The sequence below is a fragment of the Sphingomonas oligophenolica genome (assembly GCF_006438955.1).
GTDB classification, from domain to species: domain Bacteria; phylum Pseudomonadota; class Alphaproteobacteria; order Sphingomonadales; family Sphingomonadaceae; genus Sphingomonas; species Sphingomonas oligophenolica_A.
Window position 1 is genome coordinate 167,937 of record NZ_RCZK01000004.1, and the last position, 101,589, is coordinate 269,525.

The window sequence follows — 101,589 nt, forward strand, 5'->3', positions numbered from 1 at the left end:
TCGACGCGTTCATCGCGGGCGCGGTCGCCGACCATTTCGCGATCGACCCCGCGCGCGCGATGGCGGCGTTGTTTCCCGCGAGCGCGAAGGTGGCGGCAATCGGAGGGTTGGTGCGAGTTTAGGGGTGGTCTGCTATTGGTGTGAGCTATTGGTGTGAGCAGTCCGACTGCTTTTGCGCCAGGTAGTGATAAGCCGCCGTTCAGAGCGTCGCCCAGTGGTCAGGGCTGAACATACTCCTCCAGTTCAAGTGCGCGTCTGCGAGTCAGGTCCAGCATGCAATAAGCGCCCCAGATGAAATGGATACTTCCTTGTTCTAGCTCGTAGAATTCGCACGAGGCGGCACGATACTTCAACCATGCGTCTTGCGCGCGCTTGAGAGCATCGCGCTGCCGTCCCTTGGTATGATCTAGCGCGATTGGGTAAGCCGCAATTACCCTCCTCTTCCAAGATTCCGCGTGTTCAGAATAGCAGGACGACAACGCGGCGGTGCCATACTTGTCATTGCACCCCTCAGTGGTGTCCTGGGGAGGTCCCGCAATCGCGGCTTGAATGGCCATAATAAAGATGACGGCAGGCATGTCAGTTGTTCGAGATTTTGCGTTTCGCCGGTGAACAATGGCAGCTTCTGGGTAGGCCTGTCGAGTGAATGAAGGGGTAATATTGGGCGAAACTAGCCAATCCCCGCGTCCTGCCAAAAAAGCCCTGTCCTACACACGAACGATCCGCCACATCATCATCGATGACGACCCCAACCGCCCACGACTCGCCCGATTCCGCGGCGTCTCTTCCCGCCTTCACGCCCGTCGCGTCGCTTAAACCCCGGCATGACGGGTGGACCGAGGATCGCCAGCGCCAGTTCCTCGCCGCGCTCGCGCTATACGGGTGCGTTGCCAAGGCGGCGCGCGCCGTAGGCATGAGCGCCGCGTCGGCCTATGCGCTGCGCAAGCGCGCCGGGGCCGACAGCTTCGCGGCGGCGTGGGACGAGGCGATCGATCAGGGGCGGGAGCGCGCGTTCGAGATCGCGGTCGATCGCGCGGTCAACGGCATCTCCGTGCCGCGCTTCTATCGCGGGCGATTCGTCGGCACCACGCACCGCTTCGATCACCGCACGATCATGGCCGCGCTATTGCCGCCCAAGGCGCCACCCGTCGCCAGTCCCTCGGCGAAACTGGACGAATGAATCGCCTTCAGCGAAACTTCGTCAACTTTCGCGCCGGTGCGTGATCGGCGCGAATGGTATTCAACCGCGCCCGCCTTCGCTAAGCGACACCGTATGACGCTCTACACCCGCTACACCCGGCTGATCGACGCCGCACTCGACGACCTCATCCTTGCGGGCACGCTGCCCGCCGGGCTCGATCGCCGCAACGTCACCGTCGAGCCGCCGCGCGACGTGAGCCATGGCGACTTGTCGACCAACGCCGCGATGGTCCTCGCCAAGCCCGCGGGCACGAACCCGCGCGCGCTCGCCGACGGGCTCGCCGCACGACTGCGCACGATCGAGGGGGTCGCCGACGTCGCCGTGGCGGGGCCGGGATTCATCAACCTGCGGCTCACCGACGATACCTGGCGCGACGAGATTGCCGCGATCGGTGCGGCGGGCGACGATTACGGGCGATCGACGATCGGCGACGGCATCAGCGTCAATATCGAATATGTCTCGGCGAACCCGACCGGGCCGATGCACATGGGGCATTGCCGCGGCGCGGTGGTCGGCGACGCGCTCGCCAGCCTGCTCGAATTCGCGGGGCACCGCGTGATCCGCGAATATTATGTCAACGACGCGGGCGGGCAGGTCGATACGCTCGCGCGCTCGGTCCACCTGCGGTATCGCGAGGCGCTGGGCGAGGATGTCGGGACGGTCCCCGAGGGGCTGTATCCCGGCGAGTATCTTATCGCCGTCGCGCAGCAGCTTGCGGGCGAACTCGGCGGTAAATTCTCCGGTGCGCCCGAGGCGGAATGGCTGCCACTGTTCCGCAGCCGCGCGGTCGCGGCGATGCTCGTGATGATTCGCGCGGATCTGGCGCTGCTCGGCATCCATCACGATCTGTTTTCCTCCGAGGCCGAGCTTCAGGCGGCGGGGAAGCCCGCGGCGGCGGAGGCCGAATTGCGCAGCCGCGACCTCGTTTATGACGGCGTACTCGAGGCGCCGAAGGGCGAGACGCCCGACGATTGGGAACCGGTCGAGCTGCCGCTGTTCCGCTCGACGCGGTTCGGCGACGACCAGGATCGCCCGATCAGGAAATCGAACGGCCAATGGACCTATTTCGGCGCCGATCTCGCGTACCATTACCAGAAGGCGCAAAGTGCGGATCAACTGATCGACATCTGGGGTGCCGATCACGCCGGGACGGTGAAGCGGATCGTCGCCGCGGTGGCCGCGCTGACCGACGGCAAGACCCGGTTCGACGTCAAGCTGGTCCAGATGGTGCGGCTGCTGCGCGACGGCGAGCCGGTCAAGATGTCCAAGCGTTCCGGTAACTTCGTGACGCTGGCTGATGTTGTAAATGAAGTCGGCAAGGACGTCGTGCGGTTCACGATGCTGACTCGCCGATCGGACGCGCAGATGGATTTCGACTTCGCCAAGGTGGTCGAGGCATCGAAGGACAACCCGGTGTTCTACGTCCAATATGCGCACGCGCGGATCAAATCGCTCCATCGTCGCGCCGCGGAAGCGGGGATCGCGCCGGGTAACCACGATCTGTCCCTGTTAGAGACGGACGAGCTCGCGCTGGTGAAGCTCGCGGCGCAATTCCCGCGCACCGTCGAAACCGCTGCGCTGGCACGGGAGCCGCATCGAATCGCGTTCTATCTCTATGACTTGGCGGCGGCTTTTCATGCGCAGTGGAATGTCGGAAACGAGCGTCCCGACCGGCGCTTCCTGGTCGTCGAGAACCCCGATGCGACGCGCGCGCGTCTCGCCTTGGCGGCGGCGATCGGACAGATTATTCAGAACGGTCTCGCCATCATGGGAGTGGTGGCGGTTTCGGAGATGACGTGATGGCCGACGAGATAGAACTAAGCGAGGACGATCGCCTGCCCTGGCTCGAGACCGTCGAACCCGACGAGACCGAAGGCGTCCCGGTTGGCCGCGTGCTAGCGTTCGTCATCGGCGGACTTGCGATCCTCGCCGTGATCATCTTCGCGGTGTACAAGCTCAACAACGAAAAAGGCCCCGATGGTCAGCTGATCGCGGCGCAGGAAGGCGACTATAAGGTCAAGCCCGACGATCCCGGCGGGTTGAAGGTCAAGGGCGAGGGCGACGCCGCGATCGCGACCAGCGCGGGCAAGAGCGGTAACGGATCGATCGACCTCGGCGCGATGGCCGAAAAGCCGGTGGACGGCAAGCGCGTCCAGCCGGGGGTGGGCGCAACCGGCAACGCGGGCCGCAATGCGGTCGCGCAGGTGCCGGCGTCGGGGGGCAGGCTGGTCGCCGAGGCTCCCGTCACCGTGAAGCGCGGCGACGTGCCCGGCGCGGCGGGGGGCGGCTCGCTCGTCCAGCTCGGCGCGTTCCCGAGCCAGGCGGCGGCCGACACCGCGTGGTCGAGCTTTTCGAAGCGCTTCGGCTATCTGGCGGCACTCGGCAAATCGATCGAGCCGGTCGCGACCGGCGGTCGCACGCTCTATCGCCTTCGCGTCAACGCGGGCAGTGCGAACCAGGCGGCGGATATCTGCGGGCGGTTGCGGGTCGCCGGGGAAACCTGCTTCGTCGCGAGTTGACCGAGCAACGTGATCGGGCGGTCGATCTGGCGGGCCGCTCGATTGCGGGGTAGATGGCGGGGATGAAACCCGTCATCTTCGGCCTGTCCGGCCCGTCGCTTACCCCCGACGAGCGCGCGTTCTTCCGCGACGCCGATCCGGTCGGCTATATATTGTTTAAGCGCAACGTCGAGACCCGCGCCCAGCTGCGCGCGTTGACCGACAGCCTGCGCGCCTTGTCGGGGCGCGACGACGTGCCGATCCTGATCGATCAGGAGGGCGGGCGCGTCGCGCGGATGGGGCCACCCGAATGGCCCGCGTTTCCCGCCGGCCCCGCGTTCGCCGCGCTCTATCAGGCTGCGCCGATGTCGGCGATCCAGGCAATGCGTGCGAACGGCGAGGCGCTGGGGCTGATGCTCGCCGAGGTCGGGGTGAACGTCGATTGCGCGCCGCTGCTAGACGTGACGCAGCCCGACACGACCGAGGCAATCACGATCCGTGCCTACGGGTCGGAGCCGATGCAGGTCGCCGCGCTCGGCCGGGCGATGCTGGAGGGGCTGGCGAATGCTGGCGTCGTCGGGGTGGTCAAGCATATGCCGGGGCATGGCCGCGCAATCGTCGACACGCACCACGCGCTGCCGACCGTGACGGCGAGCGAGGCGGAACTTGCGGTCGATCTCGAACCGTTCAGGACATTGAACCACGCCATGATGGGGATGACGTCGCACATCGTGTTCGACGCATGGGACCCCGAGTTGCCCGCCACGCTGTCGCCGATGGTGATCGGCGACGTGATCCGTCGCCGGATCGGGTTCGACGGTTTCCTGATGACCGACGACATCGACATGAAGGCGTTGTCGGGGACTGCGGCGGACAAGGCCGCGGGCGCGATCGCGGCAGGGTGCGATTGCGTGCTCGATTGCTGGGCGCGGATGGACGAAATGGTCGCGATCGCCGCGCGGCTCGACGACATCGCGCCGATTGCGCGCACGCGGCTCGACGCGGCGATGGCGAGCGTCGCGGGCAAGGCATCGTCCGCCGATTTCGCGGCGCTGGTCGCCAAGCGTGACGCCTTGCTGGTCCTCGCCTGACCGTTACTATGCCGGCATGGCCGACGATCCCGCCACGCTGACGCTCGACATCGATGGGTGGGAGGGGCCGCTCGACCTGCTGCTCGCGCTCGCGCGCTCGCAAAAGGTCGATCTGCGGCAGATTTCGATCCTGGAATTGGTTGAGCAATATCTCGGTTTCGTCGATTCGGCGGCGGCGCTGAAGCTCGAACTCGCCGCGGATTATCTCGTGATGGCGGCGTGGCTGGCGTATCTGAAATCCGCGCTGCTGCTGCCGCGCGATCCCGAGCAGGAGCCGAGTCCCGAGGAGATGGCACTGCGGCTTCAGCTGCGGCTCGAACGGCTGAACACGATGCGCGAGGCGGGCGCACGGTTGATGGCGCGTGACCGGCTGGGGCGCGACGTGTTCCGCCGCGATGCGCCCGCAGGGCTCCGGACGGTGCGCAAGGCGGTGTGGGGGGCCGAGATCTACGACCTGATCGCCGCCTATGGCCGGATCAGCGCCAGAACCCGCCCGATGATGCACATCGTCGCGGATCGCGAGGTGATGACGCTGGACGCGGCGCTCGAGCGCGTGTCGGCGATGATCGGCGCGACGATCGATTGGGCGGCGATCGACACGTTCCTGCCGTCAGGGTCGGCGCGGTGGCGGACGTCCGCGCTCGCGTCGTCGTTCCTCGCCGCGCTCGAACTCGCGAAACAGGGGCGGGTGGAGTTGCGCCAGCAGGCTCCGTTCGCGCCGCTGTACTTGAGAGCTGCGCCATGAATCGATCCGACGAAGAGCCCGATGACGTCGAACGCGCGGTGGAAGCGGTGCTGTTCGCCGCCGCCGAACCGCTGACGATCGACGCGATCCGGGCGCATGTCGGGGAAGGCGATATCCGCGCCGCGCTCGGCGGACTGGCCGCGCGCTACGCGGGGCGGGGAATCGAACTCGTCCGGCGCGGCGATCGCTGGCAGTTCCAGACCGCGGGGGATCTGGCGCATCTGCTGCGCCGCGACCGCGAGGAAGCGCGCAAGCTGAGCCGCGCGGGGACCGAGACGCTCGCGATCATCGCGTATCACGAACCGGTGACCCGCGCCGAGATCGAGGCGATCCGCGGGGTGCAAATTTCGAAGGGCACACTCGACGTGCTGATGGAGGCGGGGTGGGTACGCCCGGCGGGTCGGCGGGAGGTGCCGGGGCGCCCGCTGACCTATGCGACGACGCCCGGCTTCCTGGTTCATTTCGGGTTGGACAGTCGCCGCGACCTGCCCGGGATCGACGATCTGAGGGCGGCGGGGCTGCTCGATCCGGTCGATCTGGCGATGGGCGACGACGATGCGGGATTGGTGGTGGAAAATCCTACCGAGGATGCCTAGATAGTGTCAAATCCTTAGGAGACACATCATGGGCGGTTTCAGCCCAATTCATCTGCTCGTCCTTGCGGTGGTCGCGATTTTGCTGCTCGGCGGCGGGCGCTTCTCCAGCCTGATGGGCGATGTCGCCAAGGGCGTGAAGAATTTCAAGAAGGGCATGTCGGAAGAAGACGAGGCCGCGGCGCGCAAGCCATCGGCGCGGATCGAGGCGCAGAAGAGCGCCGATCCTGCGTTCGATCGCGACGGTAATCGCGTTCGCGACGACCAGCCCTGATTTTCGTTGCTCTCGACGCTGGTTAGGCGCTCATGTTCGATATCGCGCCGACCGAGCTCTTGCTGGTCGCCTTCGTGGCGCTGGTGGTGATCGGTCCCAAGGATCTGCCCAAGGCGATGCGGCTGGTCGGCTATTGGGTCGGCAAGGCACGCGGGGTCGCGCGCCAGTTCCGTTCGGGTTTCGATTCGATGGTGCGCGAAGCCGAGCTTGAGGAAATGGAGAAGAAGTGGGCATCGGAAAACGAACGGATCATGCGCGAACATCCCACGGATGATCCAGTCGCTCCCGATTCGATGGCGGTCGAACCCGGCGCCGAACCGGCGTTGCCGTTCGACGATCCGGCGCCGCCCGTGATGGTCGAACGGCCGGTGATCGAAGCCGCGCCGCAGGACAAGCCTGCGCCCGATCCCGACGGCGCGTCGTCATGAGCGACGAAAACGAGGTCGATACCAGCCGCGCGCCGTTGCTCGATCACCTGATCGAGCTGCGTCGCCGGTTGCTGTATTGCATCGCCGCGCTGGTCGTGACCTTCGCGATCGCGATGTATTTCGCCGAGGATATCTTTGCGTTTCTGGTCTATCCGCTGCTGATCGCGGGTCAGAAGACCGTCATCTACACGGAGATTTTCGAAGCATTCTTCGTCCAGGTCAAGGTCGCGTTCTTCGCCGCGATGATGCTGTCGTTTCCCGTCATCGCCAACCAGCTGTGGCAGTTCGTCGCGCCGGGGCTCTACAAAAAAGAAAAGCGCGCGTTGCTGCCGTTCCTGCTCGCGACTCCGGTGCTGTTCTTGGCCGGCGCGGCGATGGCGTACTTCGTCGCGGTCCCGATGGCGCTGCACTTCCTGCTCGGGTTCGATGGCGTGGTCGGGGGCGTGAAGCGCGAAGCACTGCCCGCGATCGGCAATTATCTGTCGTTCATCATGCAATTCCTGTTCGGGTTCGGACTGGCCTTTTTGCTTCCCGTCCTGCTGATGCTGCTCGAACGCGCTGGGGTGGTGACGCGAACACAGCTGATGTCGGCGCGACGCTACGCCATCGTTGCGGCTTTCGCGATCGCGGCGGTGCTGACACCCCCCGATATCGGGTCGCAGCTGCTGCTCGCGATCCCGCTGGTTGCGCTATACGAATTGGCGTTGATCGGGATATGGATCACCGAACGTCGCCGTGCCAAGGAACCCAAGACGGTCGCGGTCGACGAGTAACGCGGCGGCGGGACAGTGCGCGCGCCATCCATGCAAAGGCCCTCGCCAGCAGTGCCTGGCGGGGGCCTTTCCGTTTATACTATCGTTGTCGGTCTGGGTCCGATGAACACTGGATTACTTGGCGCCGTCGGCGGTTCTGGCGACCGTGTCGCCAGCGGACCCGACATCCTTGCCGATTCCTTCGATCGTGTTGCACGCCGAAATTAGCAGCGCGCCCGCGACGAGGGCCAATCCTAAAACTTTACGCATCGATCATCTCCGATCAGGGGCAGGGTGCCTGTATCACAAAATGATCGTGGCCCGCGTTTCGTTCCGCATTCGAGACGAATGAGGCCCGAACGTTAAAGGCCCGAAAGCACCACCGGGGGGGGAGGGTGGGTGCTTTCGGGCCTATGTCGTGGATCGCGATAGCGGGGGGCATAAGGTCGCGATCCGATAGTGATAACGTCGATCAAGGTCGACGGTTCCCGGGAGCGCGCAAAAAAAATGCGACATCGACATTTTTTCAGTCCCGGCCCACGACGGCGAAACTGATTTCATACGCGCCTACCATCGGATCGTGATGGAGCCGCGCGCGGAGCTGGCGCGAGAGTCCTTCGATGACCCTGCCATAGCGCGTCGCCAGAAGAGTATCGAGGGTGTCGCTGGCGACGAGCGAGCGTGACACGACGCGCAGGACGGCGCGCGCGTCGTCGTCGGTGTCGGGCTTGACCGCGACCCGGATCTGCGCCGCGGGGTCGCAGCTCATCGCGAGTTCGATCGTTTCGGTCACCAGAAACGCGATCGCCACGCCGACGTCCTGGGTGACGAGATAGGGGTCGATGTCGAGCGCGATGACGATCCGCCCGACGCTCTCCGCGGCGTTCGATCGGATGTTCGACGCGAGCTCGCTAATGACCGCGCGCAGGTTGAGTCCGCGGTTCTCCTCGAGCTCGGCAAAGTGATTGCGGTGGACGACCGCCAGCGCATCGACGCGCCGCTGGATCGACACATAGGCGTTGGTCGCATCGATGCTCGGTGCCCCGCGAGCGTGGAAGTTGATCAAGCTGGCGATGACCTGGAGGTTGTTCTTGACGCGATGATGGACCTCGCGTGTCAATTTCGTCTGGCGAATGACGCTTTGCGCGAGCCCTTCTTCATGCCGCGCGACGGTTTCGCTGATCGACCGGAAGGTATCGCCGAGTTCGCGAATCTCCTGGGCGGGGAGCGAGCGTAGCTGGCCGGGATCGATGATCTCCCCGGGGCGATAGGCTGCGACCTCGGCGCGCAGGCGGCGCAAGGGACGGATGAGCAATCGGTCGACGACGAACCAGCCGATCCCGGCCGCGGCCGCCCACATCATCAACGGCAGCAGCAGCGCGATGATCAGCGAATAGGTGATCGGCGCGCTGCGGATGCTCGTCTGCAGCTGCAAGGTGCCGAGGCCGATGCCGGTTTGCATCGTTTCCATCCGATCTAGCGGCTCGACGCCCGCGATCGCGGACAGCTCTAAAGTCGTCTCGCCCTCGACCAACGCGCTGGCGAACGGCAGGGCGCGGCTGGTCGGCGTGGCGAGCCGGACGATGAAGGCGCGGGGGAAGAAAACCCGGCCGCTCGTGCGACCGCTACGCCCGCGGACGGCGAGCAACAGACCCTGACCAGGAACGATGCGTGCGGCAATCGAGCCGGCGGTCGGCACGGCGGCGACGGCCGGCAGCGGACTGCCGCAGAGCAGGCGCCCGGTCGAACCGACGATCGCGAACCGGGTTCCCAACGGCGCCTGTTCGGCAAAGACGCCGCGCACCCGCGCGCAGCTTAGTGCGTCCGCGGGATCGACTGCCAGGGCGTTGACCGCCGAGCGCAGCGCCGTCGTATCCCCGACCAGTTCGATCGCGAGCGACCGCGCGCTTTCGTTCGTGGCAACCCGCAGCCGCGCGCGCGCCTCCGCATCGGCGACGCGATTGGTCTGCAGCGTGGCGATGATCGCGATCAGCGCCAACGGCAGCAGCGCGGCGCTCAGAATGAGGAAAAGTTTGGCACCCGTCGGCAGTCTCGACAGCGCGGATGACGGCGCCGCCGAAGCGCTGTCGCTGTCGGAGACTGGCGGCGGTGCGGATTCGACGGGAAGCGGCTCGGCAAAACCCCCATCGGGTCGTGCCGAGACGGACGGGTCAATCATGTGAAGATCAGACGAGCTTGTTTAGCAGATCGAGCATCTCATCGGGAACGGTCTCGTCCACCGTTCGCTGATAGGCGGATCGCAACGCCGACCCCATATCCCGATCCTTGCTCTGGACCCTGGCCGGAGATGCACGCTGTTCCGTCTGTTCGTCCTTATTGCCAGCCAATTCTAACTCGCCCCCTTAAGACCCAAACCATGGATCTGACACGCTCGACATCATGCACGCCGCCTGTCGACTTGACGCACGCGACTGCTCGATGAAACCAAAGCCGCGCTCGTTGGTTCCATGCCCGTGCGAAAAATCTTGCTCGGCTTGCGGTCGGGGGGATCGTTCGACAAACACCGTTGCAATAGCGCTGTCCGCCGCACAGATGGGGGCGCGCATATCTATATCAGGGAGTCACCAACGCTCATGTCGCTCGGACAGCAACTCGCACCGCACCTTCCCTTTTTGCGGCGCTACGCCCGGGCTCTGACCGGCAGCCAGCATCAAGGCGACAAATATGTTCGCGCCACGCTTGAGGCGATCGTCGCCGCGCCGGATGAATTCCCTGGTGAGGTCGATCCCCGCCTGGGGCTGTATCGGATGTTCCAAGGCATCTGGGCTTCCGCCAACATCGATGGCGCGGACGTAACTTCGGCCAGCGACATCGAGGGAAGCGAAGCAGTCGCGCGGGCGCGACTGGCGCGGATGGCACCGCTGTCGCGCCAGGCGCTGCTGCTGACCGCGATGGAGGGGTTCACCCCCGAGGACGCGGCGTATCTGATCGAAGTCGACACCAGCGATGTCGAGGCGCTGGTCGCCGACGCGCTTGCCGAGATCGACCAGCAGACCCGCGCGCGAGTGATGATCATCGAAGACGAGCCGATCATCGCGATGGACATCGAAACGATCGTGCGCGACCTGGGGCATGACGTGACCGGGGTAGCGGTCACCCGCGACGAGGCGGTGGCGCTGGCGATGGAGGATCGGCCCGGATTGGTGCTCGCGGATATCCAACTCGCCGACGACAGTTCGGGGATCGACGCGGTCAAGGATATCCTGGCCGAGTTCGACGTCCCCGTGATCTTCATCACCGCGTTCCCCGAGCGGCTGCTGACCGGCGAACGACCCGAGCCGACCTTCCTGATCACCAAGCCGTTCCAGCGCTCGACGGTGAAGGCGGCGATCAGCCAAGCGCTGTTCTTCGATCAGTCGACGGTGCCGGCGGCGGACTGAACACCGACCGCACCCGCGATTCGATGATGACGGACCCAAAACGACGTTCGAAGGTTGATATCCCATGGCTGATCGCGACGACCGAACCCACCTGTCCACCGACGCCGCGCGCGCCGGAGCAACCCCGCACATGACCCGGTATATCCTGGGGATTTCGATGGTGTTGATCATCGTGGTGTTCGCGTTCATCCTGCTCTGAGGTGGGTGGGAAATCGGCACTGTCCCGACGGTGGCAATTGGCGGGTGCCGATCCTATCTTGCGCTCCCAGCCGCCCTCTTCTTCGAACGGAATTGCATGACCAACCCCGCGCCGCGCGATGATCGAGAAGATGAGGCCGAGGGCAACCAGCCCGAGGTCGAGCACGTCGCGCTGTCGGACCCCGAGTTCAAGACGCAGCTGGCGCAGGTCATTCCGCATCTGCGCGCGTTCGGGCGATCGCTGTCGGGCAACCGCGATGTTGCCGACGATCTGGTTCAGGAAACGCTGCTGAAGGCATGGGCCGCGCGGCAGCGGTTTCAGGCCGGCACGAACATGCGCGCGTGGACCTTCATCATCCTGCGCAACCTGTACCTCAGCCAGATGCGCCGTGCGCGGTTCAAGGGCGAGTGGGACGATTTGGTCGCCGACAAGATTCTGGCAGCGCCCGCGAACCAGGATCGCCATGTCGAACTGGGCGACATGCAGCGCGCGTTGATGCACCTGCCGCAGCCCCAACGCGAAGCGCTGATCCTGGTCGGTGCGGGTGGGTTCGCGTACGAAGAGGCCGCAGAAATTTGTCAAGTCGCGGTGGGCACGATCAAGAGCCGGGTGGCGCGGGGACGCGTGGCGCTGGAGACCATTCTCACCGACAATTCATTGTCGGCCCGGCGCGATCATCCCACCGAAGCGGGCAAGTCGGCGCTCGATACGATCATGGGGGAAGTCGACGAACTTAGTCAGGGGCGGTAACTGCTACCGGTCATGGCGGACGTTTAGTGAAGAACCTGGTCGAGCTTACCGAGGAGCGACTGCATGTCGGCAGGAAGCGCGCTCGTCAAATAAACGCCCTTCAGCGCCTGACCGATCGCATCGGCCAGCCGCGGCGCCGGGACGACATAGTCTCCGCGTTGCGCGTGGTCGCTGAAGGAATACCGGTCACTCATGGGATTAAGAACGACCTGAATACCAAAATGTTGCACGAAATCGACGTGCAGGGAGTGGGTCGACCATGACCGCCGACCGCATGGCGGCTGAGACGATGAGCGAAGCGCTGGCTCGCGCCGCGGCCAATTCGCCGTTTCTGGCGAGTTTGATCGCGCGCGATCCACCGCTGGCGGCGCGGATCGCAGCGGGAGATATGCGGCGAGACGCGCGGCTTGACCCGGATATTCCCGTTGCGCGCCGCCTGCGCCTCGAACGCCGCGCGGTGGCACTGTCGGTCGCGATCGGCGATCTTGCCGGGGTGTTCGATCTGACCGAGGTGACGCATCGGCTGACCGATTTTGCGGATTATGCGCTGGATAGCGCGATCCGCGCCGCGATCGACGAACGCACCCCTGGTGCCGAGCCGCGAGGGTTTGCGGCCCTGGCGCTGGGCAAGCAGGGGAGTCGCGAGCTCAATTATTCGTCCGATATCGATCCGATCCTGATCTTCGACCCCGCGACCTTGCCGCGGCGCGCGCGCGAGGAGCCCGAAGAGGCGGCGGTGCGGATCGGGCGGCGGGTGGTCGACCTGCTGCAGACCCGCGATGGCGATGGATATGTGCTGCGGGTCGACCTCCGGCTCAGGCCCTCGCCCGAAATCACCCCGATCGTGCTGCCCATGGGCGCGGCGATCACCTATTATGAATCGCAGGCGCTGGCGTGGGAGCGGGCCGCGTTCATCCGCGCACGGGCGGCGGCGGGAGATCGCGCACTGGGGCAATCCTTCCTCGACGAGATCGCGCCGTTCGTTTGGCGGCGCGGGCTCGATTTCGGCGCGATCAAGGACATTCGCGCGATGTCGCACCGGATCCGCGACCATCACAGCGCGGGGCAACGGCTCGGGCCGGGCTACGACCTGAAGCGGGGACGCGGCGGCATTCGTGAGGCGGAGTTCTTCGCGCAAATCCACCAGTTGATCCACGGTGGCCGCGATCCGGTGCTGCGCGCGCCCGCGACCCGCGACGCGCTGGCGCGCTTGGCCGAGGCGGGCTGGATTGCACCCGGCGACGCGCGAACGTTGATCGATTCCTACACGCTGCTGCGGACGATAGAGCACCGCGTCCAGATGATCGACGATCGCCAGACCCATGCCTTGCCCGAGGGGAAGGCGCTGGATCGGGTGGCGCGCCTGCACGGTCTGGCCGACGACCGCGCGCTGATCGATCTGCTCGCACCGCATGTCGCGCAGGCGGGACGGATTTACGATGCGCTCGACGACGGCGCGCCGGAGGCATTTTCGCTGGCGTCCGAGGCGTTGGCGGCGGAACTCAGCGTGGCGGGGTTCGCCGATGGCGAGACCGCGGCGGGGCGAGTCGAACGGTGGCGGAGCGGGCGCTATCCGGCGCTGCGCAGCCCGGCGGCGCGTGACGCGTTGGAGGCCGTTCTGCCCGTTATCATGCCCGCGCTCGCCACCGCGCCCGATCCCGCGGCAGCGCTGCTGCGGCTCGACGCGATGCTCGAGCGGCTGTCGAGCGCGGTCAACATCTTCCGCCTGCTTGAGGCGCGCCCCGGCCTTGCTACCCAGCTCGCGGCGATTCTCAGCCATGCGGCACCGCTCGCGGACGCGTTGGGGCGGCGGCCCGCATTGCTCGACGGGTTGATCGACTCATCGGCGTTCGACGATGTCGGGACGGTTGCCGAGCTGGTCGCCGCGATGCGCGAGAATGGCGCGGTGGATTATCAGGGACAGCTCGATCAGGTTCGCCATATCGTCGGCGAACGACGGTTCGCGCTGGGGGCGCAGATCGTGGTCGGCGCGGCCGATCCGCTCGCGGTGTCGGCGGGGTATGCGCGCGTTGCCGAGGCCGCGATCGAGGTGATTGCCGCGGCGACGGTCGCCGATTTCGCGGAGCGCCACGGGCACGTGCCCGATAGCGAACTCGTCGTCGTCGCCTATGGGCGGCTCGGCGGCGCGGCGCTGACCCACGCGTCTGACCTCGACCTCGTCTATTTGTTCACGGGTGATTTTCGCGCCGAATCGGACGGCGCGAAGCCGCTCGGTGCGACGCTGTATTACAACCGCCTCGCGCAGCGGCTGACCGCGGCCTTGTCGGTGCCCACCGCGGCGGGGCCGCTCTACGAGATCGACACGCGCTTGCGACCGTCGGGCAATCAGGGACCGCTGGTCGTGTCGCTCGACTCGTTCGCGCAGTATCAGCGCACGGACGCCTGGAGCTGGGAGCATATGGCATTGACGCGCGCGCGCGGCGTGTTCGGATCGGCGGCGACGCGGGCGGGAGTGGCGGCGGTCATCGCCGACGTGCTCGCGACGTCGCATCCGGAGCGTGACATCGTCGCCGACGCCAGCGCGATGCGCATAGAAATGGCGACCCACAAGCCGCCGCGCGGCGCGTTCGACGCGAAGCTGTCGCAGGGCGGGCTCGTTGACCTCGAATTCACGGTTCATATCGCGCAACTGCTGCACCGCCGCGGGTTCGATCCCAATTTGGGTATCGCGATCGATGCTCTTGTCGGCGACGGGCTGCTGCCCGCGCCGCTGCGCCCCGCGCATGATCTGTTGACGCGCTTGCTGGTGACGACGCGGCTCGTTGCGCCCGAGGTCGATGAGCCATCGGCCGCGACCAAGGCGCTGATCGCTCGCGCGTTGGGGTTGGCCGATTGGGCGGCGGTGGTTGCGGCGTTTGCCGAGACCCGGCACGAGGTCGAACAAGCCTGGAGCGCGACCACCGGGCGCATGACGACGGAGCAAGACGATGGATGACTGCGAGATGATCCCCGAGGTAACTGTAATGCTAGCGGACGGGACGCCACTGGCGTTGACCGACTTGCCGCTTCCCGCGGTGATCTATTTTTATCCCAAAGACGATACGGCGGGCTGCACGCGCGAGGCGCAGGATTTTTCCGCGCTGAGTGATCAGTTTGCGGCGGCCGGGGTCAGCGTGCTCGGGGTTTCGAAGGACAGCCCCGCGAGCCACGCCAAGTTCGCGAAGAAGCACGATCTGTCCGTAGCGCTGGCGAGTGACGAGGACGGGTCGGCGTGCGCGGCGTTCGGCGCGTGGATCGAGAAATCGATGTACGGGCGCAAATATATGGGGATCGAACGATCGACCTTCCTGTTCGGCGCGGATGGCACGCTGGCGCAGGCATGGCGCAAGGTGCGTGTTCCCGGCCATGCCGCAGCGGTGCTCGACGCCGTCAAGGGTCTGTAGACCTACCCTGCCGGGGAAGCGGATCAACTTCCCAGCGTGATCTTCCCCTTCGAGCGATCCTGCCCGTCCTGGTTCAGGTCGAGCGCGAAGGGCTTGTGCTCGTCGGTGGTGCCGACCAACCCGTTGCCGCCTGGCTGGACCGAGAATCCGACCTTGTTCAACCGATCCTGGAACCATTGCTGGACCGCGGCAGCGTTGGCGGGGCTGGTGAACGACACCTCGACGGTGCCGCCCTCCTGCTGGCCTCCCCCTGCGACGTTGACGTTATCGATCGTCGAGCCGGGGTAGAGGTGAACCCCGTTCAGGTCGAAATTATTGGCGTCGAGCTGGATCTTGGGCAGTTTGATCTTGCCTGAAAAACCCGGAACGTCGAGCTTCACCTCGCCCGACTTGCCATCCACCGCACCGAGCACGTTACCGCTGTCGGCGTTGATCGAGATCGAGGTTCCCTCGTCGGGCCGGTTGCATCCCGCCAGGGGCAGCGCAAGCAGGGCGAGCAGTATCAGGCGGGGCATTGCGATCTCCGGTGTATTGGCGTGGTAAGTCGGTTAATCCCGATCCGCGTCGCGTTCAAGGCTGGGTGTGCAAGGCGGGGCGTTTTGGAGTGCCGCGTTTTCCATGGGTGACGCAGTGCAGCAAATGCCGCTACAGGCGATCGCGTCATGGATCAGCAGACCAGTATCGAGACCGCCGCGTCGGTCGCGGTCGACCCGCCCGGCGCGCCGATTGGCTTCGTCGAATTCGTCGCGCTTGTCGCGGCGCTGATGTCGCTGACCGCGCTTGGGATCGACTCGATGCTCCCCGCGCTCCCCGCGATGGGCGCGTCGCTTGGCGTGGCGACCGAGAATGATCGGCAGTTCATCATCACCGCCTTCCTGATCGGATTCGGCGTCGCGCAACTCATCCATGGGCCGCTGGCGGATCGCTATGGGCGGCGGACGGTACTGCTGTGGGCGTTGGCGGGGTATGTCGTGGCCAATGTGCTGTGTGCGGTGTCGGCGAGCTTCACGCTGTTGCTGGTCGCTCGGGTCGTCGGTGGCGCGATGATCGCGGCGTCGCGCGTCGCGACGGTCGCGCTGGTGAGGGATTGCTATCACGGGCGCGCGATGGCGCGGGTGATGTCGATCGCGTTCATGGTGTTTATGATCGTGCCCGTGCTGGCGCCGACGTTCGGGCAGACCGTGCTGTTGGTTGCGGATTGGCGGGGGATTTTCTGGACGGTCGCGGGCGTGACTGCACTCGTGTTCGTCTGGTTTTATTTCCGGATGCCCGAGACGTTGAGTCCCGACAATGTCCTACCGATTTCGTTCGCGCGGGTATCGCGCGGTTGGCGGATCGCGCTGACCGACCGCTTCTCGATCGGCTATACGCTGGCGACCGCGATGCTGATGGGCGCGCTGTATGGCTATCTCAATTCCGTCCAGCAGATCATGTTCGACACCTTCGAACGCCCCCGGTTGCTCGCGGTGATGTTCGCGGCGACCGCGTCGCTGATGGCGGTGGCGAACCTGACCAATTCGCGGATCGTGATGCGGCTTGGCACGCGGCTGATCAGCCATAGCGCGGTGTCGGTGCTGGTCCTGCTGAGCGCGATCCATCTCGCGATCGCCGCGCTGGGGGGCGAGCAGCTGCTGACCTTCGTCATTCTCCAGGCGCTGACGATGGCGTGTTTCGGGCTCGCGACGTCGAATTTCTCGTCGATGGCGATGGAGAATATGGGGCGGATCGCGGGGACCGCGTCGAGCGTCCAGGGGTTCCTGAGCGTCACGATCGGCGCGGGGCTCGGCGTCGTGATCGGCCAGGCGTTCGATGGGACCACGCGGCCGTTGGCGGCGGGGTTCCTGATCATGGGGGTCGCCTCGATCCTGTTCGTGCTCGCGACCGAACGCGGGCGGCTGTTCCGCCCCGGCTGACGGAACCCGGAAGCCCCGCCCGCCGTTCGCGCTGCACAACCAATGGAGACGATCATGGGTGGACATCAGGTACGCAGTCACGGTTCGGGCGACGATGGCTATGACGAGGACGGATTCGACGAAAGCCAGCGCGCCGAAATCCTGGAGGCCACCCGCAACGGGCCGAGCGACGGGACGGTGATGACCGACCTCAGCCCCGACCTCGGCGAAATGACCGACGACGAGGGCGACGATTCCGACGAGATCGAGATGGCATCGACCACGGTGGGCGAAACCGACCGCAGCGTGGGGATGATCGAGGACGATATCGACGAAGACGATGTTCAGGCCGAGTTCGACGACGGCAGCGTGGCGGACGATGAGCTCAATGACGCCGACGACGAGGCGCTCAAGCCGTAACCCGGCCGATAGCCGTTGTGCGGGTGGCGATGTAGGCCACCCCGTAAGGTACACAGATACCAGGCTTTCGTTCATCCTGCTGACAGGAACCGTGACCAGAAGGCCACGTCTTCTGTAATAATCGGAAAGTTTGCGCTGCGACGCAACAAACCGGAATCGTCATGGTTATAGGGGCTCGGTCCGAGCAACGGCGCGGTGCGCTGCGGGCCCCAACGTGATGAAAAGGTATCCACCACATGCGTAAATTTCTTGCCGTTGCCGCGTTTGCGGCGACGACGGCTGCCGTTTCGATTGCCGCCCCCGCCGCGGCGCAGGACATGAATGCCGATCAGTCGACCGGCGCCACTGCGCCCGACGGCACCAAGGCATTCGGCATCGACCCCTATGTCGCCGTGATGGGCGGATGGGAACAGTTCGACAGCGAGCGTAACCCGGCGGGCATCCCCCAGGGGTTCCGCAACAACAAGCTCAACGGCAGCCTGGTTCAGGGCATCGCCGGGGTGAATATTCCGCTCGGACCAGTGTTCGTCGGCGCCGAAGGCAACGTCGCCAAGGGCGTGTCGGGCGACATCGATTGGGAATATGGCGCCGCGGGCCGGTTCGGCTTCCGCGCGGGTGAGAGCGGCTTGTTCTACGGCAAGGTCGGTTATCAGTGGGTCAATTTCGACAAGCGCGCACCGACCAACCGCGACTATAACGACGTGACCTATGGCGTCGGCGCCGAATTCGGGCCGAAGGACATCGGGCTCGGCGGGCTGACCGGCAACGCCGGCTTCCGCATCCGCACCGAGGTGTCGACGTTCGGCGCGGCGCACAGCTTCCGCCCGATGGCGGGGATCGTGACGCACTTCTAAGCGCACGCGGCAATGCAAGAGGGGGCGGGGTGTGGCACTGGCCATGCCCCGCCCTTTTTGCGTCAGGCGAAGCCGTCGCGCCGCTCGCGTGGGGCGCAGCGGATCAGCCGCGAGGTAGCGACCGCGGCCTGGCGGTGGACGACCGCGGCGCGATACGCGTCGTCGGTGACCATCTCGAGAAACGCGGCGGCGGTGGGATAGCGCGCGACGAAGGCGGTGTGCCACACTTCGTCGGCGGGGCCGATCAGGACGAGTGCGGGATCGCCCGACCAGACCACGGTGCCGCCGATGCGCGCGAAGACCGGGCCGCTCGCCTTGCCGTAATGACGATAGGCCTCCGCGCCTGTCAGTTGCTCCGCGGCGCAGGCATGGTCGGCGGGATAGACGGCGGCATCGCGGAAGCGGACGAGGTTGAGCATCTCGATCGGCGTGTCGCGGGGGAGAGATTTGAACGCGTCGAATGCGGCGCGATCGGGGTCGATATGGGTGTGGGTCATCGTCGTGTCCTCGCCTGATCGGGATCGGAAGTTCACGGAAGGTCACGCCACGGCGCGATCTCGTTGACGATGATCCGCATCCGGGATGCCCACCACCGAGCCCCGGCGACTATCAAGCACAGGTTTTCCAACTTTTGAAGGGCCGGTGGCTCACCGTGCTTCGACAGGCTCAGCACGAACGGCGTAGTGTACGGTTGTAGCGCGCTAACTGCCGAAGTCGTTGAGGATCGACGCGACATCGGCGGCGTTGAAGGCGTCGCCATCGGCATCTTTCGGAGCGGGGGCCGCGCCGTTGGTGGCGGGCTTGGCGGTCGGGGCCGAATCGGCGACGTCGACCGCCATCCAGATGATCCCGGCGGCCCACAACAGCGCGCTCCAGCGGCTTCGGAACAGGCGGGCGGATGGCATCATCGTGCCGCTATGCGCGCCAAAGCGTTGCACGCGGGTTGCGGGAATTGGTTAAGGCGCTGGGGTTAAGCGGGCGGCGGTCAGTCGTCGTGGTGGCGGCGGCCATCGGGTTCGCGCGCGACGCCCTTGAACGGATCGGCGTCGGATTTGACATCCATGAAGCGCCCGGTGGCGCGGTCGCGCTTGGTCCAGTGACCATCGGGGCGCGCAACCTGGGTGCGGTCGTCGACCGATCCGATCCGATAGCCCTCGCCAGTGTTCTCCGCCATGTCGGCTCTCCTTCTCCCCCACCAACGCATGGGCGGCGAAAACGATTCACTTCGATCAAGATTGACGGTGCGAAGTTGACGACTTTGATACGGAATCGCGTGTTTGTCGGGGCCGATCGTTTCCATTTTCGTTATAATCCGCGCTGTGGACGTGAGGGCGGGCGTGGGTGATGGGCTGAGCATGGCGGCGGCTCGATCGATGCGGATGGAGCGGGGCAGGTTAGCCCTCGCGGGGCGTGTAGGACAGCGGTTGGGGCCGGTTTAGCGCGGTGTTAAGGCGGCGCAGGATCGCGCGATGGTTCACCCGCGCGATCTCGTCAGCCCGCCGTCGCGGTTTCGGTCCCGACGCCGATATCGGCGCGCGGGCTGGGGCGTTTCGGCCGGCGAGCTGCGGCTGGTCGTGCTGGCGGGGGTGGCGATCGGGCTGGCGGTGCCGGGGGCCGATTGGTGGCGCGGCGCGGCGCCGGTGAGCATCGTGAGCACCGCGGGGACCGCGGACGCGGCGGGCGTGGTCCGGTCGTTCGGCCAGTGCCACACCGGGGGCGGGATCGACTGCGTCGTCGATGGCGACACCTTCTGGATCGACGGCGAGAAGATCCGCGTCGCGGACATCGACGCCCCCGAGACGCACCCGTCGCGCTGCGCCGAAGAAGCGCGGCTGGGCAATGCCGCGACCGACCGGCTGCAGGCGCTGCTCAACGCGGGGCCGGTAACCCTGATGTCGGTCGACCGCGATACCGACCGCTATGGCCGCAAGCTGCGGGTGGTCGAGCGGGGTGGGGTGTCGCTGGGCGATATGCTGGTCAACGAAGGGCTGGCGCGGCCGTGGGAGGGGCGGCGACAGCCCTGGTGTTGAGGGTGCGTCCGTGGGCGTTATCCCTAACTGGGAATCCCAAATCGGTTCAATCAATCAGAAAACTAATTTAAGTCGGCGGATCATCACTGCGCTGTCGAGCGAGACCGCGGCAACGGCGCGGCTAGCCGTGCGCGTCGCGCCGTTCCCGATTCTGATCCGAACCGCCAACGGGACGGTTCCCGCGCAGACCGCGGTCGTCCCGACCGTGCGGGTCGGCAACGTTGTCACGCACGACCTGCCCGTCGTCGTCTCGCCCGCGTTCGGCGACATGAACGTGGTGGGGATGAATTTCCTGTCGCGGCTGAAGGGATGGCGGGTCGAGGACGGCGCGCTGATCCCGACGCCGCATCGTTCACAACGAGCTTCCCAAACCGGAGTTACCCGATGATCCTGCCTGCCCGGCTGGCCGCCGCGCTGGGTGGCGCGACCGGTATACCCGCAGCGTCGCCGTTACGACGTGGCGTTCGCCTCGATCGCGATCGGGGATGCGGCGATGCAGGTGGCGCAACGCGCGCGGATTTGCGGGCAGGCGGGCAATGCGGCGTCGTTCGAACAGTCGGTGCTGAAGCGCGATCCGGTGCTTTCCGACGCGGCCCCCCCCGCTCGTGCGGGGTCGGGTCGTCCGAGCTTTCACGCGTCGATGCTGGTCCCCGCCTGCGCGTTCACTAGCCCGCCGTCGACCACCAGCGTGTCGCCGACGACATAGTCGCTGGCGCGGCTAGCGAGGAAGATCGCGGCGCCTGCCATGTCCTCGTCGGTGCCGATCCGGCGCATCGGGATACGCTTGGCGACCTCGTCACCATGATCGCGCGCGGCGCGGTTCATCTCGCTCGCGAACGCGCCCGGCGCCAGGCTGGTACAGATGATCGCGTCCTCGATCAGCCGCGCTGCCATCCGCTTGGTGAGGTAGATCAGCGCCGATTTCGACGCGTGATAGCTGTACGTCTCCCACGGGTTGAGCCGTAGCCCGTCGATCGAGGTGATGTTGATGACCTTCGACGGCGCGTCATAGCTCGCGCGCGCTTTAAGCATCCCGTGGAGCGCCTGGGTGAGGAAAAAGGGCGATTTGACGTTGAGGTCCATGACCTTGTCCCAGCCCTTTTCGGGGAAATCCGCGAACGGTTCGCCCCACGCCGCGCCCGCGTTGTTGACGAGGATGTCGAGGTGATCTTCATGCTCCGCGAGCTTGGCGGCGAGCGCCTTGCAGCCGTCGACCGTTGCGACGTCCATCGGCAGCGCGATGCAGTTCGACCCGAGCTCGGCGGCGGCCTCGTCGCACGCCGCGGCCTTGCGCGACGAGATGTAGACCTTCGCGCCCTGCGCGATATAGCCCGCCGCGATCATCTTGCCGATCCCGCGCGATCCACCGGTGATCAGCGCGACGCGCCCTTCGAGGCTGAAGAATTTGCTCGTGTCCATGTTTCTCTCCCTCTCCCTTTTGGGGAGAGGGCCGGGGAAAGGGGCAGTCCCTCCGATCCGGCCCATTGTTCGCGTGTCGACTGCCCTCTCCCAACCCTCTCCCCGGGGGGAGAGGGCTATGCGTTAACCCCCGCGTTTGATCGTTTCGCGCGCGATGATGATCTGCTGGATCTGGCTGGTGCCTTCGTAGATCCGGAACAGCCGCACGTCGCGGTACAGCCGCTCGATCCCGTAATCGGCGATGTAGCCCGCGCCGCCGTAGATCTGGACGGCCTTGTCGGCAACGCGGCCGACCATCTCGGACGCGAAATATTTGGCCGCCGCGCTTTCGAGGACGACATCCTCGCCGCGATCCTTCCTGGCGGCGGTTTCCATGACCAGCGCACGCGCGGCGAGCGATTCGGTCTTCATGTCGGCGATCATGCCCTGGATCAGCTGGTGCTCGGCGATTGGCTTGCCGAATTGCTGACGCTCGGTGGCGTAGGCCACGCTGTCCGCGATCAGCCGCTCGGCGACGCCGACGCACACCGCGCTGATGTGAAGCCGCCCGCGGTCGAGCACGCGCATCGCGATCTTGAAGCCTTCGCCCTCCGCGCCGAGTCGGTTGGCGGCGGGGACGGGGACGTCGTCGAAATTGACGTCGGCGACCTTCGCGCCCTTTTGCCCCATCTTCTTTTCGGGTTCGCCGATCGTGATCCCGGGCAGGTCGCGGGGGACGAGGAAGGCGGAGACACCGCGCGCACCCTTTTCCTCGCCGGTCCGCGCCATCACCGTGAAGAGTTGCGCCTTGTCGGCGTTGGTGATGTAGCGTTTGGTGCCGGTCAGCCGATAAACGTCGCCATCCTTGACGGCGCGCGTTTTCACCGCGCCCGAATCGCTGCCGACATCGGGTTCGGTGAGCGCGAAGCTCGTGACGATGTCGCCACTCGCGATCCGGGGCAGCCATGCGGATTTCTGCGCGTCGTTGCCCGCCATGACGAGGCCTTGGCTGCCGATCCCGACATTGGTGCCGAAGCTCGACCGGAAGGCCGGGGTCGTCCGGCCCATCTCGATCGCGACGCGACATTCCTCCGCCATCGTCAGGCCGAGCCCGCCATATTCTTCGGCGATCGACAGGCCGTACAGACCCATGTCCTTCATCTCTTGCGCGAGATCGGCGGGGATTGCGTCGTTCTCCTCGACCACCGCCTCGAGTGGGCGCAGCCGTTCGGCGACGAACCGACGGATCGTGTCGATCAGCGCGTCGAAGGTTTCGGGGTCGAGGGCCATGCTGTCCTTCCTGTCGGTTGCGCTTGCCTACCGACCGCACGCGCGTCTCGCAAACCCATTATTCGAAGCTCGGCCTGACGCACGTCGATTGACCGCGGCTAGCGCCATACTATGGTTGGCAAAAATGAAATGGAGAGAGTGATGCGGTTGAAGGATAAGCGCGCCGTCGTGACCGGTGGTGCCTCGGGGATCGGGCGAGCCACCGCGCTCAGGTTCGTCGACGAAGGAGCGTTCGTGCTGGTCGGCGACGTCGACGCGGCGGGGGGTAGCGCACTCGCCGAGGAATCGAACGGGCGGATCGCGTTCCGGCATACCGACGTCACCGATGCAGGCGCGATCGAATCGCTGATGCAGACGTGTCATGACGGGGGCGGGCTCGATATCGTGTTCAACAACGCGGGCGCGGGCGGCGCGCGCGAACCGATCGACGAGGTCGCACCCGACGATTGGGACCGGACGATGGCGCTGCTGCTGCGATCGGTCGCGCTCGGGATTCGCTATGCCGCGCCGCTGATCGCTCAGCGCGGTGGCGGCGCGATCGTCAACACATCGTCGGTGTCGGCGCTCGGCACCGGCTACGCACCGACCGCCTATTCGACCGCGAAGGCGGGCGTGCTCCACCTCACCAAGATGGCGGCGGCCAACCTCGCCAAGGACAGCATCCGCGTCAACGCGGTGGTGCCGGGGTTCATCACCACCAATATCTTCACCCGCCACCTCGACGTGGGCGAAGACACGCGTGCGCAGGCGAATGCGATGATCGCAGGCGCCGCCGCGGATGCGCAACCGATCCGGCGCGCGGGCCGACCCGAGGATATCGCCGCCGCGGTCGCATTTCTGGCCAGCGACGATGCCTCGTTTGTCACCGGCACGCACATCCTGGTCGACGGCGGGCTGACGATCGGCACGCGCGCGAGCTGGGATCCGACGCAGCCTAACCTGCTGTCCGCGCTCGACGCGCTGCAGTGAGTTCCGCCCCGATCCCGCCCGCGCGGCGGCTCGCGACGTCGGTCACCCTGAGCTACGGATTCGGGTCGGTTGCCTATGGCGTGAAGGACGCCGGATTCGGCACCTTCCTGCTGATCTATTACAACCAGGTCATCGGCGTCGCGCCGGGGACGGTGGGGCTGGTGATCATGGCCGCGCTGGTGCTCGACGCGTTCGTCGATCCCGCGATCGGGATGTTTTCGGACCGGACGCAGAGCCGGTGGGGGCGGCGGCATCCATGGATGTACGCCAGCGCGCTGCCGATCGCGATCGGATGGCTGCTGCTGTGGAACCCGCCCGCATCGCTCGCCGAACCCGCCAAGCTGGTGTGGCTGTTCGTCACCGCGGTCGTCGTGCGCAGCGCGGTGAGTGCGTATGAGGTGCCGAGCCAGGCGCTGACCCCCGAACTCAGCCAGGATTACGACGAGCGCACCCGGATCACCGCCTATCGTTACCTGTTCGGCTGGATCGGCGGGCTGTCGATCCTGCTGCTCGCCTATCGCGTGTTCCTCGTCCCCTCGGCGCGCTATCCCAACGGGTTGCTCAACGCCGATGGTTATCACCATCTCGCCTTCGCCTCGGCGGGGCTGATGCTGGTCGCGATCCTGGTGTCGTCGCTCGGCACCCATCGCGAGATCGGACGCCTGCCCAAGGTCGCGATTGCCAAGCAGACGTTCGGCGCGAACCTCACCGAACTATGGGATACGATGCATAATCGCGGGTTCGTGATCCTGATGCTGGCGGGAGTGTGCGCCTATACCAACCAGGGGATCAGCTACGCGCTGTCGACCTATTTCTACAATTATGTCTGGCAGTTTGCGCCATGGGCGCTGGGGCTGTTGCCACTCGCGCTGTTCGTCGGGGCGGGGGTTGCCTTCGTCGTGGCGCCACGGATCGGGCAGCGGACTAGCAAGCCGCGCGCGGCGTTCGTCTTCGTCATCGCCGCGATGCTGTTCCACACCGCGCCCTACTGGCTCCGTTTCCTCGGCGTCCTGCCGCCGCCAGGATCGGTGGTGCTCGTCTCCATCCTGTTTCCGATCTTCGCGATGTCGACCGCGCTGAGCGTGTCGTCGTTCATCCTCGGTGCGTCGATGATGGCCGATGTGGTCGAGGATTCGCAGGCGCGCACCGGGCGGCGTAACGAGGGGGTGTTCTTCGCGGGATCGTTCTTCGTCCAGAAATGCACCTCGGGGATCGGGATCGCGGGCGCGGGGCTGATCCTGTTCCTGGCGCATTTCCCCAAGGCGGCGAAGGCGGGAACGGTGCCGGTGGAGACGCTCGACCGGCTGACGCTGCTGTTCATCGTCGTGTACGCGCTGCTGGCGCTGGCTGCGGCGGTGCTGTTCACGCGGTTTCCCTTCGGGCGTGCAGAGCATGATGCGCGGTTGATCCGGCTCGCCGAAGCCGCGGCGATGGACAAGGGCCCGATCAAACCCTGAACTTGGCGTGTTTTCGGGAGCGTTTGCGCTGAATAGGTCAGCTATTCCGCCTCGCTTCGTCGCGCGGTGAGCGGTTCATCGGGGGGCGAACACCGTTCACCCGAAAAGGTTCCCGCCGAGGTTGGTAATCGCAAAACCCTCGGCTAGCCCGAACTGGACAAACGGGTTTCAGGCCGGGGGGTCAAGATGACGTTCAAGCAGTTGACGGCGCGGTTTGCGCTGGTGGTTTCGTGCATTCTGATGACGGCGGCTCCGGCCTCCGCGCGGTTCTGGCAATGCGCCCCCTATGCCCGCGAGATTTCTGGGGTCGATATCCACGGCAACGCCAACACCTGGTGGAGCCAGGCCGCGGGTCATTACCAGCGCGGCGCGGCGCCCAAGGTCGGTGCGGTGATGGCGTTTGAATCGACCAGCCGGATGCGCGTCGGTCATGTCGCGATGGTATCGAAGATCGTCAGCGATCGCGAAGTCCTGTTGACCCACGCCAACTGGTCACGCCCCGGAGGCATCGAAACCGGCGTCCGCGCAGTCGATGTCTCGGCGGCGGGCGACTGGAGCGAAGTGAAGGTCTGGTACGCGCCGCTCGGCGATCTCGGGACCTCCGCCTATCCCGTCCGCGGCTTCATCTACGCCGATGGCGCGCCCACGGTCGATACCGACGACGTCATCCCGCTGCCGACCGGCACGATCATCGCGACGTCGGCGAGCGTCCCGGTCGTCCCGGTGGCGGCGAACTGACACCGCCACCGGCGACGCGGCGAGCAGGTTACGCCTTGCCGGGTTTGAACGTCATCGACACGCCGTTCATGCAATAGCGTTTGCCGGTCGGCTTGGGACCGTCGTTGAACACATGGCCTTGGTGGCCACCGCAGCGCGCGCAGCGGACCTCGGTCCGCGCCATCAGCATCGACCGGTCGGTCTTGGTCACGATCGCGCCATCGAGCGGAGCCCAGAAGCTCGGCCATCCGGTGCCGCTGTCGAACTTGGTCTTCGACGAATAGAGCGCGTTGTCGCACCCCTTGCAGTGGAAGATCCCGGCACGATGCTCGTCGTTGAGCGGGCTGGAACCGGGGCGTTCGGTCCCCGCCTCGCGCAGCACGTTATAGGCGGCGGGGCCGAGTTGCGCCTTCCATTGCGCGGGGGTCTTGGACACCGGGAATGTTTCGGCGGCAGCGTCCGCGGGTGTGCTCCGCCAACCCCACAATACGGCACCGGCGGCGGCGGTGCCGGTGAGAGCCAGAAACGAGCGGCGATCGGGGGTCATCACGAATTTCTCCTTATCGACAATGATGTAGATACGGATCAACCCGGCAAAAGGATACGGAACCGCGCGAAATTTCGTCCGTCGTGCGCAAGATGACGTTCGCTCAGCTCGATCCGCTGAGCTTGGCGAAGGGCGTGGGTCTCTCTGCGCTTCGCCAAGCTCAGCACGAACGGATCTACGTAACGTCGTACTCTCTGGGCCGCTGCGGGCCGATTGCTAGCTCAGTCGATCAGTATTTGCTGATCTCGACCGGCATCGACCGATAGCCGTGGACGAAGCACGCTGCGACGCGGGTCGGTTCGCCGGTGACGTTCACGCGCATCCGCCGTTTGGCCATTTCCTCAAGCAGAATTGCGATCTGCATTTCGGCGAGGCGCGCGCCGACACAACGGTGGATGCCGTGGCCGAATGCCAAGTGGCGGCGCGCATTGGCGCGGTCGACGACGATCTTGTCGGCGTCGTCGCCGAACACGCTACGGTCGCGGTTGGCGGAAATGTACCACAGCGCGAGCTTGTCGCCTTCCTTGATCTGCTGCCCGTGAAGTTCGGTATCCTGGGTTGCGGTGCGGCGCATGTGCGACAGCGGGGTCTGCCAGCGGATGATCTCGCTGACCGTATTGGGGATCAGCGCCGGGTTCGCTTCGAGCTTGGCGCGTTCGTCGGGGAATTGATCGAGCCCATAGGCGAGCCCCGACATCGTGTTGCGCGTGGTGTCGTTGCCACCGACGATCAGCAGGATCAGGTTCCCGATGAATTCGAACTGGTCCATCTGGCTCATCGCGTCCGAATGGATCATCATGCTGATCAGGTCGGGGGTCTGCGGTTTATCGACCTTTTGATTCCACAGATTCTGGAAATAGGTGCCGCATTCGTACATATATTCGAGCCGCTTGAGCCGTGACGGTTCGTCCTTGATCAGCTCGATATCGCCCGCCCAGTCGGACCAGAACGTCAGCTTGCGGCGATCCTCCCAGGGGAAATCGAACAGGATCGCGAGCATCTGCGTGGTCAGCTCGATCGACACAGTATCGACCCAGTCGAATTCCTTGTTCCAATCGAGACTGTCGAGAATATCGGCGGTCCGCCCGCGGATATCGTCGGACATCCGCGTCATTTCCGACGGGGTGAAGGCGGGCGAAACGCTGCGGCGTTGCCCGGTGTGAACGGGGCGGTCGCGCGCGATGAACATCGGCATCCGCACGTCGTTTTCGGGGAGGAAATCGGCCAGCGTGATCCCGCCGACTTCGGATGAATAGAGTTCGGGGAGCGATTCGACCTCGACGATCGGCTTGTAGCTCGACACCGACCAATAGGCGCCGAAATCGGAATGCTCGACGCGGTGAACCGGGGAGTCGGCACGTAGCTGCGCGAATGGCGCCTGCCACCGATCTTCGGCGTAGAGCTCTGCGCGGCTGACGTCGAGCGGGTCGATCTCGATCTGCGGCTGGGCATCGTGTGCGAGTGTCGCCATCCTGGTCTCTCCTTTGACCCAAGAATGCCCCTTAACTGACATTCATGTCAATTGGGCTTGGCGCGCCGCCATCTCGGCTTGGCGCTCCCCGACTGCAGCACGCCGCGGCGGAAGAGGCGCGCGCCGACCGCGATGAAGATCGCGACCCACAGCAGCTGCCATGCGATCGCGGCGACGTGCGGCCACAGCGCTGGGCTGTTCGCGGCGTGCCCCGCCATCGCGAACGGGGAAGAGAGCGGCAGGACGTCGGCGATCGTCGCGATCCATGTCCCCGGATGCGAGGCCGCCGCGGTCGCCAGCGCGAACATCGCGACCTGAAGGATCGTGATCGGCAGCGAGAGCATCTGGATTTCGCGCATCGTCGAGGCCTGTGCGCCGACGCCCAGGAACACCGATCCCAACAGCAGATACGCCATCGTGAAATAGGTGCCGAACAGCAGCGCGAACATCGGCAGGCCGACCGCGGGCACCAGTTCGGCCAGTGCGGGCGCGGCGCTGGCGGGCAGCAGCGACCCGATCTGCGCGATCACCGTCCCCCAGAAGGCGACGAACAGCACCGCGACCCCGAACATCCCGATCAGCTTGCCCAGAAACACCGATTCGAGCGGTACCGCGGCGGCGAGCACCTCAATTACCTTGTTGTTGCGCTCCTCCGCCATTGTGCCGACGACCTGCCCCGACAGGAACAGCGTCAGGAAGAAGATCCCGAACACCGCGAAGAAGGCGGATTCATGTTGTCCGCTTGCCGAGGGCGTTGCGCGCGACATCTGGGTTTTGGTCGCGACCACCTGTGGCGCGTTACCGCCCAGCCGTTCGGCCGCGAGCGTCTCGCCCGCAAGCAGCGTCAGATATTCCGCCGCACGCGCGCCGCGTGGGCCGTAGAGGATCTGCGGCGCGGCGATCGGGCCGTAGAGCACCGCGGAGGCATCATAATCCGGGCTGGCGAAGGCGGCGCGCGCCTGCGCAGCGGGATCGGTGGTCGGATCGACCGTCGTCAGCGGCGGCGGCTCCTCGTCGGGATTGCGGAACGCCGCGCGCAGCCGCGTGTCCGCCGCGGCGATCGTCGGGGCTGCGGCCCGCGGGAGGATCGCGACGATGCGGGTCTTGCCCGCGCTGCCGCCCGAGACGCTGGCCGCGCCCATCCCGCCGATCGCGCCGAACGAGCCCATGATGACCGGCGCGAACAGGAAAAGCAGGAAGATCGGGGTGAAGACCGTCGCGACGAAATCGCGCCGCGCGATCGTTAGCGTCTGGCGGATCGTCCGCCGCAGGTGGCCGCTCATGCCGCCATCCCCGGCGCGACCGGCTCACCCGCCGCCTCGATCGCGTCGCGCCCGACGATGCTGACGAACGCTTCGTGGAGCCCGGGCCGTTCGATCGACAGCCCGGCGATGCCGTGGCCGCGCTCGATCAGCGTCGCGAGCCACGGCTCGATTCCGCCGTCGGGAAGCTCGAATCGCCACACCGCGCCGTCGCGGACCGCATCGCGCGGCAGCGCGGCAGCGACCGCGTCGCCGGGATCGCGCGGGGTGTAGAGCACGCGCTGCGGCAACATCCCGCGCGCATCGTCGACGGTGCCTTCGAACCGTCGCTTGCCGCCCGCGATGATCGCCAGCCGGTCGCAGATCCGTTCGGCATGGCTCATGATGTGGGTCGAGAACAGAATCGTCGCGCCACGATCGCGCTCGGCCAGGATAAACGCTTCGAGCTTTTCCTGGTTGACCGGGTCGAGCCCGGAAAACGGTTCGTCGAGGACGAGCAGCGCAGGGCGGTGGACCACCGATCCGAGCAACTGGACGAGCTGCGCCATCCCCTTGGAGAGCTTCCGGATCTTCTCGTCGACCGCATGCCCGAGCCCGACCTCTTCCATCATCGCGGCGGCGCGCGCGCGTCCCGTCTTGCGATCGAGCCCGCGCAGCGCGCCGAGGAACGCGATCGCATCGCGTGCCTTCATCGCGGGATAGAGACCGCGCTCTTCGGGCAAATAGCCGATCGAATCGCTTACCGCGCGTGGGTTGGCGTGGCCGAGTACCGATCGCTCGCCGCCATCGGGCTCGATGATCCCGAGCAACATCCGCAGCGTCGTGGTCTTGCCCGCGCCGTTGGGGCCGAGCACGCCGTAGATCGCGCCGGTCGGCACCGTCAGGTCGACGCCGTCGACGACGCGCCGCCCGCCGAATTTCTTGACCAACCCGGTGGCGGTGACCGCCGATGCATCGCCCACGAATTTCCCCTTTGCGCAGAAGGTTGTGGTAGCGGGGCGGGGTGCGCGAAGACAAGCCAGAACGCCAGTCTGAAGACCAGTCCGCCCAGGGGCTGGCCCACCGGATCAAGGCGATGGCCGCCGAACTAGGCTTCGCGGCCTGTGGCATCGCGCGCGCCGACGCCGCGCCGCAAACCGCCGCGCGGCTGCGCCAATGGCTCGACGAGGGGCGGCATGGCGACATGATCTGGATGGAGACGCGCGCGCATCAGCGCGAAACCCCGCGGGCGCTATGGCCGGAGGTCAGGAGCGTGATCGCGCTGGGGATGAGCTACGCTCCCACGATCGATCCGCTCGCGCTGGCGGGGGAGAGCGATATCGGGCGGATTTCGGTCTATGCGCAGGGCGGCGACTATCACGACGTCGTCAAACGCCAGTTGAAGGCGCTGGGTCGCTGGCTCGCGGGAGAGGCGGGGTGCGACCTGAAGGTCTTCGTCGACACTGCCCCGGTGATGGAAAAGCCGCTCGCCGAGGCGGCGGGATTGGGCTGGCAGGGCAAGCACACCAATCTCGTCAGCCGCGATCATGGCAGCTGGCTGTTCCTCGGCGCGATCTACACGACGCTCGATCTGGTGCCCGACAGGCCGGGAAGCGACACGTGCGGTTCGTGTGACGCGTGCCAGCGCGCCTGCCCGACCGACGCCTTCCCCGCGCCGTATCGGCTGGATGCGCGGCGCTGCATCTCGTATCTGACGATCGAGCACGCCGGGTCGATCCCGCACGAGTTCAGGGAAGCGATCGGCAACCGCATCTATGGCTGCGACGATTGCCTGGCGGTGTGCCCGTGGAACAAGTTCGCGCACGCCGCGAGCGCGAACCTCGCCTTCGCGCCCCGCGCGGAACTTGCCGCGCCTGCGCTTGCCGACTTACTGGCGCTCGACGATGCGGGATTTCGCCAAGTGTTCGCAGGCAGCCCGATCAAGCGGATCGGGCGCGATCGCATGGTCAGGAACGCGGCGATCGCCGCAGGCAACAGCGACGACCCCGCGCTGGTCCCTGCGCTCGATCGGCTGGCGGACGACGCGTCGGAGGTCGTGCGCGAGGCGGCGGCATGGGCACGGGCGCGGCTGGCAGCCGATTGACGCGGGTCAGTTCGGCAGGGGCGCGTGGTCGATGTGGGTCAGTACATGGCGCGCGAACAGGTCGGCTTCGGCGGCATGGGGGTAGCCTGACAGGATAAACGCCTCGATCCCCATGTCCTGGTACATCCGCAGCTTGGCGAGCACCTGGTCGGGATCGCCGACGATTGCGGCACCGCAGCCCGATCGGGCGCGGCCGACGCCGGTCCAAAGATTGTCCTCGGCATAGCCATCGTCCGCCGCCGTCTCGCGCAGCGCCGCCTGCGCGGCGACCCCGGCGGAGGTCGAATCGAGCGATTTGGCGCGGATATCAGCGCCTTGCTGCGCGTCGAGTTTCGAGAGCAGGCGGTCGGCATAGGCGCGCGCTTCGGCCTCGGTGTCGCGGACGACGACGTGAGCGCGATAGCCGAAGCGGAGCGTGCGGCCGTGCGCGGCGGCGCGCGCGGTCATGTCGGCGATGATCTCGGCGACCACTTCCTTCTTGTCGGGCCACATCAGGAATACGTCGCAGCCCTTGGCCGCGGCTTCGCGCGCGTGCGGAGAGAGGCCCCCGAAATAGAGCAGTGGCGCCTTGCCCGAGACAGTGCCGATGCGCGGCGGATCGACCTTGAGCTGCCAGAATTCGCCCTGGTGATCGAGCGGTTCGCCGTTGAGCAGTGTTTTCAGGATATCCATCGCCTCGACGGTGCGTGCGTAGCGCGGGGCGGAGGCAAGCGTTTCGCCGGGCAGATCGGACGAGATGATGTTGATCGTCAGCCGCCCGCCGGTCATCCGGTCGATCGTCGCGATTTGGCGCGCGAGCTGGGGGGGCCAGGATTCGCCGACCCGCACCGCCATCAGCAGTCTGATCCGCCTCGTCAGCGCCGCGATCCCCGCGGCGAACGCGGTGGTGTCGATCCCGAGTGCATAGCCCGAGGGGAGCAGGATGTTGTCGAACCCGCCGGTTTCCGCCTGCATCACGATGTCGCGGCAATGTTCCCAGCTCGATGCGAGCCCGGGGTCGGGCTGGCCGAGGAATTCGTAATCATCGTCGCACAACGCGGAAAACCAAGAAATCTCGCACGGACCCGTCGTCATGGCAGCTTCTCCCCGCGCGCGGCGGTGAGCACCGCATACCAGTCCTCACGCGACCAGATGATCTTGTAGGCATCGGCCAGTTCGGCGATCCGGCTCGCGTTCTGCGTGCCGACGATCGGGATCGCGCGCGCCGGATGCGCCATGATCCAGCTGTAGGTGGCGGCCGACCGATCGACCCCGAACTTCGCCGCGACGACGTCGAGCGCGGCGGCGACCGCCTGCTCGCGCGGGGTGGTCGGTCTCGCGACCCGTCCGCCGCCGAGCGGCGACCAGGCGAGGATCGCGACATCGTGTTTCATCGCCTGGTCGAACGATCCATCGATCATCGGATCGAGGCACAGCGGCGAGAATTCGGGTTGCTGGCTCGCCAGCGGGACCCCGGTGAGGAACGACGCCAAGGTCCGGGTCTGGTGGGGGGTATAGTTCGACACGCCGATGCTGCGCACCTTGCCCGACGCCACCATGTCCTCGAGCGTCCGGGCGACCTCGTGGGGGTGGGTCAGGATATCGGGGCGGTGAATCTGGTACAGATCGACGTGATCGACCTGCAGCCGACGCAGCGACGCATCGAGCGCAGCCATCAGATAGTCGCGACCCGAATCATACGGCACCGGCGGGGTGATCCCGCCCTTGGTCGCGAGCACCATCCGGTCGCGCAGCCCGGGCGACGCGGCGAACACGCGACCGAGTAGCGCCTCGGCATCGCCGAATCCGCCGCTGCCATCGAAGCCATAGATATCGGCGGTGTCGAAGAAGGTGACCCCAGCGGCAAACGCCGCCTCGATCAACGTCCGGCCGACATCCTCCGACTGACCAGCGAAGCGCCACATGCCCCAGGCGATCGGGGAAACTTGGATTCCGCTCTTGCCGAGGGGCCGCGAATCGGGTGTAAGGTGGATTTCAGACATCGCTGTCATATTAGGATGAGGAATGCCGGAAGAGCAAGTCCGTTACGGGTTGGTGGGAACCGGGATGATGGGCGTCGAGCATCTCGCCAACCTCGCGATCACGCCCGGTGCGGTGGTGACCGCGATCGCCGACCCGACCGCGGCGTCGCTCGGTTGGGCGTCCGATGCGTTGGGCGAGCGGGCCGATGGCGTCGCCACCTTTGCCGATTCGCAGGCGTTGGCGATGAGCGGGCTGGTCGACGCGGTGATCGTCGCCAGTCCCAACCATACCCATCGCGAGGTGCTGACGCCGTTGTTCGGCGAGGGGATCGCGATCCTGTGCGAGAAGCCGCTCGCGACGACGATCGAAGATGCGCGCTGGATCGTCGAGCAGGCCGAGGCCAGCGATGCGCCGTTCTGGACCGCGATGGAATATCGCTACATGCCGCCCGCCGCGACGTTCATCGACGAAATCCATGGCGGCGCGATCGGGCGCTTGCAGATGCTGTCGATCCGCGAGCATCGGTTTCCGTTCTTGCCCAAGGTGGGCGACTGGAACCGGTTCGCGCGCAACACCGGCGGCACGATGGTGGAGAAATGCTGTCATTTCTTCGACCTGATGCGGCTGATCACGCAGTCCGAGGCGGTGCGCGTCTATTGTTCGGGCGCGATGGACGTCAATCATCTCGACGAGCGTTATGACAGCGGCACCGGACCCGAACGCCCCGACATCATCGACAACAGCTATACGACGGTCGATTTCGCCAATGGCGTGCGCGCGATGCTCGATCTGTCGATGTTCGCCGACGGCGCGGAAAACCAGGAGGAGATCGCGGCGGTCGGCGATGCGGCGCGGCTCGAGGTGCTGATCCCCGAGGGCGCGCTGGTCCATTCGCCGCGGGTCGGTTTCCGCAATCCCAAGCGCCCCTCGCGCCGGGTAGTCGCGGTCGACCAGGCCGCGCTGGAGGCGGGCAGCCACCACGGCTCGACCTTCTACGAACATCAGAAATTCATCGCGGCGGTACGCGGCGAGGGATCCGTCGAGGTAACCGCGCGCGACGGGCTGATGGCGGTCGCGATCGGCACCGCGGCGGAGATCAGCGCGCGCGAACACCGCGTGGTGACGATGAGCGAACTGGGTTTCTAACGACGACGCGACGACCAGTCGCCGACGATCGATCGCGACACGACAAGCAATCCGCCAAGGAGCGGGATGGGGAGGAAGAGATGAAGACGATGTTTCTGACGAGCGCGGGAATCGCCGCGCTGCTACTGGCCAGCCCTGCACTGGCGCAAAAGGAAGCGACTCCGCCGAGCGATGCGACCCGGCCCGATCCCGTTGCGGGCGAAACGCCGCCGCCCACCGCTGACCAGAACGAGCCTGGAGACATCGTCGTCACCGCGCAGAAACGCTCGGAGCGGTTGCAGGATGTCCCGGTCGCGGTGTCGGTCATCTCGGGCGACGCGATCAGCGCCAAGGGCGGGACGAACCTCGAAAGCGCGCAATATCTGGTGCCGACGCTCAACTTCCGCAAATCGGGAACCGCGATCAACCAGTCGCTGTTCCTGCGCGGGGTCGGCACCTCGACCTTCTCGATCGCAGGCGAGCCGTCGATTTCCACCGTCGTCGACGGGGTGGTCTACAGCCGTGCCGGCGAGGCGTTCAGCGACCTGATCGACGTCGATCGGATCGAGGTGCTGCGCGGGCCACAGGGCACGCTGTTCGGCAAGAACACCAGCGCCGGGGTGATCAATATCGTCACCAAGCGACCGGGCGACGATTTCGGCGGCTTTCTCGAAGGCGGCTATTACACCAACGGCAACGAATATCGCGTTCGCGGCGCGGTCGACCTGCCGCTGTCGGGGATCATCAAGAGCCGGATCACTGGTTTCTACGGCCATTACGATGGCAATATCCGCAATCTGGCGCAGGGCGGCGACCGGGTGAACGGATATGAGCATTACGGCGTGCGCGGGATCGTCGTCGTCGATCCGACCCCCGATGTCAGCTTCACGCTGATCGCGGATTATCGCGAGAGCCACGACAATTGCTGCGCGGAAATCATCGGGACGCGCCCGACGAACCTCGCCGCCACCGTGCTGCCCACCCCGCTCGGCAACAAATCGCGCACGATCAGCCAAAATCTCGTTACCTCGGCCAATGAGAAGAGCTGGGGTGTATCGGGCGAGCTCGACTGGACGCTCGGCAACCAGACGGTGACGTATATCGGTTCGTATCGCGAGTACGACAACGAGGAGATTCGCGACGGCGACTGGCTACCACAGGCCTATATCGGGCTGATCCAGCTTCATGATTTCGGACCGCAGGTCAGCAATACGCTGACCCAGGAAATCCGTCTGACCTCGCCCGCCGACCAGTTCTTCAGCTATGTCGTCGGGGCGTATTATTCGCGCGCCTATACCGAGCGGAGCTTCAGCCGGTTCGATATCGTCTGTTCCGCCACGCCGACGCCGAGCGCACTGACCCCGTGCACCACGCCGGGGCTGACCGTGACGCGACCGCAGGGCACCGCGGTGTTCGGGTCGACCTTCAAGAACCTCGCCTTCTTCGGCCAATCCACGCTCAACCTGTCGGATCGGCTGCGCCTGATCGGGGGTTTGCGCTACACGACCGACCAGCTCAACGTCTTCCTGACGCGCAACACGCCGCTCGCAGGACCTGGAATCCAGCCGAGCTTCGGGCCGTTCAACGGCAAGACCACCAGCGACAATCTGTCGGGCAAGGCAGGCGTCCAGTTCGACATCGTGCGTCAGTCGACCGCCTACGCCACTTATTCGCGCGGCTACAAAGGCCCCGCGTTCAACGTCTTCTACAATCTGACCGCGACCGGCACCAACGTGATCGCGCCGGAAACCGCCGACAGCTATGAGGTAGGGTTGAAGAACACGTTCCTCGACGGCAAGCTCGTCCTCAACCTCGCCGCCTATTACGCGAAATATCATAATTTCCAGGCGAACAACCCCGACATCGTCGCGGGCGTGCTGGTCACGCGCTTCACCAATGCGGGCGAGATTTCGACGCGCGGGGCGGAGGCGGACCTGTTGTTCCAGCCGGTGCGCGACCTGAGTTTCTCGGGCGGGGTTGCCTATACCGACGCGCACATCGATCAGTTCAAGGTGCCGACCAACGGTGTCACGACCGGGGTGGTGCCGTCGGGTACGACGCTCGGCTACGCGCCGAAGTGGAAGGGAACGCTCGGCGCGGACTATCGGTATCGCACCGGCGGTGTGGTCGATCTCGCACTGGGCGCGCAGGGGAGCTATCAGTCGAGTCAAATCTCGCAGCTTGATGCCAGCGCGGCGATCCGGGCGGCAACCACGATCAAGGCCTATGGCCTGGTCGACCTGTCGGCGGGGATCGTCCAGCGCGACGACCTGTTCCGGATCACCTTCACCGTCAAGAACCTGTTCGATACCAGCTTCGCCTCGGCGATCACGAGCGGGGGGCCGGGCGGCAGCTATCGCTACATCATCCCGCGCGAGGCGGATCGCTATTATGGGGTGACGGGGCGGGTGAACTTCTGAACGGTGCCGACGCGGCTTCAGTGCGCCATCGCGACGGCGCCTGATCCGTCGTCGGGCACCGCCACGATGTGCGGGATGATCAGCTGGATACAACCGAGCGCAAGCAGATAGGACACCGAACAGATCGCGAGCAGCGGGCCATAACCATAGCCCGCTGCGAGCGACACCGCGGCGAGCTGGATCAGGACGATCGACCACATGTTGCCGCAAAAGGCGGCGATCCCGATCGTCGATCCGACCGCGCGCGCGGGCACGATGTCGGTCGCCAGCGCGAACAAGTTGGTGGAGAAACCCTGGTGCGCGAACAGCCCCAGCCCGAGCAGCAGCGCCGCCGACCAGGCATCGTCGACGATCAGCACCAATGTTACCGGCAAGACGAGCACGGCATAGAGCAGCATCGTGCCTTTACGCGCGCGGTTGACGCTCCACCCGTTCGCCATCAGCCGGGTCGGTAGCCAACCGCCAGTGAGGGCACCTGCCGCCGCCATCGCATAGGCGAGCGCGACCGGCAGACCGACGGTGCCCTGTGGCAGCCCGAACATCCGGTGGAACAGGTCGGGGAGCCATGCGAGCATGAAGAACCACACCTGGTCGGACAGCACTTTGGCGATCGCGATCGCCGCGGTTTCGCGGCGCCGGAACAGATCGGCCCAGCGGATCGGCGCGGGGCGGACGCCGTCTTCGACGACCGCGGGGATGCGGACCGACAACCAGACCGCGACCCAGATCAACCCGAGCGCACCCGCGGCGAGGAAGGCGGCGCGCCACCCGAACGCGACCGCGAGCGCGGGGACGACCAGCGGCGTCACCACTGCGCCGATATTGGGCGCGGTGTTGCCGATGCCGAGCGCGATCGAACGCTCCTTTTGCGTGAAATAGACCGCCGCGGATTTGACCGCGGCGGGTGTACCGATCGATTCGGCACCCCCCAGCACGACGCGCGCGGTGATGAATCCGGCGACGCTACCGACAATCGCATGCGCCATGCCCGCGAGGCTCCAGACCGCGACGCCGAGCGCGAAGCCCAGTTTCAACCCGACGCGATCGATGAACCAGCCGGTGCCGAGGAACGCGACCGCGGCGGCGACCTGGAACGCCGAGAGCATGTTGGCGTAATCCTGGTCCGACCAGTGGAACTCGGTTTCCAGCGTCGGCTTCAGCAGTGCCAGGATCTGGCGATCGACATAGTTGAGCATGATCGCGACGAACACGAGCGCAACAATGATCCAGCGCTTCCGATCGGTCATCACTCTGCTCTCCCGCGTCGCGTTCCGATAACGTTGTCATAGACGACGTCTCCGCGCTACAGCTTTGTCGCATGACCGATCGTGCCGCCACCCAGCGCCCGCTACCCGCCGCCGCCGATTTGTACGGCGATCTCGAACCGAGCCCGCGTGTCACCTGGCGCGATTACGTGCCAGGGTTGACCATCGTCGCGGCGGGCACGCTGGCCGCGGGGTTCATCGCGGATCGCTATGGTGCGCCGCTGACGCTGATGGCGCTGCTGATCGGGCTGGCGCTCAATTTCCTGTCGGGGGATGTGCGGCTGACACCCGGGCTCGCGTTCGCGTCGCGGTCGTTGCTGCGGTGGGGGATCGTGCTGGTCGGGGTGCGGATTACCTTCGGGCAGATCGCCGCGCTCGGCCCGGTCGCGCTGCTCGCGGTGTTCGGGATCGTCGCGGCGACGATCGGGGTCGGGATCCTCGCCGCGCGGCGGCTCGGGTACGACAGCGCGTTCGGGACGCTGGCGGGGGGCGCGGTCGCGATCTGCGGCGCATCTGCCGCGCTGGCGTTGGCGACGCTGCTCGGCGAGCGGCGCGCAAGCCAGGCGCAACTGACGCTGGTCCTGGTCGGGATTTCGGCGATGAGCGCGAGCGCGATGGTGCTCTATCCGCTCGCGGCGCACGCGCTGGCGCTGTCGGATTTGCGCGCCGGGTTCCTGCTCGGCGCGTCGATCCACGACGTCGCGCAGGCGCTGGGTGCGGGCTATTCCTATTCCGACGGCGCAGGGCAGATCGCCGCGATCGTGAAGCTGACCCGCGTCGCGTTGCTCGCCCCGGTGCTCGCGATCGTCGCGCTGTTCCTGCCGCGCGGCACCGCGGGCACGGGCGTCGGCATCCCGTGGTTCGTGATCGGATTCTTCCTGCTCGCGGGCGTCAATTCTACCGGAGTGATCCCGGCGCCTGCGACGAGGGCAGCCGAGGCGCTGGCGACCGGGCTGCTAGCAGCTGCAGTCACCGCGACCGCGATCCGATCGCCGATGGCGCAACTGGTGAAGGCGGGTCCGCGCCCGCTGCTGGTGATCCTGGCGGCGACGGTGACCGCGTTCGTGCTGGCGCTCGGCGCGACCGAGTGGCTGATCGGCTAGGTCGACGCGCGTACCACGAGCGCATGCGCCAATTCACGCTGCTCGTCCGCCTCGGCATCGCCGAGCAGCAGGTCGGCGGCGTTCCAGGCCAGTTCGCGCACTGGCTGGCGCATCGTCGTCAACGGTGGCCAGACGTAGCTTGCCAACGCGTCGTCGCCGAACCCGGCGATCGCGACATCGCCGGGGATCGCGAGGCCGCGGCGATGCGCGACCATCAATGCCCCCGCCGCCATCTCGTCGGAGCCCGCGAAGATCGCGGTGGGGGGCTCGGCGCGGGACAGGAGCAGGTCAGCCGCCTCGGCCCCGCTGGCGAAATCATAGCGACCCGATACGACGAAGCCCGGATCGATCTCGATTCCCGCCGCGTCGTGCGCGGCCTTATATCCCGCGACGCGCTGCGCGCTGGTCGCATAGTCGCTCGACCCCGCGATGTGCGCGATCCGCCGGTGGCCGCGCGCGATCAGATGCGTGGTCAATTCGCGTGCCGCCGCGACATTGTCGATGAAGGTCGACGGTGCGAGCCCCGGCCGTGTCCCCGGCGACACCCGGGCGAAGCGGATCCCCCGCGCCGCCAGCAGCGCGAGCACGGCTTCGTTGTCGGACAGCGGGGGCGTGAGGATGACGCCGTCGGGGCCGCTCGTCGCGATCAGCGCGTCGAGATCGGCGAGCAGCCGCGGCGACCCCCGATCATAGGGCTGGGCGAGGACCCGAACCCCGTCGGCTTCGCACCGGTCGCGAATCCCCTGCTGCATCGCATAGACATAGGCGGGACTGGGATTGTCACAGACCAGCGCCACCTGGAACGAGCGCCGCCCCGCCAACGACCGCGCCGCATGGTTCGGCCGGAAATTCAATTCCGCTACAGCGCGGAGTACCTTTTCGCGGGTGGACGGTCCGACATAGCGTTCGTTGTTGAGGACCCGACTGACGGTCTTGATCGACACCCCGCTCGCCAGCGCGACATCCTTGATCGTGGTCGTCATTGGGTCTGGGTGGCGCCGGTCATGCCGCGGTGTCGCATCGACCGGCGTGGGTCGCAATCGCTTTCGACGCGGCTACATCATGCGGTGACGCAGGTTGAACAGGATCACGAGGGTGCCCGATACCATCAGGATGATGATGACGGCGGAGAACAGGATCAGTTGCAGGTCGTCGCGGGCGGAACGCGCGAGGCCGATGTGGAGGAAGAAGCGGAAGTGAACCGCCATCTGGATCAGCGCGAGCGCGAAGACGATGGCGAGGGTGGCGGTGGTGCCGACGCTGGGCCAGCGCACCGCCGCGAACGCCGCGCCGGTCAGCACGAGCGCGGCGACATAGCCGATCGTGTAGCCGCGAGTTTCCTGGGATCTGGAATCGTTCGGTTTGGTCATCGGATCAGGCCTTGCAGATAGACAACCGAGAAGATCGCGATCCAGACGATGTCGAGGAAGTGCCAGAAGAGGCCTAGCCGCAGCAGATTGACCTTCACGCGCTCGTCGAGCCCGAAGAACGCCACCTGCACCATCATCACCACCACCCACAGACACCCCGCCGCGACGTGGAGCCCGTGCAACGGCACGAGCGCGAAGAACGACGACAGGTAGCCGCTGCGCGCGGGGTATGCGCCATCCCCGATCATCGTCGCGAAATCTTTGAGCTCCATCGCCAGGAAGATCAGCCCGAGTACCAGCGTAACCGCCAGCCACCGCATCAGTCGTACCTTGCCGGCGTCGTGCTTCATCGCGATCGAGGCCATGCCGAAGGTGAAGCTGCTGGTGAGCAGGACCAGCGTCTCGATGAACGCGGGCAGGATCTTGTACGTGTCGGCGGGGGTCGGCCCACCCGCGGTGCCGACAAGCATCACGCCATAGGTCGCAAACAGCAGCGCGAAGATGATCGCGTCGCTCATCAGGAATATCCAGAAACCGAACAGATCGTGCTCGGCGTCGCGATGGCTGAGATCGCGAGTGTCGCCGAGGTTGATCCCGGGGTGCTTGACCTCGTCGGCGCTCACCGGGTCACCGCGGCAAGGCCCTGGTTGAGCGGAGTCATCTCGAGCTGGCGCGGGATCGCACGCGCGGCGGCGACCGCGGCCAGCCAGTGCGCTTCGGTCCGTTCGATCTCGTGGACCGGGATCGTTCGGTGGACATCCCGGGCGAAGCTGCGCGCGATGATTGTCGCGACGATCATCACCGTGCCGAGGATCGCGAGCCACCACATGTGCCATACCAACCCGAACGCAAGCGCGGTGCCGACGATGCCGAGAACGGGGCCGGTCATGCTGTTCCGGGGCAGTTCGATGGGGTGATATTCGGGGGGCGGCGCATAGGGATCGCCGTCGCGCTTGCCGTCGTAGAACGGATCGCGACCGCGGACCTGGGGCAGCAGCGCGAAATTATAGTCGGGCGGGGGCGCCGAGGTCGACCATTCGAGCCCGCGACCGTCCCACGGATCCCCCGCGGTGACGCGATTGGCCTCGCGGTCGCGGATACTGACCCACAGCTGGACGAACAGCGACGCGAGCGCGCCGAACAATATCAGCGCGCCAACCCCCGCGACGTACAGCCAAGGACGGAACGAGGGCTCGAACACCTCTTGGGTCCGCCGTGCCATTCCCGCCGCGCCGAGTACGTAGAGCGGCATGAACGCAAGGTAGAATCCGATCACCCAGCAGCCGAACGACACCCGGCCCCATTTTTCGTCGAGCCGGAATCCGAACGCCTTGGGGAACCAGTAATGATAGCCCGCGAGCATGCCGTAGAGCAGCCCGGGGATCAGCATGTTGTGGAAATGCGCGACCAGGAACAGCGTGTTGTGGACGAGATAATCGAGCGGCGGAAAGGCGAGGATGATCCCGGTGAAACCGCCGAGCACGAACGTCATCATGAACGCGAGCGAATAGAGCATCGGCACGGTGAAGCGCACCTGCCCGCGAAACATGGTCCAGATCCAGTCGTAGATTTTGACCCCGGTCGGCACCCCGATCGTCATCGTCGCGATCCCGAACACTGCGTTGATGTTGGCGCTTTGCCCCATGGCGAAGAAATGATGGACCCAGACGGTGAACGACAGCACCGCGATCGCCATCGTCGCGAGGACCAGCGAGGTGTATCCGTACAGCTCCTTGCTCGAAAAGGTCGAGACGACCTCCGAATAAACGCCGAACGCGGGCAGAATCAAAACATAGACCTCGGGGTGGCCGAACAGCCAGAACAGGTTGGCGTAGTTCATCATGTTGCCGCCAAGGTCGTTGGTGAAGAAATGGAACCCCAAATAGCGGTCGAGCGCGAGCAGCGCGGTGGCGACGGTGAGCGGCGGCATCGCGAAGATCATCAGGATGCTGGTGCACAGCGTGGTCCAGACGAACAGCGGCATCCGCATTAGCGTCATGCCCGGGCAGCGCTTCTTGTAGATCGTGACCGCGAAGTTGAGCCCGGACAGCGTCGAGGCGATCGACCCCAAGGTCACCGCCCAGATCCAGTAATCGGGACCGACGCCGGGGCTGAACGCGAGTTCGGTATAGGGCGGGTAGCCGCTCCATCCCCCGGTCGAAAACGTGCCGACGACGAGCGAGATCATCATCAGGCCGGCGGCGCCCCCGGTGAGCCACAGGCTGATCGAATTGAGCAGCGGAAAGGCCACGTCGCGCGCGCCGATCTGGAGCGGCATGACGTAATTGAACGCGCCGGTCAGGAACGGCATCGCCATGAAGAAGATCATGATGCTGCCGTGGGTGCTGAACAACTGCGCGAAATGTTCGGGATCGACGACGCCGGGCGCGTTGATCGCGGTCGCTTGTTGCAGCCGCATCAGCATTGCCTCGACCAGCGCGCGCGAGAGCATGACGAAGGCGAGCACGACGTACATGATCCCGATCCGCTTGTGATCGAGGCTGGTCAGCCATTCGCGCCACAAATAGCGCCATTTGCCGAGCAGGGTGATCAACGCGATGAGCGCGATCGCGCCGACCACTACGATCGCGGCGGCACCCGCGCCGATGAGTTCGTTCAGCGTCGGATTTTCCCACGCGCGCACGAACGGCAGCGCATGCCATTCGAACCGGCCGAGCACTGCGGGCCAGACGGACGCGCTCATCGTTCATTCTCCGTGGGCGACGACCGAAACCGACTCATGATATAGCCGAAAAAGCCATCGGGCGTTCGGGAATAATAGATCGGGTGTGCGGGAACGGAGCGTTGGAACAACGCTGCATAGGCCGCCGTATCGAGTGGGTGCGCCGCCGCGCGGACTCGTGCGAGCCAGCGGTCGTAGTCCGGAGCGGGCAAGGCCACGACGTCGAACTTCTGCTGGGGAAAGCCAGGGCCGTTATATTGCGTGTTCTCGCCGCGGAAAACGCCGGGCTGGCTGGCGGCAAGGTTGAGCTCGGTCCGCATGCCCGCCATCGCGTAGATCTGCCCGCCGAGGCGGGGCACCATCAGCGATTGCATCACAGTGCCGCTGGTCAGGCTGAGATGAATTGGGCGCCCGACCGGGATCGCCAGCTGGTTGATGACCGCGACGTGATGATCGGGATAGATGAACAGCCATTTCCAGTCGAGCCCGACGGCCTGCACCTCCACCGTCGGCTGGGTCGAAGCGATCGGGCGATAGGGATCGAGGCGATGCGTGTAGGTCCACAACAGAAAGGCCAGCCCGATCACGATCCCGGTCGGCGGAATCCAGATCAGCCCTTCGATCCACCAGGAAAAATCCCACTTCGGCTTGTACGTGCTATGTTCGTTCGACAGCCGATAACGCCACGCCATGATCGGCGTCAGCAGCAGCACCGGCCCCGCGACGAAGACCAGAACGATGCCGACGACGACATAGAGATGCCACTGCGCGGCGGCGATCGGACCCGCGTGGTTTACCACGGTGAGCTTGAGCACATCGCAACCCGACAGGGCGCCACCGGTCGACAGCATCGCCGCGGTGCGCAACGCCTTCTCCCAGGATCGTTCCGAACGCCGATCCGTCATCGTATCTTTCGCACCATGCCGTGTCCGTTATCGATCGCGACGGTCAATAGGCCCAGATCGTCGTCGATGTCGATTGCCGAGATTGGAAGGTCGGTCACGCCGATGGCAATGGCGGCGCAGCGATGTGGTTCCATGCTCGATCCGTCGACTGCGCCACCCCAATGCAATATGCATCAACTGCGATTGACTTGCATTAGCGTGGTTGCCATTGTCCGCACGATGACGACCATCGCACTCCGGCGGGCCTGGTTCCAGGTTCACAAGTGGATCGGGCTGGCGCTCGCGATCCTGATCATTCCCCTGTCGCTGTCGGGGGCGGCGTTAGTTTGGGACGAGGGTCTCGACCGGGCCATCAATCCCGATCGCTACGCCGTGAGCGGGACCGCGATCGTGGCGCCCGATACCTATGTCGCGGCGGCGCGCGCGGTGCTGGCGCCGGGCGACCGGATCGCGACGCTGACGCTACCCGGTGACGAAGGGCCAGTGTCGGTGGTCGCCAGTCGCGCGGCCACCACCGACCGACCGGGGCCACCGGCGCGGATGACCGTGTACCTAGATCCGCCCAGCGCGCGAGTGCTTGCCGTCGCGTCGGGCAACGGCGGCCTTGTCCGATTCCTCCATCGTCTCCACGGCAGCCTGCAGATCCCGGGGGTCGGGCGCAGTGTCGTCGGGTCGATTGGGGTGTTCATGATGGTCTCGTCGCTCACCGGCCTGTGGCTGTGGTGGCCGACGAAGGGGAGTCTGAAGCGTGCTTTCCGCTGGGGACGGCATCGTCACCTCGACACCAATATCCACCAGACGTTCGGGTTCTGGATCGCGTTGCCGCTGTTCGTGCTGTCGCTGACCGGTGCGTGGATCAGCTTTCCCGGCTTCTCCGGCGCGCTGACGGGGGAGGCACCGCGGGGTGAACGCCCGCGGACGCGCCCGGTGCCGCTCGCGACCCCGGCGCAGTCGATCGCGGCGGTGATCGCGCGGGCGCGCGGCGAGGCGAGGGGCAACTTGCGATCGATCGCTTGGCCGACCACGACGAGCCCTGACTGGACGGTGACTTTTGCGGGCGCTCGGCAGCCGATCAAGGTCGCCGACGATAGCGGGGTCGCGAGCGCGGCACCCGAGCGCGACCGGGCAAAGGTCGGGCGGCTGATGCGGCGAATTCACGACGGCACCGGGATGGGTGCCGCGTGGCAAACGGTGATTGTCGTCGGCGGCATCCTGCCCGCGGTGCTCGCGATGACCGGGGTGATCATGTGGTGGCGCAACCGCGGTTGGCGCGCGATGGTGAAGGCGCGGCTGGCGGCGCGCGGCTAATTTCCTCCCCGGACCTTGGGGAGGAATTATCGGCCCAGCAGCACGCGTGCCTGGCCCGCGATCTGCGCGAGCATCGCGGCGTTGGGTTGCGCGGCCTGCCTGGCGCGGTCGACCAGCGCCCTGAACTGCGCGACCCGCGCGGCGTTCGCATCGAGCCAGCCCGCGACGAACGCGCCCGGATCGCCGACCCCGCCGCGCGCGAGAAATTCGAGGCGAAGCTGCTGGAAATCGCGCGCCAGCCCCGCGATCAGCAGGCGTTCCCACGGATCGCTCGACGCGATCCGCGCCGCGGTCGATTGCGCCCAGTCGAGCCCGAGCGCCTGGCCGAGGTGCGTGAACGCGCGGGTGAGATCGGCCTCGTCGAGCCCGAGGCACTCGCCGAGATCGGCGAGCCCGATCGCACCGTCGAGTTCGAAGAGCCGCACGACCTTTTGCGCCAAGTGGCGCGGCGCGCCGACGGCTTCGAGTTCGGCGGCGATCCGCCCGCTGTGCGCGCTCGCTTCCTCGAGCAGCAGCGCCTTGGTCTGCGCATCGAGCGCGGCAATACCGGCCTTCATCCGCCCGATCACCATGCCTGGTAGTGTCCCCGGCGAGGTCGCACGAAGCAGATCGGCGATCTGCGACCGGGTTGCGATCGCGACTTCGTTGAACAGTGCGATCCGTGCCGCCTCTGGCATCGCGGCGGCTTCGATCTCGGCCCACAGCGCGCGGAGCCCGAACAATTCCTCGACGACGACGAACATTGCGACGATGTCCCCCATCGCCGCGCCCTCTTCCTCGGCGAGTTCGAACGGGTTGAGGATGCCGAGCCGGTTGACGAGGCGGTTGGCGAGCTTGGTGGCGACGATTTCGGCGCGCAGCCGATGCTCGTCGATCGCGCCGCGCCACGATTCTCGCATCGCGGGGGGAAACGCTTGGTGGAGATCGTCTTCGAGCTCGGGCGCCATGCCGAGCCCGGCGCGTTCGATCGCATCCTGCAGCGCGAGCTTGGCGGTCGCGAGCAGCACCGCAAGTTCGGGGCGGGTCAGCCCGTGGCCATCAAGCCCGCGGCGGAGCAGATCGTCGTTGCCGCCCAAGCCTTCGACCTTGCGATCGAGCCGCCCGGCGTTTTCAAAAATCTCGATGACGCGGACGTAGCTGGGGATCGCGGTCGCGCCATCGGCTTCCGCGATCGACAGCGCCAGTGTCTGAAGCCGATTGTCCTCGAGCACCAAGTGCGCGACGTCGTCGGTCATGCTGGCGAGCAACGCGTTGCGGTCGTCGAACGACACCCGACCCTCGATCATCTCGCGGTTGAGCGCGATCTTGATGTTGACCTCGTTGTCCGAACAATCAACGCCCGCCGAATTGTCGATGAAGTCGGCGTTGATCCGCCCGCCACGCGCCGCGAACGCGATTCGTGCGGCCTGGGTGATACCAAGATTCGCGCCTTCGCCGATCGCGGTGACGCGCAGCTCCTCGGCGTCGATGCGGAGTCGATCGTTGGCGGGATCGCCGACCTGGATGTTGTTTTCGGCGGCGGCCTTCACATAGGTGCCGATGCCGCCAAACCAGAGCAGGTCGGCGGGTGCCTTCAGGATGGCGGCGATCAGCATGCCCGGGTCGAGCGCCGCATCGGCGATACCGAGCGCGTCCTGCGCCTGTTTCGAGAGCGTGATGACCTTATCGGCGCGCGAGAAGACCCCGCCACCCTTCGAGATCAGCGACTTGTCGTAATCGTCCCATGACGATCGCGGCAACCGGAACATGCGGTCGCGTTCGACCCAGCTGGTCGCGGGATCGGGGTCGGGATCGATGAAGATGTGGCGGTGATCGAACGCGGCGACGAGCTTGATCGTCTTCGACAGCAACATGCCGTTGCCGAACACGTCGCCCGACATGTCGCCGCAGCCGACGACGCGGATGGGGTCGCGCTGGACGTTGATCCCGCGCTCGGCGAAATGCCGCTGAACGCTGATCCACGCGCCCTTGGCGGTAATCCCCATCGCCTTGTGGTCGTAGCCCTGGCTGCCGCCGCTCGCGAACGCGTCGCCCAGCCAGAAGTCGCGTTCGAGCGCCAGCGCGTTGGCGACGTCGCTGAACGTCGCGGTACCCTTGTCGGCGGCGACGACGAAATAGGGATCGTCGCCGTCGAGGATCGTCACGCCCTGGGGGTGGACGACGCTGCCCTCGACGATGTTGTCGGTGATCGACAGCAGCGAGCGAATGAAGATGCGATAGCTCTCGGTGCCTTCGGCGAACCACGCGTCGCGATCGGTGGCGGGGGAGGGGAGCTGTTTGGGGTAGAAGCCGCCCTTCGCGCCGGTGGGGACGATTACCGCGTTCTTGACGCGTTGCGCCTTCATCAGCCCCAAGATTTCGATCCGGAAATCGTCGCGGCGATCGGACCAGCGCAGGCCGCCGCGCGCGACTGGCCCGGCGCGCAGATGGATGCCCTCTACCCGCGGGCTGTACACCCAGATCTCGCGCCACGGCACGGGGGCAGGGAGGCCGGGGATCAGGCTGCTGTCGAGTTTGAACGCCAATGCCTCGCGCGCCGCGGGGGCAAAGGCGTTGGTGCGGAGCGTCGCGGCGACCATGCTGCGGTAGGCGCGCAGGATCCGGTCGTCGTCGATCGCGGAAACCGCCTCCAGCCCGCGATCGATCGCGCCGTCGGCGCGGCTGGTGCTTTCGAGCGACTGCGGATCGTGCGTCGCACCGAACCGGTCGATCAGCGCGGTCGCAACATCGGGCGCGCGGCGCAATGCATCGACCACCGTGGTCAGGCCGTAGGACATCCCCGCTTGGCGCAAGTAACGGAACCACGCACGGAACAGCACGACCGATTGCGGGTCCATCGCGGCATCGACGATCAGGCGGTTGAACGCGTCGTTCTCCGCGCGCCCCTCCAGCACCGCGGCGATCGCGTCTTCGAGGATGTGCGGGTCGCTCGACAGCGGGCCGCCTGCGTCAACAACGAATTCATGGACGTAGGAGCGCGCGTCGTCGGTCAGCGCGGTCGGCAGCTCCTCGATCACGCGAAACCCGAAATTCTCGAGCACCGGCACAGCGTCCGACAGCGCGAGCGCGCCGCCCTGACGATAGAGTTTGAGGTAGGTCGTGCCGTCGCGGTGGTACAGCCGCACCGATCGGGCACCCGAATCGGCAAGGTCCGCGAGGCGGATGATATCGGCGGCGGCCTCGTCGGCGGTGTTGGCGTTGCGATAGCCGGTCGGGAACGTCCCGGCATGGCGCAGCATCAGCCGCGTCGCGCGCGACGGGCCGACCTGGGTCGCCAGCGCCGCCTCGATCGCGGGACCCCAGCCACGGACCATTCGTTCGAGCCGATCCTCGAGCGGCGCGTGGTCCGGCATTCGCCCCGCGCCGCGCAGATCGACGGTGTAGCGCAGCAACGCGACCGTGCCGTCCTCGAGCGCGATCGACCAGTTGAGGATGCTGCCGTTTGCGGCCTCGCCCAGCATCTCGCCGATCGCGATCCGGCGCGCGGTGGTAAGGTCGTCGCGTGGCAGCCACACAAACGCGAACAGATGCCGTGCGAGCGCCGATTTCACCATCACCAGCGCGGGGCGCGGACGATCGGCAAGGCTCATCGCGGTCAGCGCCAGCTGTTCGAGCGCGCCGGGGGGGAAGGCAACGACGAGATCGTGCGGCAGCGCGGTCAGCGCGTGGGTCAGCGCCTTGCCGGTGTGGCCCTTGGGGTCGAACCCGAACTTGGCTTCGAGCGCGGCGAGGTGGGTCCGCAGCACGGGAACGTCGCGCGGGCGCGCGGTGAGCGCCGCGCTGGTCCACAGCCCGGCGTGGATCGAGAGACCGGTGATGGTGGGGCCGTCCTTGCGCGGCACGATGACCAGATCGAGCGGCACCGCGCGATGGACGGCCGAGATCAGGTTCGATTTGAGCAGCAGCGGGGCGGCATCCGGATCGGCTTCGAACCATTCGATCGCGGCGGTGCGCGATGCCTCGGCGAGGATCGGAACGGCGTGGTCGTGGCGCGCGATGCCGAGTTCATCGCTGCTGGTGCCATCGCAGGTCCAGTGCTGGTGACCGAGTTGGGTGAAGTGGCCGTCGATGAACCAACGCAGCAATGCCGCGCCTTCGCCCGGCACCAACGTCGCTTCGTCGCGCGCCATCGCGCGCTGGAGTTCGGGCCAGTCGACCACCGCATCGCGCACGTCGGTCAACACCGCGTGGAGGCGGCGGACGAGGTCGCGGCGCGCGCGCGCATCGGCGCGTTCCAGCTCCAGATACACCATCGATTCGGGATTGCCTGCGCCGCCGATGTCCTCGATCTCGCCATCGGCGGATCGGGTCACGCGGACGACGGGATGGATGATCCGATCGATGTCGAGGTCGGCGGCGCCGATCGCGGCGGCGATCGAATCCACCAGGAACGGCATGTCGTCGTTGACGATGCCGAGCCGCATCCGGCGCCGGACGTCGTCGGAAGGAATCGGCTGCAGCGCGATCGCGGCCTTGCCGGGCTTGCGCCGGGCACCCGCGGTGACGAGGAAGCGCGCGGCCTCTTCGATCTCTGGCCGGTCGAACCCGACGAGTTCACCGGGCAGCGCGCCCTTGGTTAGCCGCGCGGCCAGCGCGTCGATCGGTGTCTGGGGAGAATGAGCCATGCGCGGGAGGCCTACGCCCGCGGACAGGCTAGCTCAAGAGCGATCGAGCGTTTGCGATTATGTCTCGCACGCGCAACAAATCAACCGCGCGGGTCAGCCGCCCGTCGTCAGGCCGCGGCGCGCTTCACCACGGTTTCGACGAGCGCGGGTTGGTCGATCCGTTGGACGATGTCGAGCGTGCCGTCGCGGCCCGCGCGTGCGACCAGCACGACGAATTCGCCATCGCCCGCGCCGATCGGCACGGTGGCGAGTACCGGCAGCGTGCGCAGTTCGGCGGCGGCGCGGGCATAGAGGTCGGGGCGCGGGGCGGGGCGGCGCGCGGCGCGTTCGGCGGCGACGATCGCCTTGATGCCGCCAGCGAACCCCTCGAGAAACGCGCCGAGACCCGCGGCGGCGACCGCGTGGCGGCGGGCGTGGCTCAGCACCGCAGCATATTCCGCGAGCCGGGTCTTGTCGTATTCCGCGCCGAAGACGAGCTTGACGATCGGCGTCATCGGTGCGCGGGCCTGCGCGGTGATCAGCGCGTCGTCGAGCAGCGCGCGATACGCGGCCTCGTCGGCATCCGCGGCCAGCGCGAAATCATGCGCCCGACCGAGCGCGCGATAGAGCGCGGCGCGGCCGCGGGCATCGGCGCCGCGCACCTGCGCCGCGGATTCGCGTGCCATCGCCAGCCGATCGCCGAGCGCGCCGGTCGGGGCGGGCGGCATCATGCGATCGGGGTCTTCGTTTTCGTTTTCGACTTCGGCGTCGTCCTCATCCCGGTCGTCTAACCCTGCGCTCGGCCCATCGGCCCAGACCGGGATGTCGTTGGTCGTCGGCGCGGTGCGGACCGCGGCGTCGAGCTCGGCGGTCAGCGTCGCCTGGGTGTCGGCGTCGGCCATCACCTTCCAGTTGATGACCCCGTAGATGAAATCGATGTCGACGCCATTCGACGAAAATGGCATCAGGATGCCGCGGTACAATGTGGTGCAGCCGCTGTTACCGACGAATTCGGCCTCGAACCCGATCGGCGCACGATTGGCGATGATCTGGAGATAATGGTCGGTCAGCCGCGACAGCAGCGACCGGCTGGGCACTTCGGCGACGCGGCGGATGGCCGCGTCGAGCCCGCATTCCAGGCGCAGCGCGGCGCCGAGAAAGGCGATCGTCGGATCCTCGATGCCGTGGCCGAAATCGAGCAGCACGCTATGCGGTCCGAAATCGGTGATGCTGTCGGGATCGAGCCGATCGATCGCGGGGAAGGGCGCGCCGTGGAGCAGCGAGACCCAATGGTTGTAGGCGCGAACATGCATCCGGCGCTCGTCGCCGCCCAGATCGAACACCTGATCTTCGACCGCGCCGTCGGTCGCATCGTCGATCTCGGTTCGTGCGTTGTCGAAGCCGCCTGTCGTATCCATGCGAATGCGTACCCTCACCGACCGAGCCCAACGCCCGTCGCAGGGTGTTTGCCACCAAGGTGGTAAACGCGCCGTAAAGAGGCGCAAACGACCTGCCGAACCGCTTGTCAGCCCCCCCGACACCTGTTACTCGCCCGCCTTCGCCGATCGCCGCCCGCGGTGTTCGGCGCACCAGGCCGCTTTAGCTCAGCTGGTAGAGCATCGCATTCGTAATGCGGGGGTCACAGGTTCGAGTCCTGTAAGCGGCACCATTATTTATCATTCTAAATCAATGAGGTAGCCGTCGCCTGGTGCCCCGCGGTAGGGCCGGCGGCTGTTTCATCGCGTACTCTTGATTTCGGCTGATTTCCGCCGTTTCCGTCTGACCCCCGGCGACTCCATGCAACACGGGTGCAACATGGCCCGCGTCATTCGGGCCCATCAAACCGGCACGCCAATCTCGTCCGGCCAGATCGCCCGCCAATGCACGCCTCCCGTGTCGGTCGCGATCTCGCCGCCCAGCGATCCGTATGACGACTGCAGGTTGAGGTGCCCGAGGAGCGGCCGCTTCCCCGTCTCCGAATCAGGTTCGATCGCGAAAACGGGTAACATCGGCACGTCGTCGTGAATCTGCTCGTGTTCCTGTTCGCCGAAATCGTCGACGCCAAGGTCGCTCTCCGGATCAAACCCGCGGCGGTCATCCTCGATCGACGTGTCGCGGTCGTCATCCTCGTCATCCTCGCCGATCGGCCAGCCCCGCAGACCGGGTCGCTGCTCGCCGCCATGCGACAGCTTGTGGCGACCGCGTGTATTCCATTCGGTGTAGGCGACTTCGGCGTCATCAGGGTCGCCGGGAAGGCCGCGGACATCACTGATGTAGAAGCCGGGATCGTCATCGCGCGCCGAACAGCAATCGCCGTCGTCGTCTTCCGCGTCCTCCGGCACGCCAGGAAGGCCATCGGGCGCGCTGTCGTCGTCGGCGGGGTCATAGTCGTTGCCGGGCGCGATCATCAGCACGCTTCCGCGCTCGTCATCCTCGCCTTCCGGATCCCCGTCGATCGCGTCGAGCATGTCGATCAATCCGTCGATCGTCTCGCCGATCTCGCGGGCGGCGTCGGCGCGACCGAGCCGCTGGGCCAGATCGCACAAGGGCACGAGCTGGGCCCCGGCCTGCATGCGGAGCTCAAGCATCGGCCCGCTCCTCGATCAGACGATCGACGTCATCAAATATCGGCTTGAGGTAGTCCATGCTGAATGACTGCAAGTGGCCATCCTCGTCGGCGGTGATCCCGTGGCGAAGCTTCCATTGAAGGGCCCTCAGATTGGGCGCTGGCATCGCCATCAAGGCGTGCTCGGCGGCAACAACGGCGTCATCGTGACGTTCGAACGACGTGCAGACGCGCTCGATATTGAACCGGCGATCGTTGACCGTGCGGAGGCGACGATATTCGGCGACGGTGTCAATCGCGTCAAGACGACGCTGCTTCGCCAAGGCTGAGCCGGTCCAAAGGCCGTTCTCATTCGAGATGACCCAACGGCGATAGGCATCAATGTCGAGCGTATGCGCCACAGCGTTGCGATCGGAGAACGGGAATTCGCTCCAGTCGATGATTGCCTGGCTCGGCTTGTTCGCCTCCCATCCGACCATCACTCGGTCATGATAGACGTCGAATCGTGCGGCGCGCTTTTTGGCCCGCTCGTAGGTGATCATCGCGGCATCCCAACCGGAGGCGGAGGGGGCTGCGAGGGCTGGCATCGCGCCAATCATGGCGACAGCGGGAATTGCCACAACGGCGTCGAGCATCGCGCGGCGAGTTATGATAGTGACGTGGTTAGCCATTGCCGTTCCTTTCGAGAGAAGGCGGTTCGTGGTTAGAGCCGGAGCAAGGGTCCTAAGCCTTGCTTCGGCTCGGCTTTCTGCTACCAATAACCTATGACCGCGTCAACGCCTGATATCAAAAACCTTGGCGGGCGCCCGCGAACAGGCATCGGCACACCAGTCATGGTGCGCCTGCAGCCCGACCAGCTCGGCGCGCTCGACCAGTGGATTGCGAACCATGAAACAGCCCCCTCCCGCCCCGAGGCAATCCGTCAGCTGCTCGAGCAGGCGTTGAAGCCATGAACCGCGAGCAAGAGGCCGCGATCGTGCAAGCATTCATCGACGAACTGGGCGCCGGTCCTCATACCGGCACCGAAGCCTTCCGCGCGTTCCTGGGCCTCGAGGCCATATCGGGACAGCTCTTCGAAGGCCTCGGCGGCGATCCGTGGCAACAGGTACACGCGCTGCTGAATCGGCGCGGGGTCACGAGCGGCTGAGCGCTTCACCTTCGCGGCTCGTCGCCTCTTCGTCGGTCTCGGCCTCACGAACCATGACGACGTTGACCGGCTTCGGATTAAGCGCGCGCTCCACTGTGCGCTTGCTCAATCCGGTTTCATCCGCAATCTGCTTTGCGACGCCAACCGGCCTCCCGCCTTGCGGTCCAGATTTAGGTTTTGCGTCAATCTGTCGCGAAACCTCGGCCCGCGCTTCGAGCAGGTCAGCATATCGCCAGATATGCTCGTCGCGCTGCTCCTTGGTCAGATCGAGCCGATGCCCAGAGATTCGGCCAGCGTTCGCCAGCGTTAGCGGGTTCCAGCCGGTAACGGCCAGCATTGGCGGGGGGACGGTCGCGCGCGCGCGCGTGTACGCTCGCGGGCACGAGGGCAACGATCCGCCGAGCCCGCGCGACATCATCGGGTGACGACCCATGACGACCAATCCCGCGCTGCATGCGGCCACGACCAGCTACACGCCGCCCTCACTGGCCGCGCTGACCGACCCGCCCAGCTTCCTGTTCCGCAACCCCGATCCCCGCGCCGGTCGCCGCTTCCGCTACGCCCTGATCGAGGCCGGGCTTCGCTGCCACGACAGCGCGGCTATCGAGCGCGAGACGATCGCCACGATGCGCAATCTCTGGACCGGCGACGCCGACATGCTCGCCAGCAACGAAGCCCGGCTCCGCGCATTCTGGCAGGCGGTTCGCGACGCCGAGACCGATCCGACCGTCACGATCGACCAGGACGAAGCCGACGCGATCAGCGAAGCGATGGGCAAGCTGGTCGACGCATCGCCAGCCCTGCGCACCATGTCCGAGCAAAACGCGTTGTTCGGCGAGGATGCGCCCAAGCTGGCGCTCTGCAGGCTGCTCGCCGGATGGACCGGGCTCGCCACGCCGTACCGCTTCCACATGGGCAGCATTCCGATGGCGACGATCGACGCGCTGCAGGACGAGATCAACGACATCGAGGTGAAGGCCGCAATGGCCGAGGTGCCGGGCATCGCGGGCATCGCGTTCGATGAGCTGGCGCTCCACGCGCTCGCGCTGCTCGGCTTCACCGGTGCCGTCCCCATCGAACCGGAGGGAATCGCGGCATGAAGATCGGCGTCACCACCCCGCCGGGCTATTCGCTCACGCCCTGGCGCCGGGACGTGTCGAGCAAAGTCGCCAACGCCGCGGCCAACGCCACCGCGAAAGCCGCCGACGGCGCGCGCGACGATATCCGGACAGCGATGCAGGGGCAGCGGCTGGGCAAGCTGTCGAACGTGATCGGCTCGACCAGCGACCGTGCGAAGAAGCGGACCAAGGTCGGCTCGGACGGCAGCTTCGACATCGGCGGGTTCGTTTACGCCAAGATCAGATCGGCCCGCACGCTGGGTGCCATCGAATCCTACGTCGACAATGAGACGACCACGATCCGGCCGGGCGGCAAGTGGCTGGCGATCGCCGGTCCCGAGATCCCCCAGAAGGTCGGACGGCGCAAGATGACCCCCGCGCTGTATCGCTCGGCGGGTCTCGAATCCTCGATCGGCCCACTCGTGTTCGTGAGGGGGCGGCACCCCGGCGTCGCGCGACTGGTCGTTGACACCACGATCCTGCGCAGCCGCGGCGGTAGGGCGAAGGCGACCAAGACGCTCCGGTCGACCAAGTCGCGCGCCCGGGTGTCGATCACCGCGTTCATTCTCATCCGCGCAACGCGCCGGTCGCGCCGGGTCGATCCCCGGTCGATCGCCGCTCGGTGGCAAGCGCGTCTCCCGCAACTGATCGAACGCGAACTCAATACCGGCGCCCGGCAGGGCACGCCGTCGCTGTCCGTGTCGTGATCGCCCGCATCGAAAGGACCCGTCATGGGTAACCAGCTCAACTCTTTCCCGCTCGTGATCTCGGTCAAGGAAGACGGCCAGCTCGCCGCCACCACGAAGCGGATCGAGCAATTCATCGGCGGCGGCTTCGAACGCGCTGCGCGAACTGCGGAGGATGCCGGGAGGCGGATCAACAAGGCCTTCGACATCGGCGATGCCCGGCGCCAGGTCGAGCAGTTCGGCCGCGCGATCGGTGAGCTCAAAACGAAGTCGATCGCAGACCCGCTGGGCATCAAGGCCTCAGCCGCCGCGCTCAACGGGTCGACGTTCCAGAAGCTCGCCAACGATCAACTCGCCGCGGAAAACGGCCTTGCTCGACAGCGCGAGCAATACGCGCAGGAACGGGTCGCGCAGATCCAGCGTGAAGCGACCCTCGCCATCGCCGCGATCAATGATCGCAAGGCAGCGCAGACCGCCGCGTTCCAGAAAGCGGAGGCCGAGGGGCAGGCGCTGATCCAGCAGCAACAGCAGCGGGTCGCCGAGGCGGTCAAAAATGTCGCCGCGCCGAGCGCGCCGCAGCCGGTGTTCTTCGATCCGGCGGGCGCGCAGGCATCCGCCACCGCCGCGCGAACCTTTGCCACGTCGCTCGATCAGATCGCGCGCGCCGCCGAGCACGTCGCGGTGAACGGGCGGGACGTGACGCAGACGGATCGCGATCAGGCCGTCGCGATGCGCGAGGCTGCCAACGCCGCCAGCTTCCAAGCCAACCGGCTCGAGGCGCTCGCCGTCAATCAGGCGAGGGTCGCCACCGCCGCGGGCGAGATCGGGACCAAGTTCAACACCGCGGGCGCGATCGTCACCCGATCGGCCAACGCGCAGCAATTCGCGATCCGCAACGTCGGTCAGCAGTTTGGCGATTTCGGCCTGTCGGTCGCGGCGGGGATCAGTCCGGCGCGGGCGTTCGGTCAACAGGCCGGTCAGCTGGGATACGCGCTGTCGGAGATGGGCGGGAAGCTCGGCGCAGTCGGCGCGTTCTTGACCGGCCCGTGGGGTATCGCGCTCACCGTCGCCGCCGCTGTCGCCGCTCCGTTCGTCGAGAAGCTGTTTGAGACCGGCGAAGCGGCCAAGGTGGCGGAGCTCGCATCGTCCAGGCTTGGCGACGCCGAAAGCACCCTCGCCGACATCTTCGGCAAGACGTCGAGCAAGATCGCCGAGCAAACCGAACTGCTTCGCCTGAATGCGCGCGCGAAGGCGATCAACCTGCGCATCGAGGCGGCGAACGACGCGAATGATGCTCGGGCCGCATTCCGGGATGCGGGCAAGCCGAGCACCGGGCGCAAGCTCGCCGGCACGCTGGGCGTCGTCGGCGGCGCGCTCGCGCTCAACCGGTCGCTCTTCAGCAGCGGCGTCGACCAGTTCCGCGGCAATGATCCGGTGCGCGCGCTGGCGACGCGGGGCCGGGCGGCCCTGGCGATCAGCGACCCCGCGGCGCAGACCAAGGCGTTCGACGCGCTGCTACGGTCGACCGAGACCACCAATTTCGACGGCTCGGGTGTCGACAAGAAGGCGTTTATCGAGGCGGTATCGAAGGCGGCCGCCAGCCGGGCGAACACGGCGATTTCGAAGTATATCGACGAAAGCCTCGATAGCGGCAGGATCGCGCCGCAGCTCGTCAAGCCGACCAAGACGAAGGGCACGGGCACCGGCGGTAGGACCTCCCTGCTCAACGCGCAGGCGCGCCTCGACGCTGCCGACAATCCGGTTGAACAGGCCCGCGCGGGGCTCGCGGTGACCAAGGCCCAGAATGCCGAGCTGCTCGCGCAGGGCAAGATCACTGAGGCGACCTACCGGACCCGTGTGAAGGCCGCTCAGCTCGAGGTGAACCAAGCCGAGGGGCTCAAGAAGGCCACCGCCGCGGGCAAGGCCGCCGAGCGCGCCTACACGAAGCTTATCGATTTTGGGAAGAGCGCCGGTACCTCGATCGCGCAGATCAGCGCAGAATTCGACGACCAGCCGCGCCTCATCGATCGCGCCGCCGCCGCCACGCAGAAGCTGAGCGACCTGATCGCCGACCTTGGCCAGCGCCAGCCGCCCGGCTTCGAGGATCTGATCGCCGATGCCGAGAAGGCGAAGGGCATCGTCGAGACCGGCCTCACCAAGCCGTTCCGCGACCTTGTCGAAGCGCAGCAAGAACAGCTCGCCACCGGCAAGCTGATCCTCGCCGGGCGCCAGGATGAGGCCGATGCGCTCGGTCAGATCCTCCAGCTACAGCGGACCAAGGGCACGGTCACGGAAGCCGAACGGGCGGTGATCATCGCCAACACCAGCGCGCTCAAGGATCAGGCGAGCGAACTCGAGCGCCAGGCGCAATTCATCGATATCCAGGTGCGCGCTGCATCCGATCTTCAATCGGCACTAACCGACGCGCTGGAAAAGCCCTTCGCGAAAGGGTCGATCACCAAACTGACCGACGCATTGACCGCCGGCCGCCAGCGCCAGATCGCAGAGACATTATCGCTGAAACTATTCGGCGGCGATCTGGGCTCAAAGGTCCACGATGCGCTGACCCGCAATAACCAGCCGACGGTGCAAGCGGCGGACGCGCTCAAGGGGTCGGCGGCGAAACTGTCCGAGGCAGCCGCGGCGATCGCATCGGCCAAATCGAACGATCCGTCGATCGCGTCGCTGACCACCACGCCCACGGCATACGGCGCGAGTCCCGCCGGAGTCGCTGCGCAGATCGCGGGCCAGGTCGGAGACATCGTCGTCACCAGCCAGAAGCTCGATCAGAATCCGTTGGCCGACGCGCTCGGCCCGGTGAAATTCTCGCTCGATTCGAGCAGCCTGCCCGACCTGTCGAAGATCGCTGCCGAGAAAGCGGATCAGGATCGTCGGCGCGAGGCGGCCCAGGCCGTCGTTCTCAACTATGCCGCCCAGGCGATCGGCGGCAAAGGCGGCAACCTGATCAACGCCTATCAGAACAGCAAAGAGCTCGGCCACATCGGCGAGGATATCGCCAAGGGGCTCGGCGGGACCTTGGGCGAAAAGGTTGGCGGTGCGTTCACGGGCGCGGGGCAAGGCCTCGTCTCAGACTCGGCTCTGAAACTGCTCGGCGTCGAGAGCAGCAGCACCGGCGCGGCGATCGGCGGCGCGATCGGGTCGTTCGTGCCGATCCCCGGCGGCGCGTTCATCGGCGGTGCGATCGGCGGCATCATCGGCGGCCTATTCCAAAAGACGGCCAAGGGCTCGGCTGGTATCTCGGTCGCGAACGGCGCATTCGGCGCGGGTTCGTCATCCGGCTCGACCGGCGCGCTCGCCGCCCAGGCAGCAGGCCTGGCAGGCAGCGTCTCCGATGGCCTCAACTCGATCGCCAAGCAGCTTGGCGGGCTCGTCAGCGGCTCGACCGACGTCAAGATCGGCACGTACAAGGGCGAATTCCGCGTCAACGACCATGGCGGCGCGGTGGGCGGCGTGAAGGGGTCCGGCGCGGTGGGGTTCGGCACCGATGAAGCCGCGGCGATCAAGTTCGCGATCAAGGCCGCGCTCGACGACGGCGTGATCAGCGGCATCCGCGAATCGACCAAGCGCATCCTCGCGGCGGGCAAGGATCTCACCGCACAGCTGCAAAAGGCGACCGATTTCGAGAGCGTGTTCGCCGAGCTGAAGCAATATACCGATCCGGTCGGCGCCGCGGTCGACGCGCTCGACAAGCAGTTCGGGTATCTGCGCAGCGTGTTCGCGGAAGCCGGGGCCTCGACGCAGGAATATGCGGACCTCGAATCGCTCTACGCCTTCAAGCGCGCGGATGCGGTCAAGTCGGCGAGCAAGGACCTCACCTCGACGCTGCAGGGCTTGCTCGACAACCTCCGCTACAAGGGCGACAGCGGCCTATCACTGCGCACCCGCGAGAAGAATGCGCAGGCCGCATTCGATCCGCTCGCGGCAACGGTGCGCGGCGGCGGCGTGGTCGATCAGCAGGCGTTCACCGACGCGGCGCAAGCGTATCTCGACATCGAGCGCCAGCTTTACGGCTCGACCACAACCTATTTCGAGCGGTTGAGCGACATCACCGCGCTGACCGGCAAGGCGATTACGAACGCGGGCGGCACAATCCAGGGCGGGCCGATCGTCGCGAACGACAATTCCCCGGGTGCGATCGCGGCGGCATTGGTCGACCAGACCGATGCGCTGACGATCCCGCCCGGTAGCGCCGCCCTCTTCACGACCGGGCAATTCAGCGATGCGGTGGCAGCGGGGTTGACGATCGCCGCGCCGCAGCTGTCGGTGATCCAGCCCTCCAACGCCGACGTGGTCGACGCCATCAATGCGCAGACCGCCCAGCTCCGAGATCAGACCGAAACGATGCGCGCGGGGTTCAACCTGATGATCAGCACCACCGGCAAGCTGAGCGGCGGGGGCGGGAACGCTTTCTCGGAAGGGCAGGCCTACACGCTCCGGAACGCTTGATCCTGGAGCGCACGATAGGGGTTGCCGCTCTGCGCAGGGCAGCTAGTCTCCTGGAAAACAGGGGGAGAGGATATCGGAATTTAAGGCCTGGTGGGAAGCGCGGGGTGATGCTCTGAGGAAGAGAATTTGCCATTATAACTAGCCTTTTCAGTTGGTTGGCGCGATGCTCAACCCGGCTAGTGCGATAGAGGCTCGAGGTGGTGGCGTACCCCACCCTGTGCGTGCTGTTCATATTCTGGGCGAGCATCGATATCGGCCGGGCGATGTTCCAGGCGATCCACTGACCAGGCGCATCATCGCGCATGCCGGTTTCACCGCTCGCGCGATAGTTTTTGTCGGGCAGCCGCGTCACAATCGTAGCGTGAGTTCGGTGAGCCGACCGGGCAAAATTCCAGCATTTCTGCGGGACTGACGTTTCACGCTACGTCGCGGATTAGGGTGAGTCGGGCGGGTTCGGTGAGATGGAATGCGGCGCTCCCGCTTCCACAACGTCGTGCCATCGTGCCATCGTGCCATCGTTCTCACGCGCCAAAATGCGCGCTGACGATTCGGGAGGTGCCAGTTGTCCGAACTGCTCAATGAGGCGGAGGCAGCCGAGGTGCTCCGCATCTCGCCACGGCTGCTACGGGACCTTCGCACTCAAGGCCGGGTTGCTTACGTGAAGATAGGCTCGCGAAGAATTCTCTATCGATTGTCAGATCTCGAGGAATACATTCAACGGTGCGTGACGATAGTCACGCCACTTGAGCGGACGCCAGGCCGAACCCAGTCTGCGGCCCGCATCGGCCGCTCGAGCAAGTCTGATGTCATTCCAACCTTCTCGGCGCAGCGAGCACAGCGTCTCGCAGAAAAACGCCGTTGATTGTCAGGATGTCGCTAACGCGCGACCAAGAGCGCTGGGCCGAGGCGCATACTGTCCTCGACCTGCATGGCGACTTCGTGTTCACCTTTATCGCCGAGCGGATCATAGATCTCGCCCGTGAGGGCGATCAGGACGGCGTCGATCGGTGGCGCGAGATCGCGGATCGGGTCGGCCGATTGCAGCGGGGCACGCTCCAATAAATCGCGGAAGCTGGCTGGCGCACGTGACTGCCGCTCAAACGTGCCGGCCGCTGACAGCGTAATTTACATAAGTGCAGTAAGGCGACTAATTTGCTGCCTTCCTGGCATTTCGACTCGGAGGGCCGCCGTGAACACGAATCAAGACAGGGGATATTACGAGAGCCGTGCGGAGAAGGAGCGGGAATTGGAGGCGATTGCCACTGATCCTAGTATCGCTCGGATTCACCACGAGATGGCGGCGCGATATGATGCCCTCGCGAATCAAGCGGAACGTCCCGAGCTTAGGATCGCAATTCCCGATTGATGGCCCGCCTACGGTTCGTCGAACGGCATGATTGCCGCGATCGGTCCGGCATCAGCGCTAAGTACTTTGCGAGCGTTGGCGCTTCGCCAGCAAGAAAGGGAGTTTCGAAAAAGGCGAAGCGCCAACGCGATGTAGGGCTGCCCGAATGGGCTGGTCAATCCATCCTCAGGCCCATTTCGGCGCGATAGAACCGATACGGGAATCTCCCAATCTGCTGGCGAGGGAAGATCATCCAGGTTGGGGATTGCGCAGCTTGACGGCCTGAGCATAGGCTGACCGAATGGCCGAACCTGACCCGCCCGAATTGAACGACGACCCGGTGGAGGTATCCGACGCCGACCTGCTCGCGGAATATCAGCGGACGAAGGGCAAGGGGCCGGACGCCGAAGCGATCCTCGCCGAGATCGAGCGACGATGCCTGGACGTGTGAGGAGGAACTGGACGGAGGCCGACGAAGCGAAGCTGCGCCTGCTGTGGCCTGGCGATGCGATTGAGATCGGCAAGATCCTCGACCGATCGCCATCAGCTGTCCGTGTACGAGCGCTGCTGCTCGGGCTCACACGTCCGCGATATGTAGGACCGCTCGGTGGGCAGGATACCTGATGCCGGACGAGCTTTCCGCCGATGAGCGCATGGAGATCGTCGCCGCGCAGCACGATGGTGAGGGCTGGGCGCTCAAGCCGTGGTTTGATATGCTTCGAGCATGGTCGATCCTGCCCCCCTCGACAATGACGAACCGATAGCCGCTTACGGGGGCACGAGCGGCGCTCTGTGGGGCCGCATTGTTTCTTTACTACTAACAGCAGCGCAATCGCTGGGTGTGCTTCCTCGATCCGCCATTCGGCTGCCCCCACCGCGCCCCCGGCCTGATCCCGGCTACGAACTTGAGCGCTTTAGGGAGCGTGTTGAGGAGATAATTGGCCGGAACCGAGCAGAGCGAGGAGATTAGCGCTGGGCTGCCGAAGGGCGTGCCGGTGATGGCCTGGCTCAATGGCGACGATCGCGAGCGCAAGCGGCTGGTCAGGATCGCGCGTGGCTGACCCGGGTTGGATGACGCTCGCCAATATGCGCGACAACGGGACGCGGTTCGTCGATCTGTGGTGCGCGTGCGGTCGTCACGTGACGATCAATGTCGACCACTTGCCCGGCACGGTGAAGGTGCCCGCCGTGCGCGAGCGATACCGATGCAGCGCATGCGGCCAGCGTCCGCGATCGAGCGTGCCGTCGTGGTCGTCCACGGATCGATGCGAGCGCGGCGGGCCGATGCCGCCCGGTGAATCATGCGGCGAACGTCATGCGCCGGTCATGCGCGAGCAACATCGCCGCGCTATTGGGGTGCGAGAGGATGAGGAATGACGACAACGCCAGCGTCCCTGCTCACGGCCGCCGTAGTGGCCGCTTGCATCGGTTCGGATCGATCGCCGACGGTGCAGGAGCTCGACCGTTTGGCGGAGCGCATATGGATAGAGACGGGTGCAGAGCGCTCGGCATTCGGTTGGGGAAGACTGCAGCCGTCTTTAGACGATAGGGTCATGGCCTTACGCGCGGCACTCGTCTCGATGACTGGCAGCGGCAAGGTGCGCCCCGACGGATGAGCGACCACGCGCCGGGGCGGTGGCCCCCCGGGGAGGCAGGCCACGGGCAATATTTAACGCGTCCGCTCAGGTTCGCAACGATTTGGATCAGCACGGGCAGCCGCAGGTGCCCGCTGTATTTGGACAAGTGCCGAGCGCTATCTTCGTCGCCTTGCCGCCTGACCAAGTGCGCGGCTCTTGATCGATCGCTAGGTTGCGCCGAGCGTCTATGGCAAGCGGATCGGGAGATGGCGCGCAGAGGGAGGAACGATGGCCGAGGAAGAGAACCTGTGGTCGGGGTCGCTCGACGAGGCGTATATCGACCGCCTGATCCTCGCATTGCAGCGCGCGACGGTCGAGGTATCGACTGACCACGCAACCCAAACAGGCGACACGGCACTGCCAGCTCCGGAGGTGATCACCGCGCTCCTCTCGATCGCCGCATCGCTTCTCGAGCAGGCTCCCGCGGCAGTGACGCCGTCAGGGATGCGGAAGACGGCAGAGGCGGCGGGGAAGCGCCTGCATGCAATCATGCGTGACACGCGGCGCATTCGGCAGGCCCAGGCCAGCCCGCACGAAACGGTCAACTGATCGGCACCTGGGCGGGCGGTAGATGCAGCGGTCGACCGACCATCAATAGACCTCATGATGAGGCTGACGACGGGGTCAGTCTTTAGGCGACGACGCGCGTGACGTTACTATATATGGGGCCATGGATAACGGGTCCTACCTATGGGTTGTGGTATCATATGAGGCATGTAACCCCTTTTTATATTTGTGAGTACTTCCTCGATGTTTGGGTTAGTCGATGGTTGCTGGTCCCCGGTTCGATCGATTTGCGGGAGCTGCGGGCTGTGATAGGTCCTTCACATGGCCGTCCAGCACCTTGTCGATCAAACGGCTATGCCCTGGTGGACTGTAGTGTCGTCGGTCGCCGCGGCGTTGCAGGTAATCGCGGCCGTCTGGACGATCCGGCTCACCCGGAAGATGGCAGCCGAGGCGAGCGATCGGCAGGACGCCGAGCGAGAGGCCAACGAACTTCGGATGGCCCAAGCCGAGCGGGCCCGATTCAACAAGCCGATCGACGACGCTCTCGAATTCTGTCGAGCGGCGATCAAGACCGTTGAGGTTCAGGCCATGGCGAACAATGCCGCGTTCCACAACGCCGACCCGTCCACCGTGACCGAACTGACTGAGCATCCATTCAGCGCGCTCGTCGCCGAGCGATTACCGGTTCTAGAATCACGGATCGACGATCCACGGTTTTCAATGGCGGTGAGTGAGGCTCTTGCGGCCTTCAAGCCGATTGCGCCCCAAGCCGCTCATCCGGCAGTGTTTTTGCCCATATTTGGCAAAAAGCTCACCGAAATGCGCAACGCCGTCGAGCGCCTTGAAGCCTGTCGGCAGGGAGATACACCGCGCGCCGAACATCCGATGTGGGCGCCGCTCCAGGTCGGCGACGCCGTTTTGGCTTCCATGGGTGTCGTGCGCCCCTCGGTTCTGGCCGCAATCCGCCAGGACGATTCCCCCGCCAGAAGCGACGAACAGCGCGAGCCCAATATCCGTCAGTAAGGTCGCTTCAGCTGGCACCGCCAGCGCCGCTGCGACTGCCGCCCGGCTAGCTACAACGGTTTGCACGCACCGGCGTCGTCCCAATGACGAGCCGCGGCCCGGTATCGGTCGGGCTGCCCAATCTCGGTCAGTCCGAGCAGCCGCGCGCGCTCCTGAGCTGCCCGCGGTGTTCGATCGAGCACCTGGGCGATTTCGTTGAGGTCGCCAGGCCAAAGCGAGCGGAGTTGCGCCTCGTCCGCTTCCGTCCATGCCCGTTTCAAACGCCGAGCTGCCCACCGGCCTGCATGCTCGGATAAGTGCTGCTGAGCGCCCGACCGCGAAGAGGGAAATCAGTGATCGCCAAGGTCATGGTTCGGATTATGCCCGCTGTGCCGAGATAGGCAAGGCTTGCCGCGAAAACAGATAGTTGGGCGGCCGGAGGAAAGGAAAAACCCCGGCCGCCCGCGCGCCGATCCCGCGGCGCGCATCTCGGAAGGGTCAGCGCTGATTCACCGCCGCCCTATAGCCATTCATGAAATCGGAAGTCCGATCGGGCCGCGGCATCTCGATGGTCGCCATCACGGTCGTGCCGATCGCCTCGAACACCTCGCGCGCGCCGTCCAATCGCTCAGCCACTTCGGCGGGCAAAACAATCGGGTGGCTCTCGATTAGACCGGCGACGGGCATCTCGGCGACGCATTCGCCGAGCTTGCGGCCGAGGCTGGCGAGATGATGCGATTGACCAGCGCGACTGATCGCAGTCACGACGGAATATATTTCGACGAGTTCGGCCGCGAGCGCCTTCGCCATCGCTGCCAACTCGGTCGCGATCGGATCTAGCGCCGTGCCGACGGCCTCCCGCTTGGCCCGGTTCGTGTCGCGGACAAATGCTCTCGCGCGATCGGCGCTTTGCCGAAGATGCTTCGCGCCAGCTTGGATCGCCCGCGCTTCGGCTTCCAGGGCACCGGTGTCCGAGATCGCATCGCGCACGTCGCCGCCCGTGATGATGGCGTTCGCGGCGAGCATCGCGTCAGGGCCGTCGATCTGCCGCTGACGAACTTTTGCGAGCGCCTCGGCATGCCGGGCAGCACCCTGTTCGGCGTTGGCCTCGGCCTCCGCAGCGCGGCGCTCGGCCTCAACGATGTCCGCTTCGAGCGGATCGAGGTTGATCGCCAGCAGCGCGGCGACGGCTTGGTCGGCGATACGGGTCAGTTCGGTCATTATGAGTCCTTCGAATGGAAGCGCGGCGAGATCGTCGCGGCGACGGTGAAAATGGTGACGACGGCGGCGGCGGTCCGGATAATCCGCCCAGCTGCGCGCACGGGCGGCGGAGGCCCGAAGAGGTCCGGAAACCGCGCCAGGATGAGGGGATCGGTCATCAACGATACCTCTTGCCGCCCGGGCGGGCGCTGGCCCACGCGTCGGTTGACCCTGCCGTCGACGCCGGCGCCTGCGCGACCTGGTTGCGTTGGCACGTGGCGATAAATTGCGCCTCCGCTTCGGCTGTCCGCTGCATGTGGGCTGCACCAAACGCCGATGGCGGTCCCGCGCTGATCGGAGCCGTTGGCGCGGTCGCGGCGAGCTTCGCGCTGGGTTTCGGCGCGGGGCGGGCAGCGGCTTCTAGCTTGCGGGCGTGCGCCTCCTTGGCTGCCGCGAACCGGAGACGCTCGCCGGCCTTTTTCCCGGCAAGATCTGCCTGTTCCTCCGCTAACGCCGCCTGGCCGGCGAATCCCGCAGCCCTGGCTTCCGCAGCACGCCCCCGGTGCGATTTGGCGGACTGACGGGCGTCGGCGGCGGCCTGAGCGGCCTCATCCGCGTCGCGACGTGCGTCGGCGGCGCGCGATTGCGGATCTGCGGCTCGCCAGCGTTCGAACTCAGTCAGTTTCGAGGCCTTTTTGGGGGACTGGCCCTCGGCGAAGATCACGACCGGCGCGGCCGACCCGCTACCGAGCAAGTCGTCGATCTCGGCGCGGATTGTGGAGAGGTGGGGGTTCATTCTTCAACTCCGTTCGTGAACTTCGCGAGCATGGTCTCGGCGACCAGCGCTCGCCCGTGCACCGCATCGAGCGCGGCGGCCGGGTCATCGATCCAGGCGGCGCACACGCGGAGCATTCTGCCCCCGCTGCCGATGGTCATCGGGTCGATGCCGGCACGCACCATCGCGGCGGTGATCTCGAACCTGGCGGTCATCCGCGCCTCGCCGACTGCGACGAAATCCGCGCTGAATTCGACCGCGGCGGACGCCTCGACATCGATCGCCAACGCCAGTTTGTTGAGCACGCGGGCGGCGGTTTCATCAAAGGTCGCGAGCAGTGCGCGGGGATGCTCGGTCGGGTCCCCGGTGCTCAGTTTCCAGAAGGGAATTTTGACCGTGCGAAGGCATTGGCGCGTCGCCGCGAGGAGATCTTGCGGGGTCACGTCGGGCTGCATCCTGATCGCCGTCTGACCGATGGTCGCGCCGAGGCGTTCGACCGCGCTCGACAAGGTCATCAGGTCCGCGATCAGATCGTCGACTACCGCCGAGGCCCGCATGTACGTCGCGGCGGATCGGCGAGCGCGGCGGGCGGCGTTGCGGGCGATCACGAGGCCACCTGCACGGCACGTGTTGCGAACGGGGCTCCATGCTCTTCGATGTGAGCCTGCATCGCGACTATCCGGCGGCCGAGCAGCTTAGCTAACCTATCGCAAAATTGGCGGCGAGCCCGCGATGTTGCGACCTCCTCGCTGGTTGCGACCAATCCAGCCATGATAGAAACGAGCGCCTCGACGACGTCGCCGCTCGGAACAACGGCCGTCCGCGATGAAGCGGTCTCAATAAGGCACTCGTTCAAAATCGCGGCGATCACCGCACGCTCGATCCTCTCGGATTGCGCTAGCTGATCCATCACAGCCCTTCCCAACCGGGCACGGGGTCGTCGACCCCATCACCTGAAGCGAGGATGACGCCAGACTTCGGGGACGCGGGGACAACGGGACGCTCTTTATAAAGAGCTGTCCCCGCTGTCCCCATGTCCCCGCTACGTCCCCAATTCTGTCCGCGATTTGTCCCCGCGGAGCGCTCAAGCTCGTGCGTTATCCATGAAAATCCACCCCATGTCCGTACAATATGCTTTGTATCCAGTGTCTTGCGCGCCCTGTCGAAGGCTTTCCGAGCGCGCTCGTATTCTTTGTCCCCGCGTTGTCCCCGCGTTGTCCCCGCCCGCAGGAGGTAGTTGTCCCCCCACGATTCGAAAGCAGCGACTTTACCGACAACATTTCGGTTGATCTCAGGATCTGGAATGTCGGACGGGACGGCGATTCCGTCATTCTCGATGAGCTCGGCAAGAACATCATACGCAAGGCGGTTACCGGCGCTCAACCGCCCCACTTCGCGCAGAAACGGGTCCATCGATGGCGTCAAATCTGTTTCGGTCGGTTCAACCACGCACGAGGTGACGATGCCCCCATCCTCGTCGACGCCAAGTTCGACTGGAACAAGGTTGAACAACACCGTCTTGCCGATCTCCCCATCCTTCTGCTTCGTTACCTCCGCGCGCTTGGTTTGGCCGTCCTCGATGAGGATCACCGTGTCGACACCCGCCTTGAGACTGCTATGTCCGCGCGGCTCCTTGCTCTCGGCGTCCTTCGGCCGATGATGAACTGGAATGACGCAGCATTGGAATTCGCCGGAAAGCCAACCTGCGTTCGACACGTAGCTCGCCATGTCGTCGGTGTTCTCTTTTCCGGCGCCGAACGTCTTCGCGATGGTGTCGATCACGATCATCGCAACATCGGCCCCCGCAATTTTGCAGGCAGAACGTATCGTTGCGGCCAGGCGGAGCACGTCGGCGTTCGGCGCTTGGAGATCGATCGCCGTCGGAATGATAGCGAACGGCACATGATCGGTGATTTTGTGATGTCGGCGGAATGCAGCGACACGGTTCCGCAATCCTGACGCGCCCTCGGCGGCAAGATATATAACCAATCCTTGACGAACGCGGCGCCCGGCCCAGGCCCATCCCAGCGCAACATGAAGCGCTATATCGAGTACGAAGAACGTCTTCCCGCTGCCGCTGTGGCCATAGATCAAGACAACCCCTTGCTGAGGGAAGAGGTTCTTCACCAGCCAAAGCGCGGTAAGCTGCGCCTCGACGGTATCGAACCATTCTAATGGCAAAACTGCGGGGCCGTCGTCGGTTGTGTCGGCATGTTCGGCTTCAGAAGCTTGGCCGAGCGCCCGTTCGCCCAGGTCACGCAACTCTTCAACCGTGCCACCTGCATCGAGCCAATCCGAGACGTCGCCCTTCACGGGCAGGCCGGGCAACTCAAGATCTGCGAAGCGGCGAACGACGCCGGACAGGCGGGACCGGACGACGGTAACATGTTTTCGCCCGGCAGCATCGTTGTCGGCAAGCGCGATGACCGTGCGGCCTTCGAAATAGGGCGCGAGCTCGGCCCCGAAATTTCCTGCGCCCCCGGCGTTGGTGGTGGCGACGAGGCCGACCGCAATCAGACGGTCCGCATCCTTTTCACCCTCGGTGATCCATATGATCGAGGATTTCGGCGCCGCGATCAGGTCGTTGAGCCGATAAGGGACCCGACGCACGCCCTGCATGCACCCTGACCGCGAATGAAAGCCGCCCCGGCCGTCGGGACCATGAGGCAGGAACGGCGGATTCGCAGGTTTTCGGCGCTCGACCCGAAAGAGAATTGCCCCGTCTTCGTCGCGGTAATCGTAGAAGATGGCGCGGGCAGTTTGGTTGCGCTGCCCGGTCGGCTTGAGCCCTTGTTCCTCGAGCCACGCAAAAGCGCCGCGCTGATCGCAGCGGCGTTCGCGTTGAATAAGCGCCAAAGTGCCGCCGCCTTCGCCGCATTCGTGGTCGCGGTACCAGCCTTCGCCGATATGAACCTGCATCGATCCGTGGGCACCATAGCGCCATTCCAAGCCACCGTGGGTGATTTGGCGCGGCTCGCCGAGCAGCTTGCGGGCGACGGCAGCCATGACCTTGGCCAGATCAATGTCGGCGTTGAGCTGTGCGGCGGTCATGCTGCGGCTCGCTGGGCAGGCGGTGTCACCCGCGATCTCGCGACCAGCCCGTCCAGCCATTCAGCCTGGCGCCCTGAGCAATAGCGCGCCACGGCCATCGTCCGCAGGAAGTCTAACTCACGTTCGTTGAACCGAGTTTGCGCGACGAGCGCCTCGCGGGCGAGCTGTTGGTGATCGGTGTTGATCGCCGGGGAAGGCGTGGACGATGTCGCGTCACGCATGATCCCGGCGGCGATCAATTCCTCAATACGTAAGCCATTGCGGCGCAACTCGCGATTCAGCATTCTTACCGCCGTCAGAGCTTCCCCGTCAGCGTCAGAAACGGTGCGCGCCGCGATCGACGCAATGCGATGGACCGCGGCATTATCGAGGCCCGTCACGCCATCGCCCCCGCTTCGGGATCGACGCGCTGGCGCTCGATCCAGGCTTCGACGTCGGTTTCCTGGTAGTAGATCCGTCCGCCTAGACGGAGCCACGCCGGACCCTTCGAAGCACCGCGCCAACGTTCCAGCGTGCTCGCGTTGATGCGAAGCCGCGGTGCCGTCTCGGCAGTCGTAAGGAGGACGCCCATGACGCCGTTGCTGCCTCATCTCAGCCCCGGGGGCAGTCCGTCTTTATCGCCCCGGATTTTCGGACAAAAAGAATGATGCGCCCTATTCAGTCGATCGATTGACCGGCTGATCGAAGAATTCGACGGTGGTGTTCGGTCGATTGCACCCCAAAATGTGGACACAAATTCTGCGAACGGCGAACGATAATTGGGGCATCCGGTCTTCGCGGCCGCGGTCGCATCCGTGAAAGTCCAATCGCGCCAGAAGCCTGCGAGCCGGTCGATCAGAATATCGAACGACGGATCTACCACGCGGTTGGGGATTGTGATGTCGTCCAGCCCGATGATGGCGGCGAAAGCCTCAACTTCGTCCGCCATGGTCGCGAAGGTGCGACGGTGCTCGGCGTGGCCGCGGTCGCGGGGATCTCGATCAGCGATCGGCGCGCCCGGCAGCAAAGTCGCGATCACGAAATCATAAAACGCATGCACCTTGGCGCCAACGTCATCATCGGCGTCGAGCCCCTGTCGCGCCGCAAGCATGTCTTCCTGGGCTTCGTGCTGCGCGCGCAACGCGGCGACGAGGCGGTCGGGTAGGGCCTTAATCACGCTGGCCGGGCGCCCCGATTTTCGAAGAGTCAGGAACTCGATAGCGAAGGCGTGAAGAAATCCCGTAAGCCGATCGATCTCGGCCGCGGGTATGCTGTCGATCAAGCATAGCGTGGCGCGATAGCACTGCAGCCTCGCGCCCATGTCGGTCGCGGCGATCAGGAACGCGTGCGCGTCGTCGAAGAGACGGTCAGGCATCAATCGACGTCCGGTCCACCACCGGCCAGCCGTTCGCATCGCCTAGGCGTAGCGCGTAAGCTATCGCCGCAGCGCGAGTGCGAAATTCCCGGTCGTGCCCGATCCCCGCGGGCGGCGGGGTGACCGTAACATCAAACGCACCGAACGGCTCGTCGGCGACGACGATTGAGGGCGGCCGCATGGGTCAGACCGCCACGCTGGTCGAGCGAAAAGCAGCCTCGATTTCGCTTTTTCGGAAGTACAAAGTGCGGCCCTTGCGGATAACGGGCAGCTCCCCGGTTTCGGCGAGGTGGTAGATGGCGCGCGTGGTCAGTCCCGCATAATTCGCGGCAGCCTCGGCCCCCTTCAGCATGTCGTCCTTCAACATCTTGCGTCCTCCATAACCGAAACACTACCGTTGGTTTCATCTAGCGCATAGACGTAACCGTGGGTGACGTGCAATAGCTAAACCAACGTTGATGTTGGAATTAGTCGCAATGCCTGTCGCACTGTCACAGCGGGATGTCCTGTCGATCGTGGGAGGGGTGCACCACGTCGTGGACGACCGTCAAAAAGCGCTGAAGAGCCGTTTGCAGCATTTTCAGCGACTCGGGTTTCCCGCCGGCATCAATACCGGAAAAGGGAAGCCGGCCGCTTACGGCGCACGCCAAGTCGTCGATCTCCTCGTCGCATTCGAGCTGCTGCAAGTAGGCCTTTGGCCCGAGGTAATCGTCGGCGTTTTGCGCCAGCTAGGTTCGGAGCTGCCTGAAGCCGTTGGCCGCGTGCGATTCGGTGAGGTGCGGGAACGGGCTTTGGACGTCGGGATGGTCCTCGAGGCGCGCGCCCTCTCCGATCTCACTCGCCATTACGGCGACGACTTGGCGATCCCGCATACTGCGAAGATAGTGGCGATGGACCAAGTGATCGATCGCTTTGCGGAAAGCTCAGACGAGCATCGCAGGATAGTGCTGATCAACGTTTCGGCGATGTTAAACGCGGCCATCACAGTTGCGACGACAGCGGTGCCCAAAAAGGCTGACCAGCTCAAGGAAGCGATATTCTACTGGGCGCATAACTTTGAGCCGACCGACTATGGCGATTAGGAAACGCTCCTGGGCTGCCCCCGACGGCACCGAAAAAACGGCCTGGTTGGTCGATTATCGGGACGCTGCCGGTAAGCGCCGCGCGAAGCAGTTCGCCCGCAAGCGCGACGCTGAAGCGTGGTCGACTCAAGCGGCCTGGCATGTGTCGCAGGGGACGCACACCCCCGATTCTCAATCGATCACAGTGTCGGAGGCGTGCGATCTATGGCTGGCCAGATCGGGAGCTCAGGGCCTCGAGGCAAGCACGCTGCGCGGCTACGAAACCCGGGCGCGCCTCCATATCCGCCCGATCATCGGCAGTGAGAAGCTCAGCCGTCTGTCGCGACCGCAGGTCGAGATATTCGCCGACACGATGATCGCAACGCGCGGAAAGGCGATGGCGGTGATGGTCATGCGCGCGCTCAGCGCGGCAATCGGCGAGGCCCAGCGCCGTGGACTGGTAGCGCAGAACGTCGCAGCGGGCGTTCGGATCAAGAGGCCGAAGCGCGAGCGCGAACACGTGGTGATCCCGACGAAGGCCGAGTTGCGCGCCATCCTTGCGGCTGCCGACGATCGCGAGCGCCCCATTGTGATGACAGCGATCCTGACCGGGCTTCGCGGATCTGAATTGCGTGGTCTGCGCTGGGCCGACGTCGACCTCGTCAACGCTCGCCTCGCCGTAAATCAGCGCGCCGATGCATGGAACGTGATCGGCCCGCCCAAGTCGGCAGCCGGTCGGCGATCCATCCCATTGGCGCCGACTCTCGTGTCGGAATTGAAGCGGTGGAAGCTGGCCTGTCCGATCGGCGATCTCGACCTGGCGTTCCCGAACGGCATCGGTCGGGTCGAAACGCACGCCAATCTGTTGCAGCGGCTGTTTGGACCGCTGCAGATCCGCGCCGGCGTGACCGAGCAGGGGCAGGGGGGTGCCACCTGGCGTTATGCGCTGCATGCGTTGCGCCACGCGGCTGCCTCAATGTGGATCGAACGGGGGACAGACCCGAAGCGCGTTCAAACGTGGCTTGGTCACGCATCGATCCAGCTCACTTTCGACACTTATGGCCACCTTTTCGAGGCCGCGGCATCGGACGCAGCCGTCGTCTCCGCGATCGAGGCCGAGCTGCTCGCGTAGCAACACGAATGCAACATGGGCGCAATAATCGGCAGAAAAGCGACGCCTAAGATGCATTCGTAATGCGGGGGTCACAGGTTCGAGTCCTGTAAGCGGCACCACCCCTTCCACTAGGCAAACAGAACGGTCTGGGCGGAAAGGCCTTTCGCCGGGGAGCGCGTTTGGGTCCTCGCTGGGGCGCTTTGGATAGGAACGCTCGCACGTTCAACGTCCGGCTTTGGTGGTTTGCAGTCCGACAGCTTTCGGGCGCGAGGATTGCCTAAGCTGCCGTTCGCTGGATCAATCGATGGCGGCAGCTACGCGGCCTAATCTCGGTCATTCGCCAAGGCTCTGTCAGACCAATGTGGCAGGTTGCGGCGGGGGCTGCTAGCGGGCGGCAATGAGCCGAAAATCGAGAGCACTTCCGCCAAGCCCGTTCCTACGCTTCAACTCATCGCCCGAGGTATCCGCCTGGTGGTGATGATGTACGTGCGGTTCCCGCTGTCGCTGCGCAACGTCGAGAATCTGCTGTTCGAGCGCGGATCGACATTTGCCACGAGACGGTGCGGCTGTGGTGGAACAGGTTCGGCCCGATGTTCGCCGGCGACATCCGCCGCCAGCGGGTGAGCCACATGCGGGGGTTCCGCCATTGGCGCTGGCATCTCGACGAGATGTACGTGAAGCTGAACGGCGAGATGGTCTACCTCTGGCGCGCTGTCGACCACGAAGGCGAGATCCTCGAAAGCTACGTCACCAGGACCCGCGACAAGGATGCCGCACTCAACTTCATGAAGAAGGCACTGAAGCGCCACGGCAAGCCCGAGGCGATCACCACCGACGGGCTACGCTCGCACCGCGCTGCGATGAATGCGCTCGGCAATGCCGATAAGCAGGAGATCGGACGCTGGGCGAACAACCGGGTCGAGAACAGCCATTTGCCGTTCCGACGACGAGAGCGGGCGATGGTCAGATTCCGGCGGATGAAGACGCTACAGAAATTCGCCAGCGTCCATGCCAATGTCCACAATCACTTCGATCTCCAGCGCCATCTCGTCGACCGCCAGACCTACAATGAACACCGCTCGGCCGCGCTGGCCGAGTGGCAGGCACTCGCCAGCTGAGCTACGACCTCAAAGCCCGAACTGCATCGTGTGGAGACGAGTTCGCATTAGACTGACAGCACCCTGGCTATGCTTAAGCTTCCTTTCGCCACGCCGATTTAATCATTTTTTATGTAGATATCCTACTGGCTGGCTCAAACGAGGAGCCAAAAATGCGAACGTCGCCTATTCGAGGCAATCCTTCCGCGTTGATTGACGCCAAAGGAAATGTGTTGGTTCTCGCGGCTTTAGCGATGCCAGTCCTGGTGGGTGCCGCTGGATTGGCCACGGATACGGTCCAGTGGGCGCTAACGAAGCGGGTCCTGCAACAGCAGGCTGATGCCGGTGCTATGTCCGGAGCATACGCCCGAGCGCAAGGTGCGGATGTGCCCAGTGCTGTCAAAGGCGACCTTAACGCGACCGCGAAGGTGCGATTGTTTGGACCCCCAATCATCGAGAACGGCCCGACGGTGGGAGCGTACGCTGGACAAAGTCAGGCGGTACGCGTGGTTCTTTCATCACGCCAAGCGCTCCCCTTCTCTGGGCTATTTCTAAGCACCGCCCCGATTTTAACCGTGGAGGCAACCAGCTTAGTCGCCTCATCCGGACAGTATTGCGTTATCGCCCTGGATCCGGATAACGTCACTGGGATTAGAATTTCTGGAAACGCTACGCTGGACCTAGGCTGCGGCATCAACGCGAATGCAAAAGGATCGTCTGCGATCAGTGCTGCAGGTAGCAGCTATGCAAATGTCACCGCGGCGGCCGCTGTGGGGCTAGTTCCGGCAAGCGGAGCATTTCCAGACTCTACAAAGATTTTTTCTCATGCTCTACCCCAGTCTGACCCTTTCGCAAAGTTACCCGATCCTTACATAGCTCATTGCAATAACTATCTGAGGGTGAATCCTAATCTGGAAAGAGATGTAACTCCTGGATGTTATAGCGGGTTCGACATAAAGGGAACAGTTAACTTTGCGCCCGGCATATACTACATTGACGGCAGCAGCGGAGGTACGTTTAACATTGGCAGCCAGGCCACGTTGACTGGGTCTGATGTAACATTTATCCTAACTAGCTCTTCAGCGATAACGAATCCGGCTACAATAGCTACTGCGGATGTCGACGGAGGTGCGACGATCAATCTGTCGGCATCCACCTCTGGGGCTTATGCAGGTGTTTTGTTCTACCAAGATCGACGAGCACTGGATAACACGACGAATCTGATAAACGGAAACGCGGATTCGTCTATTCAGGGAGCGGTTTACTTTCCGGGCCAAGCAATAAGTTATACCGGTAACGCCGGAATGAAAACCGATTGCTTTCAGTTGGTGGCTCGACGTGCCACATTTTCCGGAAATAGCTCAATCTCGAACACTTGCGATCAAGCGTCTGGTGCTCATGCGTTTTTAGGCACGATCGTAAGGCTGGTCGGTTAGATGGCATCGCGATATTTAGCGATCTTGAGGTTCGTAATCTCGGATGTACGCGGCGCTTCGCTGATCGAAATGGCGCTGATTTTTCCGCCGCTCGCGCTGTTGCTATTGGGCAGCGTAGACCTCGCGTCCGGTTTCGCAAAGCGTATGGCGCTTGAACAGGCCGCGGCTCAAACAATTCAACAGGCAATCGTTCAGGGGCCTCAGGCATCAAATTATGATTATTTGATACAATCGGCCTCGACCACCTCAGGTCAACCAGTCAGCAATATAAGCTTAGACAAATGGCTTGAGTGCGACGGCACCCGACAAACATCATTTGAGGGAGATTGCTCGGGCCAGCAGGTAGTTGCGCGCCGAGTGGCCATCGCAATCGCCTATCAGTATCTACCTCCGTTTGACTATTCTGCAGTGCCTGGGCTTTCTTCAGTACCTGGACTAACTCCCGTCAAGCTGATGGGGTCAGCGAGGGTCCGAGTCCAATGAAACATTGGAAATCTTTTTACCCTAACTGCGAAGGGAGTTCGGCGGTAGAGTTTGCGGTCGCGGCGCCGGTTATTCTGTTAATGTTATTTGGAATATTGCAGCTGGGCGTGCTGTTTGAGGCGAGAACCGGTTTGAAGTTTGCGATTGATGAAAGCGCTCGATACGCGATGATTTACCCGCGGCCGGACGACGCATCGATTATAAAAAGGTTTCAAGATAAGCAGTTCGGTCTCGTCCCGAGTTCACTGTCAACGAGTATCGCTCATGGCACGAACGCTGACGGTGACTATGCGGACATCAGCGCGAAATACATTGTTGACGTGAACTTTATATTTTTCCGCGCCCCGGCTTTGCATCTCGCTGAAACACGGCGCGCTTTTCAGAATACGGCGCAGTAGCTGCGGGTGCGGCTGCTTGGTTGCTGTCAGTCGGCACTGTCTAACGAAATGGGCACCCCCAATACCGCCTACCGGAGCCAGGCAAACGAGGCGTGGCTGAAATCGATGGGCCGGGTCAGCCGGGTCCGTCGAAAAAAGCCAAGGGGCAAGCCGATGTCCAGGCGCACGTCCGGTGTCAATGCCAGACGCTCCACCGGCCGCACCCGCGTAGAGCTGTGCAGGGCGGTGACAAAGCAGGCCATTGGACCGCCGGTGATGTGCTGAGCGGGGCGGAGTAAAATCCGGCCATTGGCTAGGAAACATCGGCATCCTGACCCTCGGCTTTCCGCATGGACGGAGGGTCCGCTATTGGCGACGCAGACGCAAGGCCCGGACGGCCACCTTTGGGCGACTGCCGCCGGTCCGCTTTTCCCGCCCGTTAGCTGTCGGTCGGGTTTCGGGCGGGTCAGCACGGCAGCGAACGTCCAACGACGGTGTGTGGTGGTTAGCTTTCCGTCTGCTTTCGGGGCCGGCATCGGCGAAAGCCCCAAGTCGAGACGCGTTGCTCCAATGCTACAATACGCCCCCCAGATGGCGACAGCCGGGGGGCTTTTGCATCCGACTAGCGAAGCAGGTTGATGATCTGTTCGACCAACCGTGTCCGCGGATCCACGACGTACACCTGATTGTCGCGATAGATGTAGCGGTTGGCGGCATCGTACGGCACATTGGAGCGATACTGCTGCGGAATCGAATTATAGGGCGAATAATACCGATAGCCTGCAGGGACTCGCTGGCCCTGGTTGAACAGCCGCTTGGCCTGACCCGGTGGGATGCAGGCTGGCGATTTTTTGGCCAAGCCTGGAGGGCAGGAACCGCCGCCATAGCGTGCATGCTTGTTGCGCCTCACACGACCGTCATCGTCATGCCTAACATAGCCGGAGCGTAGTGAGTCCTGCTCATCACGCTCGCCTCGATCCATACCATTGCCCTGATGGCCCATCATTTCAGACATTTGGCCGCCGTTGCCGTGGCCGTTACCGTGCCCCTTGCCTTGGTGCTGGGCGAGCACGGGTGAAGCGGTTGCAATAACAGCGATCCCTGCCATCAAAATTAGTTTACGCATGATATAACTCCTTCAGGGCTAACCGAACTCACCGAAGCATGGCGCCCCGATGTTCCCAAAGAAACGTTTGGGGCAGCGAGAGGGTGGGCGAAACGCCGTCGTTCTCGCGACTTCGAAGTTGCGGACGCATGGCAGCCGGAAGCGAGAATAATGTCTCGTCGGCTTCGCCGAGCGCTCTCCCGGCACGACTCGACACACGGATAGCAGGCTCAGGCGTTCCCGGGCAAAGGAGATAGCCGATGCGCTGCGCCTTGCGCTTGCCTTCTGTCAGGTTTTTGGATCAGCGTCGGACCCCGTTTAATCTCAAGTTTTCCAATTCTTCATTTAGTTAAATGCATTTTAACGAGATCCCGCTCCGACGCTTATCCACGTACATTGAGAACGACACTCCCACCGGAACATGACCGGCGGGCAACAGCGCTGTTCGTCGCGATCGCGAGCTAAGAGCTAAGAATTCCCGGCGGAAATAAGCTGAATCAGTAGGTGACGACTTTCACCTTCTCTCCTGGCTGGAGAGGCTCGCGAGGATCGAGGCGGTTAAGCACGAGGAACCGCTCCAGACGGAGGTCATCATATGCCATCCGCGCAGACAGGCTTTGCGCTGTATCGCCAGATCGCACCGTCACTGCGCGCAGATAGCGGGGACGAACGCGTGCGGCATCGTCGTTCGACAATCGGCGCAGTGATCCAAGCATCGGTTCTAGCGCCCCCGCACCGCTGCCTGCAGGCGCAACGATTACGAAATGCGCCGCGCGCGTAGATCCGAGTTGGTAGGCGAATATTGTCACGTCGACCGGTGTGTTGCTGCTGACCGCGCGCAGCTGGGTATATGCCGTCCGAAAGCCGTTGACCGTGTTGCGCTGCAACGGTGCCGCCGATGGAGAACCGCCGATGGACTGGACCACCGACTGGACGTAGCGGTCGAGATCGCCTGTGAACGGCAGCGCGCCGAAGTTCGCCTGCGCGCCCTGACCGCTGATCGCGACCGCGTCCGAACCATTTTGCAACGTAAAGCCCTGCGGCACGTCGAAGGCAACGCCGAACGCCGGATACAGGAAAGTTCGCCCGTCGATGACGCCCTGTTGCGGATCATCGCCGTACATCATGCCGTCGATAGCGGTGAGAAATGCATCACGGTTCCGCGCCTGCTCTCCGCCTCGTATTGCTGCCGCTTGCTGAGCTGCGCGCCTGACGCGAGCCGCGGGATCGGGATGAGTGCTCGCCCACTGTGGCACCGCGCGTGCGTCGCCGCTGATACGTCCTTCGAGCGCGGTCTGCCGCGCGAGTGATTCTAGGACCGTCGAGAGCGCAAGAGGGTCGTAGCCGGCGCTCGCGAGATAACGGATCGCCAGATCATCCGCCTGGGTCTCCTGCCCTCGCGAATAACCTAGCGTTGCAAGCTGGCTTCCGACGCCAACGCCACGGCTGAGAAGGCCGCCGATGGCAGAATTACCCGCAATAGCACCTACGATTGCCTGACCCAAGGAACCGAAAATGGAATTTCGCGTCGCTGCGCTCTGGCGCTTGGCGCTGTGTCGCGCCGCGACATGGCCGACCTCATGGCCCATCACGGCCGCCAGTTCGGCCTCGTCGTTCATCAAGGCGACCAGGTTGCGCGTTACATAAACGTAGCCCCCGGGTATGGCGAACGCGTTCTCGACCGGGCTGTTCAAAAGCTTGACATCAAAGGCTTGCGGGCTGGAGCTCAGCCCAGATTGGACGGCGATACGACGCCCCACCGCCTCGACATACGCAGCTTGCCGCCCGGCCAGCGCGCCGCCATATTGCGCCGTGATGCTGGCGTTGGTCTGGTTGCCCTGCTGCCGCTCTGCCGCGGTGATTGGCGCCGCGCGGCCCGTCTGAAATGAATTCGTCTGGGCGAGCGCGGGGGTCGACAACAACAAAGCGAGTGAAATAAAATGGCGCATCGCTGCCAAACCGCTGCGCCTCTCGAAGGTTCCACTGTAGGATCCCCGAAAAAAGCCACGAGATGCACCCCCGGCACGCCACCGTAATCAACTGCAAACGTCCAGGTCTTGCCGTTCGGAACGGCGTAGTTCGAGCGATTGCAGGCCGTACGCTTCGGAAACGAGCACCAGCCAACCCAATCCAGCCATTCTTGGTTCTTTGAAGAGATGGATTATTTTGGCCGCCGCCGCATTTAAGGCGCTAGTCGACATCGACAAACTGACCCACGCCGTGCCGGAGGGTGAGGGCTCCAGGCTTTATCTCGGCGCTCAGCACCTGGACGTGCCGCACTCGCTCGCGGAACTGGAAAACGTGTTGGCTGGACGGGAGCGGACCGACGACGGCGAACGAAGCTCAGCGGGCTTCGGGGTTCGCTGACGACTTGGGCTGGAAAAACGAATAAGTTTGTCCGCTTCGCCCGGGAGGAGCGACCCAGAGCGAAGCGAACGCAGCAACTGGAAAGGTGATCGTCAGGCCTTCGTGGTGGGCTTCTGCCTTGGGTTGCGACCGAGCCCAATCTTTTTCGCCAAGACGCTGCGCCTCTCGCTGTAGGTCTTCGCCACCATCGGATAGTCGGACTTGAGCCCGAACGTCTCGCGGTAAGAATCAGGCGTGTAGCCCTGAGTGGAGAGATGGCGGCGCAGCGTCTTGTAAGGCTTACCATCGATCATCGACAGAAGGTGGTCGTCGCTGGCGAGCGACTTGCGGACGCCCACCGCGGGCTCGGGTTTGGCGCTGTCAGTTGCACCGGCGGCGGACGTTGTGCCTGTCACCATGTTGTCGAGCGCGGCTTTGGCAGTCTGCATGAATGTCGGGACATCATCCGCCCCCGTACGCGTGTTGGGGTTCGACAACCACGCCACCGTCAGCGCGGTCGCCAGTTCGGTCGTGCTGATGTCGTTTTCCAAGTCTGCTTCTCCGCGATCCCGTGGTGGGTGGTTATAACCCGGCAGCTTTCTTGTTTCTAGTGTAGCATCAGCCGCGCGTCAGTTCAGCCCGCAGCACTTCTTATACTTTTTGCCCGAGCCGCAGGGGCATGGATCGTTACGACCGATCTTTGCGCTGTTGACGAGACCATCCTGCGCAAGGCGCCAAGCGTGCAGCACCTGGACCCAGAGAGGGATCAAGCCGGGAGCCTCGCGATCCCAGTGATCTTCCTCCACCTCGTCCAGCTTGATCCGCCCGCTGATCAGCCCAGCCAGCAGCGTGATTCCCGCGATCGCAGCCTGTGCCGCCTCGTCATCACCTGCCCTGATTCGGTTCCAGCCGCCGGACGCCAGCGTCATCGCCTTTGCGAATCCTTCAATCCACATCTCCCAGAGCGTCTCGTCGGTGCGCGTGTCGACCTCCAGCACGGGCTCGTACTCGCCTGGGCGATCCAGGTCCGCGATGATCTGGTTGTGATGCCGCATAAGCAGGTCAAGGAAGGTCTGCAGCGCCGCCTGGTCCTCGAACGCGGTCGGCCCGTCGCCCCACACGAGCTTCAGCCAGCGGGATTGCGGCACCGGGTCGGGGCTGACGATCAAGCCTGTCAGGAAACCGTCCAGCTCGGACAGCAACATGCCATCTTCGAGTCGATTAAGCAGCAGGGCGTCGAGTTCATCCAGGTAGGCTTCGCTGATCATGGGAAGCGCATAGCGCGGAAGGCTCCCGGGGTCAGCGCGGCCGCGGGAAATTGGGCATCTTATATGAATGGCTCAATCGAGCAGTTCGCCCAGCTGACATTTCAGAGCCGAGCCGATGCGCTCGATGACTGTGATGGTCGGATTGCGCACTATTCGCTCAATGCCACTAACGTAGGTTCGATCCAGCCCCGCCTCGTCGGCGAGAGCTTCCTGCGACCAGCCCCGCGCCTTGCGCAGCCGCTTCATATTCACAGCCAGTCGTTGCCGGACGTCCATCCGACAGCTTGAGCCAAAGTGTGGCCGATCGGACCACGGACTATGAATCCCATTTTATCTGGCATTGGCCCTTGACGTCGGTAACTTGAACCGTCGGCGATGGCCTCAACGCGCCCACGTTCGGGCATCACCACGGGAGAAGAACATGATCGACCAAGCTACACTGAAGAGCATCGAGGATCTGCACCGCCTCAAAACCGATGGTATAATCAGCGAGGATGAGTTCGAGCGCTCGAAGGAAAAGCTCTTGTTCGGTGGACGACAGTCAACCCCGACCGCCAGCCCCGGTGCCGCTATCGCATCAATGTTCGGCGCGCCGCCGGAACACCTTCCTGCAATGGATGACTATCTCGGCTGGCTTACGCTTCCGCTCAAGCGATATGCGGATTTTCAAGGCCGTTCGACAAGAAGGGAGTTTTGGATGTTTCATCTGCTCCCCGTCGCAATCGTGATCTTGGCGATCATGCTGCAGGGGGCTTCTATGGTCCTGGCCGCAATCGCCCTGTTAGCGATGGCGGTGCCGCTGTTGGCAGTGCAAATCCGTCGATTTCACGATCAGGATCGATCGGGTTGGTTCGTCGCCATCAATCTTATCCCTTACCTTGGAAGCCTCATCGTCCTCGTCATGCTGGCATTGCCGGGCACAGCAGGCGAAAACCGGTTCGGACCCGATCCCAAGGCAGGCTGACCGTGGCACAGATCATCGGCATCCTGTTGATGGCAGCGCTGGCCGTCTTCGCGCTGAAACTGGCGTTCATCTTCGTGCTCATCGTCGGGGTCATCTTCCGCACGAAGGAGACGCTCTGGCTAATCGCCGTCCTCGGCATGCTGGCGCTTCTGCGTAACTACCCCGCCATCAGCTACACGGTGATTGCGATCATCGTCATCGTCGCAATCGCCCAAGCGGGCAAGGACGACACCAAGCTGCTGACCGACGACACCGAAACCTAAAACTCTCATCCTTACCACCCCGACAAAGGGCGCTCACGGTTCATTCCGCGGGCGCCCTTTGTCGTTTCTGGAGAAGTACAATGCTCGTTATTGACAGCACGATCGCCATGGCACGCGCCATGGAACGACCGATCGACGACGACCTCAAACGGCTGCTGACGCTTCGACGTGATCAACTGACGCACAATACCGACGACGATCTCGGCACGCTGGCGTTGTTCATCGTCGTTGCGCCGGGTGATAGCCTATCCACGATTGAAGCAAGGGCAGGCTACCCCGTGATCACCACCGGGGCAGTCGAGTGGGTCCAGCAGCACGGGCACTGGTTCGAGGCAGTCGCGATCCTGAGCGATGACGGCTTCGCAACGGTGCTCCTCGTGCAGGACGAATACGGGATCGATCCTCAGCTGCTGGCCTGCCTGCGAGCTGAAGTGGCCTACTCAAAGAGGTGAACGGGGGGCGGCAACGATCCGCAGGGCGGGTCAGCTGCACGATTACGGCAATCCCGACGACCTCCCGTCACCACGTTTCTCGAAGACCCTCATCACCGACACCCGCGTCCAGGCATCCCGCCTCGGACGCTTTTCTCGTGCTTGTAAAAAAGGAACAAACCATGAACTACATATTTGACCTCGCTAGTCTGCAACGTTTGATCGCGCTCGACATCGACCCGAGGCTGAGCTTGCTCCTCGCCGCCCGCCGCGAGATCGTCGCTGCCGGTCATACCGAGTACCTGATCATCCAACCCGGAGACATGGAAGCAGACGTCGTCCGGCACGTCGGCTTCTCTCCCTTGGTCAACCCGCTGGACGGGGCCCGCTATCCGGACGCCGCATTCCACCCGCACTGGGACTGGCTCGCTGACCTCGGTGGCTGGTTTGAGTTGATCCAGACATTTGGCAGCAGCTTTGCCTACGTGTTGCTCATCCAAAACGCGCATGGGACGGAGCCAGAATTCCTAAACATGTGCAGACAACACGCAACAAACTACCCGTAAGCGAAAGATTGTGACAATTCACCTGTCATTTTTTCTTGGACTCGGATTCATTCGCATCCCACCAACTCATATCTATATCAGAACCCGAGATCCTTTTGAACGGTCCAAATTCCTCATCCAAAAAAGCTATTTCTTTTTCAACTTTTGCGACCTGTTGCTTAGCTTTTATCAAACTTTCATGGTCGTTCGGACTGAGATCCTGAAATCTATATAATCGAATATTAGAGTTCAGTCTAAATAACTGGTTTGATAGGCTTTTGTGAGTCCTGTCTGCCTTTCTCTTAAGTCTATCAGTTTCGCTTTCCAATGGAACAACTGCACGACAGTCTATGAGTAGTTTGCAGATCCTTTGGGCATCGTCCGATCGGTAAAGTGAGCCGTCGATAGTAAAATCTCCATCCTTCGATATACGTGACTTGCTCATATTGTTACTCAATCCATCCTGATCAACCAGACGAGATATCTCAAGAGCTACATCCAAAAAATCGTAGGCATAGTCAGAGAGTTGAGCGGGGTTTTCGTCTGTAATTAGCATTCTGTGTAGCCACGCCTCTAGCTTAAATATGCGACGTTGGATGGTTGTTGGCGGCAAGCCAGATTCTGCACCGGCACGCTCAGCATTCTCGAATGCGGCGAAAGTGATAAACGCGTCCACCCAGATGAGGCGGGCGCTGTCAGGGAATCGCTTCGTCATAACATTCCTTCAACTGGCGAACACCGCTTGGCGTCGGATAGGCAGGCGGTCGGTGTCTGGGCGGTGTTGAATATCATGGAGGTGGCCTCGCCGCGTTTGGGTCACATCATGTCAGGGCTTCTCCCCGTCCGACCGTCGCCCTGCAAATTTCTGCTTTTGGCGTGACAGGCCGAGTGACCTCGGTTTAGCTGTTTAACACCAGCAGACGCGCTGGCACGTAGAACAGCAAGGCCGTTCATTCGGAGCGGCGGTCGTTTCGATGTGATCGACTAAATAAAACTCTCAAAAAAACAAAGGTAAACGACATGAAATTTGTTAGCGTTCCAGCACTTCAAAAAGGAGCGACAATCGTAGAATTTGCGTTCTCAAAAAAGCAGAATACGACAAGTCTCGAAACGGCGGAGCTAATTGGCATTGTTGCGGCATATATCAGTAGAGGATATTACACCGCTGAAATCGAAGAGCGTCTCGGCGATGTACTCGGTCCAGAAATAGCATCGAATGCGAAAGAAATATTTCAAATGTTCGAGGACTGGAACGGGCGTGGCCTTTGGACGCAAGGGGCAGCGCTTGAGGACATAGCATTTACTGATGACAAGCTCAAAAAAATGTATCCCCATGTGTGCATGGATATGCGCCGACCGGCGGACGTAGACGACATTCACGAACGTCAGTTCGTCCCCCTCTGATCCGCTATAAACCAAAAGAGGATGCGACTTAAAGAGTTGCATCGAAACACCGTTCAGGATCAGCTCGTGCATCGTTGGCCTCTGCAGGCCACGAAGGCTCCTAGCAAGAACAGGCAGCACGAGAAGCTCAAGACCGAAAAAGCCAACTGTACCGCCGCCGTTGCTCGACCACGGGCGACGGTGGCGGATCACCCGTGGGCGCAGACAATCTGGCGGCAAAAGCGGCGGGTCGCGTCCATCTCGATCGAATGCGTGCCGATGCCCGCGACGCCGGTCGGCAATTTAGGAGGAACACTATGACACCACGTAATATCGAAGATTTGTATCGAAAGGTGGGCGCTATTCTTGTCCGAGACACCATGCCCAACAGCCGCTTCAATAATCCCTTCAGAGAGGCAATCTCATGACGCTTCACTCAGTCGTCGAACCCCGGAAGTTCGCCGGTCCGATTGTTTCAGGCACCATTTCCGAACCCATTTTGCGGGCGGATATTGTTACACCCGAACCCACTGAAATCGTGGCATCCGGTCATGCGAACGGTGTCATCAACGCTGCGTCCGACCCGACTGTGCCGAGCGACGCGGATATCGCAGGACCAAATCCCGCCGCCGACGCTGCGCCGCTTGCCTCCGATCGATGGGATGAGTTCGGTTTCGCTTCCTCTGCCCATCTGGGCACATACCGGGTGCCCGCTGCCGTCGTAGTTTTCGAAACGCACGATCAAGCCGGGCGGTCCCAACTCAGCCGTTTTCTGGCGGATATGGAGATGCCGCCGCGTCTGATCGTTAAGCTCGGCGAGCTGGAACAGCTGTTTTACCGTCTCAGCGACCCCGCTCTGGCCACAACGTTGGCGCGCAGCGTTCCTGAGCATGTTCGCTTCGTCGGACCGACTGACCAAGTAGAATTGCCCAGCGAAGCCGATTGGCAGCTCCCGGAGCAATGCGCGCAGTCGATCGACGATCTCTCCAGGCTGACAGCGGTCGAGGTTAGTCGTGTGGCCAAGGCGGAAACGGTCGCAATTGACGTTGCCATGACCACCAATCCGCTCACCTGTTACAGCTTGCGTGGCGAGTCCCAGGCGTTCCGCGAACAGGCGATTGAGGCGACGCCGCTGCTGGGTGACCTTTGCCTCAACGGGCAGGTGACAGTTTGGTTCGCCGCGCCGAACGCCGGAAAAACCTTGATCGCACTCAACCTGCTCATTGAAGCGGTGAGGGCTGGCCGAATTGCAGGGCACAACGCCTACTATGTCAACGCCGATGACGGCAGCGAGGGCATGGCGACCAAGATGGAGTTGATGGATGATCTGGGCGTCCACACCCTCTCGCCCGGCTTCCGCGAATTCAAGGCCAATCTGCTCGTCCCCAAGCTAATCCAGATGGCGGAACGGGACGAGGCGCGAGGCGTGTTCGTGCTGGTTGATACCGCCAAGAAGTTCACGTCCCTTATGGATAAGAAGTTGGCGTCTGCCTATGGCGACGCGTGTCGGCAGGTAGCTATGCGCGGTGGCGCGGTGCTGAACCTCGCTCACGTCAACAAGGCTCCCAAGCCTGACGGGACACCGCAGTTCGCAGGCACCACCGATCTGGTCGACGACGCCGACGCGGCTTACATGCTGTCGCCCGTGGAAGAGGCAGGCAAGCCCGGCGAGAAGATCGTCGAGTTTCGCAATTTCAAACGACGCGGCGATAATGCGCAGTCCGCTGCGTTCGGCTACGCCGCAGAGGACGGGGTCGGTTACGTCGAACGACTGTCATCGGTTCGCCCGATCGATCTCGACACCCTTGATAATTTCAAGCGGGTCGAGATCCAACGAGTCGATGAGGACGTCGTCGCGATCATCGCCGCCTGCATCGCCGACGGGCACAACACCAAGATGGTTCTCGGGAAGGAGGCCGCCGATCGTGGCGGAATAACCGGACGGGAAGCGTATCGCATCATCGAGCGCTACACAGGCGACGATCCCCTCCAACACCGCTGGCAGTTCACGACAAAAGCGCGGGGAGCCAAGGTTTTCGCGCTGCTACCGCCGCCGGGCTGATCACCGAAAGCCAGCTTTTCAGGATTTCAGCTTTTCAGGATTTCGGTCTCGACGTGCGTGGTGCAGTGACTGCAGAACTGCGAACCTGAAAACCTGCGAGCCTGCTCCAGCAACGGTGCGGTGAGCAGCCGGACCCCGGCTTAAACTGTCCCTCTCCGGCCCGCTGGGGCCTCACCCGACGCCAACCCGACCCGTTCCCTGTCACCACCCTCGGTGTCGGCGCGCCTCGTCGTGCGCCTCCAGTCCATCCAACATAAATCAAGGAAATCATCATGCCCAAGCTCAAGCTCGATAACAGCAATGCACTCCTCGCTCAGTGCGACGAGGGCAAACGCAAAACCGATTACTGGGACACCCACATTCGCGGTCTCGTCCTCGAAGCCCGTTCAACCGGCGGCAAGACCTTCTACCTGCGTTATCAGGACAAGGGCGATCGGCAGCGTCAGCACAAAATCTGCGCCTATGGCGATCTATCGGTCGCAGAGGTCCGTAAGGAAGCACAGCGGCTGCGATCCGAGATCGTGCTGGGTGGCGATCCCGCCGTCGAGAAGGCCGATGTTAAGGCGGTGCCCACGTACGGCGAGTTTGCTGTTCGGCATCTCGCTCACGCCAAGACGTACCAGCGCAGCTACGACACGACCGAAATGTACATGCGGCGTCACATCCTGCCGCGCTGGGGCAAGCAGCGGGTGACCGCGATCACGAAAGCCGAGGTCGCCCAGTGGCTCGCCGAGAAGACCGGGGAGGGGTTGGCGCTGGCGACGGTCGAGAAAATCCGCGTCATCTTCGGGCGCTCGTTCTCGCTGGCGATCGAGTGGGAGGTGCCCGGCGTCACCCGCGACCCCACGGTCGGGATCAAGCGCCCTCCGATCAACAATGCGCGTAATCGCTATCTCAACCCGGCGGAGGCGAAGCGCTTGCGGGAGGCGGTGGCGCGATCCCGGAACACGCAACTGAAGTATATCGTCGGACTGCTGCTCCTGACGGGCGCGCGAGTGTCGGAGCTGCTGAATGCCGAGTGGAGACATATCGACCTGGAAGGACAGGCATGGCTGATCCCCACATCGAAGACGGGAAAGCCGCGGCACGTGCCACTGTCCGGGGCAGCGATTGACCTGCTGGGTCAGGTGCCGCGGTTTGGGAGCTGTCCATATCTCCTGCCCAATCCCGCGACGTTGAAGCCGTTCACCGAGATCAAGCACGCATGGCAGGCGGCACGGGACCGGGCGGTGTTGCCAGGTCTTCGCATTCACGACCTGCGGCACTCTGCGGCGTCGTTCATGATCAACGCCGGGGTCGACCTGTTCGCGGTCGGCAGAGTGCTTGGGCACGCCGATCACAAGAGCACCATGCGGTACAGTCATCTCGCCAACGACACGCTGCTCGCTGCCGTCGAGGCCGGGGCTGCCAAGCAAGTATCGGTTTAACTCACACCCCGCTCCGCGCGCTGGCTTCGGCTGGTTCGCGGGCGGGGCAATTTCCACCATTTTTTTCGAAGGAACGCCAAATGATTTCCGCCAAAGACATCGTTGTCGATGTAACCCCGCTGCCCGCAACCGCCATGCTCGCCACCGATGCGCCGCGGCACGATGTGGACGCAAAATTTCAACGGTTACGTCAGCTAAAAGAAGGTTTTCCGACCGAGATCAACAAACATGATCGTGTCCTGATTCTAATATCAGCCTGCGTTGATGAGGGCTTCGTGACCGGTCCGCGAATTACCGGCGCGATTGCACAACTTGGGTTCAATCGCCAACATGCCGGTATCATGCTGCAGGAAGGATGTGGACAGCGATGGATCAAAGATGAAAAGGGAAATTTCCTAAACCTGCTCTGACGATGCCTTACGTGCAATCCAGCTGTGACAGATAGCTCGTTTCAGCTGCTCGCCCAAGCAGCGACAGCGATCACTGCGGCGTGCGGTTCATTTGGGTGTACATGCCGACCCCACAGCGCGTTTCCTGCGGCTGCTGGATATCGGCTATACCCCAAGTCCGCTTGGTAGGCCGTTGCCTAGCGTTGAAATCAAACAGCCCATTGCGGTCAGCGTCGCCGTCTCTAAATTGCGGAACGGAGCGAACCGCCCCGCCCGTCAACCTGGTCGCTCTCGCTTTGGCGGGCGGGTGCTCCCCTTCACCCGCGCAGCCGCCTCACCAGCATCTTCCAACCCTTCTCGTCGGCGGGGAAGAAGGTGGTTACAGTGGGCCGCTCTTCAGTGGGCCGGAGCGTTCCCGCCTTTGCGTTGCACGCGGTGCAGCGAAAGTGTTCGTAGGCGCTGTCTCCAAACCCATCGAACGATGTCGAGAAGCGATGCAGCCGGAACCATGTCGCTGCCTCCCAGGCGCTGACGATGCTCACACTGCGGGTTGGCGCACTCGATCCAGATATGCTGCCCGTGCCGGGCCAGACACCTGTACGTTTTTGCTCCCGCGGATCAAAACGGCAACGCCAGCTGCGCCTCATCGCGGCAGAGGAGGGGAGGGTCGTCTTGATGGTCGAAGATGATGCAGACCAGGGTCTCCGCCGCCGCCGATCCGCGGAGCCATTCGCCGCCAGTACGCCCCTTTCAATCGACTTTAAGGAGCGCCTAAATCCGCCGCGTCAGCCATCCAGACAAGCCTTGGCCACCTTTAGCGGCCTTCTCGTTCGCTTTTCTCGCAGCCTGCTTCAACTCTGCCCAGCCGGGGGCGAAATTGAGGGCGGCTTCGTATCTCTCCCTGGCTTCCCGCCAGCGACCTTGCGCCGCCAGCACGTCGCCCTGACCTTTCAGCGGGTCGGCCCAATGTGGGCCCTGGCGATGCGCCTTGGCGAACATCGCCGCCGCATTCCGCAAATTTCCTTGCCGCTGCTGCGCCACGCCCCAATGCAGGTAAGCGAAAGGAATGTCCGGAGCGAGAGCCACCGCCTGACGGTACAGACGGTCAGAGGCATTCCTGTTTCCGTTCGCCTCTTCCCCGTCGGCCTGCAGGGCGCGGCACCGGGAATCGTCCGCATGTTGGGAGAAAATAGCATTGGCCAAGCGCGTATTCCCCACCTCCGAAAAGGCCAGCGCGGCGTAGCAGTCGCCATCATCGAACTGGAATTGCAGCGCCTCGGAAGCGGACAACAGAGCATAAAACCGTCCCAAAGCCGTTGCGGCGGTTTGCGAGTCTCCCCGATCGAGGGCGTGCAGGCCAGCGATCCAAAAGCGCGTGGCCAAAAGCGCCGGATCATCATAGTAAGCAAGGCTGAGCCGCCGTTCCGCCGACGCCCAGTCATGGCGGTGCGCCTCCGAGTCGGCGAGCCCCGTAGCCGCCGAAGTCGAGGTTGTTCCAAATCCACCGGATTTGCGGGCGTTACATTCGTGGAACCGGATTTCGCCGGTCCAGTCCTCGACGGCCAAATAATAGTTGATCCAAGCGCGCCCGCAATCTTCGTTCGCATCGGCCCCCGGCACACGCGCCAATTGCTGACCGACCTTCCACCCCGCCTCCCAACCGTGCATCACCCTTTCATAAGCGCCTAGAGTGGCCCAGGCGGACCAATAAGTGGGATCGAGGGAGAGCGCCTCGCGAAGCTTGCGGATTGCTTCTCCTCTGTGGCCATTGTGACTGAGCGCGATGGCCATGCTGCTAAGGAGGGAAGGGCGCGCGTCCGGATCGGAGCGATCCAGCGCCGTCCGGGTAAATTGCTCGTTTTCAGGATATCTGTGATGCTGGTTCAGATACGCGGCGAACAGGCGCGGCTCGTACATGCCGTATGTGTATTCGCTGGCTTTGGTGACGAGCTTTGGCAAATCGTACCTCGGCCCGGTGAAGACTTGGGGTGGAATTCCGGTGCCGCGCACCGTCAAAGAAAGGGTATCGTCTGGATTGATCACCAGGGCGCCGGAAATATGGGTCTCGTGGCTGAGCGCGCTCCTCAAATTCCGGCTCAATTCGCTGACAGAAATACCGGTCTCGGGAACTTGAACGGTGACTTGATTGGTCCAAGCGTTGTCGATCTTTTGCTTGGACGCCGTCGTCCGAACGCCGTCTTGAATGGTGGCGAGACCGTCCTGCACCGCGCCCGCGATGAGGTGTCCGCTCAGCCCGGATGACGCGAGCGACGGCGGCGCGTCAAAAGATTCCACCACGACCCCCCGGGCGCGCACCGCGGAGAGGAAAATGCCGAGCACGCCTAATGCGAAGCAGATTCCAATGACGACGGTCAGCTGCTTGAGCAGCAACGACACGCGCTCGTTTCGCCATTTGACGTGTTCGCTTTCGCACTGAAGATAACGATAGCGGAAGTCCGCGTCGGCCAGGTTGGCGGGGTTTATCGCGAAACGAGGCGAATGGAACGAAACGAAACTTTCTCCCTCTACCTGCTCCCGGTTCGCGCCGGGCTCAGCGGAGTTTCTCCTGAAACGACGAAACAGCCGCCCGGAATGCTCGTCCCCCATCGCACCCCTCCAGCTTTTCGCATCGATGCATCCGACGAAAGCTATTCCATTTTTCACTCAAAATCTAGGCGCGATCCATTCGCTGATTCGACGCCTCTGGCTACGTTATGACCACAGCGTCCCGAACGGTTGCGAGGACAAATCTTAGCGCCGGATCGATTTCCAAAGACGGTGATGCTTTCAGCGGCTACGCTTCCGGGATGAGGAGCGGAGCGTCCGCCAATATCATCGAGCAGCTGACCGTCCAATGGGTATAGCGATGCTGACCGACCGTTTCGACGATGCGCTTTCCTACGCGAGCCGCCTCCATCGTGAGCAGCGGCGGAAAGGCACCGACATCCCCTACGTCGCGCACCTGCTGGGAGTCGCTTCGATCGCGCTGGAGAACGGCGCCGACGAGGATCAAGCCATCGCCGCCCTGTTGCACGACGCGGTTGAGGATCAGGGCGGGGAGCCGCAGCTGCAAGCGATCAGAGAGCGGTTCGGGGAGCGCGTCGCCGAAATGGTCGATCACTGCACCGACGCCGTCGTCGATCCCAAACCGGCGTGGCGTCCGCGCAAGGAGGCTTACATCGCGAGCCTTGCCCACAAGCCTGAAGCTTCGTTGCGGGTCAGCCTCGCGGACAAAACGCACAACGCTGGCGCGATCGTCGCCGATCTGGCTGTGCACGGGGAGGCGCTGTGGGATCGGTTCACCGGCGGTCGGGATGGGTCACTCTGGTACTACGAGGAACTGGCCAAAGCGTTCACCGATCGGATTCCAGGGCCGCCGACCGATCGCTTCGCCGCCTTGGTCGTCAGGATGCGCGCGGACAGCAACAAGCTTTTGCAGAAATCAAACTGACGGCGACCAGCATTCCCCGTGGTCAGAGCGTGATATTTCGCCGAGCCATTTCTGCGGCGGCTAAACGCGCGAGCGGGGTCTGCGGGTCGTCCGAGAAGATGTCGGCGAGGTCGAGCAGGTCGTCGTCCTTGAGAGCCAGTATCGAAGCCTCGATATCGGCGAGTCGATTCATTGTCCGCGCGTCGTGGAGGGCGTTTCGTTTGATCCGGGTTCTGAGCATTCCTGCGCAGTAGCAGCGCTGTCGCTGAAAGGGGAAGCAGCGAATGGCACGAATAATCGACGCGGACCTTCCAGCTCCGATCGAACCCAAATGATGCCGAGGGCGTTGGAGATGTATGCCGCACGCCAGCAACATCGTCCATTGTGATGGCCCGGACAGCCCACACGCCTTCGACATCATTCCGCTGCGGCCGAGAAACGGCAGCCTGGACGCTCGCTGCCCAATTTGTCACGGTCACGGCCAATGGAACACCGAGATCGATCTGGTCAGCTTTCGTTGCAAGCGTGCGATCTGCGATCACTGCTACGGCGCGGGCTGGGTCGAAACCGGGGATGATCCAATTGGGTTTCCCGACATCGTGACGACCCCGGAAGGGTATCCGAAGTGGATCGTTAGATATGTTGTCAAAAGCGATGTTGAAAGCTCGGACCCAAAATCCGCTCTCTTGGCCGTTCCCAAGCCCTGAACTCGACCAGCCCATTGCGGCCAGCGTCGCCCTCTCTAAATTGTGACACGGAGCGAACCGCCCCGCCCGTCATCTTGGTCGCTCTTGCTTTGGCGGGCGGGTGCTGTCCCGTTCACCCGCGCAGCCGCCTCACCAGCATCTTCCAGCCCTTTTCGTCGGCGGGAAGAAGGTGGTCACGGTGGGCTTCTCTTCGGTTAACGTCAGCCTCAATCATTCACGAGTTTGCTGCCCGTGGGTTTTTGCTGGACTGACGTGCGCAAGCTCGAGTCCTAGCGCCCAGCGGCGATGAAAACCCCGCCAGTACGTAGCGCTCGAACCAGTCGGCTTCGCCAATTGATCACCCGATACTTCGCCCTCGCTCAGAAGCCAGGTACCGTCGTCCGCGATGGGTGCAGGGACGTTCAGATAACCCGCCCGGTCGCTGATCCCCTTCAAATGTAGATCGAGAAAAGCGGTGATCATATGAGCGTTGATCGCCAGTATGCGGTCCTTACGCCACACCGGCTCATTAAACTTGTCGATGTAAAGGTAGTCGTCTGAGACCGACGCAGGTGCGGCATTCATCGCAATGTTGTGCCGTGCCTCGCGATAAGAGAGCAAATAGCGGTCCGACTGTGCCATTCGATCAAACAGCCAGTGTACCCCATTCGCGTAATCAGCGACATCGTCGCGATCCCCGTCGATTATCAGCGCCGGGGCAGAGATCTTACTCAGAGCCGCGGGCGACCACATCCGCGTTGCCGGCGATCCACCCCACGGCCCGAACAGGATGAGCGCCCTGAGGCCGGGCACGGGTTTGTCGTCGTCTTCAAGCGATCCTGCCATCATCGCTTTGGGGAGTTGTGCCATCAGCGACGATTTGGGATCATAGCCTGCCCCGGCCGTCGCGATCGCGCCGTAGCCGCCCATTGAATAACCAGCGAGAGCCAATTTATCGGCATCGATATGTTCAAACACACCTTTGTACGAAGAGGCTGTGCGTCGCCGGATCTCGGCAATGACGAAGCGCTGATCCGCGCTCCGATCGACCCAGACCTGCGTAAACGAGGCACGGCGCGATCCCGCAATTACCGGATCGACGTCGCCATGCTCAATAGCAACGACGACATATCCTTTAGACGCAAGGTTTTCGGCGAGATCACTGAAGCCAATCGCGCGATTGTTATAGCCGTGCGATAGTATCAGCAGCGGAAAATGCCCCACAGCAGGCTCGGCATTGCGGGCCGCCTTTCCGGGAAAACTGAGCCGCACAACCCGCTTCCTCTTGCGGTTGCCGAGGAAAGGCGCAGGCATCGTGTACGTAACCTGCTGCACGTCTTTTGCTGCGCTCACCGCAGGATACCATATCTCGATCGGCAGCTTCCGCGCGTGGTGTTTGAACCCGCCCACGCCATCAGGTTCCAGCACATCTGCGCGATCGGGATCAATCAGGATGATGGTCTGCGTGCCTACGGGCGATGCGCCACGTGCGGCCAGTTCGGGCGAGTCGACAGGCAGTTGACCTTCCACGTTGGACACCGCAAAAAACGACGCTCCCAGCAACAACGTGGCCCTGATCCACGGTCCCATCATTCCTCCAACCTCTTGCCTAAATTTTGCTTTTGCGTTGCTGCGCTGGCGAACATGTCTGCAGAACTGAAACAGCGCAACAGCGCCAATTTCATTTGGCCGCGGGCATGCGACCACCGCCGCCGCGATGCGTCCGCTTGTTTGGCGGTTGCCAAACGTTGAGCTCGAACAGCCTGTTGCGGGTAGACACCAAACCCGTCGAACGATGTCGCGAAGCGATGAAAGCGAAACCATGTCGCCGCCTCCCAGGCGCCGACGATGCCGTGATGCTCACACTGCGGGTTGGCGCACTCGATCCAGATATGCTGCCCGTGCCGGGCCAGACACCTGAACGTTTTTGCCCCCACGGATCAAAGCGGCAACGCCAGCTGCGCCTCATGGCGGCAGGGCAGCCGTCCCGTCCACGATCGGGCTCCCCTTCGTTCTGGCAATAGGCTGGGAGATTCAATTGACCGTTGACCCCGTCGAACGGGCGCGTCCCGGCGCAGTTTCACGCTTTAAATATCTAGACTTCCGCCAGAAAGCGTGAAACGCTCGGCTCCTTAATGCAATAACCCCAGGTGCGCCGTGTCCCGAAAGGGGGATCTATGGATCGAAGCCCTTCGTGTTCCCCGCCGCAGCTTGCACGGCCCGATGGTTGTCTTAGCGTAAACATCGTCCGCCCGAGCGACCACCTCCAAAGCTACGTCACCTTCTTTTATTTCGTGACAGCAAGTGAGGCATTGACGGATTTCCTGTATCCCGAGTGGGGTAACGTTCGCTTCTCGATCTCCGGGTCCTGGATGGTCAGGATGCCGGGGTATGAGGATGAGACGCCGCAGACCGCGGTGCTGTTCGGACCGACGGATCGTCACGGGGCGATCGACACCAAGGGAGGCCGAACGATTGGTTTCGGCCTGACCCCGATCGGCTGGCAAGCGGTTATCGGCGGCGATGCCGGAGCGATGGCAAACCGGGTCGTGCCGCTCGGCGACCGGCTCGGTATATCCGGGGAACAGCTTAGGGCGCACCTTATTCGGGATAAGGAAGATCAGGTGATCGTGGAGCGTCTCGAAGAGTTGCTGACCAGACGTTTGGCGTCGCGACCGCCGGTCAGCAAGGCAGTCCTAGCAACCGACCGCGCCCTGCGTATGCGGCCGCGCGATTTGGCGGCATTCGCAGCTGCTGCCGGGGTGTCGGCACGGACACTGCACCGATTGTGTCTGGGTGCCTTTGGCTTCCCGCCGAAGCGATTGATGCGCTTGCAACGATTTCTCGACACGCTGGGCCAGGTTAGGACGGCTGTAGGAAACTCGGTGCGAAACTCGATGGACGAAGCGTATTGCGACCAATCCCATTTCTATCGGGATTTCCGCGACTTCATGGCGATGACGCCGCGCGAATATTTCGGCGCGCCGAGACTGCTGATGGCGGCCGCTGCGGAAGCGCAGGTTCGTGCTGGCGTAACCCTGTCGTTCCGCCTGCCGCCGTCGCTGGTGGAAGAGGACAGCGCTCACGCCGTCACGGGCGCCGCTGCCTAAACACGTCTACGCCCCAAATTTTGGCGAACTTTTACAATATTCGCTCCCCTTCTCGGATTTAGACCTCCTTGCATAGCCGTCCCGGCGGGCGGTCCGGTGCCGCAATCCCGATTGTGAATTTGGGCAGGGCTCCGCACGAAGAGAGGTAACGATCATGGTTGCTCCTGGTTATTCCATCACTCCATTGAGTTTTACTGAGCCGGCGGCTGGCACAGCGACAGTCACTATAAGGGTGACGCGCGGAGATTCCACCAACGCAGAGTCTCTCGAACTCCAAATTATAACCAAAACAGGAGCGCCGCTGTTCGGAACGGCGGAAGATGTCGACTTCGATTTCACTGGGTATGCCAATCCAAATGGCGCGCACACGACATCCTATCAGTTCGCGGCAGGGGAGGCCTTCCATGATTTCACGTTCGGCGTCGTAGGCGGAGACGGACTCGAGGGAACGGAGACGTTCACCATAAAACTATTTGGGGGGACGAACGGCACCAATCTGAGTTTTACGGGAAACATCAACGACCCTGGTGGGCCCGTAGGCAGCCTGGCCATTGCTGCCCTCACCCAGAATGAGGGTAGCGGCGGCGGCACGACGGACTTCGCATTCACGGTAACGCGGTCGGGTAGCACCACCGGCGCGGCGAGCGCGACCTACACGATCGCCAACGGTACCACCGACGCGAACGATTTCGTGTTCGATGCGCAGCATCCACAAACCGGTACCGTCAACTTTGCCGCTGGCGCATCTACCGCCATGGTTCATGTTCCCATAGCGGCGGATAGCGTAGTGGAAGGCGACGAGACCTTCACCGTCACGCTGTCGAACGCGACAAACGCGACCATCGGCACCGCGCAGGGCACCGGCACCATATCCAATGACGATGCGGCGATCATGCCCGCGCCTGCGCCTGCACCTGCCCCCGCGCCGCCCCCGAACCCCAACGGCGTATATGTTCTGCAGGGATCGACCCCCGATACGGTGGCGGGCGGCGATGGCGATGATACCTACATTGTCCAGAACCCCCGCGTGACGATCGTAGAGAAGCCGGGCGAGGGCAACGATACCGTCTACACTTCGATCAGCTATGCGCTGGATGGTGGATCGTCGATCGAAACGCTATCGACGCAGGATCAGAAGGGAACCGACCCCATCAACCTCGTCGGCAACAGCTTTGCGCAATATGTGATCGGCAATTTCGCCAACAACGTGCTGAATGGCAATGGCGGCGCCGATACGCTGATCGGGCTAAAGGGCAACGACACCTATGCGATCGCCGATCCGAACGCGGTAATCATCGAGAATCCGGGGGAAGGCACCGATACGGTATACACCAGTGTCAGCTACGCGCTGCCCGGCAGCGCGGAGATTGAGGTGCTGTCGGTTGCCACACAACAGGGCACCGATAATCTGAATTTGATCGGCAACGGTTTCTCCCAGGCCATCATCGGCAATTTCGGCAACAACGTGCTGAACGGCAATGGCGGCATCGACACGCTGATCGGGCTAAAGGGCAACGACACCTATGTCGTCGGCAACGCGGCATCGGTCGTGATCGAGAATGCAGGTGAGGGGTTCGACACCGTCTATGCCAGCGTCAGCTATTCCCTGGCGAATGGCCAGTCGATCGAAGTGCTTTCCGCGCAGTCGCAGGGCGGCACCGAAGCGATCAACCTGACCGGCAACGAACTGGCACAGGCGGTGATCGGCAATAACGGTGCTAACGTCCTGAATGGTGGCGGCGGGGCGGATGCGCTTTACGGCCTGGGCGGCGACGACACCTTCGCCTTCACCACTGCACTCGGCAATGGCAACGTCGCTGCGATCGCGGACTTCGGCAACGGTGCGGACAAGATCGCGCTGTCGTCGTCGATCTTCGGCGGGATGGCAAGTGGTACGCTATCGGCGTCCAATTTCGTGATCGGCGCCGCGGCGACGACCGCGGAGCAGCACATCGTCTACAACCAGGCGACGGGGCAACTGTTCTACGACGCCGATGGCTCGGGTGCAGGCGCCGCCGTGCTGTTCGCCACCGTCGCGCCCGGCACGGTCATCACCGCCAATATGATCGCGGTCGTCTGACCGCTCTGTGGGTATACCGAAAGTCGCTCAACGCGGATTACATAAGCGCTACTCCGAACGAGGCTAGAGTTATTCAGGCTGGACATGCAATAGGTCGATAAGTAGATAGTAAGTCGGTTTTTGTGAATGGGGACCTCTATGGCCAACTTAGCAGAGTTCTATCAACCGAAGGTGGGAACGCTTTCGGCCTTCAATGCAGCCTTTGCAGGCTTCACTTGGACCGGCGATTTAAACGGTGACGGGTTTGACGATCTAATCGTAACCGGTGCCTCATATCCTCCAGGCCCAAATACCCCGCAAAGAGGCCAAGTATTTTTTGGTGACGGGTCGGGAAACTTGGTTTCCAGTCTCGTATAGCATTTTCCCATCACAAGCACTCCAAACTGTACACGCGCGTGATATTGTTGTTGGAGACTTCAATGAAGACGGGAAGATAGACGTCTTCATTGCATCGCACGGCTACGATGCGTCGCCCTTTCCAGGAGAGCAAAACAAACTATTTTTATCATCCGGAAATGTCTGGATAGATGCGTCCGGTAACTTACCCGCATTAACCGATTTTTCCCACAGCGCGGCAGTTGGGGATATTAATGGCGATGGCCATTTGGACATCTTTGTCGGAAATATATTTGGCTCTCAATTAATTTCACCTTACGCCCTAATAGGGGACGGAAAGGGAGGATTTCATAGAGATACTTCGATTGTAAACGCGGAGGCCGGGCAAGCGCTCGATATCAGAACAGACACCTATACATCGTCCTTGTTGATGGACGTCAATGGTGATGGGTTGTCGGATCTAATCCTGGGTGGAGCTGGTGGGTCATCAAGTCACGGCTCTTTTGTTTTTTTAAACAATGGGCACGGTTACACCAATGTATCTCCGATTTATATTCCGGCTGGATATTTCACCGATCAGAACCGAGTGGTTGTAGATATCGCGCATATTGATGTAAATAGGGATGGTAAACAGTATCTTGTATTCCTGTCAACGCAAGACAGTCCATTTTATGACGGTTGGGCTATCGATATCTATATCAATAAAGGAGATGGCAAATTCGAGTTAGATACCAATAACCATATCAGCGGAGCTGATGCGCATGGTGGCTTAATTAATAAAACGACGAGTGAACACTGGGCATCAGCAGTTACGATCAAGGACGTAAATCACGACGGTGCGTTGGATATAGTCGTGGGTGGATTTCAAGGCGGCCAGCCTAGCCTGGATACACCAGTCCTCTATCTGAACGATGGCAGGGGCGTGTTTTCGGCAATCAGACTGGCCGATTTCCCCAATCCGGAAAACCTACGATACCTAACGACAACAATAAGCTCAACAAACGGGGAATCATTGTTTTCAATTTACGCCAATTCGGGGCAATTAGGATTTAATGAAGACCTTGCTCTGAAACCCTTGGCATCAACAAATAGCGTCAAACTCGAAATCGTGGGAACAAATGGGGCAGATACATTATACGGTAATGATTCCGGTGCCACTCTCAGAGGACTCGCGGGGGATGATATTTATGTTATTAGCGCCAGCGGCGTAACCGTGGTCGAGGAGCCCGGTGCAGGAAACGACACTGTTTACACTTCGGTGAGCTACGCGCTTACGGGCGGCGCATCAATCGAGGTCCTGTCGGTTCAATCACAGCAGGGAACCGATCCGATCAACCTGGTTGGAAATGCCTTTGCCCAGTACGTCATCGGCAACCAGGGCGACAACGTTCTCAACGGCAACGGCGGTGCGGATACGCTGATCGGGCTGAAGGGCGACGACACGTACGCCATCGCCGACGGAAGCGCTGTCATCGTTGAGAATCCCGGCGAGGGTCGCGACACCGTCTATACGAGCGTGACCTACGCTCTAACCGGCACGGCCGAGATTGAGGTGTTGTCGGTCGCGACGCAGCAGGGCACTGAGAACATCAACTTGATCGGCAATGCCTTTGATCAATATATGATCGGCAACTTTGGCAACAACGTCATGAACGGCAACGGCGGCGTCGATACGTTGATCGGGTTGAAGGGAGATGACATTTTCCAAGTCGGTAACAGCGCTTCGATCGTGGTGGAGAACCCCGGTGAGGGGTACGATACCGTCTATGCCAATGTCAGCTACGCCCTCGCCGCAGGCCAGTCGATTGAGGTACTGTCGGCGCAGGTTCAAGGCGGCACCGAAGCGATCAACCTGACCGGCAACGACCAGGCGCAGTCGGTGATCGGCAACAACGGTGCCAATGTCCTCAACGGCGGCGGCGGAATGGACACGCTCTATGGCTTGGCGGGCGACGACACGTTCGCCTTCTCGACCAAGCCAGGTAGCGGAAATGTCGTGACGATCGCCGACTTCGGCAACGGCGCGGACAAGCTGGCGCTGTCGACCGGGGTGTTCGGCGGGATGGCGGTAGGCACGCTGTCAGCGTCCCACTTCGTCATCGGCGCCGCGGCGACGACCGCGGACCAGCATATCGTCTACAACCAGGCGACCGGGCAGCTGTTCTATGACGCCGATGGATCGGGCGCGGGTGCCGCCGTTCTGTTCGCCACCGTCGCGCCCGGCACGGTCATTACTGCCAACATGATCGCGGTCATTTGACCGCTCTGTGGGTATAGAGGAGGTCGCTGAAAGCGGATTTGCTGAGCCAAAGTGCTTTAGCTAGGAAACCGCAGCCGGGCGACCTCACGCGTGACTGGGAAGCGCGTGGGTCAAGCGTAATTCTGACGAGCGAATACCCCATAATCGGCGGAAAAGTAACGTTTATTCCCGTTGCGTCAGTAGCCTTCGTAATGCGGGGGTCACAGGTTCGAGTCCTGTAAGCGGCACCACTTCCGGTCAAAACCGCGAACTGCGGGACCGGCGCTGATGTCTCCTTTCGTGACCGCCGCTTCGAGCGCCGCTTTGGAGCCGGTGATATTCCCCCGGTTCGGCGGACACGCAGGGTTAGCCGGTCATGCTCCGCTCGGCTTGCTCGGGGGTTAGATATCCGAGGGCCGAGTGCATGCGGTGCCGGTTATAGTAGCCCTCGATGTATCCGAACAGCGCGTGCCGCGCTTCGGCCTGTGTCGCCCATCGGCACTGATGGACGAGTTCGACCTTGAGGGTGTGAAAGAAGCTCTCCATCGGGGCATTATCGTAGCAATTGCCGGTGCGGCTCATTGAGGGCGTCGCGCCGATCGCGGCCAAGTGATCGACATAGGCGCCGGCC

109 protein-coding genes, 1 tRNA gene and 1 pseudogene (1 of these 111 cut by a window edge) are annotated in these 101,589 nt (G+C 63.7%); 62 read left to right on the forward strand and 49 right to left on the reverse strand.

Annotated features, from left to right (window positions below; translation table 11 throughout):
- A protein-coding gene (locus EAH84_RS06880) for a DUF1501 domain-containing protein (RefSeq protein WP_140869729.1) crosses the window boundary here: on the forward strand, positions 1 to 122 show its 3' portion. Its footprint begins 1,030 nt before the window's first position; 122 of the gene's 1,152 nt are visible here — the last part of the coding sequence; its start codon lies beyond the left edge, outside the window; it ends in the stop codon at positions 120 to 122.
- Between the two features lie 96 nt (positions 123 to 218).
- On the opposite strand, the gene EAH84_RS06885 is transcribed toward EAH84_RS06880, so the two are convergent.
- Positions 219 to 578, reverse strand: coding sequence for a lysozyme inhibitor LprI family protein (locus EAH84_RS06885; protein WP_140869732.1), 360 nt, complete (start codon positions 576 to 578; stop codon positions 219 to 221).
- A gap of 161 nt (positions 579 to 739) precedes the next feature.
- Here EAH84_RS06885 and EAH84_RS06890 point away from each other — a divergent pair, with 161 nt between their 5' ends.
- The 9 genes from EAH84_RS06890 (at position 740) to tatC (ending at position 7,603) form a co-directional block, all read left to right on the forward strand.
- Positions 740 to 1,180, forward strand: a complete 441-nt coding sequence (locus EAH84_RS06890) for a hypothetical protein (RefSeq protein WP_140869735.1) — start codon at positions 740 to 742, stop codon at positions 1,178 to 1,180.
- A 93-nt stretch (positions 1,181 to 1,273) separates the two neighbouring features.
- Positions 1,274 to 3,001, forward strand: a complete 1,728-nt coding sequence (argS, locus tag EAH84_RS06895) for an arginine--tRNA ligase (protein ID WP_140869737.1) — start codon at positions 1,274 to 1,276, stop codon at positions 2,999 to 3,001.
- Positions 3,001 to 3,720, forward strand: a complete 720-nt coding sequence (locus EAH84_RS06900; protein ID WP_140869740.1) for an SPOR domain-containing protein — start codon at positions 3,001 to 3,003, stop codon at positions 3,718 to 3,720. The genes argS and EAH84_RS06900 overlap by 1 nt, the downstream gene beginning before the upstream one ends.
- 62 nt (positions 3,721 to 3,782) lie before the next feature.
- The gene (locus tag EAH84_RS06905) at positions 3,783 to 4,790 is read left to right on the forward strand and encodes a glycoside hydrolase family 3 N-terminal domain-containing protein (RefSeq protein ID WP_140869743.1); all 1,008 of its coding nucleotides are present in this window, start codon (positions 3,783 to 3,785) and stop codon (positions 4,788 to 4,790) included.
- A gap of 16 nt (positions 4,791 to 4,806) precedes the next feature.
- Complete coding sequence (locus EAH84_RS06910) at positions 4,807 to 5,535, forward strand: segregation and condensation protein A (protein WP_140869746.1); 729 nt, start codon at positions 4,807 to 4,809, stop codon at positions 5,533 to 5,535.
- Positions 5,532 to 6,131 (forward strand): SMC-Scp complex subunit ScpB, encoded by a 600-nt coding sequence (gene scpB / locus EAH84_RS06915; RefSeq protein ID WP_140869749.1) that lies wholly within the window; start codon positions 5,532 to 5,534, stop codon positions 6,129 to 6,131. Before EAH84_RS06910 ends, scpB begins: the two co-directional genes overlap by 4 nt.
- A gap of 28 nt (positions 6,132 to 6,159) precedes the next feature.
- The gene (locus tag EAH84_RS06920) at positions 6,160 to 6,402 is read left to right on the forward strand and encodes a Sec-independent protein translocase subunit TatA (protein ID WP_140869751.1); all 243 of its coding nucleotides are present in this window, start codon (positions 6,160 to 6,162) and stop codon (positions 6,400 to 6,402) included.
- Between the two features lie 32 nt (positions 6,403 to 6,434).
- Positions 6,435 to 6,830: a Sec-independent protein translocase protein TatB gene (gene tatB, locus EAH84_RS06925; protein ID WP_140869754.1), complete on the forward strand. Its 396-nt coding sequence runs from the start codon at positions 6,435 to 6,437 to the stop codon at positions 6,828 to 6,830.
- Positions 6,827 to 7,603, forward strand: a complete 777-nt coding sequence (tatC, locus tag EAH84_RS06930; RefSeq protein WP_140869757.1) for a twin-arginine translocase subunit TatC — start codon at positions 6,827 to 6,829, stop codon at positions 7,601 to 7,603. The genes tatB and tatC overlap by 4 nt, the downstream gene beginning before the upstream one ends.
- Before the next feature lie 114 nt (positions 7,604 to 7,717).
- Here the strand turns inward: tatC and EAH84_RS06935 are convergent, their stop codons facing one another.
- From EAH84_RS06935 to EAH84_RS16160, 3 genes are all read right to left on the reverse strand, one after another.
- Positions 7,718 to 7,852: an entericidin EcnA/B family protein gene (locus EAH84_RS06935; protein ID WP_140869759.1), complete on the reverse strand. Its 135-nt coding sequence runs from the start codon at positions 7,850 to 7,852 to the stop codon at positions 7,718 to 7,720.
- A 256-nt stretch (positions 7,853 to 8,108) separates the two neighbouring features.
- The gene (locus EAH84_RS06940; RefSeq protein WP_140869762.1) at positions 8,109 to 9,761 is read right to left on the reverse strand and encodes a sensor histidine kinase; all 1,653 of its coding nucleotides are present in this window, start codon (positions 9,759 to 9,761) and stop codon (positions 8,109 to 8,111) included.
- 7 nt (positions 9,762 to 9,768) lie between these two features.
- Positions 9,769 to 9,858, reverse strand: coding sequence for a NepR family anti-sigma factor (locus tag EAH84_RS16160; RefSeq protein WP_194150369.1), 90 nt, complete (start codon positions 9,856 to 9,858; stop codon positions 9,769 to 9,771).
- 318 nt (positions 9,859 to 10,176) lie between these two features.
- Here EAH84_RS16160 and EAH84_RS06945 point away from each other — a divergent pair, with 318 nt between their 5' ends.
- The 6 genes from EAH84_RS06945 to EAH84_RS06965 all read left to right on the forward strand — a co-directional run bounded on the left by EAH84_RS06945 (position 10,177) and on the right by EAH84_RS06965 (position 15,336).
- Positions 10,177 to 10,983: a response regulator gene (locus EAH84_RS06945; protein WP_140869765.1), complete on the forward strand. Its 807-nt coding sequence runs from the start codon at positions 10,177 to 10,179 to the stop codon at positions 10,981 to 10,983.
- 64 nt (positions 10,984 to 11,047) lie between these two features.
- Entirely contained in the window at positions 11,048 to 11,182 is a 135-nt protein-coding gene (locus EAH84_RS16540; protein ID WP_277753721.1) for a hypothetical protein, read from the forward strand.
- 96 nt (positions 11,183 to 11,278) lie between these two features.
- Positions 11,279 to 11,932, forward strand: coding sequence for a sigma-70 family RNA polymerase sigma factor (locus EAH84_RS06950; RefSeq protein WP_140869768.1), 654 nt, complete (start codon positions 11,279 to 11,281; stop codon positions 11,930 to 11,932).
- A gap of 26 nt (positions 11,933 to 11,958) precedes the next feature.
- Positions 11,959 to 12,195, forward strand: a complete 237-nt coding sequence (locus tag EAH84_RS16220; protein WP_140869771.1) for a hypothetical protein — start codon at positions 11,959 to 11,961, stop codon at positions 12,193 to 12,195.
- Positions 12,192 to 14,888, forward strand: a complete 2,697-nt coding sequence (locus tag EAH84_RS06960) for a bifunctional [glutamine synthetase] adenylyltransferase/[glutamine synthetase]-adenylyl-L-tyrosine phosphorylase (RefSeq protein WP_140869774.1) — start codon at positions 12,192 to 12,194, stop codon at positions 14,886 to 14,888. The genes EAH84_RS16220 and EAH84_RS06960 overlap by 4 nt, the downstream gene beginning before the upstream one ends.
- Entirely contained in the window at positions 14,881 to 15,336 is a 456-nt protein-coding gene (locus EAH84_RS06965; protein ID WP_140869777.1) for a peroxiredoxin, read from the forward strand. Before EAH84_RS06960 ends, EAH84_RS06965 begins: the two co-directional genes overlap by 8 nt.
- 23 nt (positions 15,337 to 15,359) lie before the next feature.
- Here the strand turns inward: EAH84_RS06965 and EAH84_RS06970 are convergent, their stop codons facing one another.
- On the reverse strand, positions 15,360 to 15,851 hold the full coding sequence (locus EAH84_RS06970) for a hypothetical protein (RefSeq protein ID WP_140869780.1): 492 nt from the start codon (positions 15,849 to 15,851) through the stop codon (positions 15,360 to 15,362).
- 147 nt (positions 15,852 to 15,998) lie between these two features.
- On the opposite strand from EAH84_RS06970, the gene EAH84_RS06975 reads away from it, so the two are divergent.
- From EAH84_RS06975 to EAH84_RS06985, 3 genes are all read left to right on the forward strand, one after another.
- Positions 15,999 to 17,249 (forward strand): multidrug effflux MFS transporter, encoded by a 1,251-nt coding sequence (locus EAH84_RS06975; protein WP_140869783.1) that lies wholly within the window; start codon positions 15,999 to 16,001, stop codon positions 17,247 to 17,249.
- Positions 17,250 to 17,303: 54 nt separating this feature from the next.
- Positions 17,304 to 17,648 carry a DNA primase gene (locus tag EAH84_RS06980; RefSeq protein ID WP_140869786.1) on the forward strand — a complete coding sequence of 115 codons (345 nt, stop codon included), beginning with the start codon at positions 17,304 to 17,306 and terminating at the stop codon, positions 17,646 to 17,648.
- A 236-nt stretch (positions 17,649 to 17,884) separates the two neighbouring features.
- Positions 17,885 to 18,502, forward strand: coding sequence for an opacity protein (locus tag EAH84_RS06985; protein ID WP_140869789.1), 618 nt, complete (start codon positions 17,885 to 17,887; stop codon positions 18,500 to 18,502).
- Positions 18,503 to 18,564: 62 nt separating this feature from the next.
- Here the strand turns inward: EAH84_RS06985 and EAH84_RS06990 are convergent, their stop codons facing one another.
- The 3 genes from EAH84_RS06990 to EAH84_RS07000 all read right to left on the reverse strand — a co-directional run bounded on the left by EAH84_RS06990 (position 18,565) and on the right by EAH84_RS07000 (position 19,676).
- Positions 18,565 to 18,999 (reverse strand): DUF1330 domain-containing protein, encoded by a 435-nt coding sequence (locus EAH84_RS06990; protein ID WP_140869792.1) that lies wholly within the window; start codon positions 18,997 to 18,999, stop codon positions 18,565 to 18,567.
- Between the two features lie 204 nt (positions 19,000 to 19,203).
- A complete protein-coding gene (locus EAH84_RS06995; RefSeq protein ID WP_241656496.1) occupies positions 19,204 to 19,407 on the reverse strand; it encodes a hypothetical protein in 204 nt (67 codons plus the stop codon).
- Between the two features lie 80 nt (positions 19,408 to 19,487).
- The gene (locus tag EAH84_RS07000; RefSeq protein WP_140869798.1) at positions 19,488 to 19,676 is read right to left on the reverse strand and encodes a hypothetical protein; all 189 of its coding nucleotides are present in this window, start codon (positions 19,674 to 19,676) and stop codon (positions 19,488 to 19,490) included.
- A gap of 295 nt (positions 19,677 to 19,971) precedes the next feature.
- Between EAH84_RS07000 and EAH84_RS07005 the strand changes: the two genes are divergently transcribed.
- The gene (locus EAH84_RS07005; protein ID WP_140869800.1) at positions 19,972 to 20,532 is read left to right on the forward strand and encodes a thermonuclease family protein; all 561 of its coding nucleotides are present in this window, start codon (positions 19,972 to 19,974) and stop codon (positions 20,530 to 20,532) included.
- Between the two features lie 10 nt (positions 20,533 to 20,542).
- On the forward strand, positions 20,543 to 20,920 hold the full coding sequence (locus EAH84_RS07010) for a retropepsin-like aspartic protease (protein ID WP_241656497.1): 378 nt from the start codon (positions 20,543 to 20,545) through the stop codon (positions 20,918 to 20,920).
- A gap of 242 nt (positions 20,921 to 21,162) precedes the next feature.
- On the opposite strand, the gene EAH84_RS07015 is transcribed toward EAH84_RS07010, so the two are convergent.
- Together EAH84_RS07015 and EAH84_RS07020 are read right to left on the reverse strand one after the other, a co-directional pair.
- On the reverse strand, positions 21,163 to 21,951 hold the full coding sequence (locus tag EAH84_RS07015; RefSeq protein ID WP_140869806.1) for an SDR family oxidoreductase: 789 nt from the start codon (positions 21,949 to 21,951) through the stop codon (positions 21,163 to 21,165).
- A gap of 123 nt (positions 21,952 to 22,074) precedes the next feature.
- The gene (locus EAH84_RS07020; protein ID WP_140869809.1) at positions 22,075 to 23,220 is read right to left on the reverse strand and encodes an acyl-CoA dehydrogenase family protein; all 1,146 of its coding nucleotides are present in this window, start codon (positions 23,218 to 23,220) and stop codon (positions 22,075 to 22,077) included.
- Between the two features lie 141 nt (positions 23,221 to 23,361).
- On the opposite strand from EAH84_RS07020, the gene EAH84_RS07025 reads away from it, so the two are divergent.
- The 3 genes from EAH84_RS07025 to EAH84_RS07035 all read left to right on the forward strand — a co-directional run bounded on the left by EAH84_RS07025 (position 23,362) and on the right by EAH84_RS07035 (position 26,384).
- Positions 23,362 to 24,189: an SDR family NAD(P)-dependent oxidoreductase gene (locus tag EAH84_RS07025; RefSeq protein WP_140869811.1), complete on the forward strand. Its 828-nt coding sequence runs from the start codon at positions 23,362 to 23,364 to the stop codon at positions 24,187 to 24,189.
- Positions 24,186 to 25,646, forward strand: a complete 1,461-nt coding sequence (locus tag EAH84_RS07030) for an MFS transporter (RefSeq protein WP_194150370.1) — start codon at positions 24,186 to 24,188, stop codon at positions 25,644 to 25,646. The genes EAH84_RS07025 and EAH84_RS07030 overlap by 4 nt, the downstream gene beginning before the upstream one ends.
- Before the next feature lie 186 nt (positions 25,647 to 25,832).
- Positions 25,833 to 26,384, forward strand: coding sequence for a CHAP domain-containing protein (locus EAH84_RS07035; RefSeq protein ID WP_140869814.1), 552 nt, complete (start codon positions 25,833 to 25,835; stop codon positions 26,382 to 26,384).
- A 28-nt stretch (positions 26,385 to 26,412) separates the two neighbouring features.
- Here EAH84_RS07035 and msrB read toward each other — a convergent pair whose 3' ends face one another.
- From msrB to EAH84_RS07055, 4 genes are all read right to left on the reverse strand, one after another.
- Positions 26,413 to 26,910, reverse strand: a complete 498-nt coding sequence (gene msrB, locus EAH84_RS07040; RefSeq protein ID WP_140869817.1) for a peptide-methionine (R)-S-oxide reductase MsrB — start codon at positions 26,908 to 26,910, stop codon at positions 26,413 to 26,415.
- Between the two features lie 229 nt (positions 26,911 to 27,139).
- Entirely contained in the window at positions 27,140 to 28,381 is a 1,242-nt protein-coding gene (locus EAH84_RS07045; protein ID WP_140869820.1) for a cytochrome P450, read from the reverse strand.
- 47 nt (positions 28,382 to 28,428) lie between these two features.
- Positions 28,429 to 29,664 carry an ABC transporter permease gene (locus EAH84_RS07050; protein WP_140869823.1) on the reverse strand — a complete coding sequence of 412 codons (1,236 nt, stop codon included), beginning with the start codon at positions 29,662 to 29,664 and terminating at the stop codon, positions 28,429 to 28,431.
- Positions 29,661 to 30,605, reverse strand: coding sequence for an ABC transporter ATP-binding protein (locus tag EAH84_RS07055; RefSeq protein WP_140869825.1), 945 nt, complete (start codon positions 30,603 to 30,605; stop codon positions 29,661 to 29,663). Before EAH84_RS07055 ends, EAH84_RS07050 begins: the two co-directional genes overlap by 4 nt.
- A 41-nt stretch (positions 30,606 to 30,646) precedes the next feature.
- Here EAH84_RS07055 and queG point away from each other — a divergent pair, with 41 nt between their 5' ends.
- Entirely contained in the window at positions 30,647 to 31,726 is a 1,080-nt protein-coding gene (gene queG, locus EAH84_RS07060; RefSeq protein WP_425326445.1) for a tRNA epoxyqueuosine(34) reductase QueG, read from the forward strand.
- A 6-nt stretch (positions 31,727 to 31,732) separates the two neighbouring features.
- Here queG and EAH84_RS07065 read toward each other — a convergent pair whose 3' ends face one another.
- Complete coding sequence (locus EAH84_RS07065; protein WP_140869828.1) at positions 31,733 to 32,800, reverse strand: LLM class flavin-dependent oxidoreductase; 1,068 nt, start codon at positions 32,798 to 32,800, stop codon at positions 31,733 to 31,735.
- Positions 32,797 to 33,708 carry an aldo/keto reductase gene (locus tag EAH84_RS07070; protein WP_140869831.1) on the reverse strand — a complete coding sequence of 304 codons (912 nt, stop codon included), beginning with the start codon at positions 33,706 to 33,708 and terminating at the stop codon, positions 32,797 to 32,799. Before EAH84_RS07070 ends, EAH84_RS07065 begins: the two co-directional genes overlap by 4 nt.
- Before the next feature lie 22 nt (positions 33,709 to 33,730).
- Between EAH84_RS07070 and EAH84_RS07075 the strand changes: the two genes are divergently transcribed.
- Positions 33,731 to 34,834 (forward strand): Gfo/Idh/MocA family protein, encoded by a 1,104-nt coding sequence (locus EAH84_RS07075; RefSeq protein WP_140869834.1) that lies wholly within the window; start codon positions 33,731 to 33,733, stop codon positions 34,832 to 34,834.
- Positions 34,835 to 34,914: 80 nt separating this feature from the next.
- A complete protein-coding gene (locus EAH84_RS07080) occupies positions 34,915 to 37,233 on the forward strand; it encodes a TonB-dependent receptor (RefSeq protein WP_140869837.1) in 2,319 nt (772 codons plus the stop codon).
- A gap of 17 nt (positions 37,234 to 37,250) precedes the next feature.
- On the opposite strand, the gene EAH84_RS07085 is transcribed toward EAH84_RS07080, so the two are convergent.
- A complete protein-coding gene (locus EAH84_RS07085; protein ID WP_140869840.1) occupies positions 37,251 to 38,480 on the reverse strand; it encodes an MFS transporter in 1,230 nt (409 codons plus the stop codon).
- Between the two features lie 71 nt (positions 38,481 to 38,551).
- Here EAH84_RS07085 and EAH84_RS07090 point away from each other — a divergent pair, with 71 nt between their 5' ends.
- Positions 38,552 to 39,601, forward strand: coding sequence for a YeiH family protein (locus EAH84_RS07090; RefSeq protein WP_140869843.1), 1,050 nt, complete (start codon positions 38,552 to 38,554; stop codon positions 39,599 to 39,601).
- Here EAH84_RS07090 and EAH84_RS07095 read toward each other — a convergent pair.
- The 6 genes from EAH84_RS07095 to EAH84_RS15910 form a co-directional block, all read right to left on the reverse strand.
- Entirely contained in the window at positions 39,598 to 40,584 is a 987-nt protein-coding gene (locus EAH84_RS07095; RefSeq protein ID WP_140869846.1) for a LacI family DNA-binding transcriptional regulator, read from the reverse strand. The two genes, EAH84_RS07090 and EAH84_RS07095, sit on opposite strands and share 4 nt — an antisense overlap.
- Before the next feature lie 72 nt (positions 40,585 to 40,656).
- Positions 40,657 to 40,971 carry a cytochrome o ubiquinol oxidase subunit IV gene (locus EAH84_RS07100; protein WP_140869848.1) on the reverse strand — a complete coding sequence of 105 codons (315 nt, stop codon included), beginning with the start codon at positions 40,969 to 40,971 and terminating at the stop codon, positions 40,657 to 40,659.
- Positions 40,968 to 41,594, reverse strand: a complete 627-nt coding sequence (locus tag EAH84_RS07105) for a cytochrome c oxidase subunit 3 (protein WP_140869851.1) — start codon at positions 41,592 to 41,594, stop codon at positions 40,968 to 40,970. The genes EAH84_RS07100 and EAH84_RS07105 overlap by 4 nt, the downstream gene beginning before the upstream one ends.
- Entirely contained in the window at positions 41,591 to 43,675 is a 2,085-nt protein-coding gene (locus EAH84_RS07110; RefSeq protein WP_140869854.1) for a cbb3-type cytochrome c oxidase subunit I, read from the reverse strand. Before EAH84_RS07110 ends, EAH84_RS07105 begins: the two co-directional genes overlap by 4 nt.
- The gene (locus EAH84_RS07115; RefSeq protein ID WP_241656498.1) at positions 43,672 to 44,559 is read right to left on the reverse strand and encodes a ubiquinol oxidase subunit II; all 888 of its coding nucleotides are present in this window, start codon (positions 44,557 to 44,559) and stop codon (positions 43,672 to 43,674) included. Before EAH84_RS07115 ends, EAH84_RS07110 begins: the two co-directional genes overlap by 4 nt.
- Positions 44,556 to 44,693 carry a hypothetical protein gene (locus EAH84_RS15910; protein WP_161978351.1) on the reverse strand — a complete coding sequence of 46 codons (138 nt, stop codon included), beginning with the start codon at positions 44,691 to 44,693 and terminating at the stop codon, positions 44,556 to 44,558. Before EAH84_RS15910 ends, EAH84_RS07115 begins: the two co-directional genes overlap by 4 nt.
- Positions 44,694 to 44,778: 85 nt before the next feature.
- On the opposite strand from EAH84_RS15910, the gene EAH84_RS07120 reads away from it, so the two are divergent.
- Complete coding sequence (locus EAH84_RS07120) at positions 44,779 to 45,867, forward strand: PepSY-associated TM helix domain-containing protein (RefSeq protein ID WP_140869856.1); 1,089 nt, start codon at positions 44,779 to 44,781, stop codon at positions 45,865 to 45,867.
- A 26-nt stretch (positions 45,868 to 45,893) separates the two neighbouring features.
- Here EAH84_RS07120 and EAH84_RS07125 read toward each other — a convergent pair whose 3' ends face one another.
- Positions 45,894 to 50,492, reverse strand: coding sequence for an NAD-glutamate dehydrogenase (locus EAH84_RS07125; RefSeq protein WP_140869859.1), 4,599 nt, complete (start codon positions 50,490 to 50,492; stop codon positions 45,894 to 45,896).
- Positions 50,493 to 50,599: 107 nt separating this feature from the next.
- Positions 50,600 to 51,889 (reverse strand): hypothetical protein, encoded by a 1,290-nt coding sequence (locus EAH84_RS07130; protein ID WP_140869862.1) that lies wholly within the window; start codon positions 51,887 to 51,889, stop codon positions 50,600 to 50,602.
- A gap of 175 nt (positions 51,890 to 52,064) precedes the next feature.
- On the opposite strand from EAH84_RS07130, the gene EAH84_RS07135 reads away from it, so the two are divergent.
- Positions 52,065 to 52,140 (forward strand) — tRNA-Thr (locus EAH84_RS07135).
- Between the two features lie 169 nt (positions 52,141 to 52,309).
- On the opposite strand, the gene EAH84_RS07140 is transcribed toward EAH84_RS07135, so the two are convergent.
- Complete coding sequence (locus tag EAH84_RS07140) at positions 52,310 to 52,939, reverse strand: hypothetical protein (protein ID WP_140869866.1); 630 nt, start codon at positions 52,937 to 52,939, stop codon at positions 52,310 to 52,312.
- Between the two features lie 112 nt (positions 52,940 to 53,051).
- Positions 53,052 to 53,708, reverse strand: a complete 657-nt coding sequence (locus EAH84_RS07145; RefSeq protein WP_140869868.1) for a hypothetical protein — start codon at positions 53,706 to 53,708, stop codon at positions 53,052 to 53,054.
- 278 nt (positions 53,709 to 53,986) lie between these two features.
- Between EAH84_RS07145 and EAH84_RS07155 the strand changes: the two genes are divergently transcribed.
- Positions 53,987 to 54,184 carry a hypothetical protein gene (locus tag EAH84_RS07155; protein ID WP_140869873.1) on the forward strand — a complete coding sequence of 66 codons (198 nt, stop codon included), beginning with the start codon at positions 53,987 to 53,989 and terminating at the stop codon, positions 54,182 to 54,184.
- Here the strand turns inward: EAH84_RS07155 and EAH84_RS07160 are convergent.
- The gene (locus EAH84_RS07160; RefSeq protein WP_140869876.1) at positions 54,171 to 54,521 is read right to left on the reverse strand and encodes a hypothetical protein; all 351 of its coding nucleotides are present in this window, start codon (positions 54,519 to 54,521) and stop codon (positions 54,171 to 54,173) included. The two genes, EAH84_RS07155 and EAH84_RS07160, sit on opposite strands and share 14 nt — an antisense overlap.
- Before the next feature lie 94 nt (positions 54,522 to 54,615).
- On the opposite strand from EAH84_RS07160, the gene EAH84_RS07165 reads away from it, so the two are divergent.
- The 8 genes from EAH84_RS07165 (at position 54,616) to EAH84_RS16545 (ending at position 62,861) form a co-directional block, all read left to right on the forward strand.
- Positions 54,616 to 55,284, forward strand: a complete 669-nt coding sequence (locus EAH84_RS07165; protein ID WP_140869879.1) for a hypothetical protein — start codon at positions 54,616 to 54,618, stop codon at positions 55,282 to 55,284.
- Entirely contained in the window at positions 55,281 to 56,009 is a 729-nt protein-coding gene (locus tag EAH84_RS07170) for a hypothetical protein (protein WP_140869882.1), read from the forward strand. Before EAH84_RS07165 ends, EAH84_RS07170 begins: the two co-directional genes overlap by 4 nt.
- 24 nt (positions 56,010 to 56,033) lie before the next feature.
- A complete protein-coding gene (locus tag EAH84_RS07175; protein ID WP_140869884.1) occupies positions 56,034 to 60,455 on the forward strand; it encodes a hypothetical protein in 4,422 nt (1,473 codons plus the stop codon).
- Between the two features lie 562 nt (positions 60,456 to 61,017).
- Positions 61,018 to 61,317, forward strand: coding sequence for a helix-turn-helix domain-containing protein (locus tag EAH84_RS07180; RefSeq protein WP_140869887.1), 300 nt, complete (start codon positions 61,018 to 61,020; stop codon positions 61,315 to 61,317).
- An 8-nt stretch (positions 61,318 to 61,325) separates the two neighbouring features.
- Positions 61,326 to 61,517 carry a DUF6961 family protein gene (locus EAH84_RS07185; protein ID WP_140869890.1) on the forward strand — a complete coding sequence of 64 codons (192 nt, stop codon included), beginning with the start codon at positions 61,326 to 61,328 and terminating at the stop codon, positions 61,515 to 61,517.
- A 584-nt stretch (positions 61,518 to 62,101) separates the two neighbouring features.
- On the forward strand, positions 62,102 to 62,251 hold the full coding sequence (locus EAH84_RS15915) for a hypothetical protein (RefSeq protein ID WP_161978352.1): 150 nt from the start codon (positions 62,102 to 62,104) through the stop codon (positions 62,249 to 62,251).
- Between the two features lie 172 nt (positions 62,252 to 62,423).
- Positions 62,424 to 62,564 (forward strand): hypothetical protein, encoded by a 141-nt coding sequence (locus EAH84_RS15920; protein ID WP_161978353.1) that lies wholly within the window; start codon positions 62,424 to 62,426, stop codon positions 62,562 to 62,564.
- A 174-nt stretch (positions 62,565 to 62,738) separates the two neighbouring features.
- The gene (locus EAH84_RS16545) at positions 62,739 to 62,861 is read left to right on the forward strand and encodes a hypothetical protein (protein WP_277753722.1); all 123 of its coding nucleotides are present in this window, start codon (positions 62,739 to 62,741) and stop codon (positions 62,859 to 62,861) included.
- A 75-nt stretch (positions 62,862 to 62,936) separates the two neighbouring features.
- On the opposite strand, the gene EAH84_RS16550 is transcribed toward EAH84_RS16545, so the two are convergent.
- The gene (locus EAH84_RS16550; protein WP_277753723.1) at positions 62,937 to 63,059 is read right to left on the reverse strand and encodes a hypothetical protein; all 123 of its coding nucleotides are present in this window, start codon (positions 63,057 to 63,059) and stop codon (positions 62,937 to 62,939) included.
- 606 nt (positions 63,060 to 63,665) lie between these two features.
- Between EAH84_RS16550 and EAH84_RS07195 the strand changes: the two genes are divergently transcribed.
- Complete coding sequence (locus EAH84_RS07195; RefSeq protein WP_140869895.1) at positions 63,666 to 63,986, forward strand: hypothetical protein; 321 nt, start codon at positions 63,666 to 63,668, stop codon at positions 63,984 to 63,986.
- A 279-nt stretch (positions 63,987 to 64,265) separates the two neighbouring features.
- Entirely contained in the window at positions 64,266 to 64,967 is a 702-nt protein-coding gene (locus EAH84_RS07200; protein ID WP_140869897.1) for a hypothetical protein, read from the forward strand.
- A 477-nt stretch (positions 64,968 to 65,444) separates the two neighbouring features.
- Here the strand turns inward: EAH84_RS07200 and EAH84_RS07205 are convergent, their stop codons facing one another.
- The 10 genes from EAH84_RS07205 to EAH84_RS07245 all read right to left on the reverse strand — a co-directional run bounded on the left by EAH84_RS07205 (position 65,445) and on the right by EAH84_RS07245 (position 71,693).
- Positions 65,445 to 66,167, reverse strand: a complete 723-nt coding sequence (locus EAH84_RS07205; RefSeq protein WP_140869900.1) for a hypothetical protein — start codon at positions 66,165 to 66,167, stop codon at positions 65,445 to 65,447.
- A complete protein-coding gene (locus EAH84_RS15930) occupies positions 66,167 to 66,325 on the reverse strand; it encodes a hypothetical protein (protein WP_161978355.1) in 159 nt (52 codons plus the stop codon). The genes EAH84_RS07205 and EAH84_RS15930 overlap by 1 nt, the downstream gene beginning before the upstream one ends.
- Positions 66,325 to 66,942, reverse strand: a complete 618-nt coding sequence (locus EAH84_RS07210) for a hypothetical protein (RefSeq protein WP_140869902.1) — start codon at positions 66,940 to 66,942, stop codon at positions 66,325 to 66,327. The genes EAH84_RS15930 and EAH84_RS07210 overlap by 1 nt, the downstream gene beginning before the upstream one ends.
- On the reverse strand, positions 66,939 to 67,529 hold the full coding sequence (locus EAH84_RS07215; protein ID WP_140869905.1) for a hypothetical protein: 591 nt from the start codon (positions 67,527 to 67,529) through the stop codon (positions 66,939 to 66,941). The genes EAH84_RS07210 and EAH84_RS07215 overlap by 4 nt, the downstream gene beginning before the upstream one ends.
- Positions 67,526 to 67,831 (reverse strand): hypothetical protein, encoded by a 306-nt coding sequence (locus EAH84_RS07220; RefSeq protein WP_140869908.1) that lies wholly within the window; start codon positions 67,829 to 67,831, stop codon positions 67,526 to 67,528. Before EAH84_RS07220 ends, EAH84_RS07215 begins: the two co-directional genes overlap by 4 nt.
- Complete coding sequence (locus EAH84_RS07225; protein ID WP_161978356.1) at positions 67,831 to 69,972, reverse strand: AAA family ATPase; 2,142 nt, start codon at positions 69,970 to 69,972, stop codon at positions 67,831 to 67,833. Before EAH84_RS07225 ends, EAH84_RS07220 begins: the two co-directional genes overlap by 1 nt.
- Entirely contained in the window at positions 69,969 to 70,352 is a 384-nt protein-coding gene (locus EAH84_RS07230) for a hypothetical protein (RefSeq protein WP_140869914.1), read from the reverse strand. The genes EAH84_RS07225 and EAH84_RS07230 overlap by 4 nt, the downstream gene beginning before the upstream one ends.
- Positions 70,349 to 70,543, reverse strand: a complete 195-nt coding sequence (locus tag EAH84_RS07235; protein WP_140869917.1) for a helix-turn-helix domain-containing protein — start codon at positions 70,541 to 70,543, stop codon at positions 70,349 to 70,351. The genes EAH84_RS07230 and EAH84_RS07235 overlap by 4 nt, the downstream gene beginning before the upstream one ends.
- Positions 70,544 to 70,558: 15 nt before the next feature.
- On the reverse strand, positions 70,559 to 71,326 hold the full coding sequence (locus tag EAH84_RS07240; RefSeq protein WP_140869920.1) for a hypothetical protein: 768 nt from the start codon (positions 71,324 to 71,326) through the stop codon (positions 70,559 to 70,561).
- Between the two features lie 184 nt (positions 71,327 to 71,510).
- Entirely contained in the window at positions 71,511 to 71,693 is a 183-nt protein-coding gene (locus EAH84_RS07245) for a helix-turn-helix domain-containing protein (RefSeq protein ID WP_140869922.1), read from the reverse strand.
- Positions 71,694 to 71,802: 109 nt separating this feature from the next.
- Between EAH84_RS07245 and EAH84_RS07250 the strand changes: the two genes are divergently transcribed.
- From EAH84_RS07250 to EAH84_RS07275, 6 genes and pseudogenes are all read left to right on the forward strand, one after another.
- Positions 71,803 to 72,408, forward strand: a complete 606-nt coding sequence (locus tag EAH84_RS07250) for a hypothetical protein (RefSeq protein WP_140869924.1) — start codon at positions 71,803 to 71,805, stop codon at positions 72,406 to 72,408.
- Entirely contained in the window at positions 72,398 to 73,519 is a 1,122-nt protein-coding gene (locus EAH84_RS07255) for a tyrosine-type recombinase/integrase (protein WP_140869927.1), read from the forward strand. The genes EAH84_RS07250 and EAH84_RS07255 overlap by 11 nt, the downstream gene beginning before the upstream one ends.
- A gap of 379 nt (positions 73,520 to 73,898) precedes the next feature.
- A pseudogene (locus EAH84_RS07260) lies at positions 73,899 to 74,619 on the forward strand (IS6 family transposase).
- A gap of 152 nt (positions 74,620 to 74,771) precedes the next feature.
- Positions 74,772 to 76,034, forward strand: a complete 1,263-nt coding sequence (locus EAH84_RS07265) for a pilus assembly protein TadG-related protein (RefSeq protein ID WP_140869929.1) — start codon at positions 74,772 to 74,774, stop codon at positions 76,032 to 76,034.
- Positions 76,035 to 76,517 (forward strand): TadE/TadG family type IV pilus assembly protein, encoded by a 483-nt coding sequence (locus tag EAH84_RS07270; protein WP_140869932.1) that lies wholly within the window; start codon positions 76,035 to 76,037, stop codon positions 76,515 to 76,517.
- Positions 76,514 to 76,915, forward strand: coding sequence for a TadE family protein (locus EAH84_RS07275; RefSeq protein ID WP_140869935.1), 402 nt, complete (start codon positions 76,514 to 76,516; stop codon positions 76,913 to 76,915). The genes EAH84_RS07270 and EAH84_RS07275 overlap by 4 nt, the downstream gene beginning before the upstream one ends.
- A 601-nt stretch (positions 76,916 to 77,516) precedes the next feature.
- Here EAH84_RS07275 and EAH84_RS07285 read toward each other — a convergent pair.
- Together EAH84_RS07285 and EAH84_RS07290 are read right to left on the reverse strand one after the other, a co-directional pair.
- Entirely contained in the window at positions 77,517 to 78,020 is a 504-nt protein-coding gene (locus tag EAH84_RS07285) for a hypothetical protein (protein ID WP_140869938.1), read from the reverse strand.
- Between the two features lie 476 nt (positions 78,021 to 78,496).
- A complete protein-coding gene (locus EAH84_RS07290) occupies positions 78,497 to 79,948 on the reverse strand; it encodes a M48 family metalloprotease (RefSeq protein ID WP_140870052.1) in 1,452 nt (483 codons plus the stop codon).
- 217 nt (positions 79,949 to 80,165) lie between these two features.
- Between EAH84_RS07290 and EAH84_RS07295 the strand changes: the two genes are divergently transcribed.
- On the forward strand, positions 80,166 to 80,366 hold the full coding sequence (locus tag EAH84_RS07295) for a hypothetical protein (RefSeq protein WP_140869941.1): 201 nt from the start codon (positions 80,166 to 80,168) through the stop codon (positions 80,364 to 80,366).
- Positions 80,367 to 80,458: 92 nt separating this feature from the next.
- On the opposite strand, the gene EAH84_RS07300 is transcribed toward EAH84_RS07295, so the two are convergent.
- The 3 genes from EAH84_RS07300 to EAH84_RS07310 form a co-directional block, all read right to left on the reverse strand.
- Positions 80,459 to 80,896: a MucR family transcriptional regulator gene (locus tag EAH84_RS07300; RefSeq protein WP_140869943.1), complete on the reverse strand. Its 438-nt coding sequence runs from the start codon at positions 80,894 to 80,896 to the stop codon at positions 80,459 to 80,461.
- A 78-nt stretch (positions 80,897 to 80,974) separates the two neighbouring features.
- A complete protein-coding gene (locus tag EAH84_RS07305; RefSeq protein ID WP_140869946.1) occupies positions 80,975 to 81,613 on the reverse strand; it encodes a UPF0149 family protein in 639 nt (212 codons plus the stop codon).
- Between the two features lie 72 nt (positions 81,614 to 81,685).
- Positions 81,686 to 81,889, reverse strand: a complete 204-nt coding sequence (locus EAH84_RS07310) for a helix-turn-helix domain-containing protein (protein WP_140869949.1) — start codon at positions 81,887 to 81,889, stop codon at positions 81,686 to 81,688.
- Positions 81,890 to 82,034: 145 nt separating this feature from the next.
- Here EAH84_RS07310 and EAH84_RS16590 point away from each other — a divergent pair, with 145 nt between their 5' ends.
- From EAH84_RS16590 to EAH84_RS07330, 4 genes are all read left to right on the forward strand, one after another.
- Complete coding sequence (locus tag EAH84_RS16590; RefSeq protein ID WP_338326031.1) at positions 82,035 to 82,577, forward strand: DUF805 domain-containing protein; 543 nt, start codon at positions 82,035 to 82,037, stop codon at positions 82,575 to 82,577.
- A 2-nt stretch (positions 82,578 to 82,579) separates the two neighbouring features.
- Positions 82,580 to 82,840: a hypothetical protein gene (locus EAH84_RS07320; protein ID WP_140869952.1), complete on the forward strand. Its 261-nt coding sequence runs from the start codon at positions 82,580 to 82,582 to the stop codon at positions 82,838 to 82,840.
- Between the two features lie 80 nt (positions 82,841 to 82,920).
- Complete coding sequence (locus EAH84_RS07325) at positions 82,921 to 83,292, forward strand: hypothetical protein (protein ID WP_140869955.1); 372 nt, start codon at positions 82,921 to 82,923, stop codon at positions 83,290 to 83,292.
- A gap of 161 nt (positions 83,293 to 83,453) precedes the next feature.
- The gene (locus EAH84_RS07330) at positions 83,454 to 83,837 is read left to right on the forward strand and encodes a hypothetical protein (RefSeq protein WP_140869958.1); all 384 of its coding nucleotides are present in this window, start codon (positions 83,454 to 83,456) and stop codon (positions 83,835 to 83,837) included.
- A 25-nt stretch (positions 83,838 to 83,862) separates the two neighbouring features.
- Here the strand turns inward: EAH84_RS07330 and EAH84_RS07335 are convergent, their stop codons facing one another.
- On the reverse strand, positions 83,863 to 84,531 hold the full coding sequence (locus EAH84_RS07335; protein ID WP_140869961.1) for a hypothetical protein: 669 nt from the start codon (positions 84,529 to 84,531) through the stop codon (positions 83,863 to 83,865).
- Positions 84,532 to 84,836: 305 nt separating this feature from the next.
- On the opposite strand from EAH84_RS07335, the gene EAH84_RS07340 reads away from it, so the two are divergent.
- The 4 genes from EAH84_RS07340 (at position 84,837) to EAH84_RS07355 (ending at position 89,098) form a co-directional block, all read left to right on the forward strand.
- Positions 84,837 to 85,220 carry a hypothetical protein gene (locus EAH84_RS07340; protein ID WP_140869964.1) on the forward strand — a complete coding sequence of 128 codons (384 nt, stop codon included), beginning with the start codon at positions 84,837 to 84,839 and terminating at the stop codon, positions 85,218 to 85,220.
- 403 nt (positions 85,221 to 85,623) lie between these two features.
- Positions 85,624 to 87,261 carry an AAA family ATPase gene (locus EAH84_RS07345; protein ID WP_140869967.1) on the forward strand — a complete coding sequence of 546 codons (1,638 nt, stop codon included), beginning with the start codon at positions 85,624 to 85,626 and terminating at the stop codon, positions 87,259 to 87,261.
- Positions 87,262 to 87,533: 272 nt separating this feature from the next.
- Positions 87,534 to 88,688, forward strand: coding sequence for a site-specific integrase (locus EAH84_RS07350; protein WP_140869970.1), 1,155 nt, complete (start codon positions 87,534 to 87,536; stop codon positions 88,686 to 88,688).
- 80 nt (positions 88,689 to 88,768) lie between these two features.
- Positions 88,769 to 89,098, forward strand: a complete 330-nt coding sequence (locus EAH84_RS07355) for a hypothetical protein (protein WP_140869973.1) — start codon at positions 88,769 to 88,771, stop codon at positions 89,096 to 89,098.
- Between the two features lie 750 nt (positions 89,099 to 89,848).
- Here EAH84_RS07355 and EAH84_RS07360 read toward each other — a convergent pair.
- A complete protein-coding gene (locus EAH84_RS07360) occupies positions 89,849 to 91,684 on the reverse strand; it encodes a hypothetical protein (RefSeq protein WP_140869976.1) in 1,836 nt (611 codons plus the stop codon).
- Between the two features lie 259 nt (positions 91,685 to 91,943).
- Between EAH84_RS07360 and EAH84_RS07365 the strand changes: the two genes are divergently transcribed.
- The gene (locus EAH84_RS07365; protein WP_140869979.1) at positions 91,944 to 92,528 is read left to right on the forward strand and encodes an HD domain-containing protein; all 585 of its coding nucleotides are present in this window, start codon (positions 91,944 to 91,946) and stop codon (positions 92,526 to 92,528) included.
- A 22-nt stretch (positions 92,529 to 92,550) separates the two neighbouring features.
- On the opposite strand, the gene EAH84_RS07370 is transcribed toward EAH84_RS07365, so the two are convergent.
- A complete protein-coding gene (locus EAH84_RS07370) occupies positions 92,551 to 92,700 on the reverse strand; it encodes a hypothetical protein (protein ID WP_241656499.1) in 150 nt (49 codons plus the stop codon).
- A 163-nt stretch (positions 92,701 to 92,863) separates the two neighbouring features.
- Between EAH84_RS07370 and EAH84_RS07375 the strand changes: the two genes are divergently transcribed.
- Complete coding sequence (locus tag EAH84_RS07375; protein WP_140869984.1) at positions 92,864 to 93,214, forward strand: hypothetical protein; 351 nt, start codon at positions 92,864 to 92,866, stop codon at positions 93,212 to 93,214.
- Between the two features lie 210 nt (positions 93,215 to 93,424).
- Here EAH84_RS07375 and EAH84_RS07380 read toward each other — a convergent pair whose 3' ends face one another.
- Entirely contained in the window at positions 93,425 to 95,017 is a 1,593-nt protein-coding gene (locus EAH84_RS07380) for an alpha/beta hydrolase family protein (RefSeq protein ID WP_140869987.1), read from the reverse strand.
- Between the two features lie 488 nt (positions 95,018 to 95,505).
- On the opposite strand from EAH84_RS07380, the gene EAH84_RS07385 reads away from it, so the two are divergent.
- The 4 genes from EAH84_RS07385 to EAH84_RS07400 all read left to right on the forward strand — a co-directional run bounded on the left by EAH84_RS07385 (position 95,506) and on the right by EAH84_RS07400 (position 100,979).
- Complete coding sequence (locus tag EAH84_RS07385) at positions 95,506 to 96,303, forward strand: AraC family transcriptional regulator (RefSeq protein WP_161978359.1); 798 nt, start codon at positions 95,506 to 95,508, stop codon at positions 96,301 to 96,303.
- A 154-nt stretch (positions 96,304 to 96,457) separates the two neighbouring features.
- Entirely contained in the window at positions 96,458 to 98,383 is a 1,926-nt protein-coding gene (locus EAH84_RS07390) for a beta strand repeat-containing protein (protein WP_140869991.1), read from the forward strand.
- A gap of 138 nt (positions 98,384 to 98,521) precedes the next feature.
- Complete coding sequence (locus EAH84_RS16610) at positions 98,522 to 98,740, forward strand: FG-GAP repeat protein (RefSeq protein WP_161978360.1); 219 nt, start codon at positions 98,522 to 98,524, stop codon at positions 98,738 to 98,740.
- Entirely contained in the window at positions 98,649 to 100,979 is a 2,331-nt protein-coding gene (locus tag EAH84_RS07400; RefSeq protein WP_140869997.1) for an FG-GAP-like repeat-containing protein, read from the forward strand. The genes EAH84_RS16610 and EAH84_RS07400 overlap by 92 nt, the downstream gene beginning before the upstream one ends.
- A 345-nt stretch (positions 100,980 to 101,324) precedes the next feature.
- On the opposite strand, the gene EAH84_RS07405 is transcribed toward EAH84_RS07400, so the two are convergent.
- Positions 101,325 to 101,589 (reverse strand): IS3 family transposase (locus EAH84_RS07405; protein WP_140869999.1); only part of this gene is annotated, 265 nt, incomplete at its 5' end.

What these genes read in the sequence shown, in the direction of transcription:
- EAH84_RS07090 (WP_140869843.1), top strand. Translation starts at nt 38,552, where the DNA reads ATGACCGATCGTGCCGCCACCCAGCGCCCGCTACCCGCCGCCGCCGAT.
- EAH84_RS07080 (WP_140869837.1), top strand. Translation starts at nt 34,915, where the DNA reads ATGAAGACGATGTTTCTGACGAGCGCGGGAATCGCCGCGCTGCTACTG.
- EAH84_RS06960 (WP_140869774.1), top strand. Translation starts at nt 12,192, where the DNA reads ATGACCGCCGACCGCATGGCGGCTGAGACGATGAGCGAAGCGCTGGCT.
- EAH84_RS07370 (WP_241656499.1), bottom strand. Translation starts at nt 92,700, where the DNA reads ATGAATCGACTCGCCGATATCGAGGCTTCGATACTGGCTCTCAAGGAC.
- EAH84_RS15920 (WP_161978353.1), top strand. Translation starts at nt 62,424, where the DNA reads ATGCCGGACGAGCTTTCCGCCGATGAGCGCATGGAGATCGTCGCCGCG.
- EAH84_RS06970 (WP_140869780.1), bottom strand. Translation starts at nt 15,851, where the DNA reads ATGCCCCGCCTGATACTGCTCGCCCTGCTTGCGCTGCCCCTGGCGGGA.
- EAH84_RS07355 (WP_140869973.1), top strand. Translation starts at nt 88,769, where the DNA reads ATGATTTCCGCCAAAGACATCGTTGTCGATGTAACCCCGCTGCCCGCA.
- EAH84_RS07155 (WP_140869873.1), top strand. Translation starts at nt 53,987, where the DNA reads ATGAACCGCGAGCAAGAGGCCGCGATCGTGCAAGCATTCATCGACGAA.
- EAH84_RS06950 (WP_140869768.1), top strand. Translation starts at nt 11,279, where the DNA reads ATGACCAACCCCGCGCCGCGCGATGATCGAGAAGATGAGGCCGAGGGC.
- EAH84_RS07330 (WP_140869958.1), top strand. Translation starts at nt 83,454, where the DNA reads ATGAACTACATATTTGACCTCGCTAGTCTGCAACGTTTGATCGCGCTC.
- EAH84_RS07210 (WP_140869902.1), bottom strand. Translation starts at nt 66,942, where the DNA reads ATGAACCCCCACCTCTCCACAATCCGCGCCGAGATCGACGACTTGCTC.
- EAH84_RS07050 (WP_140869823.1), bottom strand. Translation starts at nt 29,664, where the DNA reads ATGAGCGGCCACCTGCGGCGGACGATCCGCCAGACGCTAACGATCGCG.
- EAH84_RS07005 (WP_140869800.1), top strand. Translation starts at nt 19,972, where the DNA reads ATGGTTCACCCGCGCGATCTCGTCAGCCCGCCGTCGCGGTTTCGGTCC.
- EAH84_RS07305 (WP_140869946.1), bottom strand. Translation starts at nt 81,613, where the DNA reads ATGATCAGCGAAGCCTACCTGGATGAACTCGACGCCCTGCTGCTTAAT.
- EAH84_RS07145 (WP_140869868.1), bottom strand. Translation starts at nt 53,708, where the DNA reads ATGGCTAACCACGTCACTATCATAACTCGCCGCGCGATGCTCGACGCC.
- EAH84_RS07285 (WP_140869938.1), bottom strand. Translation starts at nt 78,020, where the DNA reads ATGCGTAAACTAATTTTGATGGCAGGGATCGCTGTTATTGCAACCGCT.
- EAH84_RS07275 (WP_140869935.1), top strand. Translation starts at nt 76,514, where the DNA reads ATGAAACATTGGAAATCTTTTTACCCTAACTGCGAAGGGAGTTCGGCG.
- EAH84_RS07075 (WP_140869834.1), top strand. Translation starts at nt 33,731, where the DNA reads ATGCCGGAAGAGCAAGTCCGTTACGGGTTGGTGGGAACCGGGATGATG.
- EAH84_RS07100 (WP_140869848.1), bottom strand. Translation starts at nt 40,971, where the DNA reads ATGACCAAACCGAACGATTCCAGATCCCAGGAAACTCGCGGCTACACG.
- EAH84_RS16610 (WP_161978360.1), top strand. Translation starts at nt 98,522, where the DNA reads ATGGCCAACTTAGCAGAGTTCTATCAACCGAAGGTGGGAACGCTTTCG.
- EAH84_RS06980 (WP_140869786.1), top strand. Translation starts at nt 17,304, where the DNA reads ATGGGTGGACATCAGGTACGCAGTCACGGTTCGGGCGACGATGGCTAT.
- EAH84_RS07350 (WP_140869970.1), top strand. Translation starts at nt 87,534, where the DNA reads ATGCCCAAGCTCAAGCTCGATAACAGCAATGCACTCCTCGCTCAGTGC.
- EAH84_RS07115 (WP_241656498.1), bottom strand. Translation starts at nt 44,559, where the DNA reads ATGACGGATCGGCGTTCGGAACGATCCTGGGAGAAGGCGTTGCGCACC.
- EAH84_RS07290 (WP_140870052.1), bottom strand. Translation starts at nt 79,948, where the DNA reads ATGCGCCATTTTATTTCACTCGCTTTGTTGTTGTCGACCCCCGCGCTC.
- EAH84_RS07160 (WP_140869876.1), bottom strand. Translation starts at nt 54,521, where the DNA reads ATGCTGGCCGTTACCGGCTGGAACCCGCTAACGCTGGCGAACGCTGGC.
- EAH84_RS06990 (WP_140869792.1), bottom strand. Translation starts at nt 18,999, where the DNA reads ATGACCCACACCCATATCGACCCCGATCGCGCCGCATTCGACGCGTTC.
- EAH84_RS07120 (WP_140869856.1), top strand. Translation starts at nt 44,779, where the DNA reads ATGACGACCATCGCACTCCGGCGGGCCTGGTTCCAGGTTCACAAGTGG.
- tatB (WP_140869754.1), top strand. Translation starts at nt 6,435, where the DNA reads ATGTTCGATATCGCGCCGACCGAGCTCTTGCTGGTCGCCTTCGTGGCG.
- EAH84_RS06995 (WP_241656496.1), bottom strand. Translation starts at nt 19,407, where the DNA reads ATGCCATCCGCCCGCCTGTTCCGAAGCCGCTGGAGCGCGCTGTTGTGG.
- EAH84_RS07235 (WP_140869917.1), bottom strand. Translation starts at nt 70,543, where the DNA reads ATGGGCGTCCTCCTTACGACTGCCGAGACGGCACCGCGGCTTCGCATC.
- EAH84_RS07125 (WP_140869859.1), bottom strand. Translation starts at nt 50,492, where the DNA reads ATGGCTCATTCTCCCCAGACACCGATCGACGCGCTGGCCGCGCGGCTA.
- EAH84_RS07265 (WP_140869929.1), top strand. Translation starts at nt 74,772, where the DNA reads ATGCGAACGTCGCCTATTCGAGGCAATCCTTCCGCGTTGATTGACGCC.
- EAH84_RS07200 (WP_140869897.1), top strand. Translation starts at nt 64,266, where the DNA reads ATGGCCGTCCAGCACCTTGTCGATCAAACGGCTATGCCCTGGTGGACT.
- EAH84_RS06940 (WP_140869762.1), bottom strand. Translation starts at nt 9,761, where the DNA reads ATGATTGACCCGTCCGTCTCGGCACGACCCGATGGGGGTTTTGCCGAG.
- EAH84_RS06910 (WP_140869746.1), top strand. Translation starts at nt 4,807, where the DNA reads ATGGCCGACGATCCCGCCACGCTGACGCTCGACATCGATGGGTGGGAG.
- msrB (WP_140869817.1), bottom strand. Translation starts at nt 26,910, where the DNA reads ATGACCCCCGATCGCCGCTCGTTTCTGGCTCTCACCGGCACCGCCGCC.
- EAH84_RS07065 (WP_140869828.1), bottom strand. Translation starts at nt 32,800, where the DNA reads ATGACGACGGGTCCGTGCGAGATTTCTTGGTTTTCCGCGTTGTGCGAC.
- EAH84_RS06885 (WP_140869732.1), bottom strand. Translation starts at nt 578, where the DNA reads ATGCCTGCCGTCATCTTTATTATGGCCATTCAAGCCGCGATTGCGGGA.
- EAH84_RS07170 (WP_140869882.1), top strand. Translation starts at nt 55,281, where the DNA reads ATGAAGATCGGCGTCACCACCCCGCCGGGCTATTCGCTCACGCCCTGG.
- EAH84_RS16590 (WP_338326031.1), top strand. Translation starts at nt 82,035, where the DNA reads ATGATCGACCAAGCTACACTGAAGAGCATCGAGGATCTGCACCGCCTC.
- EAH84_RS07365 (WP_140869979.1), top strand. Translation starts at nt 91,944, where the DNA reads ATGCTGACCGACCGTTTCGACGATGCGCTTTCCTACGCGAGCCGCCTC.
- EAH84_RS16160 (WP_194150369.1), bottom strand. Translation starts at nt 9,858, where the DNA reads ATGGGGTCGGCGTTGCGATCCGCCTATCAGCGAACGGTGGACGAGACC.
- EAH84_RS07195 (WP_140869895.1), top strand. Translation starts at nt 63,666, where the DNA reads ATGGCCGAGGAAGAGAACCTGTGGTCGGGGTCGCTCGACGAGGCGTAT.
- EAH84_RS06965 (WP_140869777.1), top strand. Translation starts at nt 14,881, where the DNA reads ATGGATGACTGCGAGATGATCCCCGAGGTAACTGTAATGCTAGCGGAC.
- argS (WP_140869737.1), top strand. Translation starts at nt 1,274, where the DNA reads ATGACGCTCTACACCCGCTACACCCGGCTGATCGACGCCGCACTCGAC.
- EAH84_RS07380 (WP_140869987.1), bottom strand. Translation starts at nt 95,017, where the DNA reads ATGGTTTCGCTTTCATCGCTTCGCGACATCGTTCGACGGGTTTGGTGT.
- EAH84_RS06900 (WP_140869740.1), top strand. Translation starts at nt 3,001, where the DNA reads ATGGCCGACGAGATAGAACTAAGCGAGGACGATCGCCTGCCCTGGCTC.
- EAH84_RS07085 (WP_140869840.1), bottom strand. Translation starts at nt 38,480, where the DNA reads ATGACCGATCGGAAGCGCTGGATCATTGTTGCGCTCGTGTTCGTCGCG.
- EAH84_RS07310 (WP_140869949.1), bottom strand. Translation starts at nt 81,889, where the DNA reads ATGGACGTCCGGCAACGACTGGCTGTGAATATGAAGCGGCTGCGCAAG.
- EAH84_RS07345 (WP_140869967.1), top strand. Translation starts at nt 85,624, where the DNA reads ATGACGCTTCACTCAGTCGTCGAACCCCGGAAGTTCGCCGGTCCGATT.
- EAH84_RS06935 (WP_140869759.1), bottom strand. Translation starts at nt 7,852, where the DNA reads ATGCGTAAAGTTTTAGGATTGGCCCTCGTCGCGGGCGCGCTGCTAATT.
- EAH84_RS07140 (WP_140869866.1), bottom strand. Translation starts at nt 52,939, where the DNA reads ATGCTCGACGCGATCGACGGGGATCCGGAAGGCGAGGATGACGAGCGC.
- EAH84_RS07185 (WP_140869890.1), top strand. Translation starts at nt 61,326, where the DNA reads ATGTCGCTAACGCGCGACCAAGAGCGCTGGGCCGAGGCGCATACTGTC.
- EAH84_RS06975 (WP_140869783.1), top strand. Translation starts at nt 15,999, where the DNA reads ATGGATCAGCAGACCAGTATCGAGACCGCCGCGTCGGTCGCGGTCGAC.
- EAH84_RS07240 (WP_140869920.1), bottom strand. Translation starts at nt 71,326, where the DNA reads ATGCCTGACCGTCTCTTCGACGACGCGCACGCGTTCCTGATCGCCGCG.
- EAH84_RS07070 (WP_140869831.1), bottom strand. Translation starts at nt 33,708, where the DNA reads ATGTCTGAAATCCACCTTACACCCGATTCGCGGCCCCTCGGCAAGAGC.
- EAH84_RS07375 (WP_140869984.1), top strand. Translation starts at nt 92,864, where the DNA reads ATGCCGCACGCCAGCAACATCGTCCATTGTGATGGCCCGGACAGCCCA.
- EAH84_RS06945 (WP_140869765.1), top strand. Translation starts at nt 10,177, where the DNA reads ATGTCGCTCGGACAGCAACTCGCACCGCACCTTCCCTTTTTGCGGCGC.
- EAH84_RS07360 (WP_140869976.1), bottom strand. Translation starts at nt 91,684, where the DNA reads ATGGGGGACGAGCATTCCGGGCGGCTGTTTCGTCGTTTCAGGAGAAAC.
- EAH84_RS06920 (WP_140869751.1), top strand. Translation starts at nt 6,160, where the DNA reads ATGGGCGGTTTCAGCCCAATTCATCTGCTCGTCCTTGCGGTGGTCGCG.
- EAH84_RS15915 (WP_161978352.1), top strand. Translation starts at nt 62,102, where the DNA reads ATGGCCGAACCTGACCCGCCCGAATTGAACGACGACCCGGTGGAGGTA.
- EAH84_RS07390 (WP_140869991.1), top strand. Translation starts at nt 96,458, where the DNA reads ATGGTTGCTCCTGGTTATTCCATCACTCCATTGAGTTTTACTGAGCCG.
- EAH84_RS07205 (WP_140869900.1), bottom strand. Translation starts at nt 66,167, where the DNA reads ATGACCGAACTGACCCGTATCGCCGACCAAGCCGTCGCCGCGCTGCTG.
- EAH84_RS07110 (WP_140869854.1), bottom strand. Translation starts at nt 43,675, where the DNA reads ATGAGCGCGTCCGTCTGGCCCGCAGTGCTCGGCCGGTTCGAATGGCAT.
- EAH84_RS07245 (WP_140869922.1), bottom strand. Translation starts at nt 71,693, where the DNA reads ATGTTGAAGGACGACATGCTGAAGGGGGCCGAGGCTGCCGCGAATTAT.
- EAH84_RS07250 (WP_140869924.1), top strand. Translation starts at nt 71,803, where the DNA reads ATGCCTGTCGCACTGTCACAGCGGGATGTCCTGTCGATCGTGGGAGGG.
- EAH84_RS07045 (WP_140869820.1), bottom strand. Translation starts at nt 28,381, where the DNA reads ATGGCGACACTCGCACACGATGCCCAGCCGCAGATCGAGATCGACCCG.
- tatC (WP_140869757.1), top strand. Translation starts at nt 6,827, where the DNA reads ATGAGCGACGAAAACGAGGTCGATACCAGCCGCGCGCCGTTGCTCGAT.
- EAH84_RS07095 (WP_140869846.1), bottom strand. Translation starts at nt 40,584, where the DNA reads ATGACGACCACGATCAAGGATGTCGCGCTGGCGAGCGGGGTGTCGATC.
- EAH84_RS16540 (WP_277753721.1), top strand. Translation starts at nt 11,048, where the DNA reads ATGGCTGATCGCGACGACCGAACCCACCTGTCCACCGACGCCGCGCGC.
- EAH84_RS07000 (WP_140869798.1), bottom strand. Translation starts at nt 19,676, where the DNA reads ATGGCGGAGAACACTGGCGAGGGCTATCGGATCGGATCGGTCGACGAC.
- EAH84_RS07255 (WP_140869927.1), top strand. Translation starts at nt 72,398, where the DNA reads ATGGCGATTAGGAAACGCTCCTGGGCTGCCCCCGACGGCACCGAAAAA.
- EAH84_RS07130 (WP_140869862.1), bottom strand. Translation starts at nt 51,889, where the DNA reads ATGGATACGACAGGCGGCTTCGACAACGCACGAACCGAGATCGACGAT.
- EAH84_RS07335 (WP_140869961.1), bottom strand. Translation starts at nt 84,531, where the DNA reads ATGACGAAGCGATTCCCTGACAGCGCCCGCCTCATCTGGGTGGACGCG.
- EAH84_RS07035 (WP_140869814.1), top strand. Translation starts at nt 25,833, where the DNA reads ATGACGTTCAAGCAGTTGACGGCGCGGTTTGCGCTGGTGGTTTCGTGC.
- EAH84_RS06890 (WP_140869735.1), top strand. Translation starts at nt 740, where the DNA reads ATGACGACCCCAACCGCCCACGACTCGCCCGATTCCGCGGCGTCTCTT.
- EAH84_RS07220 (WP_140869908.1), bottom strand. Translation starts at nt 67,831, where the DNA reads ATGGATCAGCTAGCGCAATCCGAGAGGATCGAGCGTGCGGTGATCGCC.
- EAH84_RS07175 (WP_140869884.1), top strand. Translation starts at nt 56,034, where the DNA reads ATGGGTAACCAGCTCAACTCTTTCCCGCTCGTGATCTCGGTCAAGGAA.
- EAH84_RS07165 (WP_140869879.1), top strand. Translation starts at nt 54,616, where the DNA reads ATGACGACCAATCCCGCGCTGCATGCGGCCACGACCAGCTACACGCCG.
- scpB (WP_140869749.1), top strand. Translation starts at nt 5,532, where the DNA reads ATGAATCGATCCGACGAAGAGCCCGATGACGTCGAACGCGCGGTGGAA.
- EAH84_RS07015 (WP_140869806.1), bottom strand. Translation starts at nt 21,951, where the DNA reads ATGGACACGAGCAAATTCTTCAGCCTCGAAGGGCGCGTCGCGCTGATC.
- EAH84_RS06985 (WP_140869789.1), top strand. Translation starts at nt 17,885, where the DNA reads ATGCGTAAATTTCTTGCCGTTGCCGCGTTTGCGGCGACGACGGCTGCC.
- EAH84_RS07020 (WP_140869809.1), bottom strand. Translation starts at nt 23,220, where the DNA reads ATGGCCCTCGACCCCGAAACCTTCGACGCGCTGATCGACACGATCCGT.
- EAH84_RS07225 (WP_161978356.1), bottom strand. Translation starts at nt 69,972, where the DNA reads ATGACCGCCGCACAGCTCAACGCCGACATTGATCTGGCCAAGGTCATG.
- EAH84_RS07025 (WP_140869811.1), top strand. Translation starts at nt 23,362, where the DNA reads ATGCGGTTGAAGGATAAGCGCGCCGTCGTGACCGGTGGTGCCTCGGGG.
- EAH84_RS07270 (WP_140869932.1), top strand. Translation starts at nt 76,035, where the DNA reads ATGGCATCGCGATATTTAGCGATCTTGAGGTTCGTAATCTCGGATGTA.
- EAH84_RS15930 (WP_161978355.1), bottom strand. Translation starts at nt 66,325, where the DNA reads ATGACCGATCCCCTCATCCTGGCGCGGTTTCCGGACCTCTTCGGGCCT.
- EAH84_RS07340 (WP_140869964.1), top strand. Translation starts at nt 84,837, where the DNA reads ATGAAATTTGTTAGCGTTCCAGCACTTCAAAAAGGAGCGACAATCGTA.
- EAH84_RS15910 (WP_161978351.1), bottom strand. Translation starts at nt 44,693, where the DNA reads ATGGAACCACATCGCTGCGCCGCCATTGCCATCGGCGTGACCGACCTT.
- EAH84_RS07325 (WP_140869955.1), top strand. Translation starts at nt 82,921, where the DNA reads ATGCTCGTTATTGACAGCACGATCGCCATGGCACGCGCCATGGAACGA.
- EAH84_RS06905 (WP_140869743.1), top strand. Translation starts at nt 3,783, where the DNA reads ATGAAACCCGTCATCTTCGGCCTGTCCGGCCCGTCGCTTACCCCCGAC.